The sequence below is a fragment of the Vibrio alginolyticus NBRC 15630 = ATCC 17749 genome, assembly GCF_000354175.2.
In the GTDB taxonomy this organism is placed as follows: Bacteria; Pseudomonadota; Gammaproteobacteria; order Enterobacterales; family Vibrionaceae; genus Vibrio; species Vibrio alginolyticus.
Genome location: NC_022349.1, coordinates 1,960,832 through 2,076,174 on the forward strand (window position 1 = coordinate 1,960,832; position 115,343 = coordinate 2,076,174).

Annotated in this window: 104 protein-coding genes, 12 tRNA genes and 2 rRNA genes (2 of these 118 running past the window's edge); 32 read left to right on the plus strand and 86 right to left on the minus strand. The window is 45.7% G+C overall.

The window, feature by feature from the left end; all coding sequences use genetic code 11:
- From N646_RS08925 to dusA, 11 genes are all read right to left on the minus strand, one after another.
- Positions 1 to 57, minus strand: a 23S ribosomal RNA gene (locus N646_RS08925) (it extends 2,833 nt beyond the left edge of the window).
- A 290-nt stretch (positions 58 to 347) separates the two neighbouring features.
- Positions 348 to 423: transfer RNA gene (locus N646_RS08935), tRNA-Ala, on the minus strand.
- 42 nt (positions 424 to 465) lie between these two features.
- Positions 466 to 542: transfer RNA gene (locus N646_RS08940), tRNA-Ile, on the minus strand.
- Between the two features lie 66 nt (positions 543 to 608).
- Positions 609 to 2,161: ribosomal RNA gene (locus N646_RS08945) — 16S ribosomal RNA — on the minus strand.
- The 16S and 23S rRNA genes sit together here with 2 tRNA genes alongside, the layout of an rRNA operon.
- 580 nt (positions 2,162 to 2,741) lie before the next feature.
- Positions 2,742 to 3,521, minus strand: coding sequence for a phosphoadenylyl-sulfate reductase (locus N646_RS08955; RefSeq protein WP_005382748.1), 780 nt, complete (start codon positions 3,519 to 3,521; stop codon positions 2,742 to 2,744).
- A complete protein-coding gene (cysI, locus tag N646_RS08960; protein ID WP_017821724.1) occupies positions 3,514 to 5,250 on the minus strand; it encodes an assimilatory sulfite reductase (NADPH) hemoprotein subunit in 1,737 nt (578 codons plus the stop codon). Before cysI ends, N646_RS08955 begins: the two co-directional genes overlap by 8 nt.
- Entirely contained in the window at positions 5,250 to 7,121 is a 1,872-nt protein-coding gene (locus N646_RS08965; protein WP_017821725.1) for an assimilatory sulfite reductase (NADPH) flavoprotein subunit, read from the minus strand. The genes cysI and N646_RS08965 overlap by 1 nt, the downstream gene beginning before the upstream one ends.
- Before the next feature lie 117 nt (positions 7,122 to 7,238).
- Positions 7,239 to 7,469, minus strand: a complete 231-nt coding sequence (locus tag N646_RS08970) for a hypothetical protein (protein WP_005381264.1) — start codon at positions 7,467 to 7,469, stop codon at positions 7,239 to 7,241.
- A gap of 157 nt (positions 7,470 to 7,626) precedes the next feature.
- The gene (locus N646_RS08975; protein ID WP_017821726.1) at positions 7,627 to 8,286 is read right to left on the minus strand and encodes a TIGR04219 family outer membrane beta-barrel protein; all 660 of its coding nucleotides are present in this window, start codon (positions 8,284 to 8,286) and stop codon (positions 7,627 to 7,629) included.
- A 98-nt stretch (positions 8,287 to 8,384) separates the two neighbouring features.
- On the minus strand, positions 8,385 to 8,600 hold the full coding sequence (pspG, locus tag N646_RS08980) for an envelope stress response protein PspG (protein WP_005381266.1): 216 nt from the start codon (positions 8,598 to 8,600) through the stop codon (positions 8,385 to 8,387).
- Between the two features lie 164 nt (positions 8,601 to 8,764).
- On the minus strand, positions 8,765 to 9,745 hold the full coding sequence (gene dusA / locus N646_RS08985; RefSeq protein ID WP_017821727.1) for a tRNA dihydrouridine(20/20a) synthase DusA: 981 nt from the start codon (positions 9,743 to 9,745) through the stop codon (positions 8,765 to 8,767).
- Positions 9,746 to 10,066: 321 nt separating this feature from the next.
- Here dusA and zur point away from each other — a divergent pair, with 321 nt between their 5' ends.
- Both zur and N646_RS08995 read left to right on the plus strand, forming a co-directional pair.
- Positions 10,067 to 10,531, plus strand: coding sequence for a zinc uptake transcriptional repressor Zur (gene zur / locus N646_RS08990; RefSeq protein ID WP_005381268.1), 465 nt, complete (start codon positions 10,067 to 10,069; stop codon positions 10,529 to 10,531).
- A gap of 9 nt (positions 10,532 to 10,540) precedes the next feature.
- A complete protein-coding gene (locus N646_RS08995; RefSeq protein WP_005381269.1) occupies positions 10,541 to 11,002 on the plus strand; it encodes a chemotaxis protein CheX in 462 nt (153 codons plus the stop codon).
- A gap of 97 nt (positions 11,003 to 11,099) precedes the next feature.
- On the opposite strand, the gene pgi is transcribed toward N646_RS08995, so the two are convergent.
- The gene (gene pgi / locus N646_RS09000) at positions 11,100 to 12,752 is read right to left on the minus strand and encodes a glucose-6-phosphate isomerase (protein WP_017821728.1); all 1,653 of its coding nucleotides are present in this window, start codon (positions 12,750 to 12,752) and stop codon (positions 11,100 to 11,102) included.
- A gap of 306 nt (positions 12,753 to 13,058) precedes the next feature.
- Between pgi and N646_RS09005 the strand changes: the two genes are divergently transcribed.
- Entirely contained in the window at positions 13,059 to 13,478 is a 420-nt protein-coding gene (locus N646_RS09005) for a secondary thiamine-phosphate synthase enzyme YjbQ (RefSeq protein WP_005381271.1), read from the plus strand.
- A 38-nt stretch (positions 13,479 to 13,516) separates the two neighbouring features.
- Here the strand turns inward: N646_RS09005 and alr are convergent, their stop codons facing one another.
- Positions 13,517 to 14,593: an alanine racemase gene (alr, locus tag N646_RS09010; RefSeq protein ID WP_031777284.1), complete on the minus strand. Its 1,077-nt coding sequence runs from the start codon at positions 14,591 to 14,593 to the stop codon at positions 13,517 to 13,519.
- 13 nt (positions 14,594 to 14,606) lie between these two features.
- Entirely contained in the window at positions 14,607 to 16,007 is a 1,401-nt protein-coding gene (locus N646_RS09015) for a replicative DNA helicase (protein ID WP_005382759.1), read from the minus strand.
- A gap of 221 nt (positions 16,008 to 16,228) precedes the next feature.
- Here N646_RS09015 and N646_RS09020 point away from each other — a divergent pair, with 221 nt between their 5' ends.
- The gene (locus N646_RS09020) at positions 16,229 to 16,993 is read left to right on the plus strand and encodes a DUF481 domain-containing protein (RefSeq protein ID WP_005381276.1); all 765 of its coding nucleotides are present in this window, start codon (positions 16,229 to 16,231) and stop codon (positions 16,991 to 16,993) included.
- Between the two features lie 76 nt (positions 16,994 to 17,069).
- Here the strand turns inward: N646_RS09020 and rplI are convergent, their stop codons facing one another.
- From rplI to pilM, 14 genes are all read right to left on the minus strand, one after another.
- Positions 17,070 to 17,522, minus strand: coding sequence for a 50S ribosomal protein L9 (rplI, locus tag N646_RS09025; RefSeq protein ID WP_005381278.1), 453 nt, complete (start codon positions 17,520 to 17,522; stop codon positions 17,070 to 17,072).
- A gap of 33 nt (positions 17,523 to 17,555) precedes the next feature.
- A complete protein-coding gene (rpsR, locus tag N646_RS09030) occupies positions 17,556 to 17,783 on the minus strand; it encodes a 30S ribosomal protein S18 (RefSeq protein ID WP_000090472.1) in 228 nt (75 codons plus the stop codon).
- A 16-nt stretch (positions 17,784 to 17,799) separates the two neighbouring features.
- Positions 17,800 to 18,102, minus strand: coding sequence for a primosomal replication protein N (priB, locus tag N646_RS09035; RefSeq protein ID WP_005381298.1), 303 nt, complete (start codon positions 18,100 to 18,102; stop codon positions 17,800 to 17,802).
- Between the two features lie 8 nt (positions 18,103 to 18,110).
- Positions 18,111 to 18,500 (minus strand): 30S ribosomal protein S6, encoded by a 390-nt coding sequence (rpsF, locus tag N646_RS09040; RefSeq protein WP_005381299.1) that lies wholly within the window; start codon positions 18,498 to 18,500, stop codon positions 18,111 to 18,113.
- A gap of 244 nt (positions 18,501 to 18,744) precedes the next feature.
- Positions 18,745 to 19,416 carry a ribulose-phosphate 3-epimerase gene (gene rpe / locus N646_RS09045; protein WP_005381300.1) on the minus strand — a complete coding sequence of 224 codons (672 nt, stop codon included), beginning with the start codon at positions 19,414 to 19,416 and terminating at the stop codon, positions 18,745 to 18,747.
- A 92-nt stretch (positions 19,417 to 19,508) separates the two neighbouring features.
- A complete protein-coding gene (locus N646_RS09050; RefSeq protein ID WP_005381301.1) occupies positions 19,509 to 20,348 on the minus strand; it encodes a Dam family site-specific DNA-(adenine-N6)-methyltransferase in 840 nt (279 codons plus the stop codon).
- A 69-nt stretch (positions 20,349 to 20,417) separates the two neighbouring features.
- Positions 20,418 to 21,929, minus strand: coding sequence for an SPOR domain-containing protein (locus N646_RS09055; protein ID WP_017821730.1), 1,512 nt, complete (start codon positions 21,927 to 21,929; stop codon positions 20,418 to 20,420).
- Between the two features lie 52 nt (positions 21,930 to 21,981).
- Positions 21,982 to 23,082: a 3-dehydroquinate synthase gene (aroB, locus tag N646_RS09060; RefSeq protein ID WP_005381318.1), complete on the minus strand. Its 1,101-nt coding sequence runs from the start codon at positions 23,080 to 23,082 to the stop codon at positions 21,982 to 21,984.
- Between the two features lie 32 nt (positions 23,083 to 23,114).
- Positions 23,115 to 23,633 (minus strand): shikimate kinase AroK, encoded by a 519-nt coding sequence (gene aroK, locus N646_RS09065; RefSeq protein WP_005381319.1) that lies wholly within the window; start codon positions 23,631 to 23,633, stop codon positions 23,115 to 23,117.
- 187 nt (positions 23,634 to 23,820) lie between these two features.
- Positions 23,821 to 25,566 (minus strand): type IV pilus secretin PilQ, encoded by a 1,746-nt coding sequence (locus N646_RS09070; protein ID WP_005382765.1) that lies wholly within the window; start codon positions 25,564 to 25,566, stop codon positions 23,821 to 23,823.
- 25 nt (positions 25,567 to 25,591) lie between these two features.
- Positions 25,592 to 26,107 (minus strand): pilus assembly protein PilP, encoded by a 516-nt coding sequence (locus N646_RS09075; RefSeq protein WP_005382766.1) that lies wholly within the window; start codon positions 26,105 to 26,107, stop codon positions 25,592 to 25,594.
- Positions 26,097 to 26,690 (minus strand): type IV pilus inner membrane component PilO, encoded by a 594-nt coding sequence (locus tag N646_RS09080; RefSeq protein WP_017633532.1) that lies wholly within the window; start codon positions 26,688 to 26,690, stop codon positions 26,097 to 26,099. Before N646_RS09080 ends, N646_RS09075 begins: the two co-directional genes overlap by 11 nt.
- On the minus strand, positions 26,683 to 27,258 hold the full coding sequence (locus tag N646_RS09085) for a PilN domain-containing protein (RefSeq protein WP_017821732.1): 576 nt from the start codon (positions 27,256 to 27,258) through the stop codon (positions 26,683 to 26,685). The genes N646_RS09080 and N646_RS09085 overlap by 8 nt, the downstream gene beginning before the upstream one ends.
- Positions 27,242 to 28,258, minus strand: a complete 1,017-nt coding sequence (pilM, locus tag N646_RS09090) for a type IV pilus biogenesis protein PilM (protein ID WP_017821733.1) — start codon at positions 28,256 to 28,258, stop codon at positions 27,242 to 27,244. The genes N646_RS09085 and pilM overlap by 17 nt, the downstream gene beginning before the upstream one ends.
- A gap of 144 nt (positions 28,259 to 28,402) precedes the next feature.
- Between pilM and N646_RS09095 the strand changes: the two genes are divergently transcribed.
- Positions 28,403 to 30,964 (plus strand): penicillin-binding protein 1A, encoded by a 2,562-nt coding sequence (locus N646_RS09095; RefSeq protein ID WP_017821734.1) that lies wholly within the window; start codon positions 28,403 to 28,405, stop codon positions 30,962 to 30,964.
- Positions 30,965 to 31,017: 53 nt separating this feature from the next.
- Here N646_RS09095 and oxyR read toward each other — a convergent pair whose 3' ends face one another.
- Positions 31,018 to 31,929 carry a DNA-binding transcriptional regulator OxyR gene (gene oxyR, locus N646_RS09100; RefSeq protein WP_005381326.1) on the minus strand — a complete coding sequence of 304 codons (912 nt, stop codon included), beginning with the start codon at positions 31,927 to 31,929 and terminating at the stop codon, positions 31,018 to 31,020.
- Positions 31,930 to 32,098: 169 nt separating this feature from the next.
- Here oxyR and N646_RS09105 point away from each other — a divergent pair, with 169 nt between their 5' ends.
- From N646_RS09105 to N646_RS09115, 3 genes are all read left to right on the plus strand, one after another.
- Positions 32,099 to 32,827, plus strand: a complete 729-nt coding sequence (locus tag N646_RS09105) for a redoxin family protein (protein WP_005382781.1) — start codon at positions 32,099 to 32,101, stop codon at positions 32,825 to 32,827.
- 191 nt (positions 32,828 to 33,018) lie between these two features.
- Positions 33,019 to 34,491 (plus strand): dihydrolipoyl dehydrogenase, encoded by a 1,473-nt coding sequence (locus N646_RS09110; RefSeq protein WP_017821735.1) that lies wholly within the window; start codon positions 33,019 to 33,021, stop codon positions 34,489 to 34,491.
- Between the two features lie 373 nt (positions 34,492 to 34,864).
- The gene (locus N646_RS09115; RefSeq protein ID WP_017821737.1) at positions 34,865 to 35,146 is read left to right on the plus strand and encodes a DUF3624 domain-containing protein; all 282 of its coding nucleotides are present in this window, start codon (positions 34,865 to 34,867) and stop codon (positions 35,144 to 35,146) included.
- A gap of 194 nt (positions 35,147 to 35,340) precedes the next feature.
- On the opposite strand, the gene argH is transcribed toward N646_RS09115, so the two are convergent.
- The 4 genes from argH to argC form a co-directional block, all read right to left on the minus strand.
- The gene (gene argH, locus N646_RS09120) at positions 35,341 to 37,215 is read right to left on the minus strand and encodes an argininosuccinate lyase (protein WP_005382787.1); all 1,875 of its coding nucleotides are present in this window, start codon (positions 37,213 to 37,215) and stop codon (positions 35,341 to 35,343) included.
- Positions 37,216 to 37,457: 242 nt separating this feature from the next.
- Positions 37,458 to 38,672, minus strand: coding sequence for an argininosuccinate synthase (locus N646_RS09125; RefSeq protein ID WP_017821738.1), 1,215 nt, complete (start codon positions 38,670 to 38,672; stop codon positions 37,458 to 37,460).
- A gap of 84 nt (positions 38,673 to 38,756) precedes the next feature.
- The gene (gene argB / locus N646_RS09130; RefSeq protein WP_005381333.1) at positions 38,757 to 39,548 is read right to left on the minus strand and encodes an acetylglutamate kinase; all 792 of its coding nucleotides are present in this window, start codon (positions 39,546 to 39,548) and stop codon (positions 38,757 to 38,759) included.
- A 21-nt stretch (positions 39,549 to 39,569) separates the two neighbouring features.
- A complete protein-coding gene (gene argC / locus N646_RS09135; RefSeq protein WP_017633525.1) occupies positions 39,570 to 40,574 on the minus strand; it encodes an N-acetyl-gamma-glutamyl-phosphate reductase in 1,005 nt (334 codons plus the stop codon).
- A gap of 144 nt (positions 40,575 to 40,718) precedes the next feature.
- Here argC and argE point away from each other — a divergent pair, with 144 nt between their 5' ends.
- The 3 genes from argE to N646_RS09150 all read left to right on the plus strand — a co-directional run bounded on the left by argE (position 40,719) and on the right by N646_RS09150 (position 45,726).
- Positions 40,719 to 41,855: an acetylornithine deacetylase gene (gene argE, locus N646_RS09140; RefSeq protein ID WP_017821739.1), complete on the plus strand. Its 1,137-nt coding sequence runs from the start codon at positions 40,719 to 40,721 to the stop codon at positions 41,853 to 41,855.
- Positions 41,856 to 42,127: 272 nt separating this feature from the next.
- Positions 42,128 to 44,761 (plus strand): phosphoenolpyruvate carboxylase, encoded by a 2,634-nt coding sequence (gene ppc / locus N646_RS09145; protein ID WP_005381336.1) that lies wholly within the window; start codon positions 42,128 to 42,130, stop codon positions 44,759 to 44,761.
- Between the two features lie 425 nt (positions 44,762 to 45,186).
- Entirely contained in the window at positions 45,187 to 45,726 is a 540-nt protein-coding gene (locus N646_RS09150; RefSeq protein WP_005382791.1) for a PadR family transcriptional regulator, read from the plus strand.
- A 70-nt stretch (positions 45,727 to 45,796) separates the two neighbouring features.
- On the opposite strand, the gene metF is transcribed toward N646_RS09150, so the two are convergent.
- The 3 genes from metF to N646_RS09165 form a co-directional block, all read right to left on the minus strand.
- A complete protein-coding gene (gene metF / locus N646_RS09155) occupies positions 45,797 to 46,699 on the minus strand; it encodes a methylenetetrahydrofolate reductase (protein WP_005381345.1) in 903 nt (300 codons plus the stop codon).
- Between the two features lie 261 nt (positions 46,700 to 46,960).
- Positions 46,961 to 49,369, minus strand: coding sequence for a bifunctional aspartate kinase/homoserine dehydrogenase II (locus N646_RS09160; protein WP_017821740.1), 2,409 nt, complete (start codon positions 49,367 to 49,369; stop codon positions 46,961 to 46,963).
- 15 nt (positions 49,370 to 49,384) lie between these two features.
- Complete coding sequence (locus N646_RS09165; protein ID WP_017821741.1) at positions 49,385 to 50,545, minus strand: O-succinylhomoserine (thiol)-lyase; 1,161 nt, start codon at positions 50,543 to 50,545, stop codon at positions 49,385 to 49,387.
- A 225-nt stretch (positions 50,546 to 50,770) separates the two neighbouring features.
- On the opposite strand from N646_RS09165, the gene metJ reads away from it, so the two are divergent.
- Entirely contained in the window at positions 50,771 to 51,091 is a 321-nt protein-coding gene (metJ, locus tag N646_RS09170; RefSeq protein ID WP_005381353.1) for a met regulon transcriptional regulator MetJ, read from the plus strand.
- A 113-nt stretch (positions 51,092 to 51,204) separates the two neighbouring features.
- Here the strand turns inward: metJ and N646_RS09175 are convergent, their stop codons facing one another.
- The 12 genes from N646_RS09175 to fkpA all read right to left on the minus strand — a co-directional run bounded on the left by N646_RS09175 (position 51,205) and on the right by fkpA (position 61,092).
- Positions 51,205 to 52,482, minus strand: a complete 1,278-nt coding sequence (locus N646_RS09175) for a malic enzyme-like NAD(P)-binding protein (RefSeq protein WP_005381358.1) — start codon at positions 52,480 to 52,482, stop codon at positions 51,205 to 51,207.
- A 206-nt stretch (positions 52,483 to 52,688) separates the two neighbouring features.
- Positions 52,689 to 53,165 (minus strand): bacterioferritin, encoded by a 477-nt coding sequence (bfr, locus tag N646_RS09180; RefSeq protein WP_005381359.1) that lies wholly within the window; start codon positions 53,163 to 53,165, stop codon positions 52,689 to 52,691.
- Between the two features lie 93 nt (positions 53,166 to 53,258).
- Positions 53,259 to 53,447, minus strand: coding sequence for a (2Fe-2S)-binding protein (locus N646_RS09185; protein WP_005381360.1), 189 nt, complete (start codon positions 53,445 to 53,447; stop codon positions 53,259 to 53,261).
- Between the two features lie 331 nt (positions 53,448 to 53,778).
- Entirely contained in the window at positions 53,779 to 54,963 is a 1,185-nt protein-coding gene (tuf, locus tag N646_RS09190) for an elongation factor Tu (protein ID WP_005381361.1), read from the minus strand.
- A gap of 153 nt (positions 54,964 to 55,116) precedes the next feature.
- On the minus strand, positions 55,117 to 57,216 hold the full coding sequence (fusA, locus tag N646_RS09195; protein WP_005382794.1) for an elongation factor G: 2,100 nt from the start codon (positions 57,214 to 57,216) through the stop codon (positions 55,117 to 55,119).
- A gap of 75 nt (positions 57,217 to 57,291) precedes the next feature.
- Positions 57,292 to 57,762, minus strand: coding sequence for a 30S ribosomal protein S7 (gene rpsG / locus N646_RS09200; RefSeq protein WP_005382796.1), 471 nt, complete (start codon positions 57,760 to 57,762; stop codon positions 57,292 to 57,294).
- A gap of 101 nt (positions 57,763 to 57,863) precedes the next feature.
- A complete protein-coding gene (rpsL, locus tag N646_RS09205; RefSeq protein WP_004399892.1) occupies positions 57,864 to 58,238 on the minus strand; it encodes a 30S ribosomal protein S12 in 375 nt (124 codons plus the stop codon).
- Positions 58,239 to 58,415: 177 nt separating this feature from the next.
- Positions 58,416 to 58,691 carry a sulfurtransferase complex subunit TusB gene (gene tusB / locus N646_RS09210; protein ID WP_005382799.1) on the minus strand — a complete coding sequence of 92 codons (276 nt, stop codon included), beginning with the start codon at positions 58,689 to 58,691 and terminating at the stop codon, positions 58,416 to 58,418.
- Positions 58,692 to 58,698: 7 nt separating this feature from the next.
- Positions 58,699 to 59,055 (minus strand): sulfurtransferase complex subunit TusC, encoded by a 357-nt coding sequence (tusC, locus tag N646_RS09215; RefSeq protein ID WP_017821753.1) that lies wholly within the window; start codon positions 59,053 to 59,055, stop codon positions 58,699 to 58,701.
- Complete coding sequence (tusD, locus tag N646_RS09220; RefSeq protein ID WP_017821752.1) at positions 59,052 to 59,447, minus strand: sulfurtransferase complex subunit TusD; 396 nt, start codon at positions 59,445 to 59,447, stop codon at positions 59,052 to 59,054. Before tusD ends, tusC begins: the two co-directional genes overlap by 4 nt.
- A complete protein-coding gene (locus tag N646_RS09225) occupies positions 59,444 to 60,166 on the minus strand; it encodes a helix-turn-helix transcriptional regulator (RefSeq protein ID WP_005382804.1) in 723 nt (240 codons plus the stop codon). The genes tusD and N646_RS09225 overlap by 4 nt, the downstream gene beginning before the upstream one ends.
- A 143-nt stretch (positions 60,167 to 60,309) precedes the next feature.
- Positions 60,310 to 61,092 (minus strand): FKBP-type peptidyl-prolyl cis-trans isomerase, encoded by a 783-nt coding sequence (fkpA, locus tag N646_RS09230; protein ID WP_017821751.1) that lies wholly within the window; start codon positions 61,090 to 61,092, stop codon positions 60,310 to 60,312.
- Between the two features lie 128 nt (positions 61,093 to 61,220).
- Here fkpA and N646_RS09235 point away from each other — a divergent pair, with 128 nt between their 5' ends.
- Together N646_RS09235 and N646_RS09240 are read left to right on the plus strand one after the other, a co-directional pair.
- Positions 61,221 to 62,207: a WD40 repeat domain-containing protein gene (locus N646_RS09235; protein WP_017633742.1), complete on the plus strand. Its 987-nt coding sequence runs from the start codon at positions 61,221 to 61,223 to the stop codon at positions 62,205 to 62,207.
- The gene (locus N646_RS09240; protein WP_005381455.1) at positions 62,204 to 62,431 is read left to right on the plus strand and encodes a SlyX family protein; all 228 of its coding nucleotides are present in this window, start codon (positions 62,204 to 62,206) and stop codon (positions 62,429 to 62,431) included. The genes N646_RS09235 and N646_RS09240 overlap by 4 nt, the downstream gene beginning before the upstream one ends.
- A gap of 83 nt (positions 62,432 to 62,514) precedes the next feature.
- On the opposite strand, the gene N646_RS09245 is transcribed toward N646_RS09240, so the two are convergent.
- The 5 genes from N646_RS09245 to kefG form a co-directional block, all read right to left on the minus strand.
- A complete protein-coding gene (locus N646_RS09245) occupies positions 62,515 to 63,456 on the minus strand; it encodes an isoaspartyl peptidase/L-asparaginase family protein (protein ID WP_031777285.1) in 942 nt (313 codons plus the stop codon).
- A gap of 131 nt (positions 63,457 to 63,587) precedes the next feature.
- Positions 63,588 to 64,139, minus strand: coding sequence for a peptidylprolyl isomerase (gene slyD, locus N646_RS09250; RefSeq protein WP_005381451.1), 552 nt, complete (start codon positions 64,137 to 64,139; stop codon positions 63,588 to 63,590).
- Between the two features lie 92 nt (positions 64,140 to 64,231).
- On the minus strand, positions 64,232 to 64,432 hold the full coding sequence (locus N646_RS09255; RefSeq protein WP_005381449.1) for a YheV family putative zinc ribbon protein: 201 nt from the start codon (positions 64,430 to 64,432) through the stop codon (positions 64,232 to 64,234).
- Positions 64,433 to 64,465: 33 nt separating this feature from the next.
- Positions 64,466 to 66,262, minus strand: coding sequence for a glutathione-regulated potassium-efflux system protein KefB (gene kefB, locus N646_RS09260; protein WP_017633740.1), 1,797 nt, complete (start codon positions 66,260 to 66,262; stop codon positions 64,466 to 64,468).
- Positions 66,246 to 66,839: a glutathione-regulated potassium-efflux system ancillary protein KefG gene (gene kefG, locus N646_RS09265; RefSeq protein ID WP_017821749.1), complete on the minus strand. Its 594-nt coding sequence runs from the start codon at positions 66,837 to 66,839 to the stop codon at positions 66,246 to 66,248. The genes kefB and kefG overlap by 17 nt, the downstream gene beginning before the upstream one ends.
- A gap of 209 nt (positions 66,840 to 67,048) precedes the next feature.
- On the opposite strand from kefG, the gene N646_RS09270 reads away from it, so the two are divergent.
- From N646_RS09270 to crp, 6 genes are all read left to right on the plus strand, one after another.
- Positions 67,049 to 68,968, plus strand: a complete 1,920-nt coding sequence (locus tag N646_RS09270; protein ID WP_017821748.1) for an ABC transporter ATP-binding protein — start codon at positions 67,049 to 67,051, stop codon at positions 68,966 to 68,968.
- Positions 68,965 to 69,453, plus strand: a complete 489-nt coding sequence (locus tag N646_RS09275) for a TIGR02444 family protein (RefSeq protein ID WP_005382813.1) — start codon at positions 68,965 to 68,967, stop codon at positions 69,451 to 69,453. The genes N646_RS09270 and N646_RS09275 overlap by 4 nt, the downstream gene beginning before the upstream one ends.
- Positions 69,454 to 69,540: 87 nt before the next feature.
- Positions 69,541 to 70,548: a hydrolase gene (locus tag N646_RS09280; RefSeq protein ID WP_017821747.1), complete on the plus strand. Its 1,008-nt coding sequence runs from the start codon at positions 69,541 to 69,543 to the stop codon at positions 70,546 to 70,548.
- A 33-nt stretch (positions 70,549 to 70,581) separates the two neighbouring features.
- Entirely contained in the window at positions 70,582 to 70,794 is a 213-nt protein-coding gene (locus N646_RS09285) for a YheU family protein (RefSeq protein WP_005382815.1), read from the plus strand.
- Between the two features lie 125 nt (positions 70,795 to 70,919).
- On the plus strand, positions 70,920 to 71,789 hold the full coding sequence (locus N646_RS09290) for a phosphoribulokinase (RefSeq protein WP_005381434.1): 870 nt from the start codon (positions 70,920 to 70,922) through the stop codon (positions 71,787 to 71,789).
- A gap of 240 nt (positions 71,790 to 72,029) precedes the next feature.
- Positions 72,030 to 72,662, plus strand: a complete 633-nt coding sequence (gene crp / locus N646_RS09295; RefSeq protein ID WP_005381432.1) for a cAMP-activated global transcriptional regulator CRP — start codon at positions 72,030 to 72,032, stop codon at positions 72,660 to 72,662.
- A gap of 136 nt (positions 72,663 to 72,798) precedes the next feature.
- Here crp and N646_RS09300 read toward each other — a convergent pair whose 3' ends face one another.
- The 6 genes from N646_RS09300 to N646_RS09325 all read right to left on the minus strand — a co-directional run bounded on the left by N646_RS09300 (position 72,799) and on the right by N646_RS09325 (position 81,758).
- Positions 72,799 to 73,590, minus strand: a complete 792-nt coding sequence (locus N646_RS09300; RefSeq protein ID WP_017821746.1) for a DUF1338 domain-containing protein — start codon at positions 73,588 to 73,590, stop codon at positions 72,799 to 72,801.
- Positions 73,591 to 73,838: 248 nt separating this feature from the next.
- Entirely contained in the window at positions 73,839 to 75,296 is a 1,458-nt protein-coding gene (gene astD / locus N646_RS09305) for a succinylglutamate-semialdehyde dehydrogenase (RefSeq protein ID WP_017821745.1), read from the minus strand.
- A gap of 28 nt (positions 75,297 to 75,324) precedes the next feature.
- Complete coding sequence (gene astA / locus N646_RS09310) at positions 75,325 to 76,344, minus strand: arginine N-succinyltransferase (RefSeq protein WP_005381422.1); 1,020 nt, start codon at positions 76,342 to 76,344, stop codon at positions 75,325 to 75,327.
- Positions 76,345 to 76,453: 109 nt separating this feature from the next.
- Positions 76,454 to 77,665 carry an aspartate aminotransferase family protein gene (locus N646_RS09315; RefSeq protein ID WP_005381420.1) on the minus strand — a complete coding sequence of 404 codons (1,212 nt, stop codon included), beginning with the start codon at positions 77,663 to 77,665 and terminating at the stop codon, positions 76,454 to 76,456.
- 361 nt (positions 77,666 to 78,026) lie between these two features.
- Entirely contained in the window at positions 78,027 to 78,614 is a 588-nt protein-coding gene (locus tag N646_RS09320) for an aminodeoxychorismate/anthranilate synthase component II (RefSeq protein WP_017821744.1), read from the minus strand.
- A 189-nt stretch (positions 78,615 to 78,803) separates the two neighbouring features.
- Positions 78,804 to 81,758 (minus strand): ExeM/NucH family extracellular endonuclease, encoded by a 2,955-nt coding sequence (locus tag N646_RS09325; RefSeq protein ID WP_017821743.1) that lies wholly within the window; start codon positions 81,756 to 81,758, stop codon positions 78,804 to 78,806.
- A 543-nt stretch (positions 81,759 to 82,301) separates the two neighbouring features.
- Between N646_RS09325 and N646_RS09330 the strand changes: the two genes are divergently transcribed.
- Positions 82,302 to 82,676, plus strand: coding sequence for a hypothetical protein (locus N646_RS09330; protein ID WP_005381401.1), 375 nt, complete (start codon positions 82,302 to 82,304; stop codon positions 82,674 to 82,676).
- Between the two features lie 57 nt (positions 82,677 to 82,733).
- Here N646_RS09330 and trpS read toward each other — a convergent pair whose 3' ends face one another.
- From trpS to nsrR, 5 genes are all read right to left on the minus strand, one after another.
- Positions 82,734 to 83,750 carry a tryptophan--tRNA ligase gene (gene trpS, locus N646_RS09335; RefSeq protein WP_005381398.1) on the minus strand — a complete coding sequence of 339 codons (1,017 nt, stop codon included), beginning with the start codon at positions 83,748 to 83,750 and terminating at the stop codon, positions 82,734 to 82,736.
- 116 nt (positions 83,751 to 83,866) lie between these two features.
- On the minus strand, positions 83,867 to 84,553 hold the full coding sequence (locus tag N646_RS09340) for a phosphoglycolate phosphatase (protein ID WP_005382834.1): 687 nt from the start codon (positions 84,551 to 84,553) through the stop codon (positions 83,867 to 83,869).
- Between the two features lie 110 nt (positions 84,554 to 84,663).
- Positions 84,664 to 85,407 carry a 23S rRNA (guanosine(2251)-2'-O)-methyltransferase RlmB gene (gene rlmB / locus N646_RS09345; RefSeq protein WP_005381395.1) on the minus strand — a complete coding sequence of 248 codons (744 nt, stop codon included), beginning with the start codon at positions 85,405 to 85,407 and terminating at the stop codon, positions 84,664 to 84,666.
- Between the two features lie 67 nt (positions 85,408 to 85,474).
- Positions 85,475 to 87,982: a ribonuclease R gene (gene rnr / locus N646_RS09350; protein ID WP_017821742.1), complete on the minus strand. Its 2,508-nt coding sequence runs from the start codon at positions 87,980 to 87,982 to the stop codon at positions 85,475 to 85,477.
- Between the two features lie 115 nt (positions 87,983 to 88,097).
- Positions 88,098 to 88,523 carry a nitric oxide-sensing transcriptional repressor NsrR gene (gene nsrR, locus N646_RS09355; protein WP_005381392.1) on the minus strand — a complete coding sequence of 142 codons (426 nt, stop codon included), beginning with the start codon at positions 88,521 to 88,523 and terminating at the stop codon, positions 88,098 to 88,100.
- 157 nt (positions 88,524 to 88,680) lie between these two features.
- Between nsrR and hmpA the strand changes: the two genes are divergently transcribed.
- Positions 88,681 to 89,865: an NO-inducible flavohemoprotein gene (gene hmpA, locus N646_RS09360; RefSeq protein ID WP_005381390.1), complete on the plus strand. Its 1,185-nt coding sequence runs from the start codon at positions 88,681 to 88,683 to the stop codon at positions 89,863 to 89,865.
- Positions 89,866 to 89,944: 79 nt separating this feature from the next.
- On the opposite strand, the gene motX is transcribed toward hmpA, so the two are convergent.
- Both motX and N646_RS09370 read right to left on the minus strand, forming a co-directional pair.
- Positions 89,945 to 90,580: a flagellar protein MotX gene (gene motX, locus N646_RS09365; RefSeq protein ID WP_005381388.1), complete on the minus strand. Its 636-nt coding sequence runs from the start codon at positions 90,578 to 90,580 to the stop codon at positions 89,945 to 89,947.
- A gap of 216 nt (positions 90,581 to 90,796) precedes the next feature.
- Positions 90,797 to 92,113, minus strand: coding sequence for an adenylosuccinate synthase (locus tag N646_RS09370; RefSeq protein ID WP_005381385.1), 1,317 nt, complete (start codon positions 92,111 to 92,113; stop codon positions 90,797 to 90,799).
- Between the two features lie 172 nt (positions 92,114 to 92,285).
- Between N646_RS09370 and N646_RS09375 the strand changes: the two genes are divergently transcribed.
- Positions 92,286 to 92,471 carry a DUF2065 domain-containing protein gene (locus N646_RS09375; protein WP_005381383.1) on the plus strand — a complete coding sequence of 62 codons (186 nt, stop codon included), beginning with the start codon at positions 92,286 to 92,288 and terminating at the stop codon, positions 92,469 to 92,471.
- A gap of 63 nt (positions 92,472 to 92,534) precedes the next feature.
- On the opposite strand, the gene hflC is transcribed toward N646_RS09375, so the two are convergent.
- The 8 genes from hflC to tsaE form a co-directional block, all read right to left on the minus strand.
- Positions 92,535 to 93,515: a protease modulator HflC gene (gene hflC / locus N646_RS09380; protein ID WP_005381382.1), complete on the minus strand. Its 981-nt coding sequence runs from the start codon at positions 93,513 to 93,515 to the stop codon at positions 92,535 to 92,537.
- A 2-nt stretch (positions 93,516 to 93,517) separates the two neighbouring features.
- Positions 93,518 to 94,723: an FtsH protease activity modulator HflK gene (gene hflK, locus N646_RS09385; RefSeq protein WP_017633728.1), complete on the minus strand. Its 1,206-nt coding sequence runs from the start codon at positions 94,721 to 94,723 to the stop codon at positions 93,518 to 93,520.
- Between the two features lie 45 nt (positions 94,724 to 94,768).
- The gene (hflX, locus tag N646_RS09390) at positions 94,769 to 96,058 is read right to left on the minus strand and encodes a ribosome rescue GTPase HflX (protein ID WP_005381380.1); all 1,290 of its coding nucleotides are present in this window, start codon (positions 96,056 to 96,058) and stop codon (positions 94,769 to 94,771) included.
- A 38-nt stretch (positions 96,059 to 96,096) separates the two neighbouring features.
- Entirely contained in the window at positions 96,097 to 96,360 is a 264-nt protein-coding gene (hfq, locus tag N646_RS09395; RefSeq protein WP_005381379.1) for an RNA chaperone Hfq, read from the minus strand.
- 194 nt (positions 96,361 to 96,554) lie between these two features.
- A complete protein-coding gene (gene miaA, locus N646_RS09400) occupies positions 96,555 to 97,487 on the minus strand; it encodes a tRNA (adenosine(37)-N6)-dimethylallyltransferase MiaA (protein WP_005395375.1) in 933 nt (310 codons plus the stop codon).
- On the minus strand, positions 97,484 to 99,496 hold the full coding sequence (gene mutL / locus N646_RS09405) for a DNA mismatch repair endonuclease MutL (RefSeq protein WP_017633727.1): 2,013 nt from the start codon (positions 99,494 to 99,496) through the stop codon (positions 97,484 to 97,486). Before mutL ends, miaA begins: the two co-directional genes overlap by 4 nt.
- 18 nt (positions 99,497 to 99,514) lie before the next feature.
- Positions 99,515 to 101,224 carry an N-acetylmuramoyl-L-alanine amidase gene (locus N646_RS09410; protein WP_005381374.1) on the minus strand — a complete coding sequence of 570 codons (1,710 nt, stop codon included), beginning with the start codon at positions 101,222 to 101,224 and terminating at the stop codon, positions 99,515 to 99,517.
- Positions 101,218 to 101,682 carry a tRNA (adenosine(37)-N6)-threonylcarbamoyltransferase complex ATPase subunit type 1 TsaE gene (tsaE, locus tag N646_RS09415; RefSeq protein WP_005381372.1) on the minus strand — a complete coding sequence of 155 codons (465 nt, stop codon included), beginning with the start codon at positions 101,680 to 101,682 and terminating at the stop codon, positions 101,218 to 101,220. Before tsaE ends, N646_RS09410 begins: the two co-directional genes overlap by 7 nt.
- 276 nt (positions 101,683 to 101,958) lie before the next feature.
- Here tsaE and queG point away from each other — a divergent pair, with 276 nt between their 5' ends.
- Positions 101,959 to 103,086, plus strand: a complete 1,128-nt coding sequence (queG, locus tag N646_RS09420) for a tRNA epoxyqueuosine(34) reductase QueG (RefSeq protein ID WP_005381370.1) — start codon at positions 101,959 to 101,961, stop codon at positions 103,084 to 103,086.
- 620 nt (positions 103,087 to 103,706) lie between these two features.
- On the opposite strand, the gene N646_RS09425 is transcribed toward queG, so the two are convergent.
- The 11 genes from N646_RS09425 to orn all read right to left on the minus strand — a co-directional run bounded on the left by N646_RS09425 (position 103,707) and on the right by orn (position 105,462).
- Positions 103,707 to 103,783 (minus strand) — tRNA-Met (locus N646_RS09425).
- Between the two features lie 58 nt (positions 103,784 to 103,841).
- Positions 103,842 to 103,917 (minus strand) — tRNA-Gly (locus N646_RS09430).
- Between the two features lie 36 nt (positions 103,918 to 103,953).
- A tRNA-Gly gene (locus N646_RS09435) sits at positions 103,954 to 104,029 on the minus strand.
- Between the two features lie 36 nt (positions 104,030 to 104,065).
- A tRNA-Gly gene (locus tag N646_RS09440) sits at positions 104,066 to 104,141 on the minus strand.
- A 30-nt stretch (positions 104,142 to 104,171) separates the two neighbouring features.
- A tRNA-Met gene (locus N646_RS09445) sits at positions 104,172 to 104,248 on the minus strand.
- A gap of 42 nt (positions 104,249 to 104,290) precedes the next feature.
- A tRNA-Gly gene (locus tag N646_RS09450) sits at positions 104,291 to 104,366 on the minus strand.
- Positions 104,367 to 104,368: 2 nt separating this feature from the next.
- A tRNA-Met gene (locus N646_RS09455) sits at positions 104,369 to 104,445 on the minus strand.
- 42 nt (positions 104,446 to 104,487) lie between these two features.
- Positions 104,488 to 104,563: transfer RNA gene (locus N646_RS09460), tRNA-Gly, on the minus strand.
- A gap of 2 nt (positions 104,564 to 104,565) precedes the next feature.
- Positions 104,566 to 104,642: transfer RNA gene (locus N646_RS09465), tRNA-Met, on the minus strand.
- Between the two features lie 42 nt (positions 104,643 to 104,684).
- Positions 104,685 to 104,760 (minus strand) — tRNA-Gly (locus N646_RS09470).
- Between the two features lie 156 nt (positions 104,761 to 104,916).
- Positions 104,917 to 105,462: an oligoribonuclease gene (gene orn, locus N646_RS09475; RefSeq protein WP_017635574.1), complete on the minus strand. Its 546-nt coding sequence runs from the start codon at positions 105,460 to 105,462 to the stop codon at positions 104,917 to 104,919.
- A gap of 129 nt (positions 105,463 to 105,591) precedes the next feature.
- Here orn and rsgA point away from each other — a divergent pair, with 129 nt between their 5' ends.
- The 4 genes from rsgA (at position 105,592) to N646_RS09495 (ending at position 110,231) form a co-directional block, all read left to right on the plus strand.
- Positions 105,592 to 106,656, plus strand: a complete 1,065-nt coding sequence (gene rsgA, locus N646_RS09480) for a small ribosomal subunit biogenesis GTPase RsgA (RefSeq protein ID WP_005386419.1) — start codon at positions 105,592 to 105,594, stop codon at positions 106,654 to 106,656.
- Between the two features lie 116 nt (positions 106,657 to 106,772).
- The gene (asd, locus tag N646_RS09485) at positions 106,773 to 107,630 is read left to right on the plus strand and encodes an archaetidylserine decarboxylase (protein WP_017821837.1); all 858 of its coding nucleotides are present in this window, start codon (positions 106,773 to 106,775) and stop codon (positions 107,628 to 107,630) included.
- A 165-nt stretch (positions 107,631 to 107,795) separates the two neighbouring features.
- Positions 107,796 to 109,211 carry an SLC13 family permease gene (locus N646_RS09490; RefSeq protein ID WP_005386418.1) on the plus strand — a complete coding sequence of 472 codons (1,416 nt, stop codon included), beginning with the start codon at positions 107,796 to 107,798 and terminating at the stop codon, positions 109,209 to 109,211.
- Positions 109,212 to 109,343: 132 nt separating this feature from the next.
- Entirely contained in the window at positions 109,344 to 110,231 is an 888-nt protein-coding gene (locus tag N646_RS09495) for a DMT family transporter (protein ID WP_005386417.1), read from the plus strand.
- A gap of 86 nt (positions 110,232 to 110,317) precedes the next feature.
- Here the strand turns inward: N646_RS09495 and gpmM are convergent, their stop codons facing one another.
- Positions 110,318 to 111,850: a 2,3-bisphosphoglycerate-independent phosphoglycerate mutase gene (gpmM, locus tag N646_RS09500; RefSeq protein ID WP_017821836.1), complete on the minus strand. Its 1,533-nt coding sequence runs from the start codon at positions 111,848 to 111,850 to the stop codon at positions 110,318 to 110,320.
- A gap of 547 nt (positions 111,851 to 112,397) precedes the next feature.
- On the opposite strand from gpmM, the gene N646_RS09505 reads away from it, so the two are divergent.
- The 4 genes from N646_RS09505 to cysE form a co-directional block, all read left to right on the plus strand.
- Positions 112,398 to 112,832, plus strand: a complete 435-nt coding sequence (locus tag N646_RS09505; protein ID WP_017821835.1) for a rhodanese-like domain-containing protein — start codon at positions 112,398 to 112,400, stop codon at positions 112,830 to 112,832.
- A gap of 225 nt (positions 112,833 to 113,057) precedes the next feature.
- Positions 113,058 to 113,522, plus strand: coding sequence for a protein-export chaperone SecB (secB, locus tag N646_RS09510; RefSeq protein WP_005386410.1), 465 nt, complete (start codon positions 113,058 to 113,060; stop codon positions 113,520 to 113,522).
- A 195-nt stretch (positions 113,523 to 113,717) separates the two neighbouring features.
- The gene (gene gpsA / locus N646_RS09515) at positions 113,718 to 114,755 is read left to right on the plus strand and encodes an NAD(P)H-dependent glycerol-3-phosphate dehydrogenase (protein ID WP_005381474.1); all 1,038 of its coding nucleotides are present in this window, start codon (positions 113,718 to 113,720) and stop codon (positions 114,753 to 114,755) included.
- Between the two features lie 78 nt (positions 114,756 to 114,833).
- Positions 114,834 to 115,343, plus strand: partial view of a serine O-acetyltransferase gene (gene cysE / locus N646_RS09520; RefSeq protein WP_005381475.1) — the 5' portion only. 312 nt of this gene lie beyond the right edge of the window; the window shows 510 of its 822 coding nt (coding positions 1–510); the start codon lies at positions 114,834 to 114,836; its stop codon lies beyond the right edge, outside the window.

Consider the following 115,343-nt stretch of genomic DNA (forward strand, 5'->3'; position numbering starts at 1 on the left):
GTCCTTCATCGCCTCTGACTGCCAAGGCATCCACCGTGTACGCTTAGTCACTTAACCATACAACCCGAAGGAGTTTCGAGTTGATGTTCAAATCACCAAAGTTGTCTCTCATTATTTGAATGAGCGAGAGACATTTCGATTTTGCCGGACTCAATTTCGAATAATCACTTAAAAGTGATATTCCCAAGAACACTTGAATGTGTTTTTTGGTGTTTGTCATAAAGACAAACATTGAGAACTTTACAAACAATCTTAAAGATTGTTTTGTCAGCTTTCCAAATTGTTAAAGAGCTAGATTTTCTGATGAAAACCATTTTTAAAGATTCTTTTTCAAGAACACTTAAAGATGGTGGAGCTATGCGGGATCGAACCGCAGACCTCCTGCGTGCAAGGCAGGCGCTCTCCCAGCTGAGCTATAGCCCCATCAAGGTGTCGATACTGTCGCCAATTCCTTGGAAAAGAAATTGGTGGGTCTGAGTGGACTCGAACCACCGACCTCTCGCTTATCAGGCGAACGCTCTAACCACCTGAGCTACAGACCCAGTATCGTCTCTTTACTTTATAAACCGTATCAATCTGTGTGAACACTCATCGCAATAATCATCGTTTAAGGAGGTGATCCAGCGCCAGGTTCCCCTAGCGCTACCTTGTTACGACTTCACCCCAGTCATGAACCACAAAGTGGTAAGCGTCCCCCCGAAGGTTAAACTACCTACTTCTTTTGCAGCCCACTCCCATGGTGTGACGGGCGGTGTGTACAAGGCCCGGGAACGTATTCACCGTGGCATTCTGATCCACGATTACTAGCGATTCCGACTTCATGGAGTCGAGTTGCAGACTCCAATCCGGACTACGACGCACTTTTTGGGATTCGCTCACTTTCGCAAGTTGGCCGCCCTCTGTATGCGCCATTGTAGCACGTGTGTAGCCCTACTCGTAAGGGCCATGATGACTTGACGTCGTCCCCACCTTCCTCCGGTTTATCACCGGCAGTCTCCCTGGAGTTCCCGACATTACTCGCTGGCAAACAAGGATAAGGGTTGCGCTCGTTGCGGGACTTAACCCAACATTTCACAACACGAGCTGACGACAGCCATGCAGCACCTGTCTCAGAGTTCCCGAAGGCACCAATCCATCTCTGGAAAGTTCTCTGGATGTCAAGAGTAGGTAAGGTTCTTCGCGTTGCATCGAATTAAACCACATGCTCCACCGCTTGTGCGGGCCCCCGTCAATTCATTTGAGTTTTAATCTTGCGACCGTACTCCCCAGGCGGTCTACTTAACGCGTTAGCTCCGAAAGCCACGGCTCAAGGCCACAACCTCCAAGTAGACATCGTTTACGGCGTGGACTACCAGGGTATCTAATCCTGTTTGCTCCCCACGCTTTCGCATCTGAGTGTCAGTATCTGTCCAGGGGGCCGCCTTCGCCACCGGTATTCCTTCAGATCTCTACGCATTTCACCGCTACACCTGAAATTCTACCCCCCTCTACAGTACTCTAGTCTGCCAGTTTCAAATGCTATTCCGAGGTTGAGCCCCGGGCTTTCACATCTGACTTAACAAACCACCTGCATGCGCTTTACGCCCAGTAATTCCGATTAACGCTCGCACCCTCCGTATTACCGCGGCTGCTGGCACGGAGTTAGCCGGTGCTTCTTCTGTCGCTAACGTCAAATAATGCAGCTATTAACTACACTACCTTCCTCACGACTGAAAGTGCTTTACAACCCGAAGGCCTTCTTCACACACGCGGCATGGCTGCATCAGGCTTGCGCCCATTGTGCAATATTCCCCACTGCTGCCTCCCGTAGGAGTCTGGACCGTGTCTCAGTTCCAGTGTGGCTGATCATCCTCTCAGACCAGCTAGGGATCGTCGCCTTGGTGAGCCCTTACCTCACCAACTAGCTAATCCCACCTAGGCATATCCTGACGCGAGAGGCCCGAAGGTCCCCCTCTTTGGCCCGTAGGCATCATGCGGTATTAGCCATCGTTTCCAATGGTTATCCCCCACATCAGGGCAATTTCCTAGGCATTACTCACCCGTCCGCCGCTCGACGCCGTTATCGTTCCCCGAAGGTTCAGATAACTCGTTTCCGCTCGACTTGCATGTGTTAGGCCTGCCGCCAGCGTTCAATCTGAGCCATGATCAAACTCTTCAATTTAAGATTTTGTCGGCTCAATGAATACTGAACATTACATAAGTAATGTTTGAATTGACTGTGCTGAGTCCGAAGACTCAATGGTCACTTCGTTTCATTGAAACCTAATTTGATACCGAAGTATCGAATTGGATTATCATCAACGAGTGCCCACACAGATTGATAGGTCTATATTGTTAAAGAGCAACTCTTCTTTGTGATTGACATCACTTCGGAAGAGGCGGCCATTCTAGCGAGATAATTTATCGTGTCAAACACTTTCTTCAAATTATTTCGTATTTCTTTTCAGCCTTATCAACTTCGCTTAAACCCTTCTGAGCCCTTGCCCTGTCGACGAGGAGGCATTATAGAGATCGCGCTCACATTGGCAAGTGTTATTTTTCAAAAATTGCAAAAACAATGGTTAAACGATGAGTTTTCGATCAAACCTTTATTTATTCAACTTTACCCCAAACTCTCACACAACTTATCCACAGAGTTGTGCTTTGAGACGTATTTTTCAAGTACCATAAATAAAGAAAGCTGCTTTATTGCAGCTATCTTTATTAAACTTAACCTAAACTCTATTTAAAGAGTATTATGGCTATATGCCAGACCCATCTTGTTCAGAGCCATCATCTTCGTGTAGGCCACATTCTCGCTTTAAGCCAAAGAATCGAGTTTCTTCCTCTGACATTCCCGGCTCCCATTTACGAGTGGTATGTGTATCACCAACTGAAAGGTAACCTTCATCCCACAATGGGTGGTATTTAAGGCCGTGTTGTTCTAAGTAGTAATGAACGTCTTTATTAGTCCAATCAATTACTGGTAGAAATTTAAACACACCGTTCTGAATTGATAGAATCGGTAAACCTGCACGAGATTTACTTTGCTCTCGACGCAGTCCAGAGAACCACGTTCCAACATTAAGCTCTTTTAACGCTCGACGCATCGGCTCAACTTTATTGAGCTTGTTGTATTTTTCAATTCCCTCTACGCCTTGCTCCCATAATTTTCCATATCGAGCTTCTTGCCAATTCGCACTTTCCTTGGCTCGATAAACTTTTAAATTTAGGTTGAGAGCATCTGTCAGCTCATCGATAAATCGGTACGTCTCAGCAAACAGGTAACCAGTATCGGTTAGAATGACGGGGATGTCCGCTTTGGCGCGAGTAACTAAATGAAGCATAACCGCGGCTTGAATACCAAAACTAGAAGAAACCGCGAACTCGCCTTCTAGATTATCTAAAGCCCACGCTACTCTCTCTTGTGCTGAAAGCTTTTCGAGCTCGACATTAATTTGAGCAAGACGGAGGATTTGCTCCGTCTTTGTTAATGTCAGTAACTCTGTGAGCTCCAGCTTGGATGCTACAGAATCAAGCATGAAAGTCCCTCTTTGATACGAGCACTTCTTGGATAATGCCAGCACGAATAGTGAAATCGCCAAAGGCTTCGCCTTCTTCACGCTCTTTCGACCATCGAGCCACCAGCAGATCAATCTCTTCTAAGATTTGCTTATCCGTGATGTTCTCTTTATACATTTTTGGTACTCGAGTACCGGCACGGTTACCACCTAGGTGCAAGTTGTAACGACCCGGCGCTTTGCCAACTAGACCAATTTCAGCCAACATTGCGCGACCACAACCATTTGGACACCCAGTTACACGCAAAATGATGTTGTCATTTTCTGGTAGGTTGTGCTTCTCCAGAATCCCCTCCACATCAGTAACAAACTGAGGAAGGAAACGTTCAGCTTCTGCCATCGCTAGCGGGCAAGTTGGAAAAGCAACACAAGCCATTGAGTTCTTACGCTGTTCACTTACGCCGTCGTCCATTAAGCCATGTTCACGAGCGATCTTTTCAATCTTCGCTTTTTCGTTTTTAGGTACACCCGCAACAATTAGGTTTTGGTTTGCTGTCATGCGGAAATCGCCTTTGTGGATTTTGGCAATTTCAGCAACACCCGTCTTAAGTGGTTTACCTGGGAAATCTAATAGACGGCCGTTTTCGATGAAGAGTGCTAGGTGATACTTACCATCGATACCTTCAACCCAACCGATACGGTCACCACGTTCCGTGAATTCATATGGACGGCTTTGCTCAAACTTAACACCAGCACGTTTCTCGACTTCCGCTTTAAAGACATCGCTACCTACACGATCCAATGTGTATTTGGTTTTTGCGTTCTTACGGTTTGAACGGTTACCCCAGTCGCGCTGAGTTGTTACTACAGCTGCGGCAACATCAAGTGTCTTGTCCAGCGGAATAAAGCCAAAGTCGTCAGCGCGGCGCGGATAAGTTGATGTATCGCCATGCGTCATCGCTAAGCCGCCGCCGACCAGGACGTTAAAACCAACCAGCTTGCCGTTATCTGCAATCGCTACGAAGTTGAGATCGTTAGCGTGTACATCTACGTCATTTTGCGGTGGGATAACCACTGTGGTTTTAAACTTACGTGGTAAGTAGTTCTTGCCTAGAATCGGTTCGTCTTCTTCCGTGCTTTCTACTTTTTCACCGTCTAGCCAAATCTCTGCATAAGCGCGTGTTTTCGGAAGCAGGTGTTCACTGATTCTCTTCGCCCATTCGTAAGCTTCTTGGTGTAACTCTGACTCCACTGGATTAGTGGTACACAACACGTTACGGTTTACATCACCCGCGGTTGCAATCGAATCAATGCCAATACTGTTGAGCGTTTGATGCATCAACTTAATATTCGGTTTTAATACCCCATGAAACTGGAACGTTTGGCGAGTCGTCAGACGAATACTTCCATATAAAGAGTGCTCCGTTGCGAACTTGTCGATCGCTAACCATTGCGTTGGCGTGATGATGCCTCCAGGCATACGAGCACGAAGCATCACATTATGTAATGGTTCCAGTTTTTGCTTTGTGCGTTCATTACGGATATCACGATCGTCTTGTTGATACATACCGTGGAAACGAATTAACTGGAAGTTGTCGGCAGTAAAGCCACCAGTAATACGGTCCTGTAAATCTTGCTCAATGGTGCCACGTAATAAGTTGCTTTCTCGCTTCAGGCGCTCGTTATCAGATAGCGGCCCTAACTCTTCACCTAATACAACCTGCTTATTATTGTCCGTAGAAAAAGTCATTAGTACACATCCCTCTGATAACGTTTCGCTTTACGTAGGTCATTAATAAATTGTTCTGCATCGTCACGCGGCATCTTGCCTTCTTGTTCAGCAACGATAACCAATGCGTCGTGCACATCTTTTGCCATACGCGTTGCATCACCGCAGACATAGATATAAGCGCCTTCTTGGATCCACTGCCACACTTGAGCTGCGTTTTCTAAGATGCGATGTTGTACGTAAACCTTTTCTACTTGGTCACGACTAAAGGCAACATCCAATCGGCTTAGTACTCCTGACTTGAGATACTTTTGCCATTCCACTTGGTACAAGAAGTCTTGAGTGAACGTGCGATCACCAAAGAACAACCAGTTTTTGCCTTCAGCATCGCGGTTTTCACGCTCCTGAATAAAGCTACGGAATGGTGCGATCCCTGTACCAGGACCAACCATGATAATTGGAGTGCTATCATCTTCCGGCAGTTTGAAGTTGTTGTTATGCTCAACAAATACTTTAACTTCCCCCCCCTCTTCGAGACGCTGTGCTAAGAAACTAGACGCACCACCATATCGTTTTTCGTCGTTTTGTTCGTACTCAACCAAAGCAACCGTTAGGTGTACTTCTTCATCGACCTCTTCTTGGCTTGATGCAATAGAGTAAAGGCGTGGAGTAAGGCGACGAAGCAAACCAATCAATTCATCTGCGGTTAACTTGGTTTTCTTTTCTGCCAGTACATCAACGATTTGAGTATTTGCAGAGTACTCGCGAAGCTTATCTTTATCTTCAACTAACTTTTGTAGCTTCTTGCTACCGGATAACTCGGCAAACTTTGTGATGAGCTGCGGGTTAGATGTTGTGATTTCATATTTACTCACGAGAGCACTGTGGATTGACAAGCTTTCACCATCAACGTCAACAGTCTCAACCCCAGACAAACCGACCTTACCAAGAATGGCATTTGCAAGTTCCGAGCTATTTTCAAACCACACACCTAGTGCATCACCTGGCTGATACGTTAAGCCCGAGCCTTCTAAGTCGATTTCTATATGACGAACGTCTTTTCCAGAGTCACGGCCCGTGATTTTTTGACTGGTCAGTAACGTCGCAGTGTACGGATTTTGTTTATTGTAAGGAGAGTGCGCAGTCGCAGCTTGACCCACAGGAAGTTGAACCACATCCGCTTCAGAGCCAGAAGACAGTGTATCTTTTACCTTGTCTAACGCATTCTTACGCCATTCAGTTGCAGGGGCTTCATAATCCACATCGCAATCAAGACGCTCGATAAATGGAGTCGCGCCTAGCTTTGATAGGTAAGTGTCGAAGTCTTTACCGGTCTGACAGAAGAACTCGTAGCTAGAATCTCCCAATGCAATAACACCATATTGCAGGTTTGGCAGCTTAGGAGCCTTCTTCGATTGCAAAAACTCATGTAGCTCAATGGCATTGTCTGGCGCTTCGCCTTCGCCGTTAGTCGATGCCACAATAATGACATGCGTTTCTTTGGCTAAGTTTTTACCTTTGTAATCGCTTGCATCAAAAAGTTCGACTGCAATTCCTTCTGCTTTTGCTTCCTGTTCCAGAGCTTCAGCAACACCTTTAGCATTGCCCGTTTGGGAAGCAAAAATAATACTCAACTTACCTGCTGGCTTCGCTGATACGGCTGCCGTTGCTTGTGCAATTGGCGTTACCGCTGTGTTTGGTTGATTTTGAGCTAATCCCCAAAAATACCCACTGACCCAAGCAAGTTGCTGTGAAGACAACTCAGAGACAGTTTGTTGGAGTGAGCTAATTTGTTGGTCATTCAGAGGGCTTGCGATTGGAGGATTTCCTCCTTGCCCATTATTATCTTCAGACACATTCTTGTGAGAATACTCATTCTTTTGAAAAGACATTATCACGACATCCCTATTCATTGCGTGACGATAGAGTACCCACTCTCCTTAATAACAAGAAAGAATAGAAGTGAATGTTTTATAACTTTTTGGAAGTAAGAACGGCTTACTTTTTGCTCATCGATCTTCAATGCGGACTTGTTGAAAGCCTACTGCCATTGCCGATTTTGACGCAGTATCCAAATCTTCATAAAGACATTCTTCGCCGTGACTGTCCGTTAGAAAAACAAAACCACCGCGCGCATGTCTGAACTCTACAACCCAACCACCCTCTTGGATTGCAGGCTCAATAATCGCTTCGATAAGCTGATTTTCACGGAATAGATGTCTTAGTTCATTTATTGTCATCGCTATCCCTGCTTTAACTTTCACATTGCTCCTAGGTAAGCATGGTCTAAGTCAGCCAAATAGGGAGAAATTTCGATTAGATATAATGAAGTGATATAAAAAAACGCCGCTTATAAAGCGACGTTTTAAGTAAATCGAGTATCTAACATGGCTGAATTTAGAACGCGTATTCCGCACTCACAAAGAAGCCGTTAGCAAAAATAAACTCTTTCCCTAGATCCGACATGAATTTATCGGACTCTAAATCAATCACACGGTAACCTCCACGAAAAGCCAGTCGAGCTTTTTCGAGCGCTACATTGTATTGAACACCTGCCATGAAATCGGTGCTTTTGATACCTTTGTTGTCACCAAAGTTTATCTCACCAATCACATCAAAGTTTGTATCCGGAACTTGAATTTCTGCGTAACCATACCAAGCCCAAATCAGCTCATCAAATTCTTCTACACGCCTGCTTGAGCCAGCATCAATGTATTTAGTGTCACTTAAATTACTTAACGTGAGACCCGCATCAAAGTGCAATAAATCATGCTCTAGAACGTGGTAATACAAGGTTAAATCGAGCTTATCGAACCCCATGTAATCCGCATCAACACTTGAGTAACGAAGGCGCGCATTAGGGACATATTTAACATCATGTTCAATCGCCGCGTAAAAAGTGCCTGCGGTACTGCTATCTCGTCTCACTTCATTAACTTTAGTGTCGGCAGCCCATACCTCTGCGCCGACTTTTGTCGATACAGAGTACTCTGCAAAAACAGGAAAAGATACTGCCAACGATAATGCCGTTAAAGCGATGTTCGCTTTATTTGTCATGTAGTATTTACTCCGAGATAGCTGATATTCACGTAGAGGACGTGAGAGGAAATATACCATATTCTCACGCCTCTCCATCAACTAAATGATGTTACTCATTATTTATAGCGGGGCTGAGCGACGTAATTCTTGAAGAACCAAATACCCAATGCAATCACGATTAACCATGGTAATAGTTTAAGTACCGCTCCAACCATTCCCAGTAAAAACATCACAACTAACGCAATACCAGTTGCTGCGAATACGGTCATCATTGTGATACCCGTAACCAACAAGGTCGCCGCGAAGACTAAAATAAAGATTAGCTCCAACATAATCACTTCTCCATTTGTTTTCAATAAACAGAGCAGTTTCCATACCAACTTACAGAAACGAAGTTAAGATTATGATTTTTAATAAAAAAACAAAGCCAGAGGCATTTCTGCACTCTGGCTTTATAATTCTTTAGTTGGTAATTTTAGCCATTCACTGGCGAATTTTACACATTCAATTCTTTTGGAATCTTAGCTAGCGCGTCTTGCAATACTTCTAGACCAGAACCTGGTTTGTGCGCATTTTCACTGATATGACGACGCCATTGACGAGCACCGGGCATGCTTTGGAACAAACCTAACATGTGGCGGGTAATATGACCAAGGTACGCACCTTTCGCTAATTGCGCTTCAATGTATGGATACATCTCTTCAACAATTTCGCTGCGTTTCTTCACTGGAGCATTAGAGCCAAACAACTCTTGATCTACCGATGCCAGTAAATATGGGCTTTGGTATGCTTCACGACCAATCATCACACCGTCAAGATGCTGAAGATGTGCTTTTGCTTCTTCTAATGATTTCACGCCACCGTTAATCGCAATCGTTAGGTGTGAGAAGTCTTGCTTCAATTGGTAAGCGCGTGGGTAATCCAATGGTGGGATCTCACGGTTTTCTTTTGGGCTTAGACCACTTAACCATGCTTTACGTGCGTGGATAGTGAACTGCTCACAGCCACCCTTTTCTGAAACAATAGAAACGAAATCCGTTAGGAATTCGTAAGAGTCTTGATCATCAATACCAATGCGAGTCTTGACTGTTACAGGGATATCGACCACGTCTTTCATTGCTGCGACACAATCCGCAACTAACTGCGGTTCAGCCATTAGGCAAGCACCAAATCGACCGTTTTGTACGCGGTCAGATGGACACCCCACATTTAGGTTAATCTCATCGTAGCCACGCTCTTGCGCTAGCTTGGCACACGTAGCCAAATCTGCTGGGTTTGAACCACCAAGTTGAAGGGCTAACGGATGCTCTTCTTCGTTATAAGCCAGGAAATCTCCTTTTCCATGAATGATCGCACCTGTCGTCACCATTTCAGTGTACAACAGGGTTTCTTTGGTCATTAAGCGATGGAAGTAGCGACAATGACGATCAGTCCAATCTAACATTGGTGCTACGGAGAGCCTGCAAGAATGAGTCATGATATAAACACCCGTTTTTATGTTGCCAAGGTCGAGCGCAGCAGTACGCTCAAAAAATAAGTCGGGTATTGTATACCCAAGCACCTCTGGGTGCTAGTTTCAGCGAGAATGATTTGGTTGGCTGACTAGCCAAGTGCTTAGGAATACGCAGAAGTAATACGAATCTGTCATTCGTTGATTCATTCTGTGATGATTATTCCGCCTTCACACCACCACCGACTTGCTTTAATTCATGATTTTCGTTCTGATAGTGGGTAAAATGAAGCATTTCTAAACGAACTTCGTATAGAAATGATTTATCATAGAGCACGTCCGATAGTTATGGTGAAAGGTTTGAACCCAACAATCATTGAACAAATTGAAAGTATCTGCGCAGAGCGTGGAGTACGACTGACTCCGCAACGCCGACGCGTATTTGAACTCATTTGTTCTAATCGCCGCGCCTCAAGTGCGTATGAGCTATTGGAGCAACTAAAAGAGAGTGAGCCTCAGGCTAAGCCGCCCACTGTTTATCGAGCATTAGATTTTCTCCTAGAACAAGGCTTCATCCACCGAGTGGAATCGACAAATAGCTTTATTACTTGTTGTTCTTTCAATACTCAGCAGCACTTTTTCCAATTACTAATTTGCGATAAATGTGGTGATGTCGTTGAACTCGAAGATGAGACGCTGATATCCTTGTTAGCCGAAAACGCCGAGAAGCATGGATTCAAACTGACCAACCAAGTTATTGAAACTCATGGTGAATGCCAGGCCTGTTCCTCCGAGACGAAAGAAAAAGTATAGAAGAACGTTATGCGCGCTGAATTTGTAAACCCGTTTTTAGCTTCTTTAATGAACGTGCTAAAAACTATGGCTTCTCTTGAGCTGAAGCCACAAAAACCGCGAATCAAAAAAGATGAGATCGCACGAGGTGACGTTTCTGGTCTGATTGGTATGGTAGGCCCACAAACTCGTGGTTCAATGTCGATCACCTTTGATGAAGCACTCGCCCTAGAAATCATGCAGAACATGCTTGGTGAACGTCCAAATGGGCTCAATGAAGAAGTGACCGATATGGTGGGTGAGATCACCAACATGGTTACTGGTGGTGCGAAACGCATTCTGGCGGAAAGTGGTTTTGACTTTGATATGGCAACACCGGTTGTGGTTTCGGGCCGAGGTCATACGATTCGCCACAAGTGTGAAGGCTCAATTATTATCATGCCTTTCTCTTCCCAATGGGGAAATGCATTTATCGAAATTTGCTTCGAATAAAAGAGAAAAATAGGTTGGCACTGGCCAACCTATTTGTTTTTGCCTCAGGCAATAAAAAGGTCAGCATTTGCTGACCTTTTCTTTATCTATTCAAACATTAAGCTTTGAACGCTTTAAATGCGTTGATTAGACCGTTTGTTGAGCTGTCATGCGAGCTGATTTGAGACTCGTCTGCAAGCTCAGGTAGGATTTGGTTAGCCAGTTGTTTACCTAGCTCCACGCCCCATTGGTCAAAGCTGAAGATATTCCAGATAACACCTTGTACGAAAATTTTGTGTTCGTACATTGCGATCAAGTTACCTAGCGTACGAGGCGTGATTTGCTTCACTAGAATAGAGTTTGTTGGACGGTTACCTTCAAACACTTTGAATGGCGCAATCGCTGCCACTTCTTCAGCATTCTTACCTACTTTCACCAACTCTTCTTTCACGCTTTCTTCATTTTTACCAAACGCTAGAGCTTCAGTTTGCGCGAAGAAGTTAGACATCAGTTTTTGGTGATGATCGCTAGCTGGGTTGTGGCTAATTGCAGGTGCAATGAAGTCACATGGGATAAGCTTAGTACCTTGGTGAATTAGCTGGTAGAACGCGTGCTGACCGTTGGTACCTGGTTCACCCCAAATGATTGGGCCAGTTTGGTAAGTTACAGCATTGCCGTCACGGTCAACGTATTTACCGTTTGACTCCATGTTACCTTGCTGGAAGTACGCTGCGAAACGGTGCATATACTGATCGTAAGGTAGGATAGCTTCTGACTCCGCACCGTGGAAGTTGTTGTACCAAATACCAATCAAAGCAAGAATCACTGGAATATTGCTTTCTAGATCTGTTGATACGAAGTGCTTGTCCATCTCGTGAGCACCATCAAGCAACTCAACAAAGTTGTCGAAACCTACTGCTAGTGCAATTGATAGACCGATCGCAGACCATAGTGAGTAACGGCCACCAACCCAGTCCCAGAATTCAAACATGTTCGCTGTATCGATACCAAATTCAGACACGGCTGTCGCGTTTGTTGAAAGCGCAGCAAAGTGCTTAGCCACATGAGCCTGATCACCCGCAGATTCTAGGAACCAATCACGAGCAGTGTGCGCGTTAGTCATGGTTTCTTGCGTTGTAAACGTCTTAGACGCGATCAAGAATAACGTCGTTTCTGGGTTAACTTTCTTCAACGTTTCAACGATGTGTGTACCATCAACGTTAGATACGAAGTGAAGGTTTAGATGATTTTTGTATGGCGCTAGAGCTTCCGTCACCATGTAAGGGCCAAGGTCAGAACCGCCGATACCGATGTTCACAATATCAGTAATTGCTTTGCCTGTGTAACCTTTCCATTCACCGCCGATAACGCGCTCAGTGAATGATTTCATTTTTTCTAGAACCGCGTTCACTGCTGGCATTACGTCTTCGCCGTCTACCATAACTGGAGTATTAGCGCGGTTACGTAGTGCAGTGTGAAGAACAGCGCGACCTTCTGTTTGGTTGATCGCTTCACCACTGAACATCGCTTCAATTGCAGATTTCAGCTCGGTCTCTTTCGCAAGAGCAAACAGGTGCTTCAGAGTTTCCTCATTGATGAGGTTCTTTGAGTAATCGACTAGGATGTCTGAGCCGAAACGTGCAGAGTATTTGTCGAAACGCGCTGCGTCTTGAGCAAACAGCTCTTTAAGATCCATATCTTGTGCAGATTCGAAATGCGCCGTTAGCGCTTTCCAAGCTTGTGTTTGCGTTGGATTGATATTTTTCAACATGGTCTTTATCCCGATGTTACAGTAGGTTCCATTCCTTACAGTCTAGCGAAAACTGTGGAATCCCCGATTTAGCAAATAGAATATAAATTAGATGTTTGGGCAAATTGCCACAAAACAAGTCTTTGTAATTTTTTTTCAGGCGCCAATTATGACCGAGAGCTTTTACACTCACATTGAGTTAGGTCACGTTCCCTGCCCTGAAATTGAACAATTCATTTACGATGACAAGAATCATATCATTTACTAATGACAGGCTCTAATTGGAATAGGATAGACGCCAATTTATAAATTTCCAAAGGAACACGTATGTGGGCACAAAAAACACTGCAATTAAAAGCGAGAAGCCGCGGTTTTCACCTGATAACTGATGAAATTGAACAACAATTACCACAAATAAACGAACTTTCAGTAGGTTTATTACACCTATTTATTCAGCACACCTCCGCCAGTTTGACCTTAAATGAGAATGCTGATCCAACCGTGCGTATGGACATGGAAGCGCACTTCAATAAGTTTGTGCCAGAGCGTGCTCCTTATTATCAGCACACCTATGAAGGTGACGACGACATGCCGGCACATATTAAAGCATCACTGCTTGGCAGTAGTGTGACGGTACCAATCCAAAATGGTCGATTAGCTTTAGGAACATGGCAAGGTATTTACTTGGGTGAGCATCGAGACTTTGGTGGCGGCCGCCGCGTTATTGCTACGATTAACGGTGAGTAGATAAAACAAAGGCTAACCTTGGGTTAGCCTTTCGTTGTTTATTTGGAGTATTCCATCTCGACGCGAGGCGTTAGCTTAGTCACGAGTTCATACGCAATCGTACCAATGTGACCCGCCACTTCTTCTACTGGGAGCTCTTTCCCCCAAAGAATCGCTTCGTCGCTGACTTTATCCGTTGCGTCTGGTCCCAAATCGACCGTCAGCATATCCATGGAAACTCGACCTGCAATAGGTACTTTACGGCCATTAACCCACACCGGCGTACCGTTTGGAGCACTTCTTGGGTAACCGTCGCCATACCCTACAGCGATGACCCCAACTTTTGTATCTCGCTCACTGGTCCAAATACCACCATAGCCAACACTTTCGCCCTTCTTCACTTCACGTACCGCAATAAGGTGGGATTTAAGTGTCATGACAGGCTGATACCCAAGATCTTGCGCCGTTTTGTCATCGAATGGCGACACACCATACATGATAATACCCGGACGAACCCAATCTAAATGGCTTTGAGGCCATGCCAATAACCCCGCAGATGCCGCCAGTGAACGTTCCCCTTGGCAACCAGAAGTCAACGATTTAAACAGCTCAATCTGTTGTGGGGTAATATCGCTATCCAGCTCATCTGCACAGCCAAAGTGGCTCATGTAACGCAACGGTTTCGCTACATTTGGACACTCCTTCAGCCGCGTTACAAACTCGTCATATTGTTCAGGACGAACCCCAAGGCGGTGCATGCCACTGTCAATCTTCAGCCACACGACAACCGGAGTTTCAAGGTCTGCTTGCTCCAAGGCGATAAGCTGCTCTTCACAGTGCACCACGGTTTGGATGTTGTTCGTCACAAGAACAGGTAAATCACCAGGAGAGTAAAAACCTTCTAGCAATAGAATCGGCTTTACTACTCCACAAGCGCGCAGTTGCAATGCTTCTTCAATGCGAGCCACGCCAAACGCATCCGCATGGTTAGCATGTTTTGCGACATGACGTAATCCGTGACCATAACCATTGGCCTTGACGACAGCCATCACTTTACTTTGTGGCGCTTGAGCTTTTACGCGCTGTAAGTTGTGCTGCAACGCAGACAAATCAATGCACGCCTTGGCCGCTTTCATATAGCTCATGGAATTACTCATCATCAATATCGAATGCAGGACCCGCGTAGTTGTCGAAACGCGAATGTTGACCTTGGAAAGTGAGGCGAACAGAGCCGATAGGACCGTTACGCTGTTTACCAATAATGATTTCGGCCGTACCTTTGTACGGACTATCTGGGTGATAAACCTCATCACGGTAGATGAACATGATCAAGTCGGCATCCTGCTCGATGGAACCGGATTCACGCAAGTCCGAGTTTACTGGTCGTTTATCCGCACGTTGCTCTAGGGAACGGTTTAGCTGCGACAGTGCCACAACAGGCACATTTAGCTCTTTTGCCAGCGCCTTAAGAGAGCGAGAGATCTCAGCAATCTCAAGAGTACGGTTATCAGTTAACGAAGGCACGCGCATCAACTGAAGGTAGTCGACCATGATCATAGATAGACCGCCATGTTCACGAGCGATACGGCGAGCGCGCGAACGCACTTCGGTCGGAGTTAGACCAGAGCTATCATCAATGTACATATTTTTCTTCTGCATCAGGATACCCATAGTAGAAGAAATACGCGCCCAATCTTCGTCATCTAGCTGACCCGTACGGATCTTGGTTTGGTCAACACGAGACAAAGAGGCCAACATACGCATCATCAACTGTTCAGCTGGCATCTCTAACGAGAAAATAAGTACGGGCTTTTCTTGTTGCATGGCCGCATTTTCACACAAGTTCATCGCAAAGGTCGTTTTACCCATCGATGGACGCGCTGCGACAATCACCAAATCAGAGCCTTGCAAACCTGCGGTTTTCTTATTGAGGTCTGTGAAACCGGTATCGACCCCGGTAACACCATCTTGTGGCGTTTTATACAACAACTCGATACGTTCTAACGTCTTTTCAAGGATGTTGTCGACGTTTTGTGGTCCTTCGTTTTCACTAGTTCGAGACTCGGCGATAGCAAAAACTTTACTCTCCGCCATGTCTATTAAATCTTCAGAACTGCGACCTTGAGGGTCATAGCCCGCGTCCGCAATTTCATTCGCGACACCAATAAGGCCACGAACAATCGCGCGCTCAGCGACAATATCAGCATACGCATTGATGTTAGCTGCACTTGGCGTATTCTTCGCCAAGTCAGCGAGGTAAGCAAAACCGCCTACATCTTCTAACAACTCGTGACGCTCTAGATATTCCGATAAAGTAATAAGATCGAGAGGTTTACCCGCTTCAAGAATGGTTTTTACACCTTCAAAAATCAGGCGATGTGGACGACTATAGAAATCACTGCTCACAACACGTTCGGCAACGGTGTCCCAACGTTCATTATCCAGTAAAAGACCACCAATTACTGATTGCTCGGCTTCTAGTGAGTGAGGTGGCACTTTGATTGCGTCGACCTGACTGTCTGAAGGTTTGCGATTTCTGTTTTCCGCCATGACTTTGCTCGATAACTACTATTGACCCACGATTATAACCTTAACCTAGCTGAGATGCTTCCCCGAAGCGACAATTACTTGTTAAGAAATCATCATGTGAACCACCCGGGTAATAGCCTGGTTCTTCCGCCTAGCTCTAATAAAAATTAACCTACCATTGACCCAACCAAATATCTGTATCAGTATCATGCCCCTCCTTTTTGATTACGTTCGAGGTTGATGTGTCCCGATACTGGTTACTTAGCTTTAGCCTACTGTGCGCTAGTGCATCGTATGCTGACGAATCAGTACAGCCAGAGCAAAATATTGATGTACCCGACCCACTAAAAACCGAGGTGGAGTTCGGCTATCAAGCTCACACAGGTAACACGGACTCTCGTTCCCTGAATGCTCGTTTGAGTGCTGAATATACGTCAGGTCGACACCGTTCTAATGGTGAATGGAAGTACTACAACTTGTACAAAGACGGTGAAGAAGACAAACGCTCATCCACCTACTCCCTACAGAGTGACTACAAGTTAGGCCCTAAGACATATTTGTATGGCAGCTTTAAAGGGGTGGATTCTCGCTACAGTGCTTATTTTAAAGACTATACGTTGTCAGGTGGTTTGGGTTACCAGTTCTCCTACACTGAGAACTTCATTTTAGAGGTAGAGGTAGGCCCTGGTTTTCGCTATCAAGAGCCAAACTTAGACGAAATAGATGATGACGATATTGTCTTTCCCGATATCGTTAGAGAAGGCATTTTTCGAGGAAATATCAACACAACTTGGCATGCGTTGGATAATTTAAGTTTCGCAGCTGATATTACGTTGGTAACAGGTAGAAGTAACACACGTACTGATAGTGAACTCAGTGTAACCAATGATATTACTGAAGATATTGCACTGAAACTGGCGCACTCTCGTCAGTATCACGATAAAGTGCCTGAAGGCTTAAGCAAAGCAGACAGCGTATTTTCCGTTAATTTACTTTTCGCTTTTTAACCCTTTTTCTCTCAGTTTTAGAAATAAAAAAGCACCTCCAAGGAGGTGCTTTTTAGTATTTCGTCTTGATACTGAATTACTCAGCAGCAACAACTTGTAGGTTCACAGTTGCGAAAACTTCAGAGTGAAGTTGAACGCTGATCTCGAACTCACCAGTTGTACGTAGAGCACCTTCAGGAAGGCGAACTTCGCTCTTAGCAACTTCAACGCCTGCAGCTGTGATAGCGTCAGCGATGTCACGAGTACCGATAGAACCGAATAGTTTGCCTTCGTCACCAGCTTTAGAAGCGATAACTACAGCTTCTAGAGCGTTAACTTTCTCTGCGCGAGCTTCTGCAGCAGCTAGTTGCTCAGCAACTTTAGCTTCTAGTTCAGCACGACGAGCTTCAAACATTTCAACGTTAGCTTTAGTTGCCATAACTGCTTTACCTTGTGGGATAAGGAAGTTACGAGCGTAGCCAGATTTAACGTTTGCAGTATCGCCAAGACCACCTAGGTTACCAATTTTATCAAGTAGAATAACTTGCATTGCTTAATCCTCTTTCTTAATAAAATGAACCGATTACTGATGCTTGTCAGTGTACGGTAGTAGAGCTAGGTAGCGTGAACGCTTGATAGCACGTGCTAGTTGACGCTGGTACTTAGCGCTTGTACCAGTGATACGGCTAGGTACGATTTTACCAGCTTCAGTGATGTAGTTTTTAAGAGTTGCTACGTCTTTGTAATCAATCTCTTGTACGCCTTCTGCAGTGAAACGGCAGAATTTACGACGACGGAAGAAACGAGCCATGGGCTATCTCCTGATCTTAAATTTGAGTAATGTTGTCGGCGTGTAACACTAATTTTCCCACGCCATTTCGGCCGGTTTGATAAGTGACAAAACCACTTACCTTAATGTTACTGCCTTGAACTAAATTCTGAGTTAGTGCTTGTGACCCAAGCCCGCTGACGACTACCGGCATACGACAATAAACTTGTCGAGGTAAGTCAGCTTCGATAATAGTAGAGCGATGCTCCAGCCAAAACCGACAGTGTTCAATGCCACCAGGGCTTTTACTACGAATGGGCGGTTTGGCAATGGTGCCGCTCAGCTCCATTCGATTGGCCATAAGAAAACTTACTCAGCAGCTTCTGACTTAGCTTCAGGCTTAGCTTCAGAACGCTCTTCACGACGTGGAGCACGCTCTTCTTTTTGCTTAAGCATGATAGATTGCTCAGTGATCGCTGCTTTAGTACGCATGATCATGTTACGTAGAACTGCATCGTTGAAACGGAAAGCAGTTTCTAGCTCATCAATTACAGCTTGGTCAGCTTCAACGTTCATAAGAACGTAGTGAGCTTTGTGAAGCTTGTTGATTGGGTAAGCCAGTTGACGACGGCCCCAGTCTTCTAGACGGTGGATTTTACCGCCAGCTTCAGTGATTGAACCAGTGTAACGCTCGATCATGCCAGCAACTTGCTCGCTTTGATCTGGGTGCACCATGAATACGATTTCGTAATGACGCATTGGTTGCTCCTTACGGATTATTCAGCTTCCACAAATGGCTCAGTCGTCCAGAGGAAGCAAGGAACTAAAGATAATTGACTGAGTTTAAGGAGCACGAATAGTACAGAAAGGGCGTAAAATAGGCAAGTGATTATTTGCTCATCGCAGCGGATATTTAATTTCTTCTAATACTAGAAAACACAAAGGCTGCCAACAACATGGCAGCCTTTAAAATCAGTGTGTTATTGCGCTGGCTTATCGGTGCTTATTTAACTTCAGCCAGTTCAGCGCGCATTTGATCGATCACTTGTTTGTAATCTGGCTCACCGAAAATCGCCGAGCCTGCGACAAACATGTCTGCGCCCGCTTCTGCAATTTCACGAATGTTGTCAACCTTCACACCGCCATCGATTTCTAAGCGGATATCACGACCAGACTCGTCAATCATCTTACGAACGGCACGCAGTTTATCTAGTGTATGAGGAATGAATGATTGACCACCAAAACCAGGGTTTACCGACATCAGTAGAATCATGTCGACTTTATCCATAATAAACTCAAGACTTGCAAGTGGCGTTGCTGGGTTTAGTACCACACCAGCCTGACAGCCGTGCTCTTTAATTAACTGCAGTGTACGGTCTACATGATCAGAAGCTTCTACATGGAACGTAATCATCGACGCACCCGCTTTTGCGAAATCAGGAATAATACGGTCAACGGGTTTCACCATTAGGTGAACATCGATTGGCGCCGTGATGCCATAATCGCGTAGTGCTTTACACACAGGCGCACCAAAAGTCAGGTTTGGTACATAGTGGTTATCCATAACGTCGAAATGCACCACATCCGCACCCGCTGCGAGTACTTTTTCTACATCTTCACCGAGACGAGCAAAATCTGCCGATAAAATGGATGGAGCAATAAGAAAATCTTTCATACCTGACCTCAGTAGTAATGAGCAAACAATCTGCGCGCAATTCTACCGAAGCCAGTGGGGAGATCCACTATTTAGATATAATAGTGTGAGAATTAAGAGTTTGATTTATCCATGTCTGGGGCATGAAAAAGCGCAAGTAGCTCATCAACTTTATTACGACCGTTACCATTACGGCTAATGGTACGCTTTACTTTTACCACATTAAGATCCGCACCGTGATACAACCGACGTGTCAAGGTAGTGTCGTGGTTAGAAATCAACACAGGAATGCCACGTTCAGTCGCTGTTCTTTCAGCAATGTCGGCTAATGCAGCTTGGTCGTCCAACGTGAAACCATTACCTGCGTATGAGGTGAAATTTGCCGTATTTGAAAGCGGTGCATAAGGTGGATCGCAATACACGACGCTCCCTTTGCGCGCACGACGAAATGTTTCAGGATAACCTTCACAAACGAACGTAGCTTTTTTGGCTTTTTCTGCAAAAAACTCCAGTTCCGCCTCAGGGAAATACGGCTTTTTGTAAGAGCCAAACGGTACATTGAAGCCACCTTTTTTGTTGTAACGGCATAGGCCATTAAAACCAAAGCGGTTCATATACAAAAACGCTAAAGAGCGGTACATCACGTCATCGGTTTTATTAAATTCAGCGCGAATGTGTAGGTAGGCTTCTTTGCGGTTGTTCTCAGCGACAAACCAACGCTTCGCTTCAGAGATATACTCTTCAGGGCGTTCTTTCAGCAGGTTGTACAGATTGATCAAATCTGGATTGATATCTGCAAGTAGATAATGGTCATAATCGGTATTCAGAAACACTGAGCCCGCACCAACAAAAGGTTCAACTAGCTTTCGAGCCGGCGGCAAATGACGTTGGATGTCTTCAACCAGTCCGTATTTTCCTCCTGCCCATTTAAGAAAGGCTCGTTGCTTTTTCATCTACTGCTCTATCTATCGACCAAAAATTAAGGCTGCGGAATGTAACATATTTTTCAGGGAAGCTCAGGTTTATTTCACTCGTTCAATTTCACGGTGAACCTGACGGAGTGATTTTGCCCAAGGACTCACCGACTTAACCGAATCTGGCAAGCTTGCGACGGCATCACGAGCCATTTGAATTGTAGGATAATCTTGATATGTGATGATATACCACTCGGTGTCATTACGAACGGTAGGATAAATTCGCACTTGATTATTCAGTTGATGCTCATTGAGAAAGGATTGTACATCTTCCATTGAGGTCATAGCTGCGAGTTGTAAAGTGTAAGCTCTTGGCGATAGCGCTTTTAGTTCTTCACGAGCAAATGAAAACTTCACAACAGGTTGGTTTGCGTCACCCTCTTCTGACTGAGCAGGTGCTTGCGTGATATCTTGATTCGGTTTTACGACTTTAATCAAAGGGGAGCTAGTTTCATCGGCGGTTTCTGTCTTCTCAGTACCGACGACATCATCAATCGCTTTTGTGTCTGCTGAATCAGCTTTACCTTCAAGCAATGCATCGACCACATTCGACTCAATCACCACTCTTTGTTGATTGTCATCACTGCCTACGCTCGCTACTTCTTCTGTCACTGCTGGCGGTAATGAATCAGAATCATCAACCGCACCAGACTTATCAAGACTGCTAGAGCCATCGGTTACAGGTTGCAGTGAAGACTGCGCTGCACTGACTCCTGACTCTTCAAAAGTTGGAATAACCGTTTGCTCTAAACTGCCAGCAATTTGCTGCGCTTTATCATCAGGACTTGGTTGACTAAGCATCCACCAATAGCCACCAGCAGCAAGCAACAGTAAGACTAATACCACCAACGCAATATTCAGGGGTGAACCGACAATCGAGCGGATAATGATCCTTTTTTCCACTTTCATCTCTCCTAACGCCATGATGTCACCCGGTACTGGGTCGACTTTTTTAAATGCATCTCGAACCCGTTTCTCAGACTCATCATCGACGTAGCGCGCAACAAGTGACTCAAAGAAACGACGAGCTTCCACTTCGGACAACATATCAATATCAAGCTCAACAGGCTTTATCTCTTGTCCATAACTGAGACGTGCTAGCAAACCTTCTAAACGTCCAGACTGTGTAAACAGTAAGACATTGATGGTCCAATTTGGCTTATGGTGCGCCTCTAAGACCAGCATCCAAAGCTCAGAGATAAGTGTCTCACTCAATAAATGCGCATCATCGACAACAATTGCAATGTCACACGGCTCATCACCTAAAAGCCTTTCAAGGCTATCAAGTAAAGGCTCTTGCTGATTAAACAATGCGTCTGAAACCAGTTGACTCAAAATAAGGACGCGATGCTGCACATCGTCTTGATTAGAATGACAAAGTAACAAACATTGATTCTTGTTACTGGCACCCACTTCAAGGTATCGCTGCGCTAACCAAGATTTCCCGTACCCATCATGACCATTAATCGCAATGAGATTGGAACCAAAGTTAGTCAGTAGACCTAATCTATCAAGCAACTCGATTTGAGAATCTAATTCCAGTACGTGAGCAACACTCATCTAATAACCTTAATACACTACAAGAATGACGCCCAAAGGCGCCATTACAAGGTTAAATATCGCGACCGAAGTCTATTGCCTGTTTGAGTACGTCTTGTGTCGTATCAGCAATTACCTCGGCAGTGCCAATGCCTGTAGGCAAAACCAATCGTAATTGACCAGAGAGGACTTTCTTATCTCGCATCATGTGCTTGATGAAGTCATCGAAATTCATACTGTCTGGAGTATGCACAGGCAGTTTTGCACGACGCAAAATCGCAACAATACGCTCAAATTGCTCTTCCGAGATCAGACCACGTAGATGCGACGTTTTGGCCGCCATAACAGTGCCGGAAGATACCGCTTCACCATGCAGCCAATTGCCATAGCCAAGTTCCGCTTCAATCGCATGACCAAAGGTGTGACCTAAGTTAAGCAAAGCACGGATGCCCGACTCTTTCTCATCCTGAGCCACCACTTCCGCTTTTATTTCACAGCAACGTGCGATCGCATAAGTTAGTGCTTCTTCATCCAACGCATACAAGCGCTCAAGATTGTCTTCTAACCATACAAAAAAATCTGCATCGTAAATAATGCCGTACTTAATGACTTCGGCGATACCCGCAGCGAACTCACGTTCAGGCAACGTCGACAGGCAGTTGGTATCAATGATCACGGCTTTAGGTTGGTAAAACGCACCTATCATGTTCTTACCCAACGGATGGTTAACCGCGGTTTTTCCACCAACCGAAGAGTCCACTTGGGATAGTAATGTGGTCGGTATTTGAATAAAGTCGACCCCACGCTGGTAACAGGCAGACGCAAAACCCACAAGGTCGCCAATAACACCACCACCTAACGCGATGATCACAACATCACGAGCATAACTCCCTTCCAGTAAGAAGTTCATTACTTGATTAAATACATCCAAGTTTTTGTACTGTTCACCATCAGGCAATTCTAACAAGGATGCACTACAACCGAGCTGCTCGAGTTGCTTTAAAATTTTGTCTGCATACAAAGGCGCCACTGTGACATTACTGATCACAACAACTTTTTGTTTTGCATTTTTGTTTGAGAGAACTTGAGAGAGGTACGCCGGGTCCTCAAATAACCCGGCGCCAATAGAGATTGGGTAGCTACGCTCAGCTAGGTTGACCGTAATCCGTTCCATCGGTTTGCTCCAATTAAAAAAAAGATAAAGACTTATCTCTCTTCTAGCATTTTTACGATCTGGTTGGCTACCACTTTTGCACTTTGATCGTCAGTGCGAACAGTGTAATCCGCTACTTCTTCATATAAAGGATTACGTTCTTCAGCTAATTGCTCCAGTACTTCGCGAGGGTTATCCGTTTGAAGTAAAGGACGCTTCTTGTCGCGGTTTGTACGCGCAAGTTGCTTTTCAATCGTCGTTTCTAAGTAAACAACAACACCACGTGCCGAAAGACGATTGCGGTTTTCTTTGCTCTTAACAGAGCCACCGCCAGTCGCAAGCACGATGCCTTGCTCTTGTGTTAGGTCTTCAAGTACCGCTTCTTCACGCTTGCGGAAGCCTTCTTCACCTTCTACATCAAAAACCCAAGAGATGTCTGCACCAGTGCGTTCTTCGATCACTGTATCGGAGTCAACAAACTCCATATGCAGTTGCTGTGCTAGATGTCTACCAATTGTACTTTTGCCGGCGCCCATTGGGCCAACAAGGAAAATATTACGTTTCTCAGCCATGTTTAGCAGTAATTTACAACATTGATTCAATAAGATCGCCACAAGAAAACACAGCTAAACTGCTGTTCTACAAGGCTTGTGGCACCAGTTCCTCACAGATAATTCGTGATAAGACCCGAAATTATCCAAGCATGGTGCCACTATTGCAACTTTATTTTTGATTTAATCAGTTTTTCCCGAGACAGAACTACTGAATCACCACCTTAGGCGTGACGAAAATTAACAGCTCACTTTTGCCAACATTCTCATAACTTCGACGAAAAAGAGCACCTAATAGCGGCAGGTCGCCCAACAAAGGCACTTTGTCCACCGAGTTAGTAATGCTGTGCTGAAAAATACCACCAAGAACGACCGTTTCACCGTTATTCACTAACACTTGCGTCCCGATACGTTGAGTATCAATCGCAACAGCTTCACCAGTGCCTGTCTTCACGACTTGTCCTGGTCTATCTTGCGTGACACTTAAATCCAATACTAAGCGGTTATCCGGTGTGATTTGCGGGGTTACCTTCAAACTTAATACCGCCTTTTTGAACGTCACCGTCGTTGCACCACTTGATGATGACTCTAGGTAAGGAATCTCTGTACCTTGTTCGATATAGGCAGGTTTCTTATTGGTAGTGATCAAACGTGGGCTCGAGATAATCTCAGCTTTAGACTCTTGTTGCAGCGCAGAAAGCTCAAGATCCAACAAGGTGTCTGAACCTAACTTTGCGACCTGAAAAGCAATGCTGGTCGCATTCGGGCTGGTTGCAGCTAAGTTTACATTTAGGAAGTCATCGATCCCTACTCCATCACCGTCACCACCGTCATCACCCCCTTCTCCATTATAGAGACCGATCGTGGCGAGGTTGTTCTCAATAGAACCACCCACTGTATTACTGCCATTAATAGACGTAAAACCCCAACGAATCCCTAACTCGTCCATGTTACCTTCATTGATGGTCACAATACGCGCCTCAATTTGAACCTGTTTAACTGGAATATCCAAAGACTCAATAATTTCTCGAATCACCTCGATGTTTTCAGGTAACTCTCTAATCAATAACGAGTTAGTTCGCTCATCAATGGTCATACTGCCGCGCTCTGACAGCATGCTGATATTTCCTTCACCATTGATCATCTCCGCAATGTCTGATGCTTTAGCAAAATTAACTTTGATGATTTCAGATGAAAGCTCTCCCATTTCTTCCGTCAATTTTTGTTTTTCTAACTGCTGCTTCTCACGCAAGTCCAGCTCATCAGTCGGAGCAACTAAAATCACGTTGCCATCAACACGCTTATCTAACCCCTTAACTTGCAAAATAATATCCAGCACTTGCTGCCAAGGGACACCATCAAGACGAAGCGTGAGGTTGCCTTCTACAGAGTCGGAGACAACCAAATTGAATTGGTTGTAATCAGCAATAAGCTGCAAGACGTTTCGCACAGGAATATCTTGGAAGTTAATCGAAATAAGCTTACCTTCTCTTTCTAAAATGCTTTTATCTGGGGCTTTCTCATTGGGTTTGATCTTCGCTACTTTGATTTCCAAAAAACGCCCCGTTAAACGGTAATCATGCATGTATTCTTCATTGATGTGCGCAACCAAGCGCGTCGTCGAGGTGTCGCGAAACACTTCTACGCTCTCAACCACAGTCGAAAAGTCTTTCACGTCTAGGAGATACAATTGCTCGTCTTTTACTGAAGTGTTAAGCAAATCGATACTTAACCCTTCCTGTACACGCTTGATATCTACAATCGCGGCCGGTGACGCCAATTCGACGACAATCACGGCGTCTTTATCTTTATTAGTTCGAAAGTCGATACTTTTTAGGGCATTGGACGAAACTTCTTCAGCTGCCGCTAAAGGGGCTAAAAATACAAACAACCATAAGGAGAAGAGCCCAGTAAGTATCCTTGGTGTACGTGTTAATCCTTGTCTCATTTTCATTACTCAATATCAAAAATAAATGGGGCTATCTCAAAGCCAACTTAACTTTACGTTTTTGCCAACATCCTAAGCCGTCGGGCAACGTTTCATTAATCAACAAATAGGAGTGGCTGACATGGGTCACTTTGCCATTATTGCGTCCGAGGTATTGACCCGGCTTAACTTTATAGACGGTGCCATTGGGAGCCTGAACGAGGCCAGAAACCGTGTTATCCATGCCCATGACACCTTTCAAACGTAATTGGCTTAATGGGAATTTTTCTAATTTGCCAGTTCGCCTTCTTGAGGGCGGTTGCCAACAATCTTTTCTTGCAACTGGCTGAGTCGCGATGGTGGCTTCTTTGGGTAATTCAAAGGGTGCACGCTGTACTTCCGGTGCGTACGTGACTGCAACATACTTGTCTGCGGGCTTAAGCTTCTCGACCTCTCGACGCGCCTGTGTTTCCACTCCTCGAATAAAATCCGTCAATGATTCATCATTCGCCTGGCAGCCCATCAATAGAGAACCCATCAGTACCAGCAACAAAGACTTACTTGTCATTTTTCGTCTCCTCCGGCTTAAACTGATAGGTATTAGCACGCACCCGAAAGTGCAGGGTTTCGCTCTCTTGGCTGACACGTTGCCAAGTCACATCTTTAAACGTGATGATTCGAGGTAGCGTCGCTATTGCCTGAGAAAAATGGCCGATGTCATGAAAGTCGCCCGTTAACTCTATGTTTAAAGGGAGACGATAAAGGAAGTGCTCTGATTGTTTTTCGCCCCAGTCGATTCGGGTGAAAGTCAGCTTGTTGTCGATGCCAAGCTCATTCACTGAAGCGAGCATTGTAGCCAGCTCTTTTTGCGCAGGCAGTTGCTGCAGTAATAACTCGTAACGAGTGGTAAGTTCATCCAATTGAGATTGAAGCTGAGGCAACGCTGCCACTTTGTTCGCTTTGATCTTCAATGCCACCTTGAGTGTCTGCTCCTGCTGAATCAAGTGATTCAACTGTTCGTCTTTCGGTTTAAGGTAAAACCAATAACCTAAGCCTTGAATCGCCATGATCAGAAGTGCGATTACTACAATCTGGGGCAACAATGGCCACTCGGCCATTTCATCTATTTCGAGATCCTGCCAATCAACCACGTTGAGCCTCCAATTTCTTCTCCGTTACTTTGAACATGAAAGACACTTTGAATGTTTGAAACTCTTTCCCAAAACGGGCTTTGCCGTGAACGATGGAATGCATTTCTACGTCGTTCAACTTGGCCGAGCGCTCCATGTTGTCCAGCATCGTGGCAAGTTTTGGAGTGCTATCAGAGATCCCAGAGATCTCAATTTCCAGATCATTCATTTTGATCTTGTCGACATATACACCTTCAGGGATAACGGCAGGCATTAAGTTCATGAACTCGGTCGTTTTGTTTCGTCCGTTTTGTAAACCTTCAACGACCTTTAGACGTTCGAGGATTTTGCTGTGCTCTTGCTCTGCAATTTTCATTGCTTCAATACGCTGGTCGAGTTCGGCAATGTAGTGAGTGAGGTAATCGAGCCGCTCCTGTTGTTGATCTTGTTGGTACTCAAAAAACTTTCCAATACCCCACTGGATGCCAACAGCGACCAACATGCCTAATGCGACCAAACTGATGAAACGACGTCGGTGCTCTTCTCTTTGACTCTCTCGCCAAGGAAGTAAATTAATGCGATAAAGCACGGGCGCCTCCTAGCCAATGAATGCCACGAACGGCCAGTCCGGCTGCTGTTGAGAAATGCTGCCAATCCACAGCACGACGCTTACGCTTAGACACCTTCATCTCAAATAGCCCTAGCGGATTTAGCAATTCACACTCTAACGACAATTGTTGAGACAACTCCTCTGCGAGCATGGGAGTGGAGGCCCCCTCCCCTGATAACCAGATACCCTTGATGTTTTGTGAGCCATTGATTGAGGTATAGAGCTGCATCTGGCGCTTTACTCGCTCTATGATTTGACGGTTAAACAGCTCTGTTTTCTCCTGAGCATCATCGGACAGAAAATCGACTGGAGAAGCGCTGTTTGCTCCGCGTGTGCCGTAAGCAAACTCTTTGTGAAACAGTTCACCTTGTTCGGTAAACATGGTGAAGGAGCTCGATAAGGTGCCAATATCGAGTAAGCAGTATTTGTTTTTGTCAGGAAAGCGATCGGCGGTGAGCTTCCAGATATGACCAAGGCTTTGCGAATGCACGTCCACTAAAACAGGTTTTAGTCCGGACTTTTGTAATGCATCGACTCGGCCTTCTACCACATCTTTTCTTGTCGCAAACACTTGATAGCTATCACTGCCACTCTGCCCGCCCTCAGCGCGAAGACGAACGAAGTCTAAACTCAGCTCTTCGACAGGGAATGGCGATTGATGAGAAAAGGCTTGTATCACTGCAAACTCAACTTCACTCTCTTCAAGATTTTGTTCTATTTGCAGTTTCTTGCTAATTACCGAGTTATCAGGAACTGAGATCGCAACTTTTTTAGCGCCAAAAGGCAGTTCTTTTTTTATCTGCTTGAGGGTCTTTACAATTTCTTGATGATTTATGGTGTTATTTTCAGCGACAATACCTTCCTTTAGTAATATTTCTTTGTAACCCAACAGAGCGTAATTGTTGCCTGTGGGTTTAAGTACTACGGCTTTGAGGCTGTTATGGCCTATATCGATGCCGGTAACGATTAGCTTATCCATCTCTTACTCTCGCTCCGAAATTTCTTCGTGCAAAGGTTGTTATTAGCATCCAAATAAGAGTTAATATCTCTTATGTGCTAAATTTTTGACCTAAGAGTACAAGGGTTTGCCGTTACACAGCCTCAACCAATCAGGGATTCTCCGGTGAAGTTCATAAAGCGTTTATTATTTTTAACATTGATTTGCATAATTCTTGGAGTCACCACAATATTTGGCTTCTATCAGTATGTGAAGCCTGAATTGCCAGATGTTGCAACTCTAAAAGACGTTGAATTACAAACACCTATGAAGGTGTTTAGTCAAGACGGGAAGCTGATCGCACAGTTCGGTGAAAAGCGTCGTATTCCTGTTACTTATGACGAAATTCCTCAAGACTTAATTCACGCGCTCATCGCAACCGAAGATAGCCGTTTCTACGAGCATCCTGGTATCGACCCTATCGGCATCACTCGTGCAGCTGTTGTTGTTGCGGTTTCAGGCTCGGCTAAACAGGGTGCAAGTACGATTACGCAACAGCTAGCTCGTAACTTCTTCTTATCTAATGAGAAGAAGATCATGCGTAAGATTAAAGAGATTTTTATTGCTATCCATATTGAGCAGCTTTTAAGTAAGCAAGAAATCATGGAGCTTTATGTCAATAAAATCTTCCTTGGTTACCGCTCATATGGCTTTGGTGCTGCCGCTCAAGTGTATTTTGGTAAGAGCCTTGATGAATTGACGTTAAGTGAGATTGCAACACTCGCTGGTATGCCAAAAGCGCCATCAACCATGAACCCAATTTACTCTCTTGAGCGCGCAACAAAACGCCGTAACGTTGTATTAATGCGAATGCTTGATGAGAAATACATTACACAAGAGCAGTATGACGAAGCACGCAATGAACCTATTGTGGCGCGTTATCATAGCGCTGAAATTGAGCTTTCAGCGCCTTACGTAGCAGAGTTGGCTCGTGCATGGGCAGTAAAAGAGTACGGTGAAGAAGAAGCTTACACCTCTGGCTTGAATATCTACATGACTGTGGATTCTAAACTGCAAGATGCTGCAAATACGTCTGCGGTAAATAACCTCTTGTCATACGATGAACGTCATGGCTACCGTGGTGCAGAAAGTGTGCTTTGGAAAGAAGGGGAAGCAGCCTGGGGCAATGAGCAAATAGAAAAGCACCTGAAGAAACAGCCAACTTATGGTGACCTTTACCCTGCGGTTGTGACGAAAGTCGATGATAAGACGGCGCAAGTATGGGTTAAGAACCATGAAGAGCAAACCATCCCTTGGACTGGAATGCACTGGGCGCGTAAGTACATTACCGATAACCGCCAAGGCTCAACACCAAAGTCAGCGCATGATGTGCTAGCGACAGGTCAACAAGTTTGGGTTCGCGAAGTAAGTGAAACCGATGAAGATGACAACACAACACTGAGCTGGAAACTGAGCCAAGTGCCGACAGCAAACACCGCGTTTGTTGCGATGAACCCAGAAAATGGCGCGATATTGTCGCTGGTTGGTGGTTTCAACTTTGTTCACAGCAAGTTTAACCGTGCAACCATGTCAGTGCGTCAGGTTGGTTCAAGTATCAAGCCTTTCATCTACTCGGCAGCAATTGACAAAGGGCTGACTCTAGCCACTTTGATTAACGATGCGCCGATTAACAAGTGGGATGCAGGTTCTGGTTCAGCTTGGCGACCAAAAAACTCACCACCGACTTATGGTGGTCCAACGCGTCTTCGCCTCGGCTTAGCTCAATCAAAAAACGTCATGGCAGTGCGTACACTCCGTGAAGTTGGCCTCGAGGAGACACGTCAGTACCTTACTCGTTTCGGTTTTGATATTAACCAAGTACCACGCTCAGAGACCATCGCACTCGGAGCTGGCAGCTTAACACCAATGAAAGTGGCACAAGGTTACTCTGTGTTTGCGAACGGTGGTTATTACGTTGAACCATTCTATGTAGAACGCGTGGAAGATGCATTCGGTGAAGTACTGTTTAAAGCCAATCCAAAGAGTGTTTGTTATAAGGATTGTCCGCAAATGAGCGAGCAGCCAGAAAATCGCTACGCTGATGAATTTGGCGAACAAGACGTCGCAATTGATGGCCTAGCAACAGACAATGCCCTTGAAAATGATGAACCTCAATATGCACCGCAAGTTATCTCTGAACAGAATGCATTCTTAATGCGTGAGATGATGTACAGCAACATTTGGGGTGGCGGTAACTGGCGTGAAGGCACAGGTTGGAATGGTACAGGCTGGCGCGCGCAAAAACTTGGTCGTCGTGATATCGGGGGTAAAACGGGTACAACGAATGATTCCAAGGATGCTTGGTACAATGGCTATGGACCTGGTGTCGTTGCGATAGCTTGGGTTGGCTTTGATGATCATTCACGTGCACTTGGCCGCACCACTGTTAACAGCAACCTAGGGCAAGGCCAAATTTCTGGTGCCGAGTCGGGTGCGAAAACCGCAGAGCCTGCTTGGATTGACTTCATGCGTGTTGCGCTAGAAGGGACGCCGGAGCAAGGTAAAAATATTCCAGAGGATATTATTCGAGTTCGTATTGATCGCAACAGCGGTATGCTAACGCACAAGGTAGATAGCACATCAATGTTCGAATACTTTGAAAAAGGCACGGAGCCTACCGAATACGCTGGCGACCGTTTAGAAGATAGTATTTATTCTTCAGGCTCTGGCGCAGAAGAACTGTTCTAAATCACAAAAGCACAAGGGAGAGCATCAAGCTCTCCCTTTTTTATGTCTGCTTCTTATGCTGCAGCATTCAATGATGGATAAGAAGCCAACACCTCTTTAATCTTCGCTGCTAAAGCTTCAAACCTAGCTCGTAATGGTGAGCCCGGACGATATACGAGAACGATATTACGCGAGGGTGTTGGGTTAACAGCTGGTACGTAGCATACGCCATCTTTTTGCTTCTCATTAGGGATAGAAAGCTGAGGCAATAACGTAATCCCCGCACCGGCAGCAACCATATTGCGTAACGTCTCCAAGCTGGTGGCTTTAAAACGCTCATCGTCTTTTGCACCAGCGGCAAAACAAAAACCTAACGCTTGATCTCTCAGACAGTGGCCGTCTCCCAACGCTAAAACGGTTTTACCATTCAGCTCCAACATATCAACATGGTCGAGAGAGGCCCACTCGTGGTCACATGGCACTGCGACACTTAATGGCTCTTGATACACTTCGATCTCTTTAAATGGCGCAGTTTCATCAACCGAAGCTAAAACTAAGCAATCTAGTTTGCCTTCTTCCAATTGACGCACTAATTGATGTGTTTGAGCTTCGTGCAGAAATAGCTCCAGCTCAGGAAATGCTTCTTTTATCTGCGGCAGAATTTTGGGTAGTAGATAAGGCCCAACCGTCGGGATGAAACCAATATGCATCGGTCCAGTCATGGCTCCGCTTTGACCGCTTGCCATATCTCTGAAGGTTTTCACTTCACTTAAGATGCGCTTAGCCTGCTCCACCAGCTGTAACCCTGAATCGGTAAACAAAACACGTCGGCTGCTTCGCTCTAAAAGCGTGGTCCCGAGTTCGTCCTCTAGTTTACGAATTTGCCCACTCAATGTTGGCTGGCTAACAAAACATGCCTCTGCCGCTTTGCGAAAGTGCTTATGTTCCGCAAGTGCAACTAAGTACTCAAAATCTCGAATATTCATACTTCACGCTTCGCTTCTTTAACAATAGCTAATACCTATCAAAACCATAACACCAAACGATTAGAGCTATCAAAGGATTTTTACAATAATGGGCTCAACAAAACGAAACAGAGCGACGAAAAACGCTAAGCTCTATACGCATAATTTAAAATAGTTAAAGGAAATCATTATGTTTGTATCTAAAGAAGGTCAACAAGTCCCTCAAGTTACTTTTCCAGTTCGTCAAGGTGACTCTTGGGTGAATGTAACGACCGATGAGCTATTTAAAGGTAAGACCGTTATCGTATTTAGCTTACCGGGTGCATTTACTCCAACCTGTTCATCAAGCCATCTACCTCGTTACAACGAATTGTTCCCTGTATTTAAAGAGCACGGAGTGGATGAGATTATTTGTGTCTCGGTCAATGATACGTTCGTGATGAATGCATGGAAACAAGACCAAGAAGCAGAAAACATTACCTTCATCCCGGATGGTAATGGTGAATTCACCGATGGCATGGGTATGTTAGTGGATAAAAACGACATCGGCTTTGGCAAACGTTCATGGCGTTACAGCATGCTAGTAAAAGATGGCGTAGTGGAAAAAATGTTCATTGAGCCAAACGAACCAGGCGACCCATTCAAGGTGTCAGACGCAGATACGATGCTGAACTACATAGCGCCTGACTACAAAACGCAAGAATCCATCACGGTGTTCACTAAACCAGGCTGCCCTTTCTGTATGAAAGCGAAACAAAATCTGATTGACCACGGTCTTCAATATGAAGAAGTGATTCTGGGTAAAGACGCAACAACAGTTAGTCTACGAGCTATATCTGGTCGCACGACTGTTCCACAAGTCTTTATCGGTGGCAAGCACATCGGCGGTAGCGAAGAGCTAGAAGCGTATCTAGGCTAAGCTGTCCATAGCCTACACCCTCGGTCTCCGGTGCCTTTTGGCTCGGAGGCCAACCCTAAACCACTTCTTCTACTAGTCTAGATAAGTAGTCATCTGCCAATAAGGTGACTACTTATCCAGATTCAACTATCCAATTTACTCTCCAAGCTCAATGTAGCTAGCTTGGCTTAAAACAAAAGCGAGAGTTCACGATGAAACAAGTTAATGTCGACGTAGCGATTATTGGTGGCGGGACGGCTGGTCTTGGTGCTTATCGAGCAGCAAAAGCTCATACCAACAGCGTGGTAATGATTGAGGGCGGTCCCTACGGAACAACCTGTGCTCGTGTCGGATGCATGCCGTCTAAGTTGTTAATTGCGGCAGCAGAAAGTGTTCATCAAATCGAAAAAGCACCTGGGTTTGGGATACACCCGCAAGGTGAAGTACGAATTAACGGACGAGAAGTTATGGATCGTGTAAAGCGCGAACGCGATCGTTTTGTTGGCTTTGTGCTTGAAAGTGTCGATGATATTCCCGCTGAAGACAAACTATCGGGCTACGCGAAGTTTGCCGATGACCACACTCTCATCATAGATGATCATACTCAGGTCACCGCACAGCGCATTGTTATTGCGACAGGATCTCGTCCAGCATATCCGGCAGCTTGGAATGAACTGGGTGATCGCCTAGTGATTAACGATGATGTATTTGACTGGGATGACTTACCAGAGTCCGTGGCAGTATTTGGCCCAGGAGTCATCGGCCTTGAATTGGGTCAGGCTTTACACCGCCTAGGAGTGAACGTGAAGCTCTTTGGCCTTGGAGGACAAGTGGGCCCACTGACAGACCCAGAGGTGATGGCGTATGCAGATAAAGCCTTTAAGGAAGAGTTCTACCTTGATGCAGATGTAAAAGTCGAAAGCATGAAACGCATTGCTTCGTCAGACAATGACGGCGAAGACAAGGTCGAAATCCAATTCATCAACCACGATGGCGAATTAGAAACTTTCGTTGTCGATTACGTATTGGCCGCAACGGGTCGTCGTCCAAACGTCGATAAGCTGGCGATCGAGAACACCAATGTGGCGCTCGATGAACGTGGCATACCAACGGCAGATCACTATACATTGCAAACTTCGGTAGAGAGCATCTTCATCGCAGGTGATGCAAGTAACCAAATTCCACTGCTGCACGAAGCCGCTGACCAAGGCCGGATTGCTGGAGACAACGCAGGCCGTTTCCCAGATATTCGTGCGGGTCTGCGTCGCTCACCAATTTCAGCCGTGTTCTCCGACCCTCAAATTGCTATGGTTGGAGAAACATATAAACAACTAGAAATACGTCTAGGCACATGTGGATGTTTCGCAACCGGTGAAGTCTCGTTTGAAAATCAAGGACGTTCGCGCGTCATGCTTCGTAATAAAGGCATTCTGCATGTCTACGGAGAGCAAGGCACTGGACGTTTTTTAGGTGCAGAAATGATGGGCCCGAATGCAGAGCATCTTGCTCACCTTTTAGCATGGGCGCACCAAAATAGGATGACGATTTCTGAGATGTTAGATATGCCCTTCTATCACCCAGTGATTGAAGAAGGCGTCCGCACCGCTCTACGTGATTTGAATGCAAAACTACACTTAGGGCCAGAAATGGTGAAACATTGTCTTGACTGCGGCCCAGGCTGCTAACGCTTTCAGGCTTCTATCTAAATATAAAGCAAAGCCTCGTCATCAACGAGGCTTTGCTTTACTACTTTGGCGCAATGAAATCTCTCTTACGCTGCCATCATTGCATAGCGACTGACCATACAAATCGCGACAACACCGATCATACAGAACCCACCAGCGATACTCAGCGCAAGTTTCAACTCTGTCGACATCATTATATTTCCTGTTAAAGACTGACAGCGCACCATACATCAATTACGTGCCACAAAGCTTTTACAAAGCTAACTTTCCATTTTTGGTTGTGTCATGGCGCTCTAAGTCCGGTACAAGAAACGCTTTCCACCATATAGTTAGATATATAATCTGAAGCAACACTAATGGTTTGGAAAACACTATGACTTGTCGCCGCTGCGAAGAACATTGGTTTTGGAAAAAACTTGGACGTTGCCAACGATGCTTGGATCAATTGACGGTACTTTCTGTACTGTGTTGGATTGTATGGTGGTTTACGCTCAAAGATGATCCACAAAGCATCGAGTCGATCGCTTTGATCTTTGCCGGCTTCGCTTTCAACGTTTTGTTGTTTTTACACTTATGGATGCGTTTTGTCATCTTGCCTTGGCAGCGTCGACGGGGACAAAAAAAGACGAATAAAAAAGAGAAAAGTGACAGATAGAAAAAAGCCCCAAAACCAATGTCAGTTCTGGGGCTCTCTTAGATTCTTCTAAGAAAAAGCAGTGGTACTTTAATAGACCGGGCTTCCTCTCAAAGGTTCCAAATTTTTTCGATTTTTTTAGCGAATACTGATGTAAGTAAGCAGGAAAATGACTATGTCATTGAATGCTAATAAAATCACTCCACAACTTCAGTTCATGCCACATGCGTTTTTTGGATCACTTGCTCCATTAAATTGATCTCAAGCGCTACCTCATCACATGCATGTTGACGTGGGCACTGATCGCAATCTTTCAGAACTTTCTCCGGCAGTAATGACTTCGATGTCGGTAAAAAGCTTTGCTTCATAAAGAACTCAGGCGTTCGCGTTAGAACAAAGACTTTCTTGATCGCCATCTGGCGCGCTTTCTCAACCAAATAGTTCACAATCGCACTGCCCTGCCCTTGGCCTTGCCAGCCCGCTTCGATACCAAGAGAGCGTATTTCAGCCAACCCTGAGTCATACACATATAGAGAAGCGCAACCCGTCACTTCACCATGATGCTCAGCCACCGCGAAAGAGCCAATATCTCTCACGAGCTCATTACGAGAGCGCGGAAGATTCTCACCAAGGTTCGCCCAGTAAGCAACCATACCTTCCAACGTTTCAATGTCCGTCAAACGTGCAGGACGCACTTTCACCGCCGAGCTATCACGTTGGCTCAGGCGCTTATCCGCTTGTTCTACCGCGTAAGCGACCTGGTGAGGAGAAACACCACCCAAAGCACAACGCTTTTCCAAACACGAATCGATAGTCAGAATGTCATACACATCCGCTTCAATGACTTCTGAGAAGGCTTTTAACTCTTCGAGAGACAGTTCTTCTAACGCACAACCTTTAGCAATAGCACCAACGACCGCGACACCGACGATGTGGTGAGCTTCACGGAATGGTATGCCTTTCGCCACTAAGTAATCAGCTAACTCCGTCGAGTTTGCGTAACCTTGTTTCGCCGCTTCTAGTGTGCGCTCGCCATTCACTTTAATACCGTCAAAACACAGAGCTGCCATTTCCATGCAGTCGTTCCATGTATCTAAAGCATCAAACAACCCTTCTTTATCTTCCTGCATGTCTTTGTTGTACGCCAATGGCAAGGCTTTAACTGTCATCATCATGCTCGATAATGCGCCATAGACACGCCCTGTCTTACCACGGATCAACTCAAGTGCATCTGGGTTTTTCTTCTGTGGCATTAATGACGAACCAGATGTCACCGTATCCGCTAACTCAATGAAGTTTGACTCGCCTGAATTGTAGAAGATCATATCTTCTGCAAGACGAGAAAGGTGAAGCATAGAAATCGACGCCACCGACATCAGCTCCATCACATGATCACGATCTGAAACCGAATCGAGTGAATTACGCGTAGCACGGTGGAAACCGAGATTATGTGCTAATTGTTCGCGATCAATCGGATAAGCCGTTCCCGCTAAAGCACCCGAGCCAAGTGGACAAGTGTCGAGACGCTGTAAGGCATCATTCAGACGAGAGTAGTCACGCTCGAACATTTCAACATAAGCCAAGCACCAGTGAGCAAAGGTTACAGGTTGAGCACGCTGAAGATGAGTATAGCCTGGCAATACGGTGCCTTGGTGCTGTTTAGCAACATGGACCATCTGTGCTTGTAGGCGATCTAAAGCAATCAATAATTGCTGACCTTGCTGACGACACCAAAGTTTCAAGTCTGTGGCGACTTGGTCATTACGAGAACGCCCAGTGTGGAGTTTTTTACCTAAATCTCCCACTTTACTGATTAGCTGCTGTTCAACCCAAGAGTGGATATCTTCTGCATCAGAGCGAAGAATTTGGTGAGGGTCTTCCATCACTTCTAACTTCAGCTCATTTAAAGCAAGTTCCAGTTTTTGCTGTTCTTCTGCCGATAGCACATCAACAGAAAGCAGAGCTTTAGACCATGCGATTGAACCTACGATGTCTTGCTCAGCCAATCGGTAGTCAAAACGCAACGAATCATTGAACTCTTTAAATCTGGTGTCTGCCGCTTGGGTAAATCTTCCGCCCCATAATGCCATTGCGTCTCTCCTGATGACTATTGCTTACTCTAACGTTCTCGAATGAGTAGTAACCAATTTGATGGTCATTTGCTCACTTTTTCTTATGGGTCAACGTTACGGCAATTTCGATAAAAAATAAAGTATAAATTCAATATTTTTACATATATATTCAAGCCAACTTTAGATACCCGCTTTTAGAAACCAAAAGACCCGCCTATAAATGGCGGGTCTTTATTCAATCCAAGATGGATGTTAAGGGATTATTTCTTCTGGCTGTTCAATGCACGAATACGGCTTGATAGCGAGTAAAGACGGATGAAACCACCTGCATGGCTTTGGTCGTATACTTCATCTTCACCAAAAGTCGCGAACTCTTCTGAATACAAGCTGTTGTCAGAACGTTTTTGCGTCACTGTCGCTTGACCTTTGTAGAGCTTAACAACCACTTCGCCATTCACGTCTTGCGCTAACTCTTCTGAAGCAGCAAGGATCGATTTACATAGTGGGGTAAACCAACGGCCATCGTATACAAGGTGAGACGCTTTTAGACCTAGCTCCTCACGGAATTCGAATGATGATTTGTCTAGCACAAGCTGCTCTACAGCACGCAGCGCTTCCATCATGATGGTGCCTCCCGGTGTTTCATAACAACCACGAGACTTCATCCCAACAAGACGGTTTTCCACGATATCGATACGGCCAACACCGTGCTTAGCGCCCTTCTCGTTTAGGTAAACCAGTGCGTTGTATGGTGTCATCGCTTCACCATCAACTTCGACCACTTCACCTTTTTCTACTTTCAGCGTGACGTATTCCGCTTCATTTGGCGCTTGCTCTGGGTCGACAGTCCACACCCAGCAGTCTTCGTTTGGTGCGTTCCACGTATCTTCTAAAACGCCGCCTTCCGTCGAAATGTGCCATGCGTTTGCATCACGTGAATAGATCTTAGTAAGAGACGCAGAACAAGGAATATTACGCTCAGCGAGGTAATCCAAACACTCTTCACGGCTCACTAGGTCCCACTCACGCCAAGGTGCAATCACTTGTAAGTCCGGTGCTAGTGCTGCAAATGCACCTTCGAAACGCACTTGGTCGTTACCTTTACCTGTACAGCCATGACACAGTGCGTCCGCGCCCACTTTACGTGCCACTTCAACCTGCGCTTTAGCAATGATTGGACGCGCCATTGATGTACCTAGCAGGTACTTACCTTCGTAGTACGCGCCGGTTTTTAGTGTCGGGTAAATGTAGTCTGCGACCATTTCTTCTTTCAGGTCAGCGATGTAGCATTCAGAAGCACCAGAGGCTTTTGCTTTCGCTTCAATGCCTTCTAGCTCTTCGGCACCTTGACCAACATCGGCAACGAAAGCCACTACTTCACAGTCGTAGTTCTCTTTTAGCCACGGGATGATTACTGAAGTATCTAGACCGCCTGAGTATGCGACTACCACTTTATTTACGTTCACTTTGCTCATGTTTTTTCTCCAAACTTAACTGGCGCTGCGCTCGGCGGTCAGTGCCAACTACGACTTCCTAATATTGAATTCTTTTGCTGATGCTTATTGAGGCAAGAATTGAGTACCAATACTTTCACCAGCGAATAACTGTGCTAATTTTTCTGGGTAACGCCAGGTCGCGACTTCAATTGGACGGCCAAGATCATTGGCGGCCTCCAAAGCAGCTTTAACTTTGACGATCATGCCATCGGTGATCACATGTCCATCGATCAACGAGTTAGCTTGCTGCTCTGACAGGGTTTTGATCAAATGGCCTTTTCCATCTAATACACCACTCACGTCTGATAACAGGACTAACTCCGCATCTAATGCGCCCGCAACCGCGACTGCTGCTTGATCAGCATTCACATTCATCATCTGGCCATCTTTGGTTAAACCAATTGAACTGATGATCGGCAGTGCACCTGTGTTTAGCACCGCTTGTAATAGTGCTGAGTCACCCGGTGATGCTTTGCCTACAGCGCCGAGTTCTGGGTCAAGTTCTTCAACAAGACACAAACCACCATCCGCAAGGCTAAGGCCCACAGCGTTAAGACCGTCCGCAATCGCTTGACCTTGAAGTAACTTATTCGCAGTGCCTGCAAGCGCGCCTGCAATCACAGGAATTTGATCGTAAGGCGTTACGCGTAAACCGTTTTTCTTAACGGTTTCAAGCTGAAGCTTTGCCATCAACTCATCAACTAGGTAGCCACCGCCATGAACGATGGCGATTTGTCGCTGTGCCGATTTTTGGTAAGCCGCAATGGCACCAAAAAGTTGGCTTAAGGTTTGAGTGCATGATAGAGCTGCACCACCTAGCTTAATGACTAAAGGAGCTTGATTGGTTTGCGTCATCGCATTTCCCTCTTTCAACGACTACAGCAACGCTGTCAGTTCTGGGTAACCGTAATGAATATTGAGACATTGCATCGCTTGACTCGATGCACCTTTAAGTAGGTTGTCGATAGCTGAAATCACAATGATGTGTTCGCCTTGTACCTTCCAGCCGATATCACAGAAAGGGGTATTTTCGACATCCTGAATACGTGGAATACCGTCGCCTTTAAGACGCACCGCAGGCTTGCCTTGATAAGCTTGTTCAAACGCCTGTGCCACTTGTGCTTCTGTCACACCTTGCGCAAGCTTCATGGTGATAGTGGCAAGAATGCCGCGTTTAAAGTTGCCGAGGTGCGGAGTAAAAATCACATCGCAACCCAAGTGCTGAGCAATCTCTGGCTGGTGACGATGGTTAAATACACCATAAGGTTGCAAGCTCACTTCACAGAAGCTGTTAACCATGGAGGCTTTACGCCCTGCACCTGATACACCACTGGTTGCGTTGATCACTGGCCATTGGTTGGTATCGAGCAACGCATGTTCTAATAAAGGTTTGATTGCAAGCTGTGAAGCGGTTGGGTAGCAACCTGCTACTGCAATCAAAGGAGTGGTTTTTATTGATTCTTGGTTCCACTCTGCTAAGCCGTACGCTGCTTTATCTAGCCAGTTGTTATGTTGATGTGCGAAGCCATAAAAAGTGTCGTAAAAGCCTTCACTTTTCACACGGAATGCACCCGATAAATCGAATACCTGACAGCCTGCCTCCAAGAAAGTTGGGGCTAAATCATGGCTGACTTCGTGAGCCGTTGCCAAAAACACCACGTCCGATTCTTGAGCGATTTGCAGTGGATCCGTTAGTGGTAAAACTGGCATATCAATGATGCCCGCTAGCTTACCGTGCAGCTGCGCGATGCTCTTTCCCGCATCAACACTGTTGGCGGAAACGTATAAACCTGATAGCGTGAGTTGTGGGTGTTTATTAACCATTAACGCTAACTCTGCGCCGGTGTAACCGCTGGCTCCAATAATCGTGGTTTTTAGCATTGTGTGACATCCATATACTTAAAGGCTCAAATGACTATTCATATTTAATTTCTCCTTTATTTTGATTTTTTATTCATTAAATATGATTTAATATGTGTTTTACATTTTTGTGGTCTGTCTGTCAACAGGAGATTTGAAGAATCCATGCAATTACCAACTTTTCTAGAGGTCTATGAAGGACTCATCAGCACCTCTTCTATCAGCTCCACGGATCCGAGCTGGGATCAGGGCAATGCAAAAGTCATCGAAAAACTCGCATCTTGGTTTAAAGATCTGGGTTTTAGCGTTGAAGTGATCGAAGTCGAGCCAGGCAAGCACAATATGATCGCACGTATGGGTGAGGGTGAAGGTGGCCTTTTACTTGCTGGCCATAGTGATACCGTGCCATTCGATCAAGGGCGATGGAATTTTGATCCGCATAAACTGACGGAAAAAGGCAACCGCTTCTACGGTTTAGGCACAGCAGACATGAAAGGCTTTTTCGCCTTTATTTATGAAGCAGTGAAGAAAGTCGATTGGAGCAAGCAGAGCAAACCACTTTACGTATTAGCCACTTGTGACGAAGAGACCACCATGTTGGGCGCGCGACATTTCACAGCAAACGCCCCATTTAAGCCGGATTACTGCATCATTGGTGAACCCACCAGCCTTGTACCAATTCGAGGTCATAAAGGGCATGTGGCAAATGCCATTCGCGTAACAGGCAAGTCCGGTCACTCATCGGACCCAGCGCTTGGCGTTAACGCTATTGAGATCATGCATGAAGTCATGTTCGCCATGATGCAACTGCGTGACAAATTGATTAAAGAATATCACCATCCGGGTTTTGCCATTCCAAGCCCAACCCTAAATCTTGGACACATTCACGGTGGTGACAGCGCTAACCGTATTTGTGGTTGCTGCGAACTGCATTACGACGTGCGTCCTCTTCCCGGCATTAGCCTTGATGGTTTAGAGAACATGTTGCGCGGAGCATTAAAAGAAGTCGAAGCGAAATGGCCTGGGAGACTGGAGATTATTCCATTGCATGAGCCTATTCCGGGTTACGAATGCCAACATGACCACCCATTTATTGGTGGTGTTGAAGAGATCTGTCAAACCAGTTCAGAAACCGTGAACTACTGTACTGAAGCACCATTTCTACAACAGTTGTGTCCAACCTTGGTGCTCGGCCCTGGGTCAATCGACCAAGCCCATCAACCGGATGAGTTTCTATCCTTCGACTTTATCGACCCCACAATTGATGTGCTTTCAAAGGCGATGGTCAAGTACTGCTGTTAATACGCGTTTAAGCTCGAAAGTCTGTGCAGCTCGATTGAGCTGCATCTTTTTATCTTCACAATTCAGCGCTAGTCTTAACACTTATTTAACTTGTTATTTTGTAATTAATTTTCACTTCTTACTCTATGGCTGCCGTAAATTTGCTCTAAATCAGGAGACAGCGGAATAATTGCAAACTTAGTCTGCTTTATTTGACTATAACTGGTGCTTTTCGCTAGATTGGAGTCTTAACAAGGACAATGGATGTAGTTTTTTTACGAGGCAGGACGACAATGAACGAGAAATACGCCGCACTCAAAAGTAATGTGCGCATGTTAGGCCACTTATTGGGTAACACCATTCGCGATGCCCATGGCGAAGAAATCTTCGAGAAAGTGGAAACCATTCGTAAATTATCCAAATCAGCTCAAGCAGGGAATCAAGCAGACAGGGACAGCTTGATCGAAGAAATCAAACATCTACCTGATGAGCAGCTAACGCCCGTTACTCGCGCGTTTAACCAATTTCTAAACCTCACCAATATCGCTGAGCAATACCACACGATTTCACGCCATTGTGAAGAGCACATTTGCGAACCAGACGCGATTAACTCGCTGTTTTCTAAACTGGTACAAAACGATGTGAGCAAACTGGACACTGCCCAAGCGGTTCGTGATCTAAATATTGAATTGGTATTGACGGCTCACCCAACAGAAATTACGCGCCGCACGATGATCAACAAACTGGTCAAGATAAACGAGTGCTTATCAAAGTTGGAGCTAAGCGATCTTTCTTCTAAAGAGCGCAGAAAAACCGAACGCCGCCTAGAGCAACTGATTGCCCAAGGCTGGCATTCAGACGTGATTCGACAACAACGCCCAACTCCGTTGGATGAAGCAAAGTGGGGCTTTGCGGTCGTTGAAAACTCGCTATGGGAAGCAGTACCGGACTTCCTACGTGAGATGAATGACCGTCTAAAATCTTACCTTGGAGAAGGTTTACCCATTGATGCTCGCCCAGTGCACTTCTCCTCTTGGATGGGCGGTGACCGTGACGGTAACCCGTTTGTTACTCACAACGTTACGCGTGAAGTCTTACTATTGTCTCGTTGGAAAGCCGCCGATCTTTATCTCAATGACATCAACGAGTTGATCAGCGAGCTGTCTATGACAGTTTCAAACGATCAAGTCCGTGAACTTGCTGGCGAAGATCAGCACGAACCATACCGTGCGATCCTGAAGCAATTACGCACTCTGCTCAATGAAACCAAAGATATTCTCGATGCTAAGATCCACGGTCAAAAACTGGCCGTTAAAGCCCCACTGCAAAAAGTCGAGCAACTTTGGGAACCGCTGTATGCCTGCTACCAGTCACTAAACGAATGTGGCATGGGTGTAATAGCCAACGGCTCACTACTGGATACACTACGCCGCGTAAAAGCATTTGGTATCCATCTTGTACGTCTTGATATCCGCCAAGAGAGCACGCGTCACTCAGACGTCTTGTCTGAACTAACTCGCTACTTAGGTATTGGTGATTACGAACAATGGAGTGAGCAAGATAAGATTGCTTTTCTAACTAACGAGCTGGCATCTAAACGTCCGCTTCTCCCTCGTGATTGGGAACCGTCTGAACCCGTCAAAGAGGTTTTGGATACCTGTAAGATTGTTGCAGCACAACCGCGTGAAGCGTTTGGCGCTTACGTTATTTCAATGGCACGTACCGCTTCTGATGTACTAGCCGTTCATCTACTGCTACAAGAAGCAGGTTGCCCTTACCGCATGGATGTGTGTCCTCTGTTCGAAACGCTAGACGATTTGAACAACGCAGAATCGGTCATCAAGCAGCTTATGGGGATTGACCTTTACCGTGGTTTTATCCAAAACCACCAGATGGTCATGATTGGTTACTCTGACTCAGCGAAAGATGCAGGTGTTATGTCTGCTGGTTGGGCTCAGTATCATGCGATGGAATCGTTAGTTAAAGTGGCTGAAGAAGAAGGCGTTGAGCTAACTCTATTCCATGGTCGTGGGGGCACAGTCGGTCGCGGTGGCGCACCTGCGCATGCTGCGCTTTTGTCGCAACCACCAAAAAGCTTGAAAGGCGGTTTACGTGTAACAGAGCAAGGCGAAATGATCCGCTTTAAACTGGGACTCCCAGATGTCGCAGTAAACAGCTTTAACCTATATGCAAGTGCGATTCTGGAAGCCAACTTGTTACCGCCACCGGAGCCAAAACAAGAATGGCGCGACTTGATGGAAGTGCTATCAGAAGTAAGCTGTGAGTCTTACCGAAATGTGGTTCGTGGCGAGCCAGATTTCGTGCCTTACTTCCGCCAAGCAACACCAGAACTCGAACTCGGCAAGTTGCCACTTGGTTCTCGTCCTGCAAAACGCAACCCTAAGGGCGGAGTAGAAAGCTTACGTGCAATCCCGTGGATCTTCTCATGGAGTCAAAACCGTTTGGTACTTCCTGCATGGCTAGGCGCAGGTGAAGCGATTCAATACTCGATCGATAAAGGCCACCAAGCATTGCTCGAAGAGATGTGCCGCGAATGGCCATTTTTCTCAACTCGTCTCGGCATGCTGGAAATGGTGTACTCGAAGTGTAATATTGATATCTCTCGCTACTACGATGAGCGATTGGTGGATGAGTCGCTCCGTCCACTCGGTGAAAAGCTTCGTGCTCAGCTTCAAGAAGACATCAAAGCGGTACTGAATGTAGAGAACAATGAAAACTTGATGCAGCATGACCCTTGGGGACTCGAGTCTATTCGCTTACGCAATATCTACGTTGAGCCATTGAATATGCTACAAGCAGAGCTGCTATACCGCACGCGTCAAACCGAAGAAGCTTCTGCAAACTTGGAAGAAGCGTTGATGGTGACGATTGCTGGTATTGCTGCTGGTATGCGCAACACAGGCTAATCGTTTCATTTTTAATAAAAAGCTGGGCAAATGCTCAGCTTTTTTTTATCACAGGATAATCGCACCAAAACAAAAGCAGTCAAATAAACCATAATAGACCCAAAAAATACCAAAATAAAAGAACAAAAAACCACAAGTTAACACTATTGATTATTATGTTAGTTTTTTAGGGTAATTTTGTCCTACTATTCCACTTCATGCTTATTATTTATATACTACTTGCCTGCTGAGAGCTCATAAATCCAATCATACCTGCTCCAGCCTTGATGGGACTCCCCATCTCTCTAGGTGATAAACGGCTTTAAGGTGACAGGACCAACATTGTTGGTGCTACTTATACATTAAAAAACTCAAGTGCCAGTAAGAGCGCAGCTGAAAGTATAAGTAGCTTGTTTACAAGTTTATTGACCATTTGGATTGAAGACATGTCATTACCACACGTAATCTTAACTGTTCTTAGCACTCGCGACGCAACCGGTTACGATATCACTAAAGAATTCTCTGCTAGCATCGGTTACTTCTGGAAAGCAAGCCACCAACAGGTGTACCGTGAACTCAACAAAATGGCTGAGAAAGAACTGGTTACTTGCGTATTAGAACCCCAAGAAGGCAAACCAGACCGCAAGGTTTACTCCATTACAGACGCTGGTCGCAGCGCTTTAGGAGAGTGGTTTGATCAACCAACTGCACACCCAACAGTTCGTGATGAGTTTTCAGCGAAATTGATGGCATGTGCCGTTCAACCTGCGGCTCCATTCCGTGACCAACTCGCCGAGCTAGTTGAAGAGTCTCGCAAACTGGTTTCTCACTACAAAGAAATTGAAGCGGCTTACTACGCAACGCCGTCAACTTTAGATAAACAAGCTCGCCTAGAACGTCTAACGCTTCGCCGTAACCTTCTGTTACGTGAAACTTGGATCACTTGGGCAGAAGAAGTTCTAACTGAACTTGAAGTGATTGGTTAAACTCCTTTTGCTTTGATAAAACGAAAAAGGCTTGCCACTTGGCAAGCCTTTTATCTTTTTGAAACCAGATTTACGCACCGACTACTGCGCGAGGACGAACACCCAACGTATGGCATAACGCGTAAGTCATCTCTGCACGGTTTAGTGTGTAGAAGTGAAAATCCTTAACCCCTTCACGACTCAGTACACGCACCATATCAATAGCTTGGCTAGCTCCTACAAGCTGGCGAGTCACCGGATCATCATCCAAGCCATCGAATTGTTTGCTCATCCATCCTGGTACTTTCACATTGTTCTGTGCCGCAAAGCGAGACGCTTGCTTAAAGTTCGATACAGGCAAAATTCCTGGCACAATTTCTACGTCAATTCCTGCTGCGACACAACGGTCACGGAATCGCAGGTAAGACTCAACGTCAAAAAAGAACTGAGTAATAGCACGGTTTGCACCTGCATCTACCTTACGTTTTAGGTTCAATAAGTCAGACTGAGCGCTTTTAGCTTCAGGGTGAACCTCAGGGAATGCAGCAACGGAGATATCGAAATCGTGGCGTGATTTCAGCAGCTCAACCAAATCCGAGGCATACATATCAGGCGCACCGCCACCTGGAGGAATATCACCACGCAAAGCGACGATATTTTCAATACCATTGTTCCAATAATCATCGGCAATATTAATCAACTCTTCACGAGTCGCATCAATACAAGTGAGATGGGGAGCGGCAACCAATCCGGTTGTTGCTTTAATTTCTTTAATGATGGAGTGTGTTCTGTCACGCTCGCCGGAGTTCGCACCGTAAGTCACAGAAACAAATTTAGGTTGAAGCGTTTTAAGACGGTGCACTGAATTCCAAAGTGTTTCTTCCATCTTAGCGCTGCTTGGCGGAAAAAACTCAAACGATACATTGATGTTATCTGATAACTCAGCAATATTCTGGTTCAAGGCGTCGATATGGCCTGCGTGCGTATATCCCATCTTACTCTCCCTGCGGCACTCCGCCACGAAAACAAATCCTTAAAATCGACGTTTAGACGTCTATATGTCTACAGAATGTATTGAATACGATTTAATGTCAACCTTGTAATTATGAATTTTTCTCAAGTTAATAATGAAGATAGTTCAAGTTTCTACTTGAGCATCATCTCGCCATTTTGCACGGGTTATGACTTCAGTATGGCACTGATAGGGGAATAAAAACCCTGGATTAATTCCAGGGTTTTTAGGTCAATCGCAACTTTAAAATAAACCAGCCAATCGGTTGAGGTCGGATTGAATAGCGCCGGCTGTCACTTCTCTGCCTGCGCCTGGTCCTCGAATGACCAGAGGGTTATCTTTGTACCACTTGCTCTCTATGGCAAAAATGTTATCGCATGGCAATAAGTTGGCGAGCGCGTGCTCACGAGATAACGCTTCGACTCCCACCGTTGCTTTACCATTTTTTTCTAAACGCGCCACATAGCGAAGCACTTGATCGTTTCTCTGTGCTTTTGTCAGACGCTCTTGAAGTATTTCACTCAACAATGCTCCATTATCGAAGAAATCATCTAAGCTCAGTTCTCTTAATTCTTCTGGCACCAAAGACTCAACTTTAACGCTGTCTGGTTCTATATCTAGGCCCGATTCTCGAGCCAAGATGACTAACTTACGCATTACATCGGAGCCATCTAAATCAGAACGAGGGTCAGGTTCGGTTAACCCTTGCTGCCAAGCAAGATCGACTAAATCATTAAATGGCACAGAACCATCAAACTGTTGGAACAGCCATGATAACGTCCCCGAGAAAATCCCCGATAGAGCGACGATTTCATCCCCACTTTCACGAAGATCTCGCACGGTATGGTTTATCGGTAACCCAGCACCAACCGTTGCGTTGTATAGCCAATGACGACCAATTTTAGCGAATGCATCTTGAACCTGATGGTAGTACTGACTATCTGCGGAACCGGCCACTTTGTTGGCGGAAATCAAATGAATGCCTTGCTGTGCGATTTCTGCGTAGCGCTGAGCCAAATCTTTACTCGCGGTAACATCAAGCACGACGGCTTCATCGTAGCTTTTAAGCGCTCCCAAACGTGCCAGCCAATCCCCATTGTTTGCTATGCTTTCATCATCAAATCGTTCAGCAACACTCACCGCCTCAATACCTTGCTCATCGAACCAATAGGTTTGGCTATCCACAACCGCGACAAGATCAAAGCTCATACCATGACGTTTTTCGAGCTCACTTTTTTGCGTCGCAAATAAATTTAACCAACTAGAACCAATATTACCCTTGCCACATAAAGCCACTGCCACGCGTTTTTGCGCTTGGAACAACTGGCTATGAATCGTTTGAACCAACGCCTCGGTATCAGTACGGCGCAAAACAGCGACTAGGCTCAGCCCTGAGTCTGTTTCAGAGATAAATTCTACCGGAGAGTGCTTTAGCTTTTGATAAAAGCCAAAGCAATGATTGGCGTTTTTCGTAACGCCTGCACCTACCGCAGCTAAGAGCGAGTAACCTTCTTTTAGCTTAATTTCTGCCTCTACCGCAAGCTCTTGCAAGTGTTTCAATGCACCACCGGCGATTTCTGCGGTGTAAGCCAAGCGTAGCGTATGCTGATCGGATTGAGCTTCAAATGCCAATGGCTCTAATTGCGCGCGCTGCAACGCTTGTAATACATCACTCTGTGTTTTTTCGAAGTCGTGCCCATGCATGAAAGACAACTGCACCAATAAAACATCATCCAGTGAAGTAATAATTTTAGCGCCACGACCAGATGCCAATACACGCTCAATACGAGTAGAACCCGACTCTGGCAGATAGCTACACTTGAGATTAAGGTCCATGGTACTTTGCGCCACAGGCTGAAGCGTACGACTGTGTAGCACTGGGGCAGCTAAGCGAGCAAGTTCACTGGCTTCATCCAATCGAAGTAACGGTAATAAACAAGCATCAGACACCAAACGTGGATCGGCACTATAGACACCAGCAACATCACTCCAAATCGTGACAGTACTGACTTCAGCAAGCGCGCCTATGACCGTTGCAGAATAGTCAGAGCCGTTACGACCAAGTAGAATGGTTTCTCCTGCCTCGTTCTGAGCCATAAAGCCAGTAATTACCACTCGTTTATGGTTATGCTGCGCGAGGATCTCTTTAATTAAAGGGTATGAACGAGCGCGATCAACCTCTGGTTGAGTTCCCGCTTCTGCACGTAAAAACGCTCGTGCATCTTGTGCAACCGCAGGGATAGAACGTTGAGATAATAACGCGGCCAATAGGCGAGCAGACCATACTTCTCCGTGCCCCAGTACCGCGGCTTTTTGCGCATTAGTGAGTGGTGCAGTCAGCTCCGAGAGAGTACTGAACTCATCATGTAATAAAGCTAACAGCTCTTCTTTTGCTTCACTCTCCAACAAGCTTTCTATTAGCTCAGTTTGGAACTGTCTCAAGCTTTGAAGCGCTTCATGCGCAATTCGGCCATCTTTACTTAACCCTTCCAAAAACTCAATCAAGCGGTTAGTGGTTTTTCCTGCAGCAGAGACGACCACAAGATCATTTTCTGTCGAATACTCCTTGAGAATACCCACAACGCGTAAGTAGCATTCTGGGTTTGCTAAGCTACTGCCACCAAACTTATGCAGCTGACGTTGTACAGTCATTGTTATCGTCTCCTATTACTGGGTAGCTTTAGCGAACGCTTGTTCTAAATCTGTGATGAGGTCTTGTGCATCTTCCAAACCGACAGACAAACGCAATAGTTGATGAGAGACCCCAGCCTCCGCCAGCGCCTCCTCACCCATTGCACGGTGCGTCATGGATGCTGGGTGGCAAATCAAACTTTCTACACCACCTAATGATTCAGCTAATGAAAACAGTTGGAGCTCTTTCACAAACACCTTTAACTGCTCAAACGAACCAGCAAACTCAAAACTCAACATAGAGCCAAAGCCCGTTTGCTGCTTTTTAGCGATGTCATGACCTGGATGTTCCGGCAGGCTTGGATGATAGATAGTTTTAACTAACGCTTGTTTTTGTAGGTAAGCCAGTACCTGCTGTGAGCTCTCTTCATGTACTTTCATACGAGCACCAAGCGTACGAATACCTCGCAGTGTCATGTAACTATCGAAAGGTGTGCCCGTTGCACCAATACAATTGCCCCACCATGCAAGCTCTTCTGCATGCGCTTCTGTGTTGGTGATGATTACCCCACCAATTACGTCCGAATGACCGTTGATGTACTTTGTTGTGGAGTGGATAACAAAATCCGCACCTAGCTCTAAAGGTTTTTGGTACACGGGTGTCAAAAAGGTATTGTCCACCGCAACTAACGCGCCGACTTGTTTCGCTTTTTCACAGGTAGCTGCAATATCCACTACGCGAACCAGAGGGTTTGACGGAGTTTCTAGCAAAATGAGTTTTGGTTTTTGTGCCAATGCAGCATCTAAAGCCTGTTCGTCTGATTGATCGACAAACTGAACCTTAAAATCGCCTTTGCTAGCTCGGGTATTAAAAAGACGATAGGTGCCGCCATAACAATCGTGAGGAGCAATAATGAGATCATCTGGGCCGAGAAAAGCGGAAACCCATAAATTTAATGCCGACGTACCGCAGTTAGTAACAACCGCTCCTTTTCCAGACTCAAGTTCAGATAGTGCACTTTCCAACAGTCCGCGGTTTGGATTACCAGATCGTGTGTAATCATACTTGGGCACTTCACCAAAAGCAGGAAAACCATAGTTAGTGGAAAGATAAATAGGTGGAACGACAGCATGATATTGGCTGTCTGATTCAATACCAGTGCGTACTGCAATGGTCGCAGGTTTGCGAGTGCTCATGGGTGTATCCTTTCACGGGTAATGACTTCTAAATAGGAATGCGCTATATCTAATGAGTAACATAAAGTGATCAACACGCTTCCTTTGCTGTTATGTTCACTTTACTCGTCAAAAAATGAGACGTCAACACTTCTAGACGTCTATATGTCTTTGCTTATGGCGGTAAATGCAGCTAAAATCAGCACCTAAATTATTTTTAACCGATTACATAAATGAAGGTGTGCAATGGCTGACTGGAATGGCGAATACATTAGCCCATATGCAGAGCACGGCAAAAAAAGCGAACAAGTAAAAAAAATTACCGTCTCTATCCCGCTAAAAGTTTTAAAGGTGCTAACTGATGAGCGTACTCGCCGTCAGATCAATAACTTACGCCATGCAACCAATAGCGAATTGCTATGCGAGGCATTTTTGCACGCGTACACAGGTCAGCCACTTCCGACAGATGAAGACCTTCGTAAAGACCGTCCTGATGATATTCCAACAGAAGTAAAAGCGCTGATGACGGAAATGGGCATCGAATTTGAGTCATTCGACGAAGAATAAAAAAGCCTGATAAGAGGTTTCAGGTAATAACTCTTGCCTCGAGCCAAATGAATGACATAAAAAATGGGACGCAATAGCGTCCCATTTTTTGTGTATCACATCTGAAAGATATATTACTCTGCCATGTAGTTTTCAGGCATCTCGATACGAGCTACACCTGAATTAACCGCCGCCTGAGCAACCGCTTTTGCAACACGTGGTAGCAAACGTGAATCCATTGGTTTTGGAATAATATAGTCCGCACCAAACTCTAGCTTATCAACACCTGCAGCCTTCAATACGGCTTCAGGTACAGGCTCTTTTGCTAGCTCACGAATCGCCTCAACGGCTGCAAGTTTCATTTCATCATTGATTTCACTTGCACGCACATCAAGAGCACCGCGGAAAATAAATGGGAAACACAATACGTTGTTAACTTGGTTAGGATAATCACTACGGCCAGTACCCATGATCAAGTCATCACGAACTGCGTGAGCAAGTTCCGGCTTGATTTCAGGATCCGGGTTAGAACATGCGAATACGATTGGCTTATCTGCCATCAACTTCAACGCTTCCGCTGGCAATAGGTTTGGACCAGATACACCTAGGAACAGATCTGCACCTTCAATCACGTCTTCTAGTGTGCGCTTATCTGTATTGTTCGCAAATAGCTGCTTATATTCATTAAGATCATCACGACGAGTGTGAATCACACCTTTGCGATCTAGCATGTAGATTTTTTCGCGCATTGCGCCGCATTTGATCAGAAGCTCCATACACGCTACAGCGGCAGCGCCAGCGCCAAGACAAACAATTGTTGAATCTTCAAGTTTCTTACCTTGAAGTTCGATTGCATTCAGCATACCCGCTGCCGTTACAATAGCAGTACCATGTTGATCATCGTGGAATACTGGTACATCACAACGTTCAATCAGACGCTTTTCAATCTCAAAACAGTCTGGTGCTTTAATATCTTCAAGGTTAATACCGCCAAAAGTGTCTGCAATGCTCGCAACAGTATCAACAAATTCATCGATCGTGCGGTGCTTAACTTCAATATCAATAGAGTCAAGACCTGCAAAACGCTTAAACAGTAACGCTTTACCTTCCATCACTGGCTTAGATGCAAGTGGACCTAGGTTACCTAGACCTAGAATAGCGGTACCGTTAGAAATAACAGCAACCATGTTCCCTTTTGCAGTGTACTTGTACACGTTATCCGGGTTTTGTGCGATTTCACGCACTGGCTCTGCAACTCCTGGGCTGTATGCAAGGGCAAGATCACCCGCCGTTTCCGCAGGCTTTGTCAGTTCGACAGCAATCTTTCCTGGAGTTGGATAAGCATGGTAATCCAATGCTTTTTGGCGATGTTCTTCTTCTGGAGTGGCTGCTTGGTGGTTGTCTTCAGACATGGACGTTTCTCTTTTTTATTTTTAGGTAAGGGGGCATAAATTCTATCGGATAGAAATCAAACTTCATAGGCAAGATTGCGAGCAATATCCTTAAAAAGCCGATAATAAAAGAGATTAGACCAGATAACGGGGTTAAGCACCCGATTTTCGAGTCAGGTGCTCTTTCTTATTACTATTATTGGAGTATGCAAACTTAGATAGTATCGTTACTCTTCGTCCACGTATTGCGCTTGGAGATAATTCTCAATACCAGACATTTCAATCAAGCCAAGTTGCGTCTCTAGCCAATCAACATGTTCTTCTTCATCTTCAAGAATGTCTTGGAATAAATCTCGAGACACATAATCTCGAATGTCTTCAGCGTAAGCAATCGCATCTTTTAAATCTGGAATAGCCGCCATTTCAAGCTTTAAGTCACACTCGAGCATTTCCTTGGTATCTTCACCAATCATCAACTTACCTAAATCTTGTAGGTTCGGTAAGCCTTCAAGGAACAAAATACGCTCAATTAGATGATCGGCATGTTTCATCTCATCGATAGATTCGTGATATTCCTTGTCTGCTAGGTGCTTTAAGCCCCAGTCTTTATACATTCGGGCATGAAGAAAATACTGATTAATAGCGACGAGCTCGTTACCGAGCACTTTATTGAGATGTTGAATGATGATTGGATCGCCTTTCATGACAAAACCCTCCTCTTTGGCTTCATTTAAATGTAGAAGCAAATGAGAAGGTGTCAAAATGTAAGGCAAATAATTACTGCATACTTACAGCAATTAGCTGGCTTGTTTAAATTCCGTGTAACTAGTTTCCGCTAAAATTTCCTTGGCCTGTCTGATGCACTTACCACATTGGCTGCCCAATGCCGTGCACTTTTTGATTCCTTTAATATCTGTTACGCCTTCATCTATCGCCAACTTCCTGATTTTTTTGTCGGAGACACCATGGCAAAGACAAACGTACATACTCAAAAAACCTATAAAACTAATCTGTGACAAACAATATAAACAAGAATAGTTCTTGTTACCAGTCGCATTATGGTGTCCGCTCAGAATATTTGGTTATAACGATTTTACCGCTGCAGGAAAAGATCAAAGGGTTAAGAGGGGTGAGTAAAAGCGTTAAGAAATAAAGTCGGTAAAACTCTGTTTTTAAATCGAAAAAGTGACGTCTTTTATTTCAACACTTATAACTAAATGTAATCTAGAAATGAAAAAGGGAAGCCTAAGCTTCCCTTTTCGATGCGCTTTCTTCAAAAAGAAGAACAGTGCAAGATTTCGTTTAATTCGTTATGAATTAGTCGAAGATCTTAGCAACAACACCAGCACCTACTGTACGGCCACCTTCACGGATCGCGAAACGTAGACCTTCGTCCATTGCGATTGGTGCGATTAGCTCTACAGTCATCTGTACGTTGTCGCCTGGCATTACCATTTCTACGCCGTCTGGTAGCTGGATGTCACCAGTTACGTCAGTTGTACGGAAGTAGAATTGTGGACGGTAGCCTTTGAAGAATGGAGTGTGACGACCACCTTCATCTTTAGACAGTACGTATACTTCTGATTCGAACTTAGTGTGTGGAGTGATTGAACCAGGCTTAGCTAGTACTTGACCACGTTCAACTTCGTCACGCTTAGTACCACGTAGAAGTGCACCAACGTTCTCACCTGCACGGCCTTCGTCTAGAAGCTTACGGAACATCTCAACACCAGTACATGTAGTTGTAGTAGTGTCTTTGATACCTACGATAGCAACTTCGTCACCTACAGTTAGGATACCACGCTCGATACGGCCAGTTACTACTGTACCACGACCTTGGATTGAGAATACGTCTTCGATAGGCATTAGGAATGGCTGATCTACCGCACGCTCTGGCTCAGGGATGTAAGTATCTAGAGCTTCTGCTAGTTCAACGATTTTCGCTTCCCACTGCTCTTCGCCGTTTAGTGCGCCTAGTGCAGAACCTTGGATAACTGGTAGGTCATCACCTGGGAAATCGTATTCAGATAGAAGTTCACGAACTTCCATTTCTACTAGTTCTAGTAGCTCTTCATCGTCAACCATGTCACATTTGTTCATGAATACGATGATGTATGGGATACCAACCTGACGGCCTAGTAGGATGTGCTCACGAGTTTGTGGCATTGGGCCATCTGTCGCAGCAACAACTAGGATACCACCGTCCATCTGTGCAGCACCAGTGATCATGTTTTTAACATAGTCAGCGTGTCCTGGACAGTCAACGTGTGCGTAGTGGCGTGATGGAGTGTCGTACTCAACGTGAGAAGTTGCGATTGTGATACCGCGCTCACGCTCTTCTGGAGCGTTATCGATAGATGCGAAGTCTTTAGCTACACCGCCGTAAACTTTAGCAAGAGTAGTACAGATAGCTGCAGTTAGAGTTGTTTTACCGTGGTCAACGTGGCCGATAGTACCAACGTTAACGTGCGGTTTCGTACGTTCAAATTTTTCTTTAGACACGATCGTGTTCCTTCCTAGTTATGATTCGTCGTGATCATTATTGATCGACGACGCGCCAGAAATTGTTATTTTATGCGCCAACGCCCGTTAGCGCAATATTTGGACGCCCTGATCTCGCAAAAAGTCGTAAACTTTTTGCAGTTCAATCGTCAATTAGTAACCACGCTCTGCAATAATTTTATCTGCGAAGTTTTTCGGCACTTCAGCGTACTCGTGAAACTCCATAGAGTAAGACGCACGGCCTTGAGTTGCAGAACGTAGATCAGTTGCGTAACCGAACATTTCGGATAGTGGTACTTGAGCACGGATGATCTTAAGACCAGCCACACCTTCGTCCATGCCTTCAATGATACCGCGACGACGGTTTAGGTCACCAACAACGTCACCCATCCAGTCTTCCGGAGTGGTTACTTCGACATTCATCATAGGTTCTAGAATCACAGGTTGTGCTTCTAGTGCACCTTTCTTGAATGCCATCGAGCCAGCGATCTTAAACGCCATCTCGCTTGAGTCTACATCGTGGTAAGAACCATCAAATAGTGTAGCTTTAATATCTAGTACAGGGTAACCCGCTAGAACACCACTATTCATTTGCTCTTCGATACCTTTCGATACCGAGCTGATGTATTCCTTAGGAATCACACCGCCCACGATTTCGTCTACGAATACGAAACCTTCACCAGGCTCAGAAGGCTCAAGTTTGACCCAAACATGACCGTATTGACCACGACCACCTGATTGACGAACAAACTTACCTTCAACTTCCGCTTTACCACGAATGGTTTCACGGTAAGCAACCTGAGGTTTACCAACGTTACAATCAACGCTGAATTCACGCTTCATACGATCAACGATAATGTCTAGGTGAAGTTCACCCATACCTGAGATCAGAGTCTGACCTGATTCGTCGTCCGTTTCCACGCGGAATGATGGATCTTCCGCGGCTAGTTTACCTAGCGCGATAGCCATTTTCTCTTGGTCTGCCTTAGAACGAGGCTCTACAGCAATCTGAATAACTGGTTCAGGGAACTCCATGCGTTCTAGAATCACTTTGTGGTTCTGATCACACAGTGTGTCACCTGTTGTTACGTCTTTCAGACCGATAGCAGCTGCAATATCACCAGCGCGAACTTCTTTCACTTCTTCACGCTTATTCGCATGCATCTGAACGATACGACCAAAACGCTCTTTCTTCTCTTTTACTGAGTTGTAAACAGCGTCACCCGAGTTTACAACACCGGAGTAAACACGCATGAAAGTTAGCGTGCCCACGAATGGGTCAGTCGCAATCTTAAACGCTAGCGCTGAGAAAGGTTCGTTGTCGTCAGCATGACGCTCAACTTCATTTTCTCTTTCGTCGACACCTTTAATTGCAGGTACGTCAACAGGCGATGGCAAGAACTCAACTACTGCATCCAGTACCGCTTGAACACCTTTGTTCTTAAACGCACTACCACAAGTAGCCAGTACGATTTCGTTATTTAGTGTGCGAGTACGTAGAGCTTGTTTGAGCTCAGCTTCAGTCAATTCACCTTCTTCAAGATACTTGTCCATCAGCTCTTCGCTAGCTTCAGCAGCGGATTCAACCATGTGGTTGCGCCACTCTTCAGCAAGTTCAATCATGTCAGCTGGGATGTCTTCGTAAGTAAACGAAGTGCCTTGATCGGCATCATTCCAGTTGATCATTTTCATCTTGATAAGGTCGATGACACCTCTGAACTCATCTTCCGCACCAACGTTCAGCTGGATTGGAACAGGAGTCGCACCAAGACGATTCTTAATTTGGTTCACAACGCGTAGGAAGTCTGCGCCCGCACGGTCCATCTTGTTTACAAATACCAAACGTGGAACGTGGTATTTGTCTGCTTGACGCCATACAGTTTCAGACTGAGGTTCAACACCAGATGAGCCACAGAACACAACCACAGCACCATCAAGTACACGAAGAGAACGCTCTACTTCGATAGTAAAGTCAACGTGTCCAGGGGTATCAATGATGTTTACGCGATGCTCAGGGAACTGTGCTTCCATACCACGCCAGAATGTAGTAGTCGCAGCGGATGTGATAGTGATACCACGCTCCTGCTCCTGCTCCATCCAGTCCATGGTTGCTGCACCATCGTGAACTTCGCCGATTTTGTGAGAAAGGCCAGTGTAGAACAGAATACGCTCAGTTGTGGTTGTTTTTCCTGCATCTACGTGAGCACAGATACCGATATTACGGTATAGCTCAATAGGAGTTTTACGAGCCACGATTGTATCCTCTTACTAAGGTGTACCTTAGAGTATAGAAAAGTGCTGCGAGAGAACCTCGCAGCACAGAAGGTATTACCAACGGTAATGAGCGAACGCTTTGTTTGCGTCAGCCATGCGGTGAACGTCTTCACGTTTCTTAACCGCAGTACCTTTGTTCTCAGACGCGTCTAGCATTTCAGCAGCTAGGCGTTGAGCCATAGATTTTTCACCACGCTTGCGCGCAGCTTCAACCAACCAACGCATAGCAAGTGCGTTACGGCGAACCGGACGTACTTCTACAGGTACTTGGTAAGTTGAACCACCAACACGGCGAGATTTAACCTCTACCGCTGGGCGAACGTTTTCAAGAGCTTCTTCAAAAATAGCTAAGTGGTCTTTACCAGACTTTTCAGCCATAGCATCTAGTGCAGTGTAAACGATTTTCTCTGCAGTAGATTTTTTACCGTCAACCATTAGGATGTTAACGAATTTTGCCAGCAATTCAGATTTGAATTTTGGATCTGGAAGGATCTTACGCTGACCAATGACGCGACGACGTGGCATGGATTTATCTCCGTTGTCTTCTTCAGGTTTTATCCAAAACTTTTCAGTTTTTTCAAAAAATTAAAAATAATTTAGTGTTTGGCCTTACTTAACGGAATCCATTAAGACTTAGGACGCTTCACACCGTACTTAGAACGACCTTGTTTACGGTCATTTACGCCAGCACAGTCTAGTGCGCCGCGAACAGTGTGGTAACGCACACCTGGAAGGTCTTTAACACGACCACCACGGATTAGAACAACTGAGTGCTCTTGAAGGTTGTGACCTTCACCGCCGATGTACGATGTAACTTCGAAGCCGTTTGTCAGACGTACACGACAAACTTTACGAAGTGCTGAGTTAGGTTTTTTAGGTGTAGTAGTGTAAACACGAGTACATACACCACGTTTTTGTGGGCACGCTTCTAGTGCAGGCACGTTGCTTTTAACAACTTGCTTTGCACGTGGCTTACGTACCAACTGGTTAATAGTTGCCATTAACTAGCTCCTGATTTACTTGAAAGTAAGCTTTGTGAAAAATCTATCCCCAACTGCCAATGCAGTTAGGGACGCAAAATTCTATGCAGCAGTGAGAGGTGTGTCAAGAAATATACGGATCTTTTTTGTTCAATTAGAACAATTCATCCGTAAAGCTTTGTCGACAGCAAATCTTGTTCAATCCCAAGTTAGGGATTTATCCTGTTTTGCTGTTAGTTCAACGAAGCCTGAGTAATTCACAATCGTCAGCGATGGACTGATACGATTTGCAATACCGCGAGCTTGCGCATCGCTCTCTAACACAAATACGCTGCGGTTTTTTAGATGGGAAAATGCTTTATGTTGCGAGTTAGCAGCGTACACTGCATCTTCTATAAGTAAGATGTCATCCTGTTCACTGCATAAGGGCATGGCGTCTTCTAGAGCAGAGACTGTTTTTATGATGTGTAACATAACTTCCTCAAAAAGACAGTAGCTTGCCAGCGTGTTGTAACTTATCTTTGAGCTGTTCTAAGCTTAACGCTTGGGCTTCAATGACTAAATCCGCTTGCGCCAAACCTCGCTGGGTTAACGACTCTGAACACACAAAGACTTGTTCGATGTCGTATAAATCGAAAAGCTTTAACATCGGCGCGTAATCTTTACTCAAAATATTGTTGGGGTCTTGCCCGAGTAGAAGCTGGTATACCCCGTCACCCATGAAAATGACGCTGATATCTTCACAGTAAGCCGACGCGGCTAACAGTGCATCCACACCTTCACGACCAGCTGCACAGCCATGTGGCGCACTACGAAATAGATAAGTTAACTGACTCAAAACTGTACCACTCTGTCTTGGGTTAACATCGCTTCAGCTAGGCTACCTAAGCCTGCTTGTTCAAAACCATCGGCTAGATTGTTCTGAACCAAACCATGTTGATTCGCTTCTTCTTCACTTACAATCCCGCGACGCAAAGCGGCCGCGACACAAGTTTCTAGGCGAACACCATGCTCTTTAGCCAAAGACTGCCACGCCTTATTGAGATCAAATTCATCGTTAGCTGGCACACTCAAAGCAGTACCATTAGTCACACCATCTTGATAAAAGAAGACGCTCACTAGCTGATGGCCTTGCTCTATCACCGCTTTGGCGAACTGATAAGCACTGCGCGCTGACTGGCTGCCATAAACGGGACCATTCACCACTAACGTGTAAGTCAGTTTGCTCACCTTTCATCATCCTCGGTTTTACGTTGACGAATGTACAAGTAAACGGTGTGTTTTGAAATATTAAGGCGATCCGCGACACGGTTGATGGCATCTTTAATATCGAAGATACCTTTGTCGTACAACTCCATCACGATCTGGCGATTTTTGGTGTTGTTAGACACGGATTTATCCGCATTGATCTCTTCGATGGTGCGTTCAACAGTTTGGTCCACCAGCTCTTCTACGTCACTAGCAAAGTTGACCGAGGAAGCCGCTTCTTTCGCTTCTTGCGTCGGCATGAAAGACTGAAGGACTTGCGAGAAAGGCGCATCCAAGTTGACGTTGATACACAACAAACCAATCACGCGATTTTCGCCATTACGAATGGCGACAGTAATCGACTTCATCAACACGCCACCTTTTGCACGGGTAAAGTACGAACGTGAGAAGTTGCGCTCCGAGCCTTCGATGTCTTTTAGCATCTTAAGCGCTAAATCAGTGATTGGTGAGCCGACTTGGCGCCCCGTGTTTTCACCGTTAGCGATTTTAATTGCAGAGGTATTTAAGTCTTCTAGAGAGTGAAGAACGATTTCACAAAATGGACCTATCAGGCTAGCGATACCATCCACGACCGCCTCATAAGATCTTAAAATGATTTTGTCGTGCTCGGTAAACGGCATCACGTTAACGGATTCCATTTCGAGCAACATCTCCGCGTTTATTGTTTCTGTAGTTGTCATAAGCCTTCGAGCGAAAAATCAACAAATTGGTGTAAGTTTATCAGAAAATTTGAAAAGCAACCTAGCAAACTCACCAACTAGTGACCTAGAACAAAAAAGGCCCGTTAAACGGACCTTTTTCAATAACTTATCGCAGCTTATTGTTATTGCTCTGCGTTGTCGTTCTCAACTTTTAGCAGCTCAACTTCAAATACTAGCGTTGAGTTAGCAGGAATGCTTGGTGTGTCTTGGTCACCGTATGCTAGCTCTGGCGGGATAACGAATTTGAATTTAGAACCCACAGGCATTAGCTGAACACCCTCTGTCCAACCTGGGATTACACGGTTAAGTGGGAACGTTGCAGGTTCACCACGATCGTATGAGCTGTCGAACTGAGTACCGTCGATCAGAGTACCTTTGTAGTGTACTTGAACCGTATCAGTGTCTTTTGGCTTCTCACCTTCAGCTGGTGTCATTACTTGGTATAGAAGACCTGTATCTGTCTTCACTACGCCTTCTTGCTTCTCAAACTCAGCACGGAAGTCATCGCCAGCTTTTTTCGCTTCAGCTGCTTTCTCAGCCGCTTGTGCTTGCATCTTTTCTGCAACACGCTTGTCTAGAGATTCTAGTGCTGCACGTGTTTCTTCTTCATTCAATTCAGCATTGCCTTTGAAGACGTCTTCGATACCTTTTAGTACCAAATCTTTGTTAAGATTAATGCCGATTTCGCTTGGCTTGTCGATGCTTGTGCTTAGGTAGTTAGCAAATGAAACACCGATTGCGTATGCCGCTTTGTCGTCGTCGGTTTTAAAGTGAACCGCTTTGCCGGTTTCTGCTTGAACTTGTTCTGCTTGAGGTGCGGTTTCTGTTTTAGTTTCTTCTTTCTGACAACCTACCGCTAGCATAACTGTTGCAGCAAGTAGCGACACTTTTAAAACTGATTTCATTAAATTCTCCCAATAATGGCTCTGCCATTGGTTGTTGTGCACAAATCTTCTATGAGACTAGTGAAGACAATCGTTATACCAATATACTAGCTATATGTCTTAAGACACAAACCGGATTATTAGATGTGATGCAAAGAATTTTTCATTTATTCCTATATTTAATTGTCATCACCACGTTAAATGGTTGCTTTTTCGCCGAGCGTGAAGTGCAGCGTTGGCCGATAGAACCTCAAGGTGCGACGAGCTTCGCACTTAGCAGAGATGGACGGTTTGCTCTGCTCTATTCTCAACAACGTCATTTGATGTTGTGGGACCTAGAGCAAAATGAACAACTAGCCAATCTGGGTGAACTCGATGCCGATGCCAATGTGGTTTCCCATATCCGCATATCTGACAATGGTCGCTACGCAATTACAGCAAGCCAAATGAACTTCGCAGTTTGGGACCTAGGCTGGACGCAATCCGAAGGCCTTTGGTCTATCTCTGATGCGCTCATTCGCGACGTTGATATCACCAGTAATGGTGAACAAGTTCTGCTTGGGTTATCCAACGGTAAAGCAATTTATGTCAACTTAGTCACCGGGCGTCGCATGGAGTTCCTTGCGCATCGTGAAAAAGTCAATTCCGTGGCCATTTCTCCTAATGGGCGCTTCGCCCTAACCGGGGGTAATGACTATAAAGCGTATCTGTGGGATACCGAAACCGGACAAGTACTACGAACCTTCGAACATGAACAACGAATTGTTCGCGTGGCCCTGCAAAGAGATGGAAAATTAGCAATGACATCTGATGGCGGAAACCAAGCGATTGTTTGGAATTTAAAAACTGGACAAGAAGTCACACAGTTGAGCAGTTGGTCACGCCAATTAATTTTCTCTACCGCACGATTTTCTGACGACGGGACTCAACTAGTCACAGGAAGCCCTTCTGGCCGTGTGTCGATATGGGATACTCAAACCGGAAAACGAATGAGTGGATTTGAAGTGGAGCCCAAAAAAGACACTCGCCCTCCCCGTGCGGTCGTGTATGATGCAGCCTTTGATTCAAAACAACGCGTAATTACTGCTACTTCAGCAGGTATTGCCCAAGCTTGGCAGTTAGAGAACGGATCATGACAGAAAAAATCATTCAGCAATTGGAAGCACGCATTAATGACTTAGAATGTCAGCTTGCGTTCCAAGAACAGACTATTGAAGATCTGAACGGCGCTTTATCGCAGCAACAACTGCAAATTACCAAGATGCTCGATCAGATGAAATATGTGGTAGGTAAAGTAAAAAATATGGACTCGTCGAATTTAGCCGATCCGTCAGAAGAAACCCCACCACCGCATTATTAAAATGCAGGCTCAAATAGCATAAAGCCCAGAACATGTTCTGGGCTTTGTTGTATTAATTACTTAAGAAGGTACTCAAGAAGAAGCTATTCGTCGGCGTAGATTTTAACGCTCAGCTCGCCTTGCGTATTAATGCCTGCTCGGTACATGCCAGAACTGTTCATCGCAAAGTGCATCTCACCTTTAGCATCAATGGCAATCAAACCGCCCTCTCCGCCCATCTGTTTGAGAGCACCTTGGATAATGTGTTCACAAGCCGTATGAATATCTTCTTGTAAGTAACGCATACGTGCTGCAACGTCTTCCGCAACACGTTTACGAATAAAGAACTCACCGACACCCGTAGTGGAAACTGCCACAACGCCATTTTCGGCCACCGTACCACAACCAATCAGAGCCGAATCTCCGACTCGGTTGTATTTCTTATTCGTCACGCCACCCGTACTGGTGGCAGCGGCTAAGTTGCCTTGTTGATCTAACGCTACCGCACCAACCGTACCGTGCTTACGGTCATCTGGGTAACGAGATTCCGACAAAGCAAACAGTCCTTTCTCACGCATAGACAGCAACTGCTCATAACGGCGATCAGTAAAGAAGTAATCTTGCTCGGTATACTCATGGCCTTGCTCAAAAGCAAACTTCTCTGCGCCCTCACCCACCAACAACACATGATTGCTGTTTCGCATCACGTCACGAGCGAGCTCAATTGGGTTTCTAATATGACGAACACCTGCGACCGCACCTGCTGCAAGGTTTCGCCCATCCATCACAGAAGCGTCCATTTCAACCATTTCGTTGTTGGTCAGCACTGAGCCTTTACCCGCATTAAAGTTAGGAGAGTCTTCCAATACTTTCACTGCCGCTACGACGGCATCTAAGGCTTCACCGCCCGTTTCTAGAATTTGATGTCCCGCTTTTACCGCAGCTTCTAAATCCGCCAAGATGGATTGTTGCAGCTCATCGCTCATCTGTTCACGCAAGATGGTGCCCGCACCACCATGAATGGCAATCGAGAAAGGTTTCGTCATCACTTTGTCCAACTGTTATTCCTTGTATGGTTGGCACTACACCTTAGATAAACAAAAAGCGCAAGTTGAAAACTCAACTTGCGCTTTTCAAAGCTTTGCTAGATAAGATTATCTAGTGAAGGAGCTTATGATTAGTGAGAACCACAGCTACCGCCGCCACAGCAGCCGCCTTCTTCTTCGTGATCGTGGTCATGATCGTGACCACCACAACAGCCACCACCTTGGTGGATGTGACCGTGTTCGATCTCTTCTGCTGTTGCTTCACGTGTAGACATAACCTCTACTTCGAAAGTTAGTGTTTGACCAGCTAACATATGGTTACCGTCAACAACCACTTCGTTGCCGTCAACTTCTGTTACTTCAACAGGGATTGGACCTTGGTCAGTGTCAGCTAGGAAGCGCATGCCCACTTCGATTTGCTCAACGCCTTGGAATACGTCCGCAGGAACGCGCTGTACTAGCGCATCGTTGTGCTCACCGTAAGCTTCTTCAGGAGCTACCGTTACTGAGAACTTGTCGCCAGCCACTTTACCTTCAAGTTCTTTTTCAAGACCTGTGATTAGGTTGTTGTGACCGTGAAGGTAATCTAGGGGTGCTTCTGCTGTTGATTGATCAACAACGACACCGTCTTCCATCATTACTTTGTATGCAAGGCTTGCAACAACGTTCTTTTCAATTTTCATACTAACTCCAGGGAGATTAATTGACTTAACCTGAATGGGGTTAAGTACTGAGATATCTGGGTGTATTATGGGGATCAATTATCGAAGTTCAATTATTCCGGCTTAAAAATTCCGATCATTTCCTGATCTGAGTGTTTATTTTTCTCTACAGATTGTGGTTTGCGCTGCTCTGTAAACTCACACTCGACACACTCAACTAACTCGATGTTATTTTCAATCCACCAGCGCAGGGTATCTTGCTGGCTGCAATTTGGGCAGCTAGCGCCTGCAATAAAACGTTTCTTGATTTTCACGCTATTTCCTTAGCTTGAGTCTTGGCTCAAGTACTACTTCCAATGATTAGGTGACTGATGGTCGCTCTCCATTTCACGACCAAATATTTCTTCTAGCTCTTTGCGTGCCTCTTTCGCCCTTTGAGCTAATTTCTTATCTTCATTGTGTTGAGGCAATAAGTCCTTAAGCATAGCATTATCCAACTTGCGAAAATGTGCTTCTGCCCGCTTTGCTTGATAAGGATGCATACCCAGTTCTACGAGCGCTTGGCGACCGAGATCTAGCGCCCCTAAAAATGTTTCACGAGAGTAATTCTCTACACCATGACTCATTAACTGGTAAGCCTCGACACGGCTTCTTGCTCGGGCTAACAACTTAAGTTTCGGGAAGTGCACGCGACAAATGTCCACGATGGCCATCACCTCATCAGGTGAATCAGTACAAATAATCAATGCTTCCGCTTTATCAGCGCCAGCAGCCCTCAATAGGTCAATTTGTGTAGCATCGCCATAAAACACTTTGTAACCATACTTACGTAATAGGTGGATTTGGCTGGCATCACTTTCTAATACTGTCACTTTGATTTTATTGGCATACATTAAACGTCCGACGATCTGACCGAAACGTCCAAAGCCTGCAATGATAACGCGTGGTCGGCGATCCACGACTTTCGTGGTCATGCCCTCTTCTTCTTGATTCAGGGTATGAGCAAACCACTTCTTTTGTCCCATCAGCAAAAGAGGAGTCGTCACCATGGATAGACTGACCACCACCAACAGAAACGCCACTTGCTCTTTGGACAAAATGCCCTCTTGGCTCGCCGCGGTAAATATGACAAAGGCAAACTCACCGCCTTGGCTCAAAATTGCAGCCATACGGCTTCTCGCTTTGGCTCCGACACGGGCAGCTCTCGCCAATGCATACAAAACCAAACCCTTAACCACGACCAAAGCCACCACCGCACCGAGAATCTCTAAAGGATGTAATGCCAATAACCCCAAGTTTACCGCCATGCCCACCGCAATAAAGAATAACCCCAACAACAGACCTTTAAATGGCTCGATAGCGATTTCCAACTCATGGCGATACTCACTCTCTGCCAGCAAAACGCCTGCTAAAAAAGTCCCCAATGCCATCGAAAGGCCGAGCTTTTGCATCACGACCGAAATGCCAAGCACGACTAAAAGTGCAGCAACGGTAAAGAGTTCACGAACGCCGCTCATCACGACAAAACGAAATAGCGGACGTAGTAAAAAGTGACCACCAATCAACAGTGCTACCACACTGCCTAAAATAGTGAAGACATCCAACCAACTTCCACCACTATGCCCGCCTGCTAGCAAGGGCAACATCGCCAGCATCGGGATCACTGCAATATCTTGAAAGAGCAGCACCGCAAAACCAGATTGCCCCGTTTCGGTACCATTAAGCCCTTGCTCTTCAATGACTTTAAGCGCAATCGCCGTCGAGGATAGCGCCAACCCCATCCCGATCACTAAACTCACTTGCATGCTTACGCCAAACATACTGACGACACTACCAATCACGGCGGTCGTGACCACAACCTGCGCACCGCCTAAACCTAAAATCGGCCCTCGCATCTGCCACAATTTTTTAGGGTTTAATTCCAGCCCTATCAAAAACAGTAACAACACAACCCCAAGCTCGGCAAAATGCAAAATGGCATCAACGTCGCTAATTAAGCCAAGCCCCCATGGGCCAATCAACACACCAGCGAGTAAATAACCTAAAACCGAGCCAAGCCCAAGGCGCTGAGCAATCGGCACCGCAATAACCGCAGCCGAAAGAAAGACCACACTGCTTTGAAGAAACTCACTGGTGATCGCCATACTGACCTCCTCGCTCTGCCGCTTGCCAGTTTTCAAGTGGGTTACTCAGCCATCCACGGTATAACTCGGCATGTTCGTAGCGTTCAATATCTGAAACATTTCTTGACCAATACAACACCAGTGGTTCAATCCAGTGCATTTGACATAGGGCTGCCGTCAGTTCAAACGGTTGCAAGATTTGCTCAAGTGGGTATTTGTTGTACCCCTTCGCGCTGAAGGCTTCTTCTTTACCACCTGTTGTAATGACACTGCGCCAGTATTTTCCTTCTAGCGCCGCACCTCCGCCAAACGCAAAGCCTTTACCTAACACTCGGTCTAGCCACTCTTTTAATAGGGCTGGACATGAATACATATAAAGTGGGTGGTGAAATACAATCACATCGTGAGCGAGCAACAACTCATGTTCGTAATTCACATCAATAAAGAAATCGGGGTAAACACCGTAAAGATCGTGCACAGTGACGTGATCAAGCGACTGAGCTTTTTTTATCATCACTTGATTGGCAATCGAGTTATGTGGCTCTGGATGAGCATAAATGACCAGAACTTTTGGGAGAATAGACGGTGCAACAGCCAAATGGTCGTCCTTGTGGTTATTTTTATCCGTTATCAAATTGTTATACTTTTTTGTACAGCATAATGCAATTAAAGCGAATCAATCGACTTTTCCGGCCAATACCCCTACTATTCACCGCTAGATATATACCCAAGTGGCTTTAAAAACGATTGAAACCACTTCGCTATGTAACCAAGCAACGCGCACTGCGCAAAGTGAATGAAAACTTTATGATTACCTTCTCTGATATTCAGTTACTGCGTGGCGGTAAACCTCTTTTAGACCAAGCTTCTGCGACTATTCACCCTGGCGATAAAGTCGGTCTTGTGGGCAAAAACGGCTGCGGTAAATCAACGCTGTTTGCCCTACTGAAAGATGAACTGTCAATTGATGCTGGCTCATTTAGCCAACCTCAACACTGGGAGTTGGCCTGGGTCGCACAGGAAACGCCTGCGCTAGAGCGCACTGCACTGGAATACGTCATTGATGGTGATCGCGAGTACCGCTCTCTCGAAAAGCAGTTAGCTGAAGCAGAAACACAAGACAACGGAACCCTAGTTGCCGAGATACACGGTAAAATTGAAACCATTGGTGGTTACAGCATTCGCGCTCGCGCGGCAGAACTGCTCGATGGTTTAGGGTTCAGCCAAGAGCAAATGAGTTGGAGTTTGACCCAATTCTCGGGTGGTTGGCGTATGCGTCTTAACTTGGCTCAAGCGCTATTGTGTCGTTCTGATCTACTGCTACTCGACGAACCAACCAACCACTTGGATTTGGACGCGGTAATGTGGTTAGAGCGTTGGCTACAAAACTACCCTGGCACGCTGATTCTGATCTCGCACGACCGTGACTTCTTGGATCCGATCGTTGGTCGCATCATTCACATCGAGAATCAGCAGCTGAACGAATACACGGGTAACTACTCGTCATTCGAAAACCAACGCGCACAAAAGATGGTGTTACAACAAGCGATGTTTGAAAAGCAACAGAAGCAGATGTCTCACATGCAAAGCTACATCGACCGCTTCCGTTACAAAGCCTCTAAAGCACGCCAGGCTCAAAGCCGTATTAAAGCTTTGGAGCGCATGGAGAAAGTGTTACCAGCTCAATTCGATAACCCATTTAGCTTCCAATTCCGTGAGCCAGCTGCGCTGCCAAACCCAATCATGATGATGGATGAAGTATCTGCAGGTTACGGTGACAACCTCATCTTAGAGAAGATCCGCTTGAACTTGGTTCCTGGCAGTCGTATTGGTCTACTCGGCCGTAATGGTGCGGGTAAATCGACATTAATCAAGCTGCTCTCTGGTGAACTTAACGCGCAAGGTGGTGACCTAACTTACTCACAAGGCGTGAAAATTGGTTACTTCGCTCAGCACCAGTTAGAAACGCTTCACCCTGAAGAAACGCCGCTGCAACACATGATGCAAATCGCACCCGATCAAACCGAACAGCAGCTACGTGATTACCTAGGTAGCTTTGGCTTCCAAGGTGACAAAGCACTAGAAAAAGTTGCGCCGTTTTCTGGTGGCGAAAAAGCCCGTTTGGTATTGGCTTTAATTGTGTGGCAAAAGCCAAACCTGTTGCTACTTGATGAACCGACCAACCACTTAGACTTGGACATGCGCCAAGCACTTACGATGGCACTGCAAACATTCGAAGGTGCGATGGTGATTGTTTCGCACGACCGCTATTTACTGCGCGCTACGACCGATGACTTGTATTTAGTGCATGATCGACAAGTTGCTCCGTTCGACGGTGATTTAAATGACTATTATAAATGGTTAACCGAACAACAAAGAGCGGAACGCAAAGAAGCGCAGGCTGCGCAGCCAAGCAAAGATACGGCCAACAGCGCAGCTGCGAAGAAAGAGCAAAAACGTCGCGATGCAGAGTTTCGAAAACAGACAGCGCCAATTCGCAAAACGCTGACACAACTAGAAAATAAAATGGATAAGTTAGGTGCTGCACTGGCCGAAGCTGAAGAACAATTGGCGGACAACTCACTGTATGCGGCCGAAAATAAAGCTAAACTTAACCAAGTGCTGGCACTTCAAGCTTCCAGTAAAGCTGAGCTCGAAGAAATTGAAATGGAATGGATGTCTGCTCAAGAAACGTTGGAGCAGATGGAGCTAGAGTTTAATCAATGAGTAATCAACACGCTGAATACACACTCACCCTAGAACACCTTTGGCAGTTTAGTCTGCAATTTTATGGTGTGCGAGAAGTGAAAGAGGCGTGTTTATCATTACAGAACAACTACCACGGTAACGTGAACCTACTCCTGCTGCTCAGATGGCTCGATGAGCAGCAACTCATTTTCCAAGAAAAAGACTGGCCCTTGGTGCAAGACTGTCTAGGTAGGAGCGAAACTTTACTTCACTCCTTTCGCGACCTTCGTCGCCACCTTAAGTCTCAAGTCAATGACGCTTTGTATCGTGAGACCTTGCAGTTTGAGCTGCAACTAGAAAAGCAGCAACAAGCGGATTTGGTGGACTGCATTAACTCACTTGCACTACTCAAAAATGATGGTGACCCACTGACGTTGAGATACTGTCGTCAACTCGGTGGGGAGCATTTGCAGCAAGCCTTTGCTATGCCGGTGCCAAACATTCAACCACCAAAACGCCCATAAATCTGTAGAATACCTATAATCTTTATAAAGGATTATATTAATAAGTTCTTCAACGGACACCGAAGGACCGCATAAGAGCAGTTAGGTATGACACAATTTTTCGCAGCCGCCGGGATCAAAAACCCGCATCTCCAAACGCTTTTGCCGCGTTTTATTCGCAAAAAAGCGTTATTTACGCCGATTTGGCAAACCCTCGATACATCCGATGGCGACTTTCTCGATCTCGCGTGGAGCGAGGACCCAACCCAAGAGCCTGCACAAAAAAAGCCGATTTTTGTTTTATTTCATGGGTTAGAGGGGTGCTTCTATAGCCCTTATGCCAATGGGTTAATGAATGCATTTGCTCAATCTGGATGGCTGTCGGTGATGATGCATTTTCGTGGCTGCAGCGGTAAACCAAACAAAAAAGCACGAGCTTACCATTCGGGTGAAGTGACGGATGCTCGTTACTTCCTAGAGCACCTTGAACAACGTTTTCCTGATCACCCCAAAGTTGCGGTTGGTATTTCTCTTGGCGGTAACATGTTGGCGAATTATTTAGCCCAATATAAAGACCACCCTATTTTGAATGCAGCGACTATTATCTCAGCGCCTTTAGACCTAGCAGCGTGTGCAAACCGTATTGAACAAGGCTTTTCGAAAGTGTATCGCCGTTACCTACTCTCTTCACTCAAACGCAACGCGTTGCAAAAACATCACTTGTTGCATGGCGAGCTCGCTTTGTCTTACAACTCAATAAAACGTGTCACACGATTGTATGAATTCGATGATTTGATCACGGCACCACTGCACGGCTTTAAAGACGCACAAGATTATTACGACCAATGCTCTGGCTTAAGTAAACTACAACAAATCACGCTACCGACACTGATCATCCATGCCAAAGACGATCCGTTCATGACCGACGATGTGATCCCGAAGTTTGTTCTGCCAGATAACATTGATTACCGTCTCTTTGAGCACGGCGGCCATGTTGGCTTCCTGACAGGAACGGCGTTAAAACCTAAGTTTTGGTTGGAGGAAGCGCTGCCTGCGTATTACGAAAGTATCGCCGCAGATTACCTTTCTGCTGTATCCAAGCAACGAACGCAGTAAACTAGCCGCTCATCATAAAAGTTAGAGGTATTTATGATCATTCCATGGCAAGACATTGCGCCGGAAACATTGGAAAACTTAATTCGTGAATTCGTCTTACGCGAAGGAACGGATTACGGAACCGTCGAGGTTTCTTTGCAAGACAAAATTGATCAAGTTAAAGCTCAATTGGAAAAAGGTGAAGCGGTTATCGTGTTCTCTGAGCTACACGAAACCGTCGATATTCAGCATAAAACAAAATTTTAGACCCTTCACATTTTACCGTATCCCACTCGATGACAAGGTATTGTTACGTGCTATAGTGGGATATCGACCGTGCAGTAGTAACTCTACTGCACATTACAGGTAAGTAATTTTCGACAAGGTTTGTCATGTCAGCTAAACACCCAATTATTGCGGTTACTGGTTCGTCCGGTGCCGGCACGACCACTACATCTGAAGCCTTCCGTAAAATGTTCAATATGATGAACGTTAAACCCGCATGGGTTGAAGGCGATAGCTTCCATCGCTTTACTCGCCCAGAAATGGACATCGAAATTCGCAAAGCCCGCGAGCAAGGTCGACACATTAGCTACTTTGGCCCACAAGCTAATGACTTCCCGGGATTAGAAGAGTTTTTCCGTAAGTTCGGGCATGACGGTACTGGCAGCGTGCGCCGTTATCTGCACACGTTTGACGAAGCGGTTCCCTACAATCAAATGCCAGGCACGTTTACACCGTGGCAAGACTTACCCGAAAACAGCGACGTGCTGTTTTATGAAGGGTTACATGGTGGCGTGGTCGATGGCGATGTTAATGTTGCTCAACATGTGGATTTCTTAATTGGCATGGTGCCGATTGTGAACTTAGAGTGGATCCAAAAATTCGTACGTGACACTCGCGATCGCGGCCATTCGCGTGAAGCGGTAATGGACTCAATCGTGCGATCCATGGACGATTACCTCAACTATATCACTCCGCAGTTTTCTCGTACTCACATCAACTTCCAGCGCGTACCGACCGTTGATACTTCCAACCCACTTAATGCAAAAGGCATCCCTAGTTTGGATGAGAGTTTTGTGGTGATTCGCCTACGCGGTATCAAGAATGTCGACTTCCCATATCTGCTGGCCATGATTGATGGCTCATTCATGTCACGCCACAACACGATTGTCGTACCCGGCGGTAAGATGAGCTTTGCAATGGAGCTCATAGTTCGGCCTATCCTACAACAGCTCATCGAAACAGGGAAAATTGGCTAAAAACCTGCCTGCGAAGATGTTTACTTTTCATACCGTGATCATGTGCACAGTTTTGCTTACAAAATCTCAATCATGGCACGATTAAAATCAAGAAATCGTTTTCGAAAAAGGATACTATTTCTTACCGAAACACAAGAGAGCTTGCAGCATATAAAAAGTGCTCTTATTCTAGTAGGCCTAATTCAGGCTTAGCTAAAATATGGATAGCGCAAGCGTACCCTGCAGAGGAAGTGAGATATTATGGTTCTAGGTAAACCTCAAACCGACCCAACATTAGAGTGGTTTCTTTCACACTGTCATATTCATAAGTACCCTTCAAAGAGCACGCTAATTCACGCGGGCGAAAAGGCAGAAACTTTGTACTACATCGTTAAAGGTTCTGTTGCGGTTCTTATCAAAGACGAAGAAGGTAAGGAGATGATCCTTTCTTACCTAAACCAAGGAGACTTTATTGGTGAACTTGGTCTATTCGAGGAAGACCAAGAGCGCACAGCTTGGGTTCGTGCTAAATCTCCTTGTGAAGTTGCTGAAATTTCTTTCAAGAAGTTCCGTCAGCTTATCCAAGTAAACCCAGACATCCTAATGCGTCTTTCTGCGCAGATGGCTCGTCGTCTTCAAGTAACTAGCCAAAAAGTGGGTGACCTGGCGTTCCTAGACGTAACTGGTCGTATCGCTCAGACGCTTCTGAACCTTGCAAAACAACCAGACGCAATGACTCACCCAGACGGCATGCAAATCAAGATCACTCGTCAAGAAATCGGTCAAATTGTTGGCTGTTCTCGTGAGACAGTAGGTCGTATTTTGAAGATGCTAGAAGAGCAGAACCTAATCTCTGCTCACGGTAAAACCATCGTGGTTTACGGTACTCGTTAATCTCAAACTAGAGTGACACGAACAAAATTATAAAAGCCACCAATGGCAACATTGGTGGCTTTTTATTTGCTCATGACCAAATGAGATAGGGTGCAGCGAACACTAATGAGTAAGCTTAACAGGTTAACCCTAAAACTTAGCCATTCGTACTTTCAAAGATTTTGTCAGCTGAAGCGGCCACGAAACCTGGGTACAAATCACCATTTTCCATCGGATAGCGCTTAGCAAATTCATAAAACCCGCCAGGGATAATTTCAGTGCCTTCGCTAAAACGAACCGCTACTTTATCTGCCATGGTCGATGACTGCTCTAGCAACACCTCAGGAGTGCCCTTCACTTCACCACCATTTTCATTAATGGTAAACCCAGCGGTACGCAGATGATCGTTTACCTGCTTCACTTCTTCATATTCATTGAGCTGGTTAACGCTCACCGTGAAGTGGTTTGCTCCGTAACCATGCGCCGCAAGCCAAGATGCGTACTCACTTTCTTTAGCCAACGTTTGGTAATCAGCAAAGCTTAAATCCCACAAGCGTCCACCATGTAAGAATGCGCTATCGTTCAGCTTGTCAGCATCGACTTGTGCCACCAAATTTTTCACAATCTCTTGTAGCTCAGACGAGCACTCTTCAACTTTTAGCTCACTAATAAATACTTTAGGTTTCTTCGGATCTGGGTGCTCATAGTGCTTAGCAACCAGCTTTTTGCTTTCGAAAACGTAATCACCACACGCCTTGTAACCAATAGCTACAAATGGCTTAGCTAGAGTTTCAATACCAAGAGGCGCGATATTGAAGGTACGTAAAGCTATATGATCATTAATCAGAGGCTCATCTTCTTGAAGCAGCTGATGCACTTTAGCCGCCGAAGGGCAAAGACGTTGAATGTAATCTTGCCATAGCGATTCAAATAACACATCGGGCGTCATAACGACTCCTTGTTACGAGATGTAGAGTTTAAAGGTAAGCGGAAGTTGGCTGCTCGTTCACAACAAAAGTTGTCCAGAATAATGAACGAGCAACCATCAACCTGTGACGGTAAATGCCAGTCAGTCAACACGCTTTTCCGAGTCTTTGCTCACTTTTCGTGTTCTGCCAACGATCACTACAACCCATACCTAAATGATGCGCCGGCAAGGTGAGCCGCAATGCATAGTTGCGACTCTATTATTAAATCTTATAGCGCTACACCTGGACTCAATGTTGCAGGCAAGACAGTTTCTTGACCTTCCATTGATGCCATTGGGTACGCACAGTAATCTGCTGCGTAGTAAGCGCTTGGACGCAAGTTACCCGACGCCCCCGGACCACCAAATGGTGCATCACCACTTGCACCCGTTAACTGGCGGTTGCGGTTCACGATGCCGGCACGAATGTGGTCCACGAAGTATTCCCACTCTTGGTCGTCGGTTGAAACCAAGCCAGCAGATAAACCAAAGCGCGTATCGTTTGCTAGCGCTACGGCTTTGTCTAATCCTTCGTAGCGCACCACTTGCAGAAGTGGGCCGAAGTATTCTTCATCTGGTAACTCAGCAATGTTCGTTACATCAATGATACCAGGAGAAACAAACGCCGCCTCTCCTGCTTTCGCTTCAATCAAGCTTTCACCGCCAAGAGACTGTAGATTAGCTTGTGCATCAAGAATAAACTTGGCTGCCACGACCGAAATTTGCGGTCCCATAAATGGCGCAGGTTCTGCAAATGGTTGGTCTACGCGAATATTGCGTGTCGCTTCAACGAGCTTGGTGATAAGCGCATCGCCTTTTTCACCCAATGGCACATACAAACGACGAGCACACGTACAACGCTGCCCAGCACTGATAAACGCTGACTGGATGATGGTGTAAACCGTGGCATCCAAATCACCATATTTATCAGAGATCACCATCGGGTTATTACCCCCCATTTCTAGTGCGAGCATCTTGCCTGGTTGACCCGCAAATTGACGGTGTAATACATGCCCCGTATTCGCGCTACCCGTAAACAGTACGCCATCAATGCCTTTTGCGTCAGCTAGGGCGATACCAGTTTCTTTAGCGCCTTGAACAAGGTTAATCACGCCTTTCGGCAAACCGGCTTCTTCCCATAGCTTCATCGCCAATTCACCCGTCCATGGCGTTTGCTCAGACGGTTTGAAGACTACCGTGTTACCAGCCAGTAGCGCTGGCACAATGTGACCATTTGGTAGGTGGCCTGGGAAGTTGTAAGGACCAAACACCGCCATCACGCCCAATGGGCGGTGGCGCAATACGATTTGGTTGCCTGCTGCTTCACGGCTCGCCTCACCAGTGCGGTCATGATAAGCGCGAATCGAAATGGCAATTTTACCTGCCATGGCTGCTGCTTCAGTGCGCGTTTCCCAAATCGGCTTACCGGTTTCTTTGGCAATCACTTCGGCGATTTTTTCGCTGTTCTCTTTTACTTTCTCCGCAAAAGCCAACACGATTGCCTCACGCTCTGAAAATGGGCGCTTTTTCCAGTCAATAAACGCTTCACGCGCTGCAGATACCGCCTGGTTCACCTGCTCTGCCGTTGCACCTTTGCCTTGCCAGATCACTTCTTGGTTGTACGGCGACAGAGACGTAAATGCTTCACCCTGACCTTGTACCCATTCACCTGCAATCCAATGTGTCATTGTTTCTATCCTTAAATTCTGTCGTCTGTTACTGCGGAAGAAGGCGAACGAAATCCCCTTCTTCAACCGAAAGTGCATCCGCAACGTCTGGTGCGATCATTACGCTCTGTGTTTCTGCGTCATACGCCGCTTTAGTGACTGTCGCACGGAAGTTCTCGAAAGATGAATTACACATCAAGAAGTCTTGTGTGCTGGAATGTTCAGAGATTTTGACTTGCGCACGGAATGAATGACGTACCGACTCAATATTACGCAGATCACACTCAACCGTTGGGCCACCATCGAAGATGTCGACGTAGCCTCGGTTGGTAAAACCTTCACGCTCAAGCAGCTTCAGCGCTGGACGCGTGTTGTCATGTACTTGACCAATCACGGCTTGCGCTTCTGGGCTGAGCAGGTTGATGTAAATAGGCAGTTTCGGCATCAAGTCGGCGATAAAGCCTTTCTTGCCGATACCTGTCAGGTAATCTGCAAGCGTGAAATCGATAGAGAAGAAATGCTCTTGAAGCCATTGCCAGAATGGTGAATTACCCTCGTCGTCTGAAACGCCACGCATCTCCGCAAAGATCGTTTCAGAGAAGCGCTCTGGGTGCTCTGCCATCATTAGGAAACGACACTTCGACATTAGACGACCATTCAGACCTTGGCGGAATTTCTCACGCAAGAACAAGGTACAAATTTCGCTGTTACCCGTGTAGTTATTACCAAAAGTAAGCAGTTTAACGACGTTGTTAACGCCAAGCTTTGGCGACGAGTGCACGACTTTACTAATGTGATATGAGTAAAATGGGACATCCCAGCCGATAGATGCTTCGATTCCGGTGGTACCCGCAACCTCACCCGTTTCAGAGTCAAAGCCAACCATCAGGTAGCCTTCATCGCCTGGTTCTGCCACATCTGGCTTACCAAAGCTGTACTCTGAATGTTTGATTCGATTGGTTAACAGTTCTTCGTTAACCGGTAGAGATGTAAATCCGTGACCAGACTCCACCGCACAAGTGTGCAGTGCGTCGTAATCCGACATCGCGATAGGGCGAACTACTAGCATCAATACTCCCTCCAGATGCAAGAAGATCCTAACTATATTGTAGGAACAATTCCCCCATCAGAGATCCTTGACGGGGGTGTCTGCGTTGACGTTTAAACTGATATCGCGCTTAAACTAAAGTCGCGATCGCTTTATCCAGTTTCGCCAAGCCTTCTTCAATTTCTTGTTGTGTGATAACGAGTGATGGTGTGAAACGTACGACATTGGCACCCGCAACCAATACCATGAGACCTTGTTTACCTGCAGCAACCAGCACGTCACGCGCACGGCCTTGCCATTCTTCATTTAGTGCAGCGCCAAGTAATAGGCCTTGACCGCGCACTTCTGAGAAGATGTTGTACTTCGCGTTGATCTTCTCTAGACCTTCACGGAACATTGCTTCGCGTTCTAGCACACCAGCCAACACCTCTGGCTTAGTAACTTCATTTACAACCGCTTCTGCAACCGCACACGCTAGTGGGTTACCGCCATATGTAGAACCGTGAGTGCCCACTTTCATGTGCTCTGCCAATTTTGCTGTCGTTAGCATTGCACCGATCGGGAAACCGCCACCAAGTGATTTCGCAGTACTTAGAATATCTGGCGTGATACCTAAACCTTGGTAAGCGTAGAAGTTACCTGTACGGCCATTACCAGTTTGCACTTCATCGAAGATCAGTAAGGCGTTGTGTTTGTCACACAGCTCGCGAACCGCTTGAGCGAACTCAGGCGTTGGTGGCACGATGCCGCCTTCACCTTGTAGTGGCTCCATCATGACCGCACAAGTACGATCAGACATGTGTGCTTGTAAAGCTTCGATATCGTTGTAAGGAAGGTGTGTCACGTCGCCTGGCTTAGGACCGAAGCCGTCAGAGTATGCCGCTTGGCCACCAACCGTTACGGTAAAGAATGTACGACCGTGGAAACCTTGTTTGAATGCAATGATTTCAGATTTCTCAGTGCCATGAACGTCTGCTGCATAACGACGTGCCAGCTTCAAAGCGGCTTCGTTTGCTTCTGCGCCAGAGTTAGCAAAGAACACTCGCTCAGCAAAACTCACTTCTGTTAGCTTTTTCGCCAGACGAAGGGCTGGTTCGTTCGTCATAACGTTACTTAAGTGCCAAAGCTTGTTAGCTTGCTCTGTTAGTGCGTTTACCATTACTGGATGACAATGGCCAAGACAGCTCACTGCAATACCACCAGCAAAGTCGATGTATTCATTACCTTCCTGATCCCAAACACGTGAACCTTCACCTTTAACAGGGATCATTTCCATCGGGTTATAGCAAGGTACCATTACCTCATCGAATAAACCGCGCTCTACTTTAATTTCCGTTGTCATTGCACATTCCTTCTTGATACCGCATGCGTAGCAGATAAGCGAATTTAACCGGCTCTCTTTGCCAGCAAATAATGTTTTGCATTTAAGCTATTGCGGCATTGTATTTACATTTAATTAACCATTTCAATAGTGATTTATTCTTTTCGTTCTCGAAAGTAACTTCCATTAATCACTGCTTATGACTATTTATGCATCAAGAAAGTAAAATAGAGAAGTGATTTTTTATAAATGTTATGTAATACAGGGGATAGAAGGTTTAAAAAGACATGAATAGACAAAGAGACTCGAGAGAATCGCATAGTTTTGCAATCCGCTCACCTCAGCAAAAAGATGAATGATTTGTTAAGAAAAGTGATCGCGATCAGATCGCTTTGCGTGCTAAAAAGTTCGCAAGCAACTCGTGACCTTGCTCAGTTTTGATTGATTCTGGGTGGAATTGCACCGCATCAATTGGCAAGGTTTTATGTTGGTAACCCATTATTTCATCCATGCTTCCGTCAGGCAGTTCTGTCCATGCAGTCAGTTCAAACACGTCGGGTAAAGTACCGTTTTTCACCACAAGAGAGTGATAACGGGTTACCGTGAGTGGGTTATTCAGATTTTTAAACACACTACGACCGTTGTGATGAATCGGTGAGGTCTTACCGTGCATCACTTGTCGTGCACGTACCACTTCCCCCCCAAACACTTGCGCTATCGCCTGATGACCAAGACAAACTCCTAGGATCGGCAACTTACCAGCGAAGTGTTCTATCGCTTTCAGTGAAATACCTGCTTCGTTCGGCGTACATGGCCCTGGCGAGATCACCAAATGAGTTGGGTTGAGCGCCTCAATGCCTTGGATATCGATTTCATCGTTACGCACCACCTTTACGTCTGCACCAAGCTCGCAGAAGTATTGGTAAAGGTTGTAGGTAAAAGAGTCGTAGTTATCGATGATCAACAACATAAAGGGTCGGTTGCTCCAATCCGTTTTGGCAATGCTTACGTAGTGAATCGCCACGTTCGTGACAATCAAGGGCGGTATTTTGCTATACCAAGCAAGAAAGGCAAGTTTTTGCTGAATAAAAAGGCCAGCATAGGCTGGCCTTTGGTCTTTACAGCTATTTAGGAACTGTTTGTCAGGAAGTAAATTCGCTTAGCGGCGACGACGGAATAAGCCGAGACCTAGCAGCGCAAATAGAGCACCAAAACCAAACGAACCACCATCTGAATCCTTCGACCCTTCTGTTCCAGCTTCAGTTTGCGTCATTGAAACATCACGAACAGAGCTAAACTTCACGATATTACCTGTCGAGTCAGTCACTTTCTCTTCTAACTGATAATTACCTTGCTCTGGCGTTTGTTCAAACTCAATATTCACGCTACGCGCATCAATATCAGCTTGAACTAAAGTTTGGCTAGCCGAGTAAGCTTTCGTATCGCTGCTTGCCGCAGCCGCTTGTGTGGATGGCGTTAAGTTCACCGTAACAATATCGCCCACAACCGCCGTTGGTGGTAAACGGACATCGACGGCTAAGTTGTCACCTGCTTTCGGTAAATCGATGTCATCATCTGGTAAATCAATCGCGATGATCACTGGATCGTGGTCAGAGGCAGAGAACGCATCTTTGTACTTCGGCATATCACCTGTGTACTTGCTGCTGTATTCGAACAAGTTACTCTCTAGTGAGTTGATGTGCCAATCTTCAATTGCTACCACTTTTTGCGCTAGGCTACTGCTTGCCAATGCGTGGTCCAAATTACCCAGCTCGCCCGAATAGGTGTAAGAAAACGTATCAGTGCCGTGCAGCAACGTGTTTAAATTGTGCAGACCGTAACCTTTTTCAATTTTGGTCTTCTCTACTTGAAGTTCACCATCACCAATGGTTGTGTAAGCAGCAGTATAAATGTCACGGCCGTATTTCTCTTTCGAGTAATCAGTCAGTGTCAGAAGTGGGTCTTCCATGCCATAAGCATTGAGGTCGCCCATGAGCAATACATCGCCTTTCACCTCTTTCAACGCTTCACCCACTGCGTGCGCAGCAGAAACGCGGAAGTTGTTACAGTTGCCTTGCAGATCCGCTGGCTCAGAATCTTCTACACCGGCAATCCACTCTTCAATACACTCAGAGCCTTTCGACTTAAAGTGGTTTACGACAATAGACAAATCTTCACCCGTCTCTTTCACCGTGAAGGTTTGTAGCAAGCTATGACGTTGGTATTTGTCGTAAGCTGGGTTGCCTTCCGCACCGTCATTACGCGTAATGGTGTTTTCTTCGATGTGCTGCTCTGGCGTCACAATCACTTTCGCCGCTTCTTTTGGCGTCACTTCGTTTGCACGGTATAGGATTGCCACCATGATCGCATCACTACCAAAGTACTCATCTTGGTATTTGTCTTGATCCGCGATTTCGACATACGTGTAATGATCTTCAGCGTCATCAATCTCAGCATTTAGGGCATCAACTAAGTTTTGGATAGCACTGCCATCACCAAAGCCGTTGTTTTCCACTTCCATCAAACCAATAACGTCTGCGTCCATCTTGTTCATCGCCGCAACGATTTTCGCTTGCTGGATCAGGAATTCGTCTAGATTAGTCGCACCACGGTTTTGTCCGGTTGGGTTTTCATGACCACTGTCAGCCACGGAGTTGAAGTAGTTCAGTACGTTGAAGCTTGCAATACGCAAATCTGAGTCCGCAATCGCTGGGGCATCTTTACGAGCCACGTCGAAGCCTTCACCTGAAGTCACGAAGTTGGTGTTATTGACTTCATTTGTCGCAATCAGGCGGTATTCGTTGTAGCTGTAAGCCACGACACCCTGTAGACCTTCTACTCGAGAACCAAGGCGAATGTGCTGCTCTGAAGAGCCATCTTGATCTGCATCTTTAGCAAAATCTGGGTAGTATGGGATTTGGCCGTTTGGTGCTTTGCCATCTGATTCTAGGTATACGCGGTTCGCTGCGTTGTCTTTTGCTAGCTCAACGGCTGCATCGCTCTCTGCCGCGTGTAATTGAGTCGGCTTTAACAATGGCGCTTCATGAGAGAGCATCATATTGTTACGACGTGAATCGTAGTCGTAAGAGAAGTTTCGAGTTACAAACAAGTCACTTGCCGAGGTCAACTCAACTTGCATGCCTTCATGACGCTCTAGTGCATCACGTAGTGTCTCACCTTCTTTGATAACAAGATCGGTAACTCGAGGGGTTTCAGAGGTGCCTGTTTTCACATAGCTGTTAGCATCAGAAGCAAGCTGAGTATTGCTGTAATACTCTTGAACTTTACCTTTCACACAAACAACATCACCAGCTTTCAGCGCCGTGTCCGCCGCGTCGGTATGAATGAACAAGCCTTCTGAGGTCTTGTCGTTGTTGTCGCTTTCTAATGCTTGTAGGTAGAAACCTTTGGTTAGGCCAGTGGTAACAGCAGTCACGACACCAGTTACGAAATGATCTTCGTCAGTAATGTATGGGTAACCATCAATGAATGGAGACGTATCGCCTTCACCTTGAATATCTTGGATGGTAGTGAAGTTAGGTTGCTGACCGTCGACTTCACAAGCGAATGGTGCTGGTGGCTCAGTCGCATTTAGCTCACCAAGGCCGTCAATGTTGTCTTTCTCAAATGCCGTCCACTGAGATGCATCATAAGTAGCAGAAGGGGTTAGTGCATCACTGTTACGAACTAATGTGGTGTCTTTACCAAAATCTACGTCACCCATCACACCGATGATGTCGTGCACTTCACCATCTTTAAGCAGTGCGATCGGGTCGTCACCGTTAAAGTTCGCAACGCTTTTATCTGTGATACCTGCTACCGCTTTGATGGCGTCGCTCGCGTCACCATGCGCCAGTACATACACTTGGTTAGCTTGTAGCGTCACTTGGCTAAGGTCGAATGTGCTGCCCCAAGTACCACCACCGTTTGATGATTTCGCCAACTCGTAGCCAGTGAGTGTCACCGCAGTATCACCCGTATTAGCGATCTCTACCGCTTTATTATAAGCGCCGCCTTCTACGTATTGGGAAATAATAATCTCTGCGTTCGCGTTTGCACTAAGTGCACTGGCGATGGTTAATGCGAGTATTGAGGGTTTGATTAACGTGTCCATTGTCGTACCTGATATTTATGTAAATGCAAACTTAGCTCTGATTAGAGCCTGCCATTTGCGTCTACTATCAGGTTTATTTATGAAATAAATAAGAATGAGTAATTAAAGCCGTGAAATGAATCACATGTGAATATAAGAAAATATGCCAGAGCATCCCATTCAAACATTTTTTGTAATAAATACAGAGCGCTATTGATAAACAAGTCAGAATTTAGATTGATTACTCAGTTTACTTTTTCACTTCATGTTAAGGAGTAGAAAATACATCACTTGTTGAGTTGCTTATTAACCCAACCGTTCCGTTACAAATAAAAAATATAATTAGTCACTAATTTAGAATGCTTTAATTTTCACTTGCATCACTGTTCAAGCCCAAGAATCTATTACTCGCTTCGTTCTCTCTTATACAGGCCCCTCATACTTCAAAGTTTTCATGATTTATTCAATAACTTTTCATTACTCACTAGCCAAAAACATACACAAAAGATATAACACCTGCGCGAGACAATAAGATCTCATTAGCTGTAAACCCAGGAACGACAAATGAAAAAAATTCAACGCAGTGTGCTAGCTCTCTCCCTACTTGGCTTGATAGCGGGGTGTCAGTTGACCGCCAGTGAGCCACTTCAACCTACGGCGAATCAAGACATCATCGAATCAGCCAAAAATGAACTGGATGGTATTGAAGAGCTAGAAGTCAGTGACGAGGGTGTTATTACCTTTACTCAGCGTCTAAGAACGCCAGGAACCTACTGGATTCCAGCGAGAATTAAAGAACTCAGCTACGATATATCATGCGTACAGCTTAGTTACTTCATTGATAGAGGCATGGTTGTGAAGTCTGCCTTTCTAGGGGCTCGAGGACGTGTTGAATATTACGACATGGAACGCTGTATGAAAGACACACCATTTCAGTAATACAGGCATAAAAAAAGCTCCACCAAAGTGGAGCTTTTTCGTATTCGTTCTTAGCAACTATGGGCGAGCTACAAAACCTACTGCTTCGTATGCTTTCTTAAGCGTTTCAGCCGCTCGTGCCGAGGCTTTCTCAGCGCCTTGCTGCATTACCTCGTCCATGTAAGCACGATCAGCGCGAATACGGTGATATTCTGCTTGAATTGGCTCAAGCATTGCTACAACTGCCTCACCAACATCTTTCTTAAATGGGCCATACATTTCTACGCCTTGGTACTTCGCTTCAATCTCTTCGAAGCTCATGCCTGTCGCCGCGGAGTACAGACCCATTAGGTTAGCAATGCCCGCCTTGTTCTCGATATCATGACGGATACTTGGTGGCGTTTCGGTATCGGTTTGCGCTTTGTTGATCTTCTTAAGGATCGACTTAGGCTCTTCCAGCAGCGTGATAACGTTCTTACGGTTGTCATCAGATTTAGACATCTTCTTCGTTGCGTCTTGAAGGCTCATTACACGCGCATTTACTGTCGGAATGTAAGGCTCTGGAACTTGGAAGATTGGCTGCTCTGGCGAGTAAATATTGTTGAAACGCGTTGCGATATCGCGCGCTAATTCTAGATGTTGCTTCTGGTCACTGCCTACAGGTACTTGGTGCGCACCGTAAAGCAAAATGTCAGCAGCCATCAACACCGGGTAGTCAAATAGACCGACGTTTACGTCATTCGCGTAACGTGCCGATTTGTCTTTAAACTGAGTCATACGGCTCAGCTCACCCATTTGAGTGTAACAGTTAAGAAGCCAACCTAATTGAGCATGCTCTGGTACATGTGACTGAACAAATAGCGTGCTCTTCTTCGGGTCAACACCAACTGCCAGACAAATTGCCAGTGCGTCTAGAGTTGCTTCATGCAGCGCTTTAGGGTCCTGACGAACCGTAATCGCGTGAAGGTCTACCACACAATATTGGCAATCATAATCGTCTTGCATCTGCTGCCATTGACGTAGAGCACCCAAGTAGTTACCGATACTTAGTTCACCTGAAGGTTGAACACCACTCAATACAATGGGTTTGCTCATTAGAATGATTCCTTTGACTTCTTAATCTAATTAAATGAAAAAAACCGTGCAGTAATAGGTGCACGGTTTACTCAGTGTACTCATTAACGAGTATTTTGGAAGCTCTTTTGTAGCCGTTATGCAGAAACCGCTACAACGTCCAATAATTCTGCCAAACTGTCAGCGACGAAATCTGGATTTGATGCTGAAATAGGTTCACCGTGGTTGTAACCATATGTCAGACCAAATGAGGCACAGCCTGCATTCTTTGCTGCGAGAATGTCGTTTTTCGAGTCGCCAACCATCAGCATTTCACTTGGTTGGATTTGGTGCTTTTCCATCAACCAGTTCAATGCTACTGGGTTTGGTTTTTTCTCTGGGAATGCATCACCGCCAAGGACATCAACAAAGTATTTTGCGATGTCGTGCTTTTCCAAAACGTCAGGCACAAACTTTGAAGGTTTGTTAGTCACCAACGCCATAACAAAGCCCGCTTTGTGCAGCTCTGCTAGTGTCTCTTTTACCGTTGGGTAAAGATGACTTAGCTTGTGACCGCTTTGCTCGTAGTAGTCATCAAACAATACACGCGCTTTAGCACGAAGCTCTTCACTCAGCTCTGGGTTGATGGTCAGGCTTTGGCTTAATGAGCGACCAATAAGCACGTCTGCGCCGTTACCCACATAATCACGAACTTGTTCTTCTGAAACCGATGGAAAGCCAAGCGCCTGTACCGCTTGGTCTGCCGCGACAGCTAGATCTGGCACGCTATCAAGCAAAGTACCATCTAGATCGAAGGCGATGAATTTAATGTCTTGTTGAGTCATAACTTCCCTGAGGATTTTTATTTATAAATCGGTGAAAACGACAAAGGATGGCACCCCATCCTTTGTTTTTATCATTATGTCTGATTCTACAGTAACTGTTTGTTTCGTCGTTACTTTGCAGCAATACGCTGACGAACTGCCTCAAACAAACAGATGCCGGATGCCACAGATACGTTCAAGCTTGAAACGCTACCAGCCATTGGGATCTTAATCAAATCGTCGCAGGTTTCACGAGTCAGACGACGCATACCATCACCTTCTGCCCCCATTACGATAGCAAGGGGTCCAGTCAGTTTTGCTTGGTAGATGTCGTGCGTTGCTTCGCCCGCAGTACCAACAAACCAGATGCCTTTCTCTTGCAATGTACGCATAGTACGAGCCAAGTTAGTCACTCGGATCAATGGCACGACTTCAGCTGCACCACAAGCCACTTTGCTTACGGTTGCGTTCATCGGTGCAGAACGATCTTTCGGTACGATGATCGCCGCAGCACCTGCCGCATCTGCGTTACGTAAACACGCACCAAGATTGTGTGGATCGGTCACTCCGTCTAACACTAATAGCAGTGGTGATTCGTGCTGCGCCAGGATGTCATCTATATCGTTCTCATTCAGCTGCTTCGCTGGTTTCACACGAGCGATGATGCCTTGGTGATTTGCACCGCGCGCTTTGTCATCCAAGGTTTTACGTGTCATCTGCTGAATAGAAACACCACAAACCTGAAGATCATTTAGGATTGGCATTAGGCGATCATCTTGACGACCTTTTAAAACGTACGCCTCGATAAAACGCTCTGGTTCGCGCTCCAATACCGCCTTCACTGCGTGAATGCCGTAGATAAATTCGTTACTCATTGTTTAACCTGTTGTTCTGGTCGTATTGCCTGCGCCAACCAAGTTTGAACTAAGTTGGCGCTTCAACCTACTGCGCTTCTTTTTTAGTGCGCTTGGTTTTCTTCGGCTTACTGTGCGGCTTCTTTTTACGTGCTTTTTTCACTTTAGGCTTCTCGTTGCCTTCAGCGTCACCACGTTTTGGGCCATTACGCTTACTCGTTGCGCCCGTTTCTTCTGGGCGTTTAGTTGGCTCTATCGCAGGAACTGCACGAGCCGCGCCACCTTCTTTCGATGAAGAGCGAGTCGCAGCGCGTTTTTTATCTTTCGCTTTGCGTTTTGCTTCCGCTGCGCGTTTCTTCGCAGTCTTACCTTCGCCGCGTAGCTTACGACTTGTTTCGACCAATTCAAAGTCAATTTGCTTATCATCGAGGTTAACAGCCAGTACTTTTACTTTTACTGCATCACCTAAGCGGTAGATGTTACCGAAACTTTCACCAATAAGTCGTTGACCAATCGGGTCAAATTGATAGTAGTCGTTCGCAAGGGTAGAAATATGTACCAAACCATCGATGTGCAAATCCGTTAAACGTACAAAGAAGCCAAAGCTAGTGACATTAGCAATAACACCGTCTAGTTCGTCACCGACGTGGTCTTGCATATATTCACACTTCAGCCAATCCGCAACATCACGTGTTGCATCATCAGCACGGCGCTCTGTCATCGAACATTGTTCGCCGTAAAAATCCATGTCGTCAAACGAGTAATGATAGCCACCTGTTGGTGTCCAGCGATCTTGATTACGACCTTCTTCTTTAGCAATCAGATACTTGATTGCACGGTGAAGTAACAAGTCAGGGTAACGACGAATTGGCGACGTAAAGTGCGCATAGCGTTTCAATGCCAACCCAAAGTGCCCCGCGTTATCTGCGTTGTATACCGCTTGCTTCATTGAGCGTAGCAGCATGGTCTGAATCAACTCTTGATCTTGACGCCCGGAGATTTGACGTGCGAGATCAGCATAGTCCGTTGGTGAAGGCTCTAAACCACCTTTTAGCTCAAGACCAAGTTCACTTAAGAAGTCACGGAAACCTTGCAGGCGTAATTCACCTGGAGATTCGTGGATACGATAAAGCGCGGGCTCTTTCGCTTTTTCTACCAGCGATGCCGAAGCAATGTTGGCTAAAATCATACATTCTTCGATGATCTTATGCGCGTCATTACGAATTACTGGCTCAATGCTTTCGATTTTACGTTCCGCATTGAAAATAAATTTGGTTTCAACGGTTTCAAATTCGATTGCACCGCGTTGATCTCGTGCTTCTTTCAGCACTTTGTACATCTTGTGCAACTCTTCTAGATGAGAAACAAGCGGCTGGTAGCGCTCACGTAGTTCTTCATCCCCTTCTAGAATCGCGCTCACTTTGCTATATGTGAGACGAGCGTGCGAGTTCATCACCGCCTCGTAATGCTTGTAACCAGACAGCTTACCTGTATCGGAAATGGTCATTTCGCACACCATACACAAGCGATCTACTTGCGGGTTGAGCGAACATAGGCCGTTCGATAGTACTTCTGGCAACATCGGCACAACTTGCGACGGGAAATATACTGAGTTACCACGATTTATCGCTTCTTTGTCCAACGCAGAGTCAGGACGAACGTAGTAACTGACGTCAGCAATCGCTACCCATAAACGCCAACCACCTTCTTTGTTCTTTTCACAGTAAACGGCATCATCAAAGTCTCGTGCGTCTTCGCCGTCAATGGTCACTAGTGGCAAATCACGTAGATCCACACGACCAACTTTCGCTTCTTCTGGTACTTCTTCGCCTAAGTTTTCGATTTGTTTATCGACGGCTTCTGGCCATTCGTGAGGGATTTGGTGTGTACGAATCGCAATTTGTGTTTCCATACCTGGTGCCATGTTTTCACCAAGGACTTCAACCACTTTACCCATCATGCCGCGTGAGCGTGAGCCACGATCAGTAATTTCAATTACGACTACGTTACCCATGCGTGCACCCGCTTTGTGCTCATTTGGGATCAGGATATCTTGGCTGATACGCGAGTCATCTGGGACAACATAGGAGTATCCATATTCAAGGAAGAAACGACCAACGATTTGATCATTGCGCTCCTCTAGCACACGCACCAAACGTCCTTCACGGCGGCCGCGCTTGCTGTTGTCTGTCGGTTGCACTAAGACAAAATCACCGTGGATGATGTTCTTCATCTGATGGTGCGGTAACAGAATATCATCATCCTTGCCGACGCTGCCTTCTGGACGTACCCAACCATGGCCATCACGATGACCAATCACGTAACCTTTCACCATTTCAAGTTTTTCAGGCAATGCATAGCACTGACGGCGGGTAAACACCAGTTGGCCATCTCGCTCCATCGCACGTAGCCGACGACGCAACCCTTCGTATTGCTCTTCGCCCTCAAGCTTTAGTGCCTCAAACAAGTCGTTACGATTCATTGGAACGCCCGCTTGCTCTAGAAACTCGATGATAAACTCTCGGCTTGGAATTGGATTTTCGTAATTTTTGGATTCACGATCTGCAAAAGGATCGTTTGGAATATTGTCTGACATAGGCACGCCTATCTAGCAAGGAAGGTATATGGCTAGTATATCTGAGTCTCTCGATAAGCTACAGAATTGCTTTGAAAAAAGAATGATCGAGATCGACTCTAGGCATGCAAATGAGTTAAGGACGAGCCAGCAAGATCAAAAGTTCAGAATTGTCACTGAGCAAGGATTCAATCGTGCAGTCATCCAACTCCGCCAGAAAGGCACTTTTTGCTTTCGCCAATTTATCTTTGAGGCGGCAAGCAGGGGTAATATGGCAAAAATCCACACCACAGTTGACTAAATCTAACGGCTCTAAATCGCGCACAACACCACCGACTGTGATTTCAGACGCTGGCTTCATCAGCCGGATACCACCGTTTTTTCCGCGCACGGTATGGACATAACCCAACTGCCCTAACCGATTGATAACTTTAACCATATGGTTGCGCGACACACCAAATAAATCCGTCACTTCGGTAATGCTGGTTAACTCATCTTCCGGCAACGAAGCCAAGAAAATTAAGGTTCTCAACGCATAATCAGTGAAACTAGTTAACTGCATATTCTCTCCCAAAGTGCGACTCAATAACCCACTGGTGATGCTAAAACCCCAAACTTGAGCTATCGATAAAAGTGTAAATCTTTTCTTGATCGAAAGATACATTTGAGATACAACTTTAAACATGCATTATAAATACAACTTAAAGTAGGAAGCCCTTATGCTCAGCAATCAAACTATCGAGATCGTCAAAGCGACCGCACCACTCATCGCCGAAACAGGACCAAAACTGACCGCGCACTTTTACGAGCGTATGTTTACTCATAACCCTGAGTTGAAAGATATTTTTAACATGAGTAACCAGCGTAACGGCGATCAGCGTGAAGCATTATTCAACGCTATCTGTGCCTATGCTGCCAATATTGAAAATTTGCCAGCTCTGCTTGGCGCAGTAGAGAAAATTGCGCATAAGCACACGAGCTTTTTGATCACAGAAGATCAGTACCAAATCGTTGGTAAGCATTTACTTGCTACAATCGATGAGCTTTTTAATCCAGGTCAAGAAGTGTTGGATGCTTGGGCTGAGGCTTACGGCGTACTTGCGAATGTATTTATTCAGCGAGAAGAACAAATTTACCAACAAAATGAAGCTTTGGAAGGCGGCTGGCGCGGTCTACGCGAATTTGAATTAGTCGATAAAAAGATTGAGAGCGAACACATTTGCAGCTTTGTGTTCAAGCCAACCGATGGCCAAAAAGTGGCGCCGTATAAACCGGGACAATACCTTGGCATCTACATCAACAGTGACCAGTTAGAAAACCAAGAAATTCGCCAATATAGCCTGTCTTCTGCGGTCCAAGAGAACACCTACCGTATCTCAGTAAAACGTGAAGAAGGCGGAAAAGTGTCGAACTACCTGCACGATAGCCTGAACATTGGCGAAAAAGTGCAGCTTGCGGCCCCTGCCGGTGATTTCTTTATGGATGCCGAACCACAAACACCCGTTGTTCTAATTTCTGCTGGTGTGGGACTTACTCCAACGCTGTCAATGCTAGAAAGTCTCTCAGCACATCAAGCACCTGTAACTTGGGTTCATGCAACAGAAAATGGCCAACAGCATGCTTTCAAGCAACACGTAAACCAACTCGTTGCAGAAAAAGAAAATATGAACGCGCTCGTTTGGTATAACCAACCAACGGCAGAAGACAAGCTAGGCGAAGACTTCCACTTCACGGGCTTTGTCAATCTGTATGAAATTGAAGCTGCATTAAAGCAAGATAACGTGCAGGTATACTTCTGTGGTCCTGTAGGATTTATGCAGCACGTAGCGAAACAGCTATTAGAACTTGGCGTACCAGAAGAGCAATTCCATTACGAATGCTTCGGTCCACACAAAGTGGTTTAAGCGCTACCAACTATCGGGAAAACAACAAAGCCCACGTGACGTGGCTTTGTTGTATGAAGTTGTTTGCAATATTGAAGCGTTACCAAAAGGTGTCTCGCCGTTTAGCTCGAGCAATAACGTTTTGTGGCATGCGCTGTTCAAGGCCGTTTCTCAATACAGTTATGCGCTTATGCTGCCGCTTATCTGCTGTGACAGAGTTATATAACCAACGATACGCATCTTCGTAATCGAGTGGACTGCCATAATCACGTAAAAGCAACTCGGCCAGATGAATACGCGCGTTTAGGTTTCCCATTGACGCAGCTTCTCGCAAATATGGAATTGCACGTTCTTTATCTTGCTGTACTAAAGTGCCACGCGAATAGTATCGGCCAATCTGCTCTAGTGCAGCTGGTAACCCCTGATGCGCTGCATTTTCGATGTAGTAAAGACCCAGTTCGACATCTTGCTCGACACACACACCCCAAGCCAACATATCTCCGTACAGAAATTCATAAGCGGGTAAGTTAATTCGAGTCGCACGAGCTACGATATCCTCCACCAGCTGGCAGTTATCAGCGCGCACACGTTGTAAGTGCTTATTTTGCTCAATAAGCTTTATCAGCTCTGCTTCGGTATAGATCGGAACTGGTGCCCCCACATCAGCAACATTGGCTTTCACTGTGGTAGCAACCAAGGTCAACAACAGTGAAGCAGCCACTGTTCGTAACTTCATAAACGTACCCTTAAGGTATCTAAGAAACCAAAGATCGGTGAAGGATCTCCTCTGCTTGATAACCTTATCGGCAAAAAACAGCTAAGCTTTAGACAATTTTTGCCTCTGATTTAGGCTCAGCGGCAAAAGCTTGCCATATGAGAGTCACGCTGTTTTTGTTCAGATACAAAAAAGCCGACCAGAAGGTCGGCTTTTGCAATCTTTAACGGCTATCAATTAAGCTTCGAATGGGTGAACTTTGATGATAGTTTCGTTACGGTCAGGACCTGTAGAGATGATGTCTACTGGAACGCCAGTTAGCTCTTCAATACGCTTGATGTAGTCAAGAGCGGCTTGTGGTAGAGCATCTAGTGACTTAGCACCAAATGTGTTCTCAGACCAACCAGGCATTGTTTCGTAGATTGGCGTTGCTTTTTCGAATGCTTCAGCAGCCATCGGAGAAACTTCTAGCACGGAGCCATCTTCCATCTTGTAACCAGTACAGATTTTTAGCTCTTCTAGACCATCTAGTACGTCTAGTTTAGTTAGACAGAAACCAGATACAGAGTTGATTTGGATTGCACGACGCATAGCAACAGCATCGAACCAACCTGTACGACGTAGACGACCAGTTGTCGCACCGAACTCGTGGCCAACTTCACCTAAGTGCTTACCAATTGGATCTTGCTTATCTAAACCGTCGTATAGTTCAGTCGGGAATGGACCAGCACCAACGCGAGTACAGTACGCTTTTGCGATACCCAAGATGTAACCGATGTGACGAGGACCAAAACCAGAACCTGCAGCAACACCACCAGCAGTCGTGTTAGAAGACGTTACGTACGGGTAAGTACCGTGGTCGATATCAAGTAGTGTACCTTGTGCACCTTCGAACATGATCTTGTCGCCGCGCTTACGTGCTGCGTCTAGTTCGTCAGTTACGTCGATAACCATTGACGTTAGTAGTTCAGCGTAGCCTTTAGCTTGCTCAAGTACTTCTTCGTAGCTTACTGGTTCCGCTTTGTAGAAGTTAACTAGTTGGAAGTTATGGAACTCCATGACTTCTTTTAGCTTCTCTGCGAAAGTCGCCATATCGAATAGGTCGCCAACGCGTAGACCACGACGAGCAACTTTATCTTCGTATGCTGGACCGATACCACGACCAGTAGTACCGATAGCTTTTTTACCGCGAGCGATTTCGCGAGCTTGGTCCATTGCAACGTGGTAAGGAAGAATTAGCGGACATGCTTCAGAAATGAAAAGACGCTCGCGTACTGGAATACCGCGCTCTTCAAGAGGCTTCATTTCTTTAAGTAGAGCTTCAGGTGATAGTACAACACCGTTACCGATAACACATTTTACGTTATCGCGAAGGATACCTGATGGAATTAAGTGAAGAACGGTTTTTTCACCGTCAATTACGAGAGTGTGACCTGCGTTGTGACCGCCTTGGTAGCGTACCACGTATTTTGCATCTTCAGTTAAAAGGTCTACGATTTTACCTTTACCTTCGTCACCCCATTGGGTGCCTAGAACGACTACGTTATTTCCCATCTTTCCAAGTCTGATTGCTAGTTAAAAATGGATTCTAGCACCGAATCACGCTTCTTGCAGTCATTTTTTGTTCACAGAGTTGCTACCAGAATGTCATCTTGCCGCTTTGTTCATTTTGAAATCAGCATATCACTGATAGTATTTAGCTTTCTCTATTCGACTGGAAAGCGCTATGTCTGAATCCATATGGTTGGCGATTGGGCTCGTCTTGATCGTGGAAGGCATTGGGCCACTGATTGCTCCTAACGGTTGGCGGAATATGGTGGCTCAATTAAGTGAACAACCCAACAATCAGCTACGACGCATCGGTGGCTGCCTAGTAGTTGCTGGAGCCGTCATCGCCATCATGATGAGCTAGCACTTAGCATCAGATACAAAAAAGGCTCCCTAAGGAGCCTTTTATTTCAATGAGACGCGGAGATTATTTCTCCATGCTGCCCTTCGACTGGTTCATGTATTGGAAGAACTCACTCTTCGGATCAAGCACCAGAATATCGCTCTTAGAGCTGAAGGACTTCTCATACGCACGTAGCGAACGTAGGAAGCTAAAGAACTCAGGGTCTTTGTTGTATGCTTCAGCATAAATCTTCGCAGCTTCAGCATCCGCCTCACCTCGTGTCACACGCGCAGTTTTATCAGCTTCAGCTAGAATAGTTGCTACTTCTAGTTCTGCTTGAGCACGAATAACTTCCGCTTTTTCACGACCTTGAGAACGGTGCTTACGAGCAACGGACTCACGCTCCGCACGCATACGACGGTAGATAGACTCACTGATTTCATCAGGCAGGTTGATTTTCTTCATTCGGAAATCAACGACACGAACACCCAAGTCTTTCATTGCGCTTTCACGCGTGTCTTTCAATACTTCAGACATGATTAGGTCGCGTTCACCATCAATCTCAAGCGCCTCACGAGCCGCTTCAGTTGCGACAACATCGGCACTTGCGTCTTCTGGTAGCACATCATCGTTACGTGGACCAGATACGATCTGTTTGATTTCACGAGCACCGATTTCAGAACGAAGCACGTCCGTCACTTTACGCTCAAGTAGTGCCTCTGCCGTTAGCGAGTTACCACCGCCAGTCGCGAGGTAGTAGCGACCAAAATCTTCAATACGCCACTTCACGTAGGTATCAATGATAACGTCTTTTTTCTCAGACGTTACGAAACGGTCTGCACGGCCATCCATTGTTTGGATACGTGCATCAAGTTGTTTCACACGGTCAAACAAAGGCATCTTGAAATGCAGACCAGGCTCGTAAATTCGAGTGATGTCGTTGTTGTCTTTCAAGACACGACCAAATCGAACCACGATACCACGCTCACCTTCAGGAATCACAAACAAAGACATCAACATTAATGCCAGTGCGATTACCAGTACAGGGATCATTAACTTACGCATTCTTAGTATCTCCCTTGACGTGAACCTGTTGAACGAGACTGCGTGTTCGAAGTGTCTTCTTGTGTACGATCAGACTCAAGTTGAATTTGATCATAGGTTGAAGATGACTTCGATTTACGTTTGGTATCTGCTTTGCCCTCTTGTCCCGCCAACTTATCGATTGGAAGGTAAAGAAGATTGCCGCTTGATTCCGAGTCAATCAACACTTTCGAAGTGCTTGAGTACACCTCTTCCATTGCGTCAATGTACAGACGATCACGCGTTACACCAGGCGCTGCTTGGTATTCTGGTAATAGTTTTTCGAACTGTGCTACCTGACCAAGAGCCTCGTTAGTGACACGCTCATTGTAACCTTGTGCTTCTTTCTTCAAACGCTCTGCACGACCCGTTGCCTTAGGCAAGATTTCGTTCTTGTATGCTTCAGCTTCACGAATGAAACGCTCTTCATCCTCACGTGCTGCGATTGCATCATCAAACGCATCTTTCACTTGCTCTGGTGGACGAGCAGACTGGAAGTTCACATCAACAAGTACCAGACCCATATCATAGCTATCAATGATTTGGTTCAGTGTTTCTTGCGTAGTTTGACGAATTTGCTGACGACCACTGGTTAGAATGCTATCCATCAATGAGTCACCAATTACTGCACGTAGTGCAGAATCCGTTGCTTGACGCAAGCTGTCGTCTGCATTGGTTACACGGTACAAGTATTTGTATGGGTCAGTCACTCGGTACTGAACATCCATCGCAACTGTTACAACGTTTTCATCTTTGGTCAGCATTAGACCAGATGCACGTAGTGAACGAATCGCTTGTACGTTTACCGCTTCGTACTCATCAATAAAGCGAGGACGCCAGTTAAGACCTGGGTCTACGATACGATCGTATTTACCTAAACGCAGTACAACACCACGCTCTGCTTCACCGATGGTGTAAAAACCAGCGAAGAACCAAACTGCAACAGCAATCAGAGCAATCACGCCAAAGCCAATTGCACTACCACCACCGCCGCCGATTGGAGAACCACCGCCGCCTTTTTTACCAAACTTGCCGCCCAGCTTTTGACTCAGTTTGTTGAACACTTCATCTAAATCTGGCGGACCTTGATCTCGGCCACCAGGACGCTGGCCACCACGATTATTATTACCCCAAGGGTCATTATCGCGGCCATTGTTGCCGTTGTTATTTCCAGGCTCATTCCACGCCATTAGAAAGCTCCATCATTTGATATGACGTTATACTGTAGCAGTCCTTTAAGTGACTATAAAGCCAGTCAAAACTGCCCCTTCTCTTTTTTCAAGTCTAGACCAATCTACTTGCTGCATTCGAATATCGATCAACAAGTTACCATCCTGGTCATATTCCTCACGTTGAATACACTTCATTTGGAAGAAGGTACTACGGAATCGTCCTTGATACTGTGGAGGAATTCGCAACTGATGCTCGACCATTTGTGACGCCAGACGTTCCGTCAGAGCCTCAAACAGGACATCAATGCCCAACCCATCCATTGCTGAAACCCAAACTGCGCGAGGTACGCCTTCCTCGTCTCGTTCTATACGTGGTTTCTGCGAATCTAGATTGTCGATTTTGTTCATGACAACCAGAGTCGGCACTTCATGCGCGTCGATCTCTTCTAGTACTTCATGAACAGCTTGAATATTCTCACGAAAACGCTCATCACTGGCATCAACAACATGTAACAAAATGTCAGCTTCTTGCGTTTCCTGCAAGGTTGCCTTGAAGGCCGCAACCAAGTCGTGTGGCAAATGTCGAATAAAACCAACCGTGTCTGCCAAGATGGCAGGGCCAACATCTGCTAACTCTATCTTACGTAAAGTCGGGTCCAAAGTAGCAAATAATTGATCAGCCGCGTACACGCCAGCTTCTGTAATACGGTTGAAGAGTGTCGACTTACCCGCGTTGGTGTAACCCACAAGTGAAACCGTTGGGATTTCAGCTCGATTTCGGGCGCGGCGCCCTTGTTCACGCTGCTTCGCTACTTTGTCTAAGCGTCGCAGGATGGCTTTGATTCTGTCACGCAATAAGCGACGGTCGGTTTCCAGCTGGGTTTCACCCGGGCCACGTAAACCGATACCACCTTTCTGCCTTTCAAGGTGCGTCCAACCACGAATCAAACGAGTAGAGATATGACGAAGTTGAGCCAGCTCTACCTGTAGCTTACCTTCGTGTGTTCGAGCTCGTTGAGCAAAGATATCGAGAATAAGACCAGTGCGGTCGAGAACTCGACATTGGCACAGTGCTTCGAGGTTACGTTCTTGGGCAGGAGAGAGGGCGTGATTAAAAATCACAATTTCGGCACCCGTTGATTGTACCGCTGTAGCAATCTCTTGGGCCTTACCCTCTCCGACATAGTATTTCGGGTGTGGGGATTGACGACTACCAGTTACCACTTGTAGCGCCTCTACCCCAGCAGAAGAAACCAGCATTTCGAACTCAGCCAGATCTTCCCATTCACCTTCTTGCGTGAAGTTGATATGAACAAGTACGGCTCGCTCACCGGATTCATAACGGTCAAACAAGCAATCAACTCCTTATTTTAAAAATACTCGATGAAGAATTAATCTTCTGATTTCTCTTGTGGACGCTCACCTTGTGGACGTTCACCGCTGTGATGGCTCACTGGACGAGCCGGCACAACTGTTGAGATCGCGTGCTTGTACACCATTTGGTTAACAGTATTCTTCAGCAGGATCACAAATTGATCGAATGATTCGATCTGACCTTGTAGTTTAATACCATTCACAAGGTAGATAGATACCGGGATACGCTCACGACGTAGCGCGTTTAGAAATGGGTCTTGTAGAGATTGCCCCTTAGCCATTTTTATTTTCCTTATTTAATTTGTAGTTGTAATTATTTAGCTAGTGGTGCAATGCAAAAGATACGGCTTTTGCATCTGAGCTAAACGAATCAAAAATGCACTCTAAGTAATTAGCAGCATAGTATAAAAACCGCCAACAACAGATCCTTTGAGAGTGCGTTCACGCAAAAACGATCACATTATACACAGCTATGTCAATCAGATGCTATTGCTTCCGACATCGTTTCTAATGCCTGTTCAATGTTCTCGCTATCCAACCAAGTTAAATCATCCCAGCTGCGTAACCAGGTGATTTGACGCTTGGCCAATTGACGAGTCGCGCATACGCCACGAAATACCGCTTCGTCACGTGTACACTCCCCATCTAAATACTCCCACATCTGTCGATAACCGACGCATCGTATGGAAGGAAGATCGGGGTGAAGATCTTTTCGCGAATGTAACGCTTTCATTTCTTCTTCAAAGCCCGCTTCCATCATCTTCTCGAAACGGAGTTCAATCCGACGGTGAAGTTCTGCCCTATCCTTGGGAGCTATTGCAAACTGCTTGACTCGGTATGGTAGGCTTTCACCTTTCGTTTGAGTCAATTCAGTCAAAGTTTTACCTGAAATGCGAAAAACTTCCAATGCCCGAGATAAACGTTGGGGATCATTGGGATGGATTCTCGCGGCTGACACAGGATCAACCTCTTTGAGTTCATCGTGCAACACTGACCAACCTTTAGTCAATGCCTCTTGTTCAATTTGCTGACGAATTTCAGGATTTGCAGCAGGAAGTGGTGATAAACCTTCAAGTAACGCCTTGTAATACAGCATTGTTCCACCCACAAGAAGTGGAATTTTTCCTTCTGCAACAATATCATCCATCGCTTTCAATGCATCTCGACGAAAGTCGGCGACAGAGTAAGATTCACTTGGATCCAAAATATCTATCAAGCGATGAGGCGCCAAACTTAACTCTTTTTCATCCGGTTTCGCCGTACCGATATCCATCCCTTTGTAGATCAAAGCAGAATCAACACTGATGATCTCAACCGGAAATTTTTGACGAAGACGAATCGCCAGCTCAGTTTTGCCTGATGCAGTTGGCCCCATTAAAAATAGCGCCAAAGGTAGTTTATCTGTCATGGTTTTAATTTGGCTATCGTGGCAGAGAAATCAACAGCGGATACGAATTTTGTATCTTCTAATGGCAATTGACCATGTCTTAGCTGTTCAAGTTCCGCAATAATTTGAATGGCTTCAGAAAAAGTATAGTGACTCTTCACTGTCGTGACCTGTAATGCGAGCCAATCTATCAACTCAGACAGCATCTGAGCCGCTGCTATACCTTCGTTCACACAAGATTGCGCGTAAGATAACAGATCTGGTACTAAATTTTGTAAGTTTTGTTGACGCAGCGGAGCTGGGACGCCCATCACCATTAAGGCGTGCTCGTTTCTCGCTTTCAATTGAATACCAAGCAATGCCAAATCTTGTTGATAATCTTGGGCCAGTCTCACTAATTCGGCCTCTAACTTAATAGATAGAGGAACAAGCAGAGGTTGTGCCTTGAGTGCACCATCGCTTGGAGAAAGCTGGCCTTTTACACGATAAAATTCTGCTCTAGGTAACGAGACTAACGCCGCCCCACTGTCACTGCTCATCAAAACAAATTGTTCATCGACCACCATCAGCGCTTTGCCCAATGCAGTAATCGATGGCATTGATGTGTGCGAAGTTATCGTTTGGGGCGCTATTGGAGTGACTGCCTGAGCCTCAAACTCTGGCGTTTTCAACAGCTCGTGATAAGCGCGTACTTCTTGTTTAGTTGGCGCTGGTTCTACGTGGCGCTCTTTACTGTGACTTGGCTTTGGTGCAGGTTTGGATTCCACCCAATCATTACGTTTGAATGACTCCACTACGCGCGCCTCTCGCACGGAGGTTTCACTAGGACCGCTATTACGAGGCTTCACTTCATAATCACTGCGTCCAGGATAAGCCGGTGTACTCTCTATCGCTTGATAAACCCGCTCTGGTACTGGTGAAGATGCTGGCTCTTGTACATTTTCAGGCTCTGGCGAATGCTCAATCTCTTCGGACTCAGTCGGTTCCACGCGATGAAATGCCGATTCATTCACCTGTGGTTTATCAATCACGGCGCTTTGCGCAAGTGCATCCGTCAAAGCTTGATAGATGAAATCATGCACCAAACGAGCTTGGTGGAAACGCACTTCATGCTTAGCAGGGTGAACATTCACATCTACTTGGTGCGGATCTAGCTCAATAAAGAGCACATACGCAGCAAACTGATCTGGCTTTAAGCTCATTTCATAGCTTTGACGAATCGCGTGATTGATTAATTTGTCACGCATCATTCGGCCATTCACATAGCAATATTGTAAATCGCTTTGCTGCCTTGCTCCCTCTGGCGTGGTAATCCACCCATGTAGCTTTAACCCTTGATGCTCAAGCTCGATTCTGAGCATATGCCGCACAAACGCATTACCGCAGACAGCAGCAATACGCTTTTCGGTTTGAAGCTGATTTTTCGCCGCGCGATATTGACGGATGATCTTGCCGTTATGACGCACATTGATGGTGACATCAAAGCGGCTTAACGCAATACGTTTCAATAACTCATCAATATGAGCAAATTCGGTTTTCTCCGTACGAAGAAACTTGCGACGCGCTGGAGTATTAAAAAATAAGTCCAACACCTCAACAGTCGTGCCAATCGGGTGCGCTGCTGGCTTAAGCTTCACCTGCATATCACGCCCTTCGGAGTAGGCACTCCAGGCTTCTTCTTGTGCCGCAGGACGCGACGTGAGCGTCAAACGCGAGACTGAGCTAATACTGGCTAACGCTTCACCGCGAAAACCTAGACTCATAATGGCTTCGAGATCATCTAAGGTATGTATCTTAGATGTCGCATGACGACTGAGCGCTAAGCCAAGTTCATCTTTCGCGATACCTTTTCCGTTATCACGAACACGAATCAGCTTTGCGCCTCCTTTCTCGATATCGATATCGATTCGAGTTGCGCCAGAATCAAGACTATTTTCAACCAGTTCTTTAATCACAGAAGCAGGTCTTTCGACCACTTCCCCTGCGGCGATTTGGTTTGCAAGTCTGGCTGGCAAAATTTTAATCGTCATAATGAGTTAGAAGCTCACCTACTTGTTTGGAATGATCAGGACTTGCCCAACCGCTAGCTGATCAGAGCGTAAGTTATTCGCTTTACGAATGCTCGATACGCTAACGCCGTATTTGGACGCTATTTTGCCAAGGAACTCACCCCGAGAAACCTTGTGCTTACGAATCGGTTTATCTTTTACCGCGACCGTTATCTTCAACTTTTGCCCTACCCACAAGGTATCTGACTTCAAGTTATTCTCTCGGCGGATATCTGAAACCTTCACTTTATAGTGATTCGCAATCTTACCTAAGAACTCACCAGACTTAACCTTGTGCGTAATGGTTTCTGTCTCAACAGTAATCGGTTTACTTGGCACTTTAATCGTACCAGCAGAAGGAATGTTGAGCTTCTGACCAATTGCCAAGCCTGTCGACTTCAAGTTGTTTGCCGACATCAGCGCTTTAGAGCTAAGCCCATATTTGTTCGCGATCACCGATAATGACTCGCCACGCTTTACAATATGTACCATTGGCTTCGCTGAAGGCGAGAACACCGTACCCTCTGGTGGGTTATCTTTTAAGTACTTGACGACCGCCTTAGTGATAGCCTGAGCTAACTTATCTTGGTGCGCTCGTTGAAACAGTAAACGCTCTTCTGTTGGGTTAGAAATAAAGCCCGTTTCCACTAGCACAGACGGAATCTGTGGAGAGCGTAAAACCGCAAGGCTGGTGTTGATCGGTTTGGTGTTATGCAGGTGCGCAACACGTCCCATCTCACCTAGGATTTCTGTTGCCAGCTTATAACCTTCTTTTTGTGAATGACTAAACTGCAAGTCCAACAAAGTTTGGTTCACGTTACGATCTTTTGTCTTCGTGAAGAACGCATTACCCGAGCCGCCCAATAACTCAGACTGTTTCTCATGGTTCTCGACCCAACGAGCAATTTCGGTATTTGCACGACGAGTATTTAGTACGAAGACCGATCCACCGCGAGGCTTCGGTGAAGTAAACGCATCTGCGTGAATGGAAATCAGCAAGTGCGCATCATTTTCACGAGCAATCGCGACACGACGGTTTAAGTTTACAAAATAATCTCCCGTACGAGTCATGCGCGTTTTAATACCAGGAGTCGCATCGAGCTGAGCAGCAATTTTTCTTGAGATACTCAATACCGCATCTTTCTCGTACTTACGACGTGAAGGGCCAATAGAGCCAGGGTCTTCCCCACCGTGACCAGGGTCGATAACAATTAACACTTCTTGAGCTCGTTGAACTGAACTCATGTCTTTGCTGGCCGCCGCTGGCTTACTCGGTTTAGAGGTCGATGCCTTCTTACCGTGCGGTAAATCAATCACCAAGCGGTGACCATACTGCCCACCTGGTGTTGGGCTTAATTTAAATAACTCCGCTTGAACGCTCTTTTTTAGTTCAAACACCAAACGATAAGTGCCCTTCTCTGGAGGCGAGCTTTTTCGTACCAGTTTTAAAACAGGGCTATCCGTAACAGTAACAGGTAGTTTGGCCTGCATCGTCGTGCTTTTTAAATCCACGACAAGGCGATCCGGCCCTGATAAAGAGAAATAGGAATAGTCAGCTTCCGAGCCTAAATCGATGACAACACGCGTTTCATCAGGTGAAGGCCAAACTCGAAAACTCTTAACGACGTTAGCAAATGCTAAATTGGGGATGAGAAGGAGAAAAGTGGCGACAAACGTCGCCACCACTCTAAAATTTGAAAAACTCAACATAGCTCCAATCGACTGAGTAACTGCACACCATAATCATTATTAGCTGTTAGTTCGGCTACACGTTGCTCACCTTGGTAGCGAATGTTTACATCAAGATCCGGTTGTGGCAGTAAGCCATGCCCTTTTTCAGGCCATTCAACCAAGCAAATCGCATCGTCTGTGAAATAGTCTCGAATCCCCATAAACTCAAGCTCTTCAGGATCCGCAAGACGATAAAGGTCGAAGTGATATACTTGCCACTGATCCAACTGGTACGGTTCGACTAGAGTATAAGTTGGACTTTTCACGTTACCTTGATGACCAAGAGCACGGACAAAACCACGACTAAAGGTTGTTTTACCTGCACCCAAATCACCATGCAGATAAATTGTGGTTTGCTGGGAACAAAGCTGAGCCAAAGCGGTGCCTAGTGCAACCGTTTCATGCTCATCTTTTAAATTGAATTGTTTCGTGCTCATTGATGCTTCTCTAACTAATGATCGTTGACTATATAAAAATCAAAAGAACAGGAATAGTAAACCGTGTTGGTTTTGAGAGACAAGCTTTCAAATGTCATATGTGCGAAAAAAGTATCCAATAAACGGTATCTTAATCATCTTAGTATCGACCTAGATTTAGAATATATGCAAATGACTTCAATAAGCAGTATTCACAACATCAAAAACGTACCTAACTGGGTAGCACCAAAGCCAGAGATCCGTTAAGATCCGCCCCCCTTTATTCCGGTGGTTAACATGAACTACGAACAACTCGCACAACAAATCAAAGTTTGGGGAAAAGAACTCGGCTTCCAAAAAGTTGGGATCTGCGACGTTGATCTGAGTGAACATGAAGCAGCACTACAAAAATGGCTTGATGCAGGCTATCACGGCTCAATGGATTGGATGGCTCGTCACGGTATGATGCGTGCTAGACCCCATGAGCTACTCCCGGGAACCGTTCGTGTTATCAGCGTCCGGATGGACTATCTGCCACCAGAGGCTCAATTCGCTTCGAACCTCGCGAATAAAAGTCATGCCTATATTAGCCGCTACGCACTAGGGCGCGATTATCACAAGCTCGTCAGAAAGCAGCTAAATAAGCTCGGCAAACTTATTGAACAAGAGGTTGGTCAATATGGTTACCGACCTTTCGTTGATTCCGCACCAATATTAGAGCGACCTCTCGCCCAAAAAGCGGGCTTAGGTTGGACCGGGAAACATTCCCTGATTTTAGATCAAGACTGTGGATCGTGGTTCTTTTTAGGTGAACTACTTATCGACTTACCACTACCCGTAGATGAGCCAAGCGTTGATCAGTGCGGTAAATGCAAAGCATGCATTACATCATGCCCAACACAAGCCATCGTTGAAGACAAAGTTGTCGATGCCAGGCGTTGTATCTCTTATCTCACCATCGAGTTCGATGGCGTGATTCCTGAAGAGTTTCGAAAGCCAATGGGTAACCGCATTTATGGTTGTGACGACTGTCAATTGGTTTGCCCATGGAACCGCTACGCCGACATAACGGAGCAAGATGATTTCCACCGTCGTGACAGTTTCAAAAACCCTGACCTCGTCGACATGTTTAACTGGGATGAAGCGACTTTTCTAAAAAATATGGAAGGCTCCGCTATCCGTCGTATTGGTCATATACAGTGGCTACGTAACATCGCTGTCGCACTTGGTAATGCAGAATATAGTCAGCGAATCATAGATGCGCTGGAAAGTCGGCAAGGTGAAAATAAATTACTTGATGAGCACATAAAATGGGCTTTGACAGAGCAACTGAATCAACTCCCCACTGAGAGTAATTCATCTATAGAGACGAAAAAGCAACGCTTAATAAGGATAGTCGAGAAGGGACTGCCGAGAGACGCATAGAGCGTAGTCTATATGCAAGAGATTGAAAGTACTTTTGCATGTTCAATTCATGACCTTGTTCTCAATTTTGTAATGTGGAAAAAAATTTGAGATTCAAGAAAAACAAGCTAGCAGAAAAAAGTTAAACACAGCTCGGAGAAATGACTAGGATCAAAAAAATACCAGTTAATGATCGTATTTTAACGTACTCGATCCGACAAAAAACTTATTTTTTCTTTATATAACAAAGATTTAATTGGTATTTCTTTGTTGTTTCAACTTCATTTTAGAGAAAAGATCTTTCTTCCCCATCATAAAAAGTCAAGCTAAAAACACTTTATCAACCAACTTATCCACAGAACGACGTATGTGGATAACTCTGTTAATTAAAGTAGATAAAACACGCGAAGCCTCATCATACTTGTACGTCAGCCGATTCATATCGTGTTTTAAACACAAACGAAATCGTCCGACATCATATGATGCGGATAAAAGTTTAGCTTTTGGGGATTCATGCTTCGCAGCATTATGAAAAGAGCGATGTGATTGGTTGCGAGAAGCAGGCGTTGAATCAAGCGGCGCATCCGTAGACGACTTAACAATTGTATACTAAATAAGTACTCAATCTATCGTCTTGTATTTGGTTGCGGGGGCCGGATTTGAACCGACGACCTTCGGGTTATGAGCCCGACGAGCTACCAAGCTGCTCCACCCCGCGTCCGAGTGCTTCATCTTCGTTGATGATGAAGGCTTTGCTTTCATTTATAAAAAGAAACTGGAGCGACACACGAGGTTCGAACTCGTGACCTCAACCTTGGCAAGGTTGCGCTCTACCAACTGAGCTAGTGTCGCCTTTTGTCACCGTTAAGCACGATAAAGGCTATATATTGGAGCGACACACGAGGTTCGAACTCGTGACCTCAACCTTGGCAAGGTTGCGCTCTACCAACTGAGCTAGTGTCGCATTTTGTCACCGTTGAGCACGATGAGGGCTATATATTGGAGCGACACACGAGGTTCGAACTCGTGACCTCAACCTTGGCAAGGTTGCGCTCTACCAACTGAGCTAGTGTCGCATATTAACAGCAGTCGCTATTAATGGAATTTGGTTGCGGGGGCCGGATTTGAACCGACGACCTTCGGGTTATGAGCCCGACGAGCTACCAAGCTGCTCCACCCCGCGTCCGTATTGTGTCACCGTTAAGTACCGTGAGAACTGTAAAACTGGAGCGACACACGAGGTTCGAACTCGTGACCTCAACCTTGGCAAGGTTGCGCTCTACCAACTGAGCTAGTGTCGCATTGGTTGCGGGGGCCGGATTTGAACCGACGACCTTCGGGTTATGAGCCCGACGAGCTACCAAGCTGCTCCACCCCGCGTCCGTATTGTGTCACCGTTAAGTACCGTGAGAACTATAAAACTGGAGCGACACACGAGGTTCGAACTCGTGACCTCAACCTTGGCAAGGTTGCGCTCTACCAACTGAGCTAGTGTCGCATTGGTTGCGGGGGCCGGATTTGAACCGACGACCTTCGGGTTATGAGCCCGACGAGCTACCAAGCTGCTCCACCCCGCGTCCGTATTGTGTCACCGTTAAGTACCGTGAGAACTATGAAACTGGAGCGACACACGAGGTTCGAACTCGTGACCTCAACCTTGGCAAGGTTGCGCTCTACCAACTGAGCTAGTGTCGCATCAACAACGTTTCCGCTGTTTAGGGCTGCGAATTATAAGAGCATTTTTTTGTGATGCAAGTCCTTCCTTCAAAAAAACTTTATTTTTTTACTGAACGACGAAAAAGCAATCAAAAGCGATATAAATTACAACAATTTGGATCGCAACCTTAACAGTTAAATCTTGAAAATAGTACCTCGATAGTACTTAAGTTCTGCGATGGACTCACGAATGTCGTCCAAGGCCAAATGTGTTCCCTGTTTTGTGAACCCATTTAGCACCTCAGGTTGCCAGCGACGTGCTAGTTCTTTAAGAGTACTAACGTCAACATATCGGTAATGGAAGAACTCTTCCAACTCAGGCATATGCTTGTATAAAAAGCGACGATCCTGCCCAATGCTGTTACCACATATTGGCGACGCCCCTTTTGGCACCCATTTTTCTAAAAATTCAATGGTTTGTGCGACTGCGTCTTGTTCTGAGATTTGACTGTTTCGAACGCGCTCCACCAAACCGCTTGCCGTATGCGTATTAGTACACCAGTCGTCCATTTTCGCCAGTTCTTCTTCCGGCTGATGAATCGCTAACACTGGACCTTCAGCCAAAATATTTAGTTCGCTATCCGTGACAATAGAAGCAATTTCGATGATTTTGTGCGTTTCAGGATCAAGCCCTGTCATCTCTAAATCAACCCAAATTAGGTTTTGATCGCTAAAGGACATGGTTACGCCGCCTATTTGTTTATCGATAAAAGAGGTACTATACCTCAAAATACGAGAAACACGATACTCATACACGGAGCCAAGAGTACGGCTCAACCATTTGAGTAAATTCACATAAAGTACAGAATTGTGGCAAAGAAGAAAAAGTTAACCAAAGGTCAGGTGCGACGCGTACGTAGCAACCAACAAAAGCGTTTGAAGAAGCAAGAAGATTCCATCCAGTGGGATGAAAACATGCTAGGCGCCAGCAAGCAAGGTCTCGTGATCACTCGTTTTGGTCAGCACGCGGACATTGAAGACCTTGAAACAGGCGAAATTCAACGCTGTAACCTCCGCCGTGGTATTGAGTCTCTAGTATCTGGCGATCGTGTTTTATGGCGCGAAGGATTGGAGTCTATGGCGGGCATCTCTGGTGTTGTTGAAGCGGTAGAACCTCGCTCTTCAGTGCTCACTCGTCCAGATTATTACGATGGCCTAAAACCCGTTGCAGCCAATATTGATCAAATGGTCATTGTCTCTTCGGTATTACCAGAGCTATCGCTAAATATTATTGACCGCTATCTCGTTGCATCAGAAACACTGAATATTGCGCCATTGTTGGTCTTAAATAAAGTCGACCTTCTAGAAGCCGATGACCGTGCAATGTATGAAGAATGGCTCAAAGAATATGAACGTATTGGCTATAAAGTGCTTCTGGTCAGCAAGAAGTCTGGAGAAGGCATTGCTGAACTAGAAACCCTACTGCGTGATCGAATTAATATCTTTGTTGGTCAATCAGGCGTAGGGAAATCCAGCTTAGTCAACGCGTTAATGCCGGAACTAGAGAGCGAAGTGGAAGAAGGCGAAGTCTCTGAGAACTCTGGCTTGGGCCAACACACCACGACGGCTGCACGTTTATACCACATTCCAACGGGTGGCGATTTGATCGACTCACCTGGAGTACGTGAATTTGGTCTTTGGCATTTGGAAGCAGAAGAAGTAACAAAAGCATTCGTTGAATTTCGACCATATTTAGGCGGTTGCAAGTTCCGAGATTGTAAACACAATGATGACCCAGGCTGCCTTCTACGCGAAGCTGTCGAGAACGGGGAAATTAACGAAACTCGCTTTGAAAACTATCATCGCATTTTGGAAAGCATGGTTGAAAACAAAGCAAATCGTCAGTATTCACGTAATAAAAAAGCCGATCTGTAATTGAGTTAAGGCTGTAACTGTGTAAAAAGTCTTCACCTAATACTGACAAGCAAATTAAATTTCAGTAACATCACGCGCCCTAAAGCGCGAATCTAACAGAAGTATCGGAATTAAAGATGGACAAGTTTAAAGTTGGACTGCAGTACTGGATCCCACAACACGGCCTCACTCGCCTAATGGGTAAACTGGCTTCAGCAAAAGCTGGCGGTCTAACAACAGCAGTTATTCGTTGGTTTATCAAACAATACAATGTGAATATGGATGAGGCAAAGCACTCAGATCCTAAGCATTTTAAAACGTTCAACGAGTTTTTCGTTCGTGAGCTAAAAGAAGGCGCACGCCCAATTTCTGAAGGCGAAAACGTCATCACTCATCCAGCCGACGCTTGTGTTAGCCAGTTTGGCCCTATTGAAGATGGTCAACTTATCCAAGCAAAAGGTCATCACTTCTCAGCACAAGAATTGCTGGGCGGTGACGCGAATTTAGCTGACGAATTTAAAGATGGTTCTTTTGCGACATTGTACCTATCTCCGCGCGATTACCACCGTGTACACATGCCATGTGACGGCACTCTGCGCCAAATGATTTACGTACCAGGTGACCTGTTCTCAGTAAACCCTCTGACAGCAGAAAACGTACCAAACCTATTTGCACGTAACGAGCGTGTGGTGTGTATCTTCGATACTGAGTTTGGTCCAATGGCACAGGTGCTTGTTGGTGCGACAATTGTTGGTAGCATTGAGCAAATATGGGCTGGCACGATCACTCCGCCTCGTGGAAACACTGTCTACAAATGGGATTACCCAGCAGAGGGTGACAAGGCCGTGATCTTGAAAAAAGGCGAAGAGATGGGCCGCTTCAAACTGGGTTCTACTGTTATTAACCTGTTTGCCAAAGACGCGATTGAGTTTGACGCAAGCATGGAAAACGGTAAGCCAACCGTTATGGGCACACCTTACGCCTTAAAAAATTGAGTAAAACACCGTTAAGAGCCCTTTATTCAGGGCTCTTTTTATTGATAAAAAGCAAAACTCCGTTCGAAATTTAGCCTCTATTTCTCAAACTCATACCTGCCTCTAAGACCCTCATTCCACAATCAATTATCCTGCGCTTAGAATGAATATTTAGAGGGGCAGCCAATGCCAAAGATGAGTGTAAACACGTTGGCGAAATTGCTGGTGTGCTTTTTAATTCCGCTCGGTGTTTTGATGATGCCGATCGATGCTATTCCTATTGACGATCTCACTTTAATTCAGCATCGCCTGTTAGCTATTTTTCTTCTTGCTGCCCTACTTTGGGTTCTCGAGCCGGTTCCCGTTTTTGCTACGTCCATTCTTATTATCGCTCTTGAACTGATCATGATATCGGATAAAGGTTTGCATCTATTTCGCAATCCACCAGCGGGGCATGATTTAGGAGAGTTAATTGCTTACACCGATATTTTCTCGGCCTTCTCTTCACCGATCATTATTCTTTTTATGGGTGGTTTTGCTCTTGCGATTGCGGCTTCCAAATACGAGCTCGACAACAACCTCGCCCGAGTTCTATTAAAACCATTCGGCACCCAACCTAAGTTCATCATGCTGGGCTTGATGTTAATTACCGCCGTTTTTTCAATGTTTATGTCCAATACTGCCACGACCGTGATGATGCTAGCCCTGCTTGGCCCCATCGTCGCTTCAGCACCTAAAGGGGATTTAGGCATTAAAGCACTGGTGTTGTGTATTCCAATTGCAGCGAATACAGGCGGCATTGCGACTCCGATAGGCACGCCACCTAATGCGATAGCGCTTCAATATCTCACTGGAGAAAACGCGATAGACTTCCTATCGTGGATGACAATGGGTCTACCCTTTGTGTTGGTACAACTCACTGTAGCTTGGTTCTTGTTGCAAAAGCTGTTTCCGTCTAGCGAACCAGAAATGAAACTAAAGCTAGATGGTACATTCAAAAAGAGCTGGCGTGCGATCGTCGTCTACATCACTTTTGCACTAACCATTTTGCTTTGGATGACAACGAAAGTGCATGGCATGAATACATATGTTGTCGCGATTATCCCACTAGCAGTGTTCACGTTAACGGGCATTATGGGAAAAGAAGAGCTCAAGCTGATTAACTGGGATGTTTTATGGCTGGTTGCCGGTGGTATAGCAATTGGTATTGCCTTAGACAAAACGGGCTTAGCCGAAGCATTAGCGCACGCCATTGATTACAGCCTGCTATCACCATTTGCCGTTGTTTTAGCCCTATCAGTAGTGTGTTGGTTAATGGCGAACTTTATGTCTAATACCGCAACGGCAAACTTATTGATGCCTATTGCTGCCGCTATTGGTACATCCATGCCAAGCCTTATTGCGGTTGGTGGCCTACAAGGTTTACTGGTTGTCGTCGCCTTCTCCGCATCACTTGGCATGATCTTACCGGTTTCCACACCACCAAACTCTTTGGCTTATTCAACAGGCCTCATCGAGAGCAAAGACATGGCGAAAGTGGGGCTGATTCTTGGTTTGATTGGTCTACTTATCGTGTATGGCGCAGTTTTGGTACTGTTTTAATCGAAGAGCTCCATGAAAAAGCGTGTTGTCATGGAGCTGCTCTCCAGCTACTGCCCTTACAGAGCGGCTTTTACATCCCATAAATTTCGTGCATATTAAGACTCCTCTACTCTACAAGGACGTCGACACATCATGGGTTACGAATGGCTTGCTTTATGCGCCGCTTTTCTGTGGGCAGTTTCTAGCCTAATTTCGGTCATTCCTGCACAACACCTAGGCGCATTTTCTTACAGCCGCTGGCGTATGGGCTGCACAGCCGTAATCTTATCAACAATGGCCTGGATAACTGGCGGCTGGTTAACGGTTTCTTGGGAACACGTAACGCCAATGATGGCCTCAGGACTGATTGGTATTTTTATTGGCGATACCGCTCTATTCGCGTGTTTGAATCGTATGGGGCCAAGACAAGCCGGGTTACTCTTCTCTTGCCACGCCGTGTTCTCTGCCATCTTGGGCTACTTCTTATTTAGCGAAGTCATGACCACAATAGAACTACTGGGCGCATCATTGGTATTTAGCGGCGTGGTGATGGCGATATTCTTTGGCCGAAGAGGTCAAGTGAATAACGTCTTGGAAGACATTAAAGGTAACATCTGGGTGGGTATTGGACTTGGCTTAACCGCAGCAATGTGCCAAGCATTGGGCGGCATCATCGCCAAGCCAGTAATGCAAACCAGTATTGACCCAGTTGCGGCTTCTGCTATTCGAATGATCAGTGCCTTTTTCGCCCACAGCATGTTGTTAATTCTAGGAGTCAAAGTCGCTCGCTCGACGCAACACATTACTTGGCGCATATTTGGTATTACTGCCCTTAATGGTTTCTTGGCGATGGCCGTCGGCATGACGCTAATCTTATACGCACTGCAAGAAGGAAATGTAGGTATGGTTGCACTTCTATCTTCAACCACGCCAATTATGTTGCTACCACTGCTCTGGATTTACACTAAACGCCGACCAAACCGATTTGCATGGTTGGGCGCAGCCCTAGCTGTGATTGGTGCGGGCATTTTGGTTCAGTAACCTTACAGACCAGCCCTTATTGCCAGATACAAAAAAGCCCGAGTTTAAACTCGGGCTTTTGTCATTCGGAGCCGTTAGTTAATTATTTATTTAACTAATACTTCACCCGTCATTTCTGCTGGGATTTCTAGACCAGCTAGAGAAAGCATGGTTGGTGCAAGGTCAGACAGTTTACCGCCTTCTTTGAATTCAACCGCTTTGTCACCTACATAGATTAGAGGTACTGGTAGGTTAGTGTGAGCAGTGTGGATGCCGCCAGTTTCAGGGTCGATCATCATTTCTGCGTTACCGTGGTCCGCAGTGATCAATAGTTGACCGCCAACTTCTTTGATTGCTTCAACCACTTTACCCACGCTTTCATCTAGAGCTTCGATTGCTTTCTCAGCCGCTTCATAAACGCCAGTGTGACCAACCATATCTGCATTCGGGTAGTTACAGATGATGGTATCGAACTTACCAGACTTGATAGCCGCAACCATCTTCTCTGTTAGTTCTGGAGAGCTCATTTCAGGCTGCATGTCGTACGTTGCAACTTTTGGAGAAGCAACCAACTGACGCTCTTCGCCTTCGAATTCGTTCTCAACACCACCGTTGAAGAAGAAAGTCACGTGTGCGTATTTCTCTGTTTCAGAGATACGTAGCTGAGTTTGACCTTGTTTAGATAGCCACTCACCGTAAGTGTTTTCTAGAGACGCAGGTGGGAATGCGATAGCTAGAGGGATATCAGCCGCGTATTGAGTCAGCATCACAAAGTTGATTGCTGGGAATACTGCACGCTCAAAGCCGTCAAATGCAGGAACGAATGCACGAGTGATTTGACGTGCACGGTCAGCACGGTAGTTCATGAAGATAACCGCATCACCATCTTGCATGATTGCGTCTTCTTGACCTTCTGCTTTGATAGCTGTTGCTTTAACGAATTCGTCGTTTTCTTCACGAGCGTAAGCCGCTTCTAGACCTGCAACTGCCGTTTCTGCTGTGAACTCAGCTTTAGCTTGAGTTAGAAGATCGTAAGCAACTTGGACGCGATCCCAGTTGTTGTCACGGTCCATTGCGTAGTAACGACCTACTAGAGAAGCAACGCGGCCTTTACCTAGTTTCGCAAATAGGTCTTGGAAACGTTGTAGTGAGTTTTCAGCACTACGTGGTGGTGTGTCACGGCCGTCTAGGAAGCAGTGTAGGTAGATTTTCTCTGCGCCACGCGCCGCTGCCATTTCAACTGCAGCGTAAATGTGGTCTTCGTGAGAGTGAACACCGCCTGGAGACACCAGGCCCATGATGTGTACTGCTTTTTCAGCTTTCACAGCAGAGTCGATTGCTTCAACTAGCGCAGGCGTTTGTTCGAACTCACCATCCGCAATTGATTTAGTGATACGAGTCAGGTCTTGGTATACAACGCGGCCTGCACCAATGTTAGTGTGACCAACTTCAGAGTTACCCATTTGACCATCAGGAAGGCCAACATCCATGCCTGAAGCAGAGATTAATGTGTGTGGGTTATTCGCAATCAGAGCATCCATTACTGGTGTTTTCGCATTCGCAATTGCGTTACTTGCTGTGTCTTCACGGTAACCGTAACCGTCAAGGATAACTAGAGCCAGTGGCTTCTTAGCTGACATAGTGATGACCTCATCAAATTTAAGTAACTTTTGGCGTAGGGCCTCGCTGCCCTATCTAACCTTGAAACAAAACTAGCGTAATTTTACTACACTTTTTAACCAAAACTGTAGGTTAAGATCAAATAATGTTTGCGATTTATTGTTGCTATCTTACAAGTTAAGCGAACAACGAGTCAGTGCCGACAAACGTGTTCCACAAGCATAGTCATTTCTAATACGCTTTGTACACCCCAGTCTAAGTTCGGTTTTCTTACGCTTCTCATTCTTATTTTTGCACTTGAAACAGTGCTAATTTAAAGCAACATCAAACAAGATGGGTTAATACTTATTGTTCTCTTTTCTCAGTAAAACAGAAGTCACTTAAACCGATAAGTCCAATAGGCCAAAGCAATCAAGCTACCAGAGCGAAATGTACGGATAGTAAGGGCATAACGGGTTTATAGAGATCTCAATTATTCGTTAGAAAATTTTAACCCTCTCGCCTAAGAGCCGTAACCTCGCTATACTCCTGCTTTATTTTTCCGCCAACAGCGTAAGAGCTCAAGACATGCAAGAGTACATTGAATTTTTCCAACAGAACATGATTCTATCTTTGGTTTGGGTAGGTCTTCTTGTCGCCTTTATCATGAACATCGTGAAGTCAGCGACAGCCGCATACAAAGAAATCAACGTAAACCAACTGACTCATCTTATGAACCGTGAAAACGGCGTTGTAGTGGATATCCGTACCAAGGACGAGTTCAAAAAAGGTCATATCACCGACTCACTTCACATTTTACCGTCAGACATCAAAGCGGGTAACTTGAGTAGCCTTGAAAACCACAAATCAGACCCAATCATTGTGGTATGCAAGACAGGACAGACCGCTCAAGAAAGCGCAAACCTATTAGTAAAAGCTGGCTTCGAAAAAGTGAGCCTACTAAAAAATGGTTTGATTGCGTGGAACGAAGCGAACCTGCCGTTAGTTCGCGGTAAAAAGTAGGAACGTGGCAAGAACGAAAGTTCGCGTTTAAACGCGCTTTTACCAAGCCTCGCGGACAAAAAACTGAGCAAATTGAAAGCAGTTGGAGCACTAAGTTGTGACGCTTTGCACGTAATACACGCTTCATCTAGTCAAGGTAGATTGGCTCAGTTAGTCTCAGGACATACCAGTTTTCTGAGCTTAGACGTTTCTAGGCTCAACAAATATTGATTTAAGGATTAAAAAATGGCTGAAGCAGCACCTCAAGACGCACAACAAAACTTCGCAATTCAACGCATCTTCCTAAAAGACGTTTCTTTTGAAGCGCCGAACTCTCCAGTAATTTTCCAGAAAGAGTGGAACCCAGACGTTAAACTAGACCTAGACACTCAAAGCCGTGAGCTTGGTGAAGGCGTGTACGAAGTTGTTCTACGTCTAACCGTTACTGTGAAGAACGAAGAAGAGACTGCGTTCCTATGTGAAGTTCAACAAGGTGGTATCTTCACTGCTGAACAAATGGAAGCTGGTCAACTTGCACATTGCCTAGGCGCATTCTGCCCGAACATCCTATTCCCATACGCTCGTGAAACTATCTCAAGTCTAGTCGTTAAAGGTACGTTCCCTCAACTGAACCTAGCGCCAGTAAACTTTGACGCGCTATTCATGAACTACCTACAACAGCAAGCTCAACAAGGCGAAGCTGAAGCGTAATTCACGTTTTATAAGTGACGAATAGCCACAGTGCTGACGTCACCGAATCAAATAAAATGCACAGAGCGTCTACCATCCGATGCAATGTGCATTTTTTATTTCTGACAAAAGTTCCTAGTTCCTAATCGCCAGAAGGCGTAAAATTTGACGATTAGGAACTAGATTCTACTAGTAGCAAGACAATTAGGCGGTAGCATGACACAAGCAAATACAAACAATGCTTACGGTAAAGACATCGCAATGACTGTGATTGGCGCAGGCTCATACGGCACCTCTTTGGCAATCTCACTCGCTCGTAACGGCGCGAACGTTGTCCTTTGGGGACACGAGCCAGAGCACATGGCTCGCCTAGAAGCAGACCGAGCTAACCATGCCTTCTTACCAGGTGTTGATTTCCCTGAAAGCTTGATCATTGAATCGGATTTAGAAAAAGCCGTTCAAGCAAGCCGAGATTTGTTGGTTGTGGTTCCAAGCCATGTCTTTGGCATCGTGCTAAACAGCTGTAAACCATTCTTGCGCGAAGACTCTCGCATCTGTTGGGCAACCAAAGGGCTTGAACCTGAAACGGGGCGCCTACTGAAAGACGTTGCTTATGACATTATCGGTGAAAACTACTCACTAGCAGTATTGTCTGGCCCAACGTTTGCGAAAGAGCTCGCAATGGGTATGCCGACTGCAATCTCTGTTGCGTCTCCAGATTCTGAATTTGTTGCGGATCTACAAGAAAAAATCCACTGTAGCAAAACCTTCCGCGTATACGCCAATAGTGACTTTATTGGTATGCAATTGGGCGGCGCTGTGAAAAACGTTATTGCGATTGGTGCGGGTATGTCTGATGGTATCGGTTTTGGCGCCAATGCTCGTACCGCATTAATTACTCGTGGCTTGGCTGAAATGAGTCGCCTTGGTGCTGCGCTGGGTGCACAGCCAGAAACCTTTATGGGCATGGCGGGTTTAGGCGATCTTGTCCTGACATGTACCGATAACCAATCACGTAACCGACGCTTTGGCTTGGCATTAGGCCAAGGTAAAGACGTTGATACGGCTCAAGAAGAAATTGGTCAAGTGGTTGAAGGTTACCGCAATACAAAAGAAGTATGGCTACTTTCTCAACGTATGGGTGTTGAGATGCCGATAGTTGATCAAATTTATCAAGTATTGTATCAAGGAAAAGATGCGCGCTTAGCAGCGCAAGATTTACTTGCTCGTGACAAAAAAGCCGAAGGAAAGTAGCAATCTACCGCCCTTTGCAGCTCATCTGAGAAAAATTGAAGTTGTCGGGTCACGGAAGAACCACTCTGGATATTGAGAATGAAACACTGCGAAAAACAAAAAGTCTGGAACAAAATTGTCTCAGAAGCCCGTGAAATGTCAGAACAAGAGCCTATGCTGGCAAGCTTCTATCATGCCACCATTATCAAGCATGAAAGTTTGTGTGCCGCTCTGAGTTATATTCTGGCTAACAAATTGAACACCGCTTCCATGCCAGCGATGGCTGTGCGTGAAGTGGTTGAAGAAGCCTTTGCGGCTGATCCAACCATCACTGACGGCGCGGCTTGTGATATTTGTGCCACGGTCAATCGCGACCCTGCTGTTTCAATGTACTCAATGCCATTGCTGTACCTAAAAGGCTATCACGCACTGCAAGGCTACCGAGTAGCAAACTGGCTGTGGAAGCAAGGTCGTCACGCTCTTGCGACTTACCTACAAAATCAGATTTCGGTAGCATGTCAGGTCGATATCCACCCTGCAGCGCGCATTGGTAGTGGTATCATGCTCGACCATGCAACAGGCATCGTGATTGGTGAAACTGCCGTGGTC

Excerpts from the sequence above, each read along its gene's own strand:
- N646_RS08975 (WP_017821726.1), bottom strand. The coding sequence starts at position 8,286 with ATGACAAATAAAGCGAACATCGCTTTAACGGCATTATCGTTGGCAGTA.
- N646_RS09165 (WP_017821741.1), bottom strand. The coding sequence starts at position 50,545 with ATGAGCACTCGCAAACCTGCGACCATTGCAGTACGCACTGGTATTGAA.
- cysI (WP_017821724.1), bottom strand. The coding sequence starts at position 5,250 with ATGACTTTTTCTACGGACAATAATAAGCAGGTTGTATTAGGTGAAGAG.
- astD (WP_017821745.1), bottom strand. The coding sequence starts at position 75,296 with ATGACACATTGGATTGCAGGTGAATGGGTACAAGGTCAGGGTGAAGCA.
- N646_RS09110 (WP_017821735.1), top strand. The coding sequence starts at position 33,019 with ATGAAACAAGTTAATGTCGACGTAGCGATTATTGGTGGCGGGACGGCT.
- N646_RS08995 (WP_005381269.1), top strand. The coding sequence starts at position 10,541 with ATGCGCGCTGAATTTGTAAACCCGTTTTTAGCTTCTTTAATGAACGTG.
- pilM (WP_017821733.1), bottom strand. The coding sequence starts at position 28,258 with ATGGATAAGCTAATCGTTACCGGCATCGATATAGGCCATAACAGCCTC.
- priB (WP_005381298.1), bottom strand. The coding sequence starts at position 18,102 with ATGGCCAATCGAATGGAGCTGAGCGGCACCATTGCCAAACCGCCCATT.
- N646_RS09005 (WP_005381271.1), top strand. The coding sequence starts at position 13,059 with ATGTGGGCACAAAAAACACTGCAATTAAAAGCGAGAAGCCGCGGTTTT.
- N646_RS09375 (WP_005381383.1), top strand. The coding sequence starts at position 92,286 with ATGTCTGAATCCATATGGTTGGCGATTGGGCTCGTCTTGATCGTGGAA.
- N646_RS09330 (WP_005381401.1), top strand. The coding sequence starts at position 82,302 with ATGAAAAAAATTCAACGCAGTGTGCTAGCTCTCTCCCTACTTGGCTTG.
- N646_RS09270 (WP_017821748.1), top strand. The coding sequence starts at position 67,049 with ATGATTACCTTCTCTGATATTCAGTTACTGCGTGGCGGTAAACCTCTT.
- N646_RS09370 (WP_005381385.1), bottom strand. The coding sequence starts at position 92,113 with ATGGGAAATAACGTAGTCGTTCTAGGCACCCAATGGGGTGACGAAGGT.
- rpsG (WP_005382796.1), bottom strand. The coding sequence starts at position 57,762 with ATGCCACGTCGTCGCGTCATTGGTCAGCGTAAGATCCTTCCAGATCCA.
- N646_RS09105 (WP_005382781.1), top strand. The coding sequence starts at position 32,099 with ATGTTTGTATCTAAAGAAGGTCAACAAGTCCCTCAAGTTACTTTTCCA.
- gpmM (WP_017821836.1), bottom strand. The coding sequence starts at position 111,850 with ATGTCAGCTAAGAAGCCACTGGCTCTAGTTATCCTTGACGGTTACGGT.
- nsrR (WP_005381392.1), bottom strand. The coding sequence starts at position 88,523 with ATGCAGTTAACTAGTTTCACTGATTATGCGTTGAGAACCTTAATTTTC.
- asd (WP_017821837.1), top strand. The coding sequence starts at position 106,773 with ATGGACAAGTTTAAAGTTGGACTGCAGTACTGGATCCCACAACACGGC.
- rpsR (WP_000090472.1), bottom strand. The coding sequence starts at position 17,783 with ATGGCTCGTTTCTTCCGTCGTCGTAAATTCTGCCGTTTCACTGCAGAA.
- hmpA (WP_005381390.1), top strand. The coding sequence starts at position 88,681 with ATGCTCAGCAATCAAACTATCGAGATCGTCAAAGCGACCGCACCACTC.
- N646_RS09185 (WP_005381360.1), bottom strand. The coding sequence starts at position 53,447 with ATGTACGTTTGTCTTTGCCATGGTGTCTCCGACAAAAAAATCAGGAAG.
- hflC (WP_005381382.1), bottom strand. The coding sequence starts at position 93,515 with ATGCGTAAGTTAATGATCCCTGTACTGGTAATCGCACTGGCATTAATG.
- N646_RS09245 (WP_031777285.1), bottom strand. The coding sequence starts at position 63,456 with ATGACGAAACCTTTCTCGATTGCCATTCATGGTGGTGCGGGCACCATC.
- pspG (WP_005381266.1), bottom strand. The coding sequence starts at position 8,600 with ATGTTGGAGCTAATCTTTATTTTAGTCTTCGCGGCGACCTTGTTGGTT.
- tusB (WP_005382799.1), bottom strand. The coding sequence starts at position 58,691 with ATGTTACACATCATAAAAACAGTCTCTGCTCTAGAAGACGCCATGCCC.
- hfq (WP_005381379.1), bottom strand. The coding sequence starts at position 96,360 with ATGGCTAAGGGGCAATCTCTACAAGACCCATTTCTAAACGCGCTACGT.
- fkpA (WP_017821751.1), bottom strand. The coding sequence starts at position 61,092 with ATGAAATCAGTTTTAAAAGTGTCGCTACTTGCTGCAACAGTTATGCTA.
- aroB (WP_005381318.1), bottom strand. The coding sequence starts at position 23,082 with ATGGAACGGATTACGGTCAACCTAGCTGAGCGTAGCTACCCAATCTCT.
- dusA (WP_017821727.1), bottom strand. The coding sequence starts at position 9,745 with ATGACTCATTCTTGCAGGCTCTCCGTAGCACCAATGTTAGATTGGACT.
- N646_RS09290 (WP_005381434.1), top strand. The coding sequence starts at position 70,920 with ATGTCAGCTAAACACCCAATTATTGCGGTTACTGGTTCGTCCGGTGCC.
- hflK (WP_017633728.1), bottom strand. The coding sequence starts at position 94,723 with ATGGCGTGGAATGAGCCTGGAAATAACAACGGCAACAATGGCCGCGAT.
- N646_RS09055 (WP_017821730.1), bottom strand. The coding sequence starts at position 21,929 with ATGAGTGTTGCTCACGTACTGGAATTAGATTCTCAAATCGAGTTGCTT.
- rlmB (WP_005381395.1), bottom strand. The coding sequence starts at position 85,407 with ATGAGTAACGAATTTATCTACGGCATTCACGCAGTGAAGGCGGTATTG.
- N646_RS08955 (WP_005382748.1), bottom strand. The coding sequence starts at position 3,521 with ATGCTTGATTCTGTAGCATCCAAGCTGGAGCTCACAGAGTTACTGACA.
- rpsF (WP_005381299.1), bottom strand. The coding sequence starts at position 18,500 with ATGCGTCATTACGAAATCGTATTCATGGTGCACCCAGATCAAAGCGAG.
- argE (WP_017821739.1), top strand. The coding sequence starts at position 40,719 with ATGCAATTACCAACTTTTCTAGAGGTCTATGAAGGACTCATCAGCACC.
- orn (WP_017635574.1), bottom strand. The coding sequence starts at position 105,462 with ATGTCCTTTAGCGATCAAAACCTAATTTGGGTTGATTTAGAGATGACA.
- N646_RS09315 (WP_005381420.1), bottom strand. The coding sequence starts at position 77,665 with ATGACAACGGAAATTAAAGTAGAGCGCGGTTTATTCGATGAGGTAATG.
- N646_RS09275 (WP_005382813.1), top strand. The coding sequence starts at position 68,965 with ATGAGTAATCAACACGCTGAATACACACTCACCCTAGAACACCTTTGG.
- N646_RS09325 (WP_017821743.1), bottom strand. The coding sequence starts at position 81,758 with ATGGACACGTTAATCAAACCCTCAATACTCGCATTAACCATCGCCAGT.
- N646_RS08970 (WP_005381264.1), bottom strand. The coding sequence starts at position 7,469 with ATGACAATAAATGAACTAAGACATCTATTCCGTGAAAATCAGCTTATC.
- queG (WP_005381370.1), top strand. The coding sequence starts at position 101,959 with ATGAACTACGAACAACTCGCACAACAAATCAAAGTTTGGGGAAAAGAA.
- trpS (WP_005381398.1), bottom strand. The coding sequence starts at position 83,750 with ATGAGCAAACCCATTGTATTGAGTGGTGTTCAACCTTCAGGTGAACTA.
- N646_RS09225 (WP_005382804.1), bottom strand. The coding sequence starts at position 60,166 with ATGACAACTACAGAAACAATAAACGCGGAGATGTTGCTCGAAATGGAA.
- ppc (WP_005381336.1), top strand. The coding sequence starts at position 42,128 with ATGAACGAGAAATACGCCGCACTCAAAAGTAATGTGCGCATGTTAGGC.
- N646_RS09175 (WP_005381358.1), bottom strand. The coding sequence starts at position 52,482 with ATGTCTGAAGACAACCACCAAGCAGCCACTCCAGAAGAAGAACATCGC.
- argH (WP_005382787.1), bottom strand. The coding sequence starts at position 37,215 with ATGGCATTATGGGGCGGAAGATTTACCCAAGCGGCAGACACCAGATTT.
- N646_RS09150 (WP_005382791.1), top strand. The coding sequence starts at position 45,187 with ATGTCATTACCACACGTAATCTTAACTGTTCTTAGCACTCGCGACGCA.
- N646_RS09490 (WP_005386418.1), top strand. The coding sequence starts at position 107,796 with ATGCCAAAGATGAGTGTAAACACGTTGGCGAAATTGCTGGTGTGCTTT.
- alr (WP_031777284.1), bottom strand. The coding sequence starts at position 14,593 with ATGAAAGCGGCCAAGGCGTGCATTGATTTGTCTGCGTTGCAGCACAAC.
- oxyR (WP_005381326.1), bottom strand. The coding sequence starts at position 31,929 with ATGAATATTCGAGATTTTGAGTACTTAGTTGCACTTGCGGAACATAAG.
- rplI (WP_005381278.1), bottom strand. The coding sequence starts at position 17,522 with ATGCAAGTTATTCTACTTGATAAAATTGGTAACCTAGGTGGTCTTGGC.
- N646_RS09280 (WP_017821747.1), top strand. The coding sequence starts at position 69,541 with ATGACACAATTTTTCGCAGCCGCCGGGATCAAAAACCCGCATCTCCAA.
- metJ (WP_005381353.1), top strand. The coding sequence starts at position 50,771 with ATGGCTGACTGGAATGGCGAATACATTAGCCCATATGCAGAGCACGGC.
- N646_RS08965 (WP_017821725.1), bottom strand. The coding sequence starts at position 7,121 with ATGTCTTTTCAAAAGAATGAGTATTCTCACAAGAATGTGTCTGAAGAT.
- argB (WP_005381333.1), bottom strand. The coding sequence starts at position 39,548 with ATGACGCAAACCAATCAAGCTCCTTTAGTCATTAAGCTAGGTGGTGCA.
- bfr (WP_005381359.1), bottom strand. The coding sequence starts at position 53,165 with ATGAAAGGCGATCCAATCATCATTCAACATCTCAATAAAGTGCTCGGT.
- N646_RS09495 (WP_005386417.1), top strand. The coding sequence starts at position 109,344 with ATGGGTTACGAATGGCTTGCTTTATGCGCCGCTTTTCTGTGGGCAGTT.
- rpe (WP_005381300.1), bottom strand. The coding sequence starts at position 19,416 with ATGAAAGATTTTCTTATTGCTCCATCCATTTTATCGGCAGATTTTGCT.
- N646_RS09300 (WP_017821746.1), bottom strand. The coding sequence starts at position 73,590 with ATGACGCCCGATGTGTTATTTGAATCGCTATGGCAAGATTACATTCAA.
- N646_RS09285 (WP_005382815.1), top strand. The coding sequence starts at position 70,582 with ATGATCATTCCATGGCAAGACATTGCGCCGGAAACATTGGAAAACTTA.
- crp (WP_005381432.1), top strand. The coding sequence starts at position 72,030 with ATGGTTCTAGGTAAACCTCAAACCGACCCAACATTAGAGTGGTTTCTT.
- N646_RS09160 (WP_017821740.1), bottom strand. The coding sequence starts at position 49,369 with ATGACTGTACAACGTCAGCTGCATAAGTTTGGTGGCAGTAGCTTAGCA.
- N646_RS09240 (WP_005381455.1), top strand. The coding sequence starts at position 62,204 with ATGACAGAAAAAATCATTCAGCAATTGGAAGCACGCATTAATGACTTA.
- motX (WP_005381388.1), bottom strand. The coding sequence starts at position 90,580 with ATGAAGTTACGAACAGTGGCTGCTTCACTGTTGTTGACCTTGGTTGCT.
- N646_RS09340 (WP_005382834.1), bottom strand. The coding sequence starts at position 84,553 with ATGACTCAACAAGACATTAAATTCATCGCCTTCGATCTAGATGGTACT.
- N646_RS09410 (WP_005381374.1), bottom strand. The coding sequence starts at position 101,224 with ATGTTGAGTTTTTCAAATTTTAGAGTGGTGGCGACGTTTGTCGCCACT.
- tsaE (WP_005381372.1), bottom strand. The coding sequence starts at position 101,682 with ATGAGCACGAAACAATTCAATTTAAAAGATGAGCATGAAACGGTTGCA.
- rpsL (WP_004399892.1), bottom strand. The coding sequence starts at position 58,238 with ATGGCAACTATTAACCAGTTGGTACGTAAGCCACGTGCAAAGCAAGTT.
- mutL (WP_017633727.1), bottom strand. The coding sequence starts at position 99,496 with ATGACGATTAAAATTTTGCCAGCCAGACTTGCAAACCAAATCGCCGCA.
- secB (WP_005386410.1), top strand. The coding sequence starts at position 113,058 with ATGGCTGAAGCAGCACCTCAAGACGCACAACAAAACTTCGCAATTCAA.
- N646_RS09125 (WP_017821738.1), bottom strand. The coding sequence starts at position 38,672 with ATGAGCAAAGTGAACGTAAATAAAGTGGTAGTCGCATACTCAGGCGGT.
- N646_RS09075 (WP_005382766.1), bottom strand. The coding sequence starts at position 26,107 with ATGACAAGTAAGTCTTTGTTGCTGGTACTGATGGGTTCTCTATTGATG.
- N646_RS09115 (WP_017821737.1), top strand. The coding sequence starts at position 34,865 with ATGACTTGTCGCCGCTGCGAAGAACATTGGTTTTGGAAAAAACTTGGA.
- rnr (WP_017821742.1), bottom strand. The coding sequence starts at position 87,982 with ATGTCAGACAATATTCCAAACGATCCTTTTGCAGATCGTGAATCCAAA.
- pgi (WP_017821728.1), bottom strand. The coding sequence starts at position 12,752 with ATGTTGAAAAATATCAATCCAACGCAAACACAAGCTTGGAAAGCGCTA.
- N646_RS09050 (WP_005381301.1), bottom strand. The coding sequence starts at position 20,348 with ATGAAAAAGCAACGAGCCTTTCTTAAATGGGCAGGAGGAAAATACGGA.
- astA (WP_005381422.1), bottom strand. The coding sequence starts at position 76,344 with ATGCTAGTAGTTCGCCCTATCGCGATGTCGGATTACGACGCACTGCAC.
- N646_RS09070 (WP_005382765.1), bottom strand. The coding sequence starts at position 25,566 with ATGAAAATGAGACAAGGATTAACACGTACACCAAGGATACTTACTGGG.
- aroK (WP_005381319.1), bottom strand. The coding sequence starts at position 23,633 with ATGGCTGAGAAACGTAATATTTTCCTTGTTGGCCCAATGGGCGCCGGC.
- gpsA (WP_005381474.1), top strand. The coding sequence starts at position 113,718 with ATGACACAAGCAAATACAAACAATGCTTACGGTAAAGACATCGCAATG.
- N646_RS09015 (WP_005382759.1), bottom strand. The coding sequence starts at position 16,007 with ATGGCGGAAAACAGAAATCGCAAACCTTCAGACAGTCAGGTCGACGCA.
- slyD (WP_005381451.1), bottom strand. The coding sequence starts at position 64,139 with ATGAAAATTGAAAAGAACGTTGTTGCAAGCCTTGCATACAAAGTAATG.
- kefB (WP_017633740.1), bottom strand. The coding sequence starts at position 66,262 with ATGGCGATCACCAGTGAGTTTCTTCAAAGCAGTGTGGTCTTTCTTTCG.
- zur (WP_005381268.1), top strand. The coding sequence starts at position 10,067 with ATGGTGAAAGGTTTGAACCCAACAATCATTGAACAAATTGAAAGTATC.
- N646_RS09235 (WP_017633742.1), top strand. The coding sequence starts at position 61,221 with ATGCAAAGAATTTTTCATTTATTCCTATATTTAATTGTCATCACCACG.
- miaA (WP_005395375.1), bottom strand. The coding sequence starts at position 97,487 with ATGACAGATAAACTACCTTTGGCGCTATTTTTAATGGGGCCAACTGCA.
- metF (WP_005381345.1), bottom strand. The coding sequence starts at position 46,699 with ATGGGATATACGCACGCAGGCCATATCGACGCCTTGAACCAGAATATT.
- N646_RS09505 (WP_017821835.1), top strand. The coding sequence starts at position 112,398 with ATGCAAGAGTACATTGAATTTTTCCAACAGAACATGATTCTATCTTTG.
- N646_RS09320 (WP_017821744.1), bottom strand. The coding sequence starts at position 78,614 with ATGTTGTTGATCATCGATAACTACGACTCTTTTACCTACAACCTTTAC.
- argC (WP_017633525.1), bottom strand. The coding sequence starts at position 40,574 with ATGCTAAAAACCACGATTATTGGAGCCAGCGGTTACACCGGCGCAGAG.